The following is a 109,997-nucleotide window of genomic DNA, read 5'->3' as shown; positions in this document are numbered from 1 at the left end:
GCCAAAATCACCGTCCCCGCCTGCGCCTCCTGAAACAAACTCAAGCTCACATACAACATCTGCCCCAACCCCCCAGCCCCGACAAACCCCAGCACGCTGGCCATCCGAATATTGTTCTCCCAGCGATACAAACAGTACGCCAGCAACTGCGGCGCCAGGTTCGGCAGCGTGCCGTAGCAGAACGCCAAAACCGGATTCCCCCCCTGCAACCGAATCGCATCCGCCGGTTCCGGCGGTGTGTTTTCCAGCGCTTCAGCAAACAACCGCCCCAACACGCCCGTGGTGTGCAGGGCCAGTGCCAGTGTCCCGGCATTCGGCCCAAGCCCAGCCGCAAGCACCATCAACGCAGCCCAGACCAGTTCTGGAATCGCGCGCAGGGCATTGAGCAGCAGGCGCGCAGCACTCTGAAAAAACCAGCCAAATCGGCCAGCGGCGGGGAGCGCCAACAACAGCCCGAACACGGCAGCGAGCAGGGTGCCGAGTGCAGACATGGCCAGGGTTTCCATCGACCCGCGCAAGATGGCGCTCAGGTAGTCAGCGCTGAGGTCAGGGCTGAGAAACCGCGCGACGTACAAGCCCATCTGTTTCAGACTGGTGGAACTGCCGAGTTCTTCAAGATCAAGGCCCAGATAGGCGAACGAGGCAATGACGGCCGCAACAATGGCAAGGATCAGCAACGGATTGATCAGGCGTTTCATGCCAGCCTCCAGCGCAGCAGGCGGCTGAGTTGGTCGGCGCCGAGGACGAGGAGGAGGAAGGTGAGGAGCATGCTGGCGACTTCGCCGCCGGCGAACATGCGGATCGACAGGTCGATCTGTTGGCCGAGGCCGCCGGCGCCGACGAAGCCCATGACCACTGAGGCGCGGATGGCGCATTCCCAGCGGTAGACGGTGTAGGAGAGCAGTTCCGCCGCGACGTTGGGCAGTACGCCGTAGGCGAAACTGGCGAGGCGGCCGCTGCCGGCCTGGAGCAGGGCGTGGGCCGGGCGTTGGTCGGCGGATTCGTAGATTTCGGCGTAGACCTTGCCGAGCATGCCGCTGTAGGTGATGGCGATGGCCAGCACGCCCGCCGCCGGGCCGAGGCCGACGGCGCGCACGAACAGCAGCGCCCAGACGATTTCCGGCACGCTGCGCAGGAAGATCAGCAGCCCGCGCACCGGCCAGCGCAGCAGGCGGCCCAACAGGCTCGGGCGGCCGCTGCGGGAGGCGGCGGTCAGCGACAAAGCGCGGCTGGCGAGCAGGCTGGCCGGCACTGCCAACAACAGAGCCAGGGCCATGCCGGCGGTGGCGATGGCCAGGGTTTGCAGGGTGGCTTTGAGCAGTATCTGCAGGAACGCTTCGTCGTGTGCCGGCGGCCAGAACATCGACACGAAGCGGCCCATTTCACTCTGGCTGTCAGCATGAAACAGCACGCCCAGATCCAGTTCGCTGAGCTGGATGCCGGGCCACAGCAAGGCAATCGCCAGCACGGTCAGCAGCACCCGTGGCAGCGCGGCGGGGTCGCGGGTGTCGGCGCTCAGCATCGCGGAATCTGCACAATCAGTGGGGTGACGGTAGGCGCCGGAGATTGCAATTGTTCATTGGCGTAGAGGGTGTCGAGCATGTCGCGGCTGACCTGCGCGGACGGGCAGTCGAACAGGATCTGCCCCTCGCGCAGACCGACGACGCGCGGGAAGTGCGACAGCGCCAGCTCCACTGCGTGCAGGCTCGCCACCAGCGTCACGTTATGTTCCTGGGCATGGCGCGACAGAATCGACAGCGTGTGCCCGGCCAGCACCGGGTCCATCGCCGAGACCGGTTCGTCGGCCAGCAACACCTCCGGCGCCTGATACAAAACGCGAGCAATGCCGACCCGCTGCAATTGCCCGCCGGACAGTTGCTGGCACTGGCTGAAGAGTTTGTCGGCCAGATCCAGCCGCGCCAGTGCGGCGCGGGCGCCGGGCACGTCGAGCGGGTGCAGCAGATTGATCAGGCTTTTGCCCAGGCTCCATTGGCCGAGTTTGCCGGCCAGCACCGCCGTCACCACCCGTTGCCGGGGCGGCAGGGGCGGCGCCTGATGCACCAGGCCGATGCGGGCGCGCAGGCGTTGCCGCCCACGGGCGGACAAATGCCAGGCGCGCTCGCCCAGCACTTCGATGTCGCCGCTGCTGGGCCGAATGGCGGTCGCCAGCAGATTCAGCAGGCTGGATTTGCCGGCGCCGGACGGGCCGATGATCGCCACCTGCTCGCCGGCATCAATTTGCAGATCCACACCGCGCAGCGCTGCGACGCCATTGGTGTGGTGCAAAAAAGCGTGTTTGAGACGCAGAGTCATTTCAGCAAGTCGGCGGCGCGGGCGGCTTCCTCGATGCCTTTGTAGTTGTCCGGGCTGGTTTCAATGAAACGGCTGGCGGCTTGCAGGTCGAGGATTTTCTTGTGCTCGGGGTTGGCCGGGTCGAGGTCGAGGAAGGCTTTTTTGATCTTCGCCGCCAACGCCGGGTCGAGGGTGCCGCGCACGGTCCAGTTGTAATCGAAGTAGGCCGGGGTGGTGGCGAAGACCTTGACCTTGTTGGTGTCGACCTTGCCGGCGTCCACCAGTTTTTGCCAGACGCTGGCGTTCAGCACACCGGCGTCGACCTTGCCGGCCTGCACCCAGGCGACGGTGGCGTCGTGGGCGCCGGAGTAGCCGACGCGGCTGAAATAGGTTTCCGGTTTGATGCCGTCCTTGAGCATGAAGTAGCGCGGCATCAGGCTGCCGGAGGTGGACGATACGGAGCCGAAGGCGAAGGTCTTGCCCTTGAGGTCGGCGAGGCTTTTGACGTTCGGGTCGGCGGTGATGAATTTGCTGGTGAACTGCGCGTCCTGTTCGCGCTGCACCAACGGAATCACTTTGGGATCACTTTTCAGTTGCGCCTGGACGAAGGTGAAACCGCCGAGCCACGCCATGTCGAGGCGGTTGGTGGCAAGGGCTTCGACCACTGCCGGGTAGTCGGCCACCGGCACAAACTCGACGTCCATCCCCAGCTTCTGCTTGAGATAAGCACCCAGCGGTTCGAACTTGCGCAGCAGTTCGGTCGGGGCTTCATCGGGGATTGCGCTGACCTTCAACACGTCGGCGGCTTGCGCCAGCACGGCGGTAAAGGACAGGGCCAGACCTGCGGTCAGTGCCAGGGTTCGCTTGAGCATGGAATTCTCCGTTTCGTGGGCTTCAGGAACGATGCGCCGACTGGGGCAAAGGTCATCGTGTGCACCGTCAGGTTAGCCGAAACGGGGGACTTGTTGGGGATGTCCATGAGTGTGCAGTGTTTGAACCATCGCCTTCGCGAGCAGGCTCGGTCCCACAGGAGTACTCGTTTAAGTGTAGGACCGAGCCTGCTCACGATGACGTCAGCCCGGGCAAACCCCGACCAGTGTCGGGCCCGGAACCGGCAATCACTTCAACCGTTCAACAAGCGTCTTGCCGACACCCAGTGCAGACGCCGGGTTTTGCCCGGTTATCAGTTCACGATCAACCACCACATGACTGGCCCACGCCGAAGTGTTGCTGCTGAATACACCGCCGGCTTTTTCCAGCGCGGTCTGCGGGTAGAACTTCATCGTGCCGCCGTTCAGCAGTCCTTTGGCGATCTCTTCTTCCTGATTGCTGATGACCGTGAACTTATAGCCGGCATACGTCCAGTCGTTCGCCGTTTTGGCTTTGCCGGTTTCCAGTTGCCGGGTGAATGCGGTCGGATCCGTCAGGGTCGACAGCAGCGCAATCGGGCCGTGGCAAACCAGCGCTGTGGTTTTGCCTTTTTGATGGAAGTTGTTCAGCAGTTTGCCCAGCGCCTGGCTGTGCAACAGATCCTGCATCGGTGCGTGGCCACCCGGAATGTAGACGGCATCGAAATGGTCGTAGCCGACTTGCTCGACCCGCGAGAGGCTGATGACCGGCGACTCGCCGGGCGAGGTGATCTTCAGTTGGTCCAGCAGCGCTTTGTGGGTCTGCAGGGCCGCGACGTCATTGTTGAAATACATTTTGTCGTCGGAGGACCGGTCCAGCGTCGGCGCCTTGCCGGTCGGAGTGGCGAAGGTCACGGTGTGGCCCGCATCAAGCAGCAGTTTGACCGGTTGCATCAGCTCGTTGAGGTAGAAACCGGTGCTGAATACCTTGCCGTCTTTCAGATCGAGATGGTCGGAATCCGACAGCACCACCAGCACATTGGCGGCTTGGGCGTTCAACGCGGCAACGGAGAGAGACAAGGCGAAAGCAAGACGAGTGAATGAGCGCATGGCGATTCCAGAACGTGAAGGAAAGTGCGGATCACTGTATTGATGCTCATGGCGGCGATAAACTCTCGCCACAGCAAAGCATTTGTTCTCTGGAGATCAAGATGAGCCGCCGATTCGATTATCTGGCTGACGTCGAAGTGTTCGTTACGGTGGTGGAAAAGGGTTCGCTTAGCGCCGGTGCGGTGTTTCTCGCAACCACGCCGTCGGTGGTCAGCCGGGCGATTTCGCGACTTGAAGCGCGTCTGGGCGTGCAGTTGCTGCGGCGCACTACGCGGCGCTTGAGCCTGACCGATGCCGGTGTGTTGTATCTGGAGCAATCGCGAGCCGCATTCGGCCTGATCGATGATGCGGAGCGCACGATCCAGGGGCAGGACGGTGAACTCAGTGGCCGTGTGCGCCTGAGCGTGCCGACCACTTACGGACACTATCGGTTGCCGGCCATGCTTGCCCGATTCACCCGGCAATATCCGCAAGTGCGCGTTGAGTTGAGTATCAGCAATCGCAACGTCGATCTGGTGGCCGAAGGGTACGACCTGGCTATTCGGTTGGGCGCGCTGCCGGACAGCGGATTGATCGGGCGCAAGCTGGAAGATGCGCGTTTGTGTGTGGTTGCCGCGCCGGATTATCTGCAACGGGCCGGGACGCCGCAAAGTGTCGACGATCTGCAGCGGCATGCGTGCCTGCCGTTCGTGATGCCCAGCACCGGCCGCGTCGGGCCGTGGCTGTTTCGTGAACAGGACGAAGATCGCGAATGGCTGCCCAGCGCCAATATCCAGGTGTCCGACGATGTATTGGGGATCGTGTCGCTGGCGGAACAGGGGCTGGGCATCTGCCAGACCTACGACTTCATCGTCCGCGAGCGGATCGAAAGCGGGCGGCTGGTGCGATTGCTTGAACAGTCGGGCGGGCGCTCCCGACCGTTCTCGGTGATCTACCCGCCACATCGGCAACTGTCGGCATCGGCGCGGGCGCTGATTGATTGTCTGACCCGGGAGGTCAGTCAAGGCGCGGAGGAAGGCCTCGACTGACGCGCCTCAAACGGCGGGCAGGCGCGCCACCCATTTCCCGCCACCGGCGCCGTCCTTCAAGGCGCGCAGAGCCTGAGGCAGTTCGCGGAAGTCGAACGTTTGCAGCGCCGGGCCGATCAGGCTGCCGTCGAGCAGGGCTTGCAGCAACTGTTCGCCATTGCGGCGCAGCGTCTGGCGATCCTGCAGGCTGGCGTGGGTGTGGTAGCTGTTCAATGCCACTTCGTGCAGCGAAATCGCAGAGCTGAACGCCGGAACCGGCGCGGTTTCCTGGCGATCCTGAATGCACACCAGATGACCGTTGTAGCCCAGCATGCTGGCCATTTCTGCTGCGTGAGCGCCGCTGACCGTGTCGAACACGGCGTGCAAACGGCGTTCGCCGAGGCTGGCGGTGAGTGCGGTTTTCCAGTCCGGTTCGCGGTAATCGAATACGCCGACCGCCCCCAAGGATTTGAGTTTTGCATGATGCGCGCCGGACGCGGTCGCCCAGACCCGCCAGCCGCGTTGCACTGCCAGTTGCACCAGCAGCAGACCAACTGCGCCGCCGGCGCCGATCACCAGCACATCAGCGGCCTCGCCGGCAGGGACTTTCTCCACGGCTTGCCATGCGGTCAAACCGGGGCAGGGCAGCGATGCGGCAGTTGCATCATCAAGCGCGGCGGGCACCGACAGTACGGTGGCGGCGTCCAGCAGGCAGTACTCGGCGAAGCTGCCATCGCTCGCCAATGATTGGTGATACGCCACGCGACTGCCGGGTTGCAGCGTCACGCCGGCGCCGGCCGCGACCACTACGCCCATGCCGTCGACACCCGGCACACGCCCGGTGCTCCATGCGGGATGGCCCCACTCGATGATTTTCCAGTCCACCGGGTTCAGGGCGATGGCGCGATTGGCCACCAGCACCTGGCCGGGGCCGGGTTGCACGAGGGGTTTGCGGGTCAGTGTCAGGCCATCCAGCCCTTGGCCGGACGTCCAGGCCCAGGCTGCGTAATCGGTTTGCATTGTGCGGTTCCCATGATTTCGATGGCCGTCAGTATCCCGGTCTGCGGACATGAGAAGAACCGGCCCTGGGTCAAAGGTGTTTTGCGTAAAAATCAGCAATGCCCCGCAACGCCTTAATCAACCTGCGCAAATCGCTCCACCAGCCAATCGATAAACACCCGCACCCGATTGCTCAAATGCCGGTTCGGCGGGTAGAGCACATGAAACGGATACGCCGACGGCCGCCAGTCCTCGAGGATCGGCACCAGTTCGCCACGCTCGATCGCCGTCCTCACCGTGTAGCTGAAGGTGTGGATGATCCCAAGTCCGGCGAGGCCGGCCGCCAGGTGCGCGTTGCTCTCGTTGACGCTGATCAGGCCTTTGCCTTCGATTTGATGGCGTTCGCCGTTGCGCTGGAAGTTCGACGGCAGGATGCGCCCGGTGGAGGCCGAGCGATAGGCGATCAATTGATGGCTGGCCAGTTCGAGCGGGTGGCTCGGGGTGCCGTGGCGTTGCAAATAATCGGGCGTGGCGCAGGTGGTCCAGGACACTTCGCCGAGGCGGCGCACGGCCAGGGTTTGTTCGGTCAGAGGGCCGCCGCGAATCACGCAGTCGACGCGTTCGCTGATCAGGTCCACCGGGCGATCGCTGACACCCAGATCAATCTGGATGTCCGGATAGCGTTCGAAGAATTTCGGCAGTTCGGGGATCACCAGCATCGTCGCGGTCGAGCCACCGATGTCCACGCGAATCTTGCCGCGCGGCAGGCCTTGCGCCTGGCTGAAACCCTGATCGATGTCGTCCAGTTGATGCAGCAATTGCTGGGTCAGTTGGTAATAGGAAGCGCCGTCGGCCGTGACGGTGAGGCGGCGGGTGGTGCGTTGCAGCAGGCGCACGCCGAGGTGGTTTTCCAGTTGGCCGATCAGTTTGCTGACCGTGGTTTTCGGCAGGTTCAGCGAGTCGGCGGCTTTGGTGAACGAACCGCTTTCCACGACGCGGGCGAAGGTGCGGATCGCCATTAACTGATTCATCGGTTCGGGCTCAGTGGTGTAGATGAGCTGAGTATTGTGCATGTCTGTGTACAAACAAAACCGATTTGGCGGATTTTTCAATTCAATCGATCAGCCTAAAGTCGCTTTCAACGGCTCACCTAAGACCCGTCACCTACCTCGAAACGGTTACTGGAGATTCATCATGAGCAACAGACTTGAAGGCAAAATCGCACTGATCACTGGCGGCACCACCGGCATCGGCCTGGCGTCGGCGCAGGAATTCGTCGCCCAGGGCGCCACGGTATTCATCACCGGCCGTCGTCAGGCCGAGCTGGACAAAGCGGTCGCCGCCATCGGCCCACGGGCCATCGGCATTCAGGGCGATGTGGCAAAACTGGAGGATCTGGACCGCATCTACAGCGAGATCGCCGCGAAGGCCGGACACCTCGACATCCTGTTCGCCAACGCCGGCGGCGGAGACATGCTGCCGCTGGGCTCGATCACTGAAGAGCACTTCGACCGGATTTTCGGCGCCAATGTGAAGGGCACGCTGTTTACTGTGCAGAAAGCACTGCCGCTGCTGCGCGATGGCGCTTCGATTCTGCTGACCTCATCGACCACTTCGGTGCAGGGCACTGAGAATTTCAGCGTCTACAGCGCGAGCAAAGCGGCGGTGCGCAATTTCGCCCGGTCGTGGCTGCTGGACCTGAAACCACGGCGCATCCGCGTCAACGCCATCAGCCCTGGCCCGGTGCGCACCCCTGGTCTGGCAGGGCTGGTGCCGGCGGAACACACGCAAGGGTTGTTCGATCAACTGGCGTCGATCGTGCCGATCGGGCGTCTGGGCGAGCCGAGCGAGATTGCCAAGGCTGCGCTGTTCCTGGCCTCGGATGACAGCAGCTTCGTCAATGGCATCGAGTTGTTCGTTGACGGTGGCACCGCGCAGATCTGATCAGATCTGAGTCAAGTCGCTTGATGCCCCGGCACCTGTTCAGTCGAGTGCCGGGGTTCTTCCGTTTCTTCGTCCGGCGCGTTGTCCCAGATCAAACGCGGATCGAAGCTCATCGCCGAGAGCATGGTGAACACCACCACCAGGCCGAAGAACAGAATCCCTACGCGCGGTTCGATATCCCCCAGTGCCTGGAATTTCACCAGCGCCGCCACCAGCGCAACCACCAGCACATCGAGCATCGACCAATAGCCGATCAGCTCGACGAAGCGGTACAGCTTCGAACGCTCCTTGCGCGCCCAATGGCTGTCCCGTTGCACGGTCACCAGCAGCAAAGTGAGCGCGACGAATTTCACTCCCGGCACCGCGATGCTGGCGATGAAGATAATCAGGGCGATGTCCCACGCGCCGTGATCCCAGAACTCCAGCACGCCGCTCATGATGGTGCTGTCGGCTCCGTTGCCGAGCAGGGTGGTGTTCATCACCGGCAGCAGATTGGCCGGCACGTAGAACGCCAGCGCGGCGAACATGTAGGCCCAGGTGCGCGCCAGCGAATTGCTCTTGCGCCGATGCAGCGGTGCGTCGCAACGCGGGCATTGGTGCGGTTCGCCGGCCATGTCGCAGGCCAGCCCGCAGCTGTGGCACAGGCACAGGTTGAGTTCGGTTGCCGTCGGTGGGCGTTTCACAGGATGTCCCACAGTTCACGTACGTCGCGCCCGGCGATGCGGATCAGCAACAGGCTGAGCACGGCCAGCGCAAACAGGCCGATGCCGGGAATCACGTCGAGCATCCCCGCCAGTTTGAACACCGCGACCATGGCGCCGAGCAGGCACACCTCGAGCATGCTCCATGGCCGCAGCGTTTCCAGCCAGCGCATGCACAGCTTGAACCCTGGCGAACGGCGCGAGGCGAGGGCGAAGCTCAAGACCCAAATCAACAGAACCAGCTGAAAGGCCGGGGCGATGATGATCGAGATCGCCGCAACCATCGCCATGAAGATGATCGGCCCCTGACTCAGGGCCAACACTGAATCCCACAGAGTCGCGCTGTTTTTCAGGCCCTTCATGCTGATGCTCATCACCGGGTAGAAATTGGCGAACAGCCACAGCATCGCCGCCGTGAAACTCAGGGCCAGGCGTTGCTCCACGCTCAGGCCGTTGTAGCGCTGGAGCACGCCGCCGCAGCGCACGCAGAGAGTCTTCTGGTGCTTGGCCAACGTGACTTTTTCGTACACGCAGTCGCAATGCTCACAGATGATCGGTAGATCGGTGCTGGCCATAGGGCGCTCGGACGAGGAGGGCTTGAACCTTTTCACTATAGAAGCGCCGGGGCATTCGGCAACCGGGGCGCCATTCGTCCAATACGGGGCACTAACCATCACACGCTTGTTTCACACGTTCAGGTACGCATATCCCGCAGCAGAAAGGAGAGCCCCATGGAAATCGATGAAGATGCACCCGGCAACCGCTCGCAACAGGCCGTGACCCGCACCACCGACAATGAAACCGGTCATGATCCCCGCAAGGATGAATCGCCAGTCCCATTGCCGCCGGACGATGAAGCGCCATTGGAGGAAGACATGAGCGATGTGGCCGCCACCGATTCAGTGGCGGTTGAACATCCACACGACGGCAACCGCTCAGCAAGCGCCAACGCCGACCCGCAGAGCCCCGCCAAGGATGATGAAGACAGAGAAGCGCGTGGCCTGCCGGCGAGCGACCCGGAGTCGGGCGCCTGACTGCGCGACGGAGGTCGGCAAGGTATTGCAGAATCTCCGGGCCTACGGTCAGCACCTCACCGTTGTCCAGCATCAGCGCGGCCAGATAGCCCTTCGGATTGACCTGGCGAAGATCGTGGCGTTCAGAAGCTGGCTTTCACAGGTGCTGGCCCAACCCTTTGTATGACCGTGTATCCATCTCGCCGCCATACACAATCGGGTAACAAACCCCGTCCTCAGGACACATCCCGCGTACATGCCTCGCCCAAAGTAGGTGCCAACACATCACTACTTCCAAGAGGGCAACACCATGCGCCGTACACTTCTGATGACCGCTGCCGCCGTACTTGTTTCGATGACCGGCCTTGTCCACGCGGCTGACACCCCATCCGCCGCCCCGGCGAAAAGCTGGCAGCAGGGCCTGAGCCGTACCGATCTGGTCCATCAGGATCTGGGCGCTGCGGATCGCGAGGTGATTCAGGCTCGCGTTGATTTCGAACCGGGCGTCACGTCGCCCAACCATGCGCATCCGGGTGTGGAAGTGGCTTACGTGATCAGCGGCACGTTCGAGTACCGGCTCGAAGGGCAGGCGCCGGTGACGCTCAAGGCGGGGGATTCGCTGTTCATCCCGGCGGGTGTGGCGCATATCGCCAGGAATGTCGGCAACGACAAAGGTTCGGAGCTGGCGACGTATATCGTCAAGAAGGGCGAGCCCTTGTTGATTCTCAAGCAGTAACGGTCGCCGAAACGAAAAGGCCTGCCGATCTGGCAGGCCTTTTTGCGTCCGCCGTTCAGCGTATCAGTGGGCGTGCACCGGGTAGTCGGTATAGCCACGCTGATCGCCGCCAAAGAACGTGCTCGGGTCCGGTGTGTTGAGCGCCAAGCCTTCGCGGATTCGCCGAGGCAGATCGGGGTTGGCCAGGAACGGTCGGCCGAACGCGATGATGTCGGCGCGACCGTCGGCCAGGGCCTGTTCCGCCGACTCGGGGTCGTAGCCGCCGGCGATCATCAACACGCCACCCCACGCATCACGCAACTGAGCGATGATCGCGTCCCAGCGCGGGTCGAAATTCTCGTCCTTGACGGTGCCGACCACGGCCGGCTCGACCAGATGCAGATAGGCCAGTTTCCAGCGGTTCAACGAGCGCACGATGTAGCCGAATGTGGCTTGCGGCGATTCATCGCCCATGCCCATGAAACGGCCCATGGGCGTCAGGCGCACGCCGACACGGTCAGCGCCGACTTCGTCGACCACCGCCGCCACGACTTCCAGCAACAGACGCGCGCGGTTTTCCAGGGTGCCGCCATAACCGTCAGTGCGCTGGTTGCTGTTGCTGTTGATGAACTGGTCCAGCAGATAGCCGTTGCCGGCGTGAATTTCCACGCCATCCATCCCGGCGTTCAGCGCATTGCGTGCGGCGCGGCGGTAGTCGTTGATGATGTCGGCGATTTCCGAAACCTGCAGTGCGCGCGGCACTGGCACGTCACCCCAGACACCATTGCCCTCGGCATCGACGATGAAAGTCTTGCCCGGTACGGGCAATGCGCTGGGGGCCACCGGCAGCGCGTTGTCCGGTTGAAAGCTTGGGTGCGATACCCGGCCCACATGCCACAGTTGCATGAAGATCAACCCGCCGGCCTCGTGTACCTGACGGCTGACTTCACGCCAGGCTTGCACCTGTTCATTGCTGTAGATGCCAGGCGTCCACGCATAACCCTGACCCTGACGGGAAATCTGCGTCGCCTCGGTAATGATCAGCGCGGCACTCGCTCGCTGGCGGTAGTACTCGGCGTTCATGGCTGTCGGGATATCGCCCGGCTGCCCGGCACGGGAGCGCGTCAACGGCGCCATCGCCACCCGGTGGGGAAGTGTGTAGGGGCCGAGGGCGATGGGGCGGAACAGATGCTGCGTCATGGGTGTTCTCCAGTCTTCGAAAAGGGTCGGCAGGGCGGTGTCGGGCATTGGCTCCGGCACCGGATGGCCCTACGTTAAGCGGCTGTCCGGCGCTTGATAATCCACCCGCGACGCCACGCTGCATTGCGTGAAATGCAACAGGGCGCGACTCAGGAAGGCTGTTGCGAGCGGGTCAGAGGGAGGTTCAACCAGCGTCGTCCGGTGGCGTTCGCCACGGCGTTGCCGATGGCTGCCGCCATGGGGCCCTGAACGATTTCGGCGGCCCCCAGAAACGGTTGTCCCGGCTGGTCGAGCAGGTGAACGTCGACCTTCCTGGGGACTTGCGAGAAGCGCAGGATCGGGTAGCCGCTCCAGTCGTAGCTGCGGATGCCGCCGGCGTCATAGGCGACCTTTTCATACAGCGTCCAACTGGTGGACTGAACGATCCCGCCCTCGACCTGGTTGCGCAGGCCATCGGGACTGACGATCTGCCCCACGTCCACCGCTGTGACGACGTGATCGATCTGCACTTCGCCGGTCTGCGGATGCACTTGCAGGCGCACGGCGATGGCGCAGTAGCCCATGATGTTTTTGTAGCGCGCGAACGCAAAGCCAATGCCCGCGCCGGGTTCGCTGCTTTTTTGTGGCCAGCCGACGGCATCGCGAACTTGCTCGACAACGGCCCTTGCCCGGGGATCGGTCAGGTGCGCCAGACGCAGGGCAACCGGATCAATTCCTGCCTTGGCGGCCATCTCGTCGATACAGGCTTCGATGGCGAAGACGTTGATGTGCGCCCCCAGCGAGCGCATGGCAGAAGTGCGGAACGGCATCTCGGTAACGAAGTTCATGTCGATCCGCGAAGAGGCCACGGTGTACAGCGGCACGGCGTTGCGATCGCCATCGCCTTCGGGCTGAGCGATCGGCACCGAGGGTGCGGAGGTGAACGGCCGGGCCAGCAGGCGTGCGGGCAGCAAGCGCCCGGCGTTGACGATGCGTTCGTTGTGCGGCGTGGTCCACAGCTCATAGTTCCAATCTTGCAGACGACCCTGGGCGTCGAGGCTGGCTTGCACTTCGGTGACCATCGCCGAGCTGTAGGGCTCCCAGAGGTTTTCCTGCTCGCGCATCCATTGCACCCGCACCGGCGTGCCCGGCACGCGCATCGCAATCAACGCGGCATCGGCCGCTGCATCGTCTGCGCCGTTGTGGCCGTAACAGCCGGAACCTTCGGTGTGGATGCAGCGCACGCGCTCGGGTGGCAGCCGCAGCATTTCGGCAATCCCGGCACGTAGCGGATACACGCCCTGGGTGTGGGTCCAGACGGTGAGGGCACCGTCCTTGAACCAGGCCACGGCGCAGGACGGTCCGATGGAGCCATGCATCAGATATTGCTTGGTCACGCGGGCGCGATATTCGATGTCGGTCGCGCCCTGGGACGTACCTTCATGGCTGATCGGATAACGCCGTGATGGCAGGCGTTTGAGCAAGGTGTGGATGTCCCGCGATTCGGGGATCGCCTGTCCGCCGCTCCAGCGTGCTGAAGCGTATCCGTGGCGCATGGCTTTGATCGCTTGCCATTCGTCCCGCGCCACCACGGCCAGGTAATTGCCGTCGCGAATCACCTGCACCACGCCGGACAGCGCCTGGATCGATTCAATATCGATGGTTTCCAGCGTGCTGCCGGGACGCGGCGGGCGGATGACCCGGGCGTGGAGCATGCCCGGCAGGCGAATGTCCTGCACGAACGCGGCGCCGCCGCTGACTTTGCCCGGAATATCCAGGCGGGGCAGCGAATGGCCGATGAGCTTGAATGAGCTCGGCGGCATCGAGGGCGATTCGGATTTTGCATAGCGGTGCAGATCGACATGCTGGACCGCATCGGCGTAGGACATGCGCTGCCCGGTCGGACCGAGAATGAAACCGTCCCGAGTCGTCAGCAGTGCCGGCGCAACGTTCCAGCTGCGCCCGGCCGATTCCAGCAGCATCTCGCGCACCTGTGCCGCCGCGTTGAACAACGCGGTGCCACTGTCGAAAATCGTGTGGCTGCCGGCGGTGTAGCCTTCGTTCGGTGTCAGTGCGGTGTCGGCGGTGAGCAGGTTGATTGCTGTCGGCGAGACCTCCAGGCGTTCAGCGGCAATTTGCAGCAACGCGGTTTTGACTCCGGTGCCCAGTTCGACCTTGCCGGTGTAGACGGTGATGCCGTCAGCGCCGACGCGAATCCAGGCATCGAGCCAAGGGTTGGTGCGCAGGCTGCCGGGCAGGTCCGGCGCCAGCACGACTGTGCCCAGGGTATCGACTTCGGTGTCGGCCAGGGCGCGGCGCGCGACTGGCACCAGAGCAAACGCCACCAGCAGGGCGCCCCCGCGCAGGAACGCACGGCGACTGTGATCGACCTCGTTGATTGTCGTCATAGCGCGCTCCCGTTCTGCCGGGCGACAAGGCTGATCGCCTCGATGATGCGCAAGTGTGTGCCGCAGCGGCACAGGTTGCCTGCCATGTGTTCGCGAATGGTCTGCTCGTCGGGATGCGGATTGCTTTCGAGCAGTGACTGCGCACGCATCAACATGCCAGCGATGCAGTAACCGCATTGAGCGGCCTGTTTATCGATGAACGCTTGTTGCAGAGAACCGGGGCGTTCGGCGGTTCCCAGGCTTTCGACCGTCCGAACCTTTTTGCCCTCGAGACCGGCGCAGGGTGTCAGGCAGGAAAACACCGGTTTGTCATCGACGATGACGGTGCAGGCGCCGCATTGGCCCAGGCCACACCCATACTTGGCGCCGTTCAGGCCCAGGTGATTGCGCAGCGCATAGAGCAGCGGCATGTCGGGTTCCAGCTCGAGAGCCTGGGAGGATCCGTTGACGTTGAGGGTGATCTGAGTCATTTCGTCTCCTGACGTAGCGCTTGGAGGGTGGCAGGAAGGTCGGTCCAGGGTTGCTCGGCGTTGGCTTGATGGCGCAGCCAGGTCGCCAGAACAGTGAGTTGGGCGTTGTCGAGACTGGCGGCGAACGAGGGCATCACCGGGCCCGCATGGCCGGGTTCTGCCGGGATGCCTTCGAGTACGGTTTTCAAAAAGTTGCGCGGGCTGGCGGCTTGCAACGCCGAGGTTCGATCCAGTGCCGGACGACCGTCGATTTCACGCATCGGCGCGCCTTGGGCATGGCAGCCGGCGCAGGCGCTGGCGAACAGCAGCGCGCCAGAGGAGCGATCCGCAGGTTCCGTGCTGGCGCTGACGTTCGGAATCTCGTTGATTGCAGTTTTCGCCGGCAGACTCAGCAAGTATTCGGCAATCGCCTGGGCATCTTCCGCGGGCAGGCGCGCCAGACCGAGGCTGACCGGGCGCATCGGGCCCGCCGCCGTGCCGTGTCCGTCGACCACGTCGCTCCGCAGGTAACTCACCAGTTGTTCGCGGCTCCACGGGTTTGCCCGGTTCGCCATGCCCAACAGTGACGGCGCATCCCAGCCATCCACGCTGCCGCCCGCCAGGCTTTCGCCGGACTTCTCGGCACCGATCAGGTTCAACGGCGAGTGACAGCCCGCGCAGTGACCCGGACCTTCGACCAGGTAACGCCCGCGATTCCACGCCTGCGATTGCTGCGCTACCGGCGTCAATGGCTTCGCGTGCAGGAACAGCAGGTTCCAGAACGACACCAATGGCCGGATGTTCATCGGGAAGTTCATGCGGTTCTGTTGTGGCGGCGAGTCCACGGCGGGGCCGCTCATCAGGTACGCATAGGCGTCGGCGATGTCGTCCTGGCTCATGCGCCGGTAATGAATGTAAGGGAAGGCCGGGTACAGGAAGTGGCCGTCGCGCGAGATGCCTTCACGCATCGCCCGCTCAAAGGCCGGCAACGACCACTGGCCGATGCCGGTCTGTGGATCCGGGGTGATGTTGGTGCTGTAGAGGGTACCGAACGGTGTCACCAGCGGCAGTCCGCCGGCCAGGTATTGGCCGCCGGGCCGCGTATGACACACCGCACAATCGCCCGCCTCGACGACGCGCGCGCCGCGTTGCAGTTGGGCGGAGTCGAAGGTTTGCGGACGCTCGACCGGCGCGATTGCCGGACGCCACATCAGCGCCAGGGCCGCGATTGCACCGATCGACGCGAGGGCTGCCGCGCTGATCCACAGCGCTCTGGATCTCATGAAGTGGCCGTTCATGAGCATTTGCCCAAGAGGCACGCGGTGGGCGTGAAGGACGGATTCGGCATCTCGACAACTCCTTGAAAGAGCGGGAAAGGGCGCCGATGCAAAGCCCTGCGCCAAGTGCCCAAGGGTAGAGAAGGTGCATCCGTCCGAGTATTGCCAGACCGCGCAATAGCACGTTGCGCCAAGTGCAACGCCCGGGAATCGTTGCACTTGGCGCATCACTCAATTGCCCGGCAGATGGATACTCGAAGGCCGGCGCAGCCCCTAGCCTTGGCGTCACTTTCCAAACTCATCGAGGTGTCATCATGCTTACGGGCAATCCGGCAGCGGCGGCCAAGGCCGAACAATCCGCTTCTCTTTCCGGCCTGATGGTCGCGTTCCTGGCATTCTGCTGCGGCGCGGTCGTGGCCAACCTTTATTACGCTCAGCCGATCGTCGAACTGATCGCGCCGCAAATCGGCCTGTCCAGTGCCAATGCCAGTCTGATCGTTTCACTCACGCAGTTCGGTTATGCATTGGGCCTGCTGTTGCTGGTGCCGCTGGCCGATCTGATGGAAAACCGTCGGTTGGTGGTGGGCTTCACCCTCGCGGCGAGTGTGACGCTGTTGTGCGCCGGTCTGACGCATTCGCCGTCGATGTTCCTTGTCCTGTCGTTGCTGATCGGCCTCACTTCGGTGGCGGTACAGATCCTGGTGCCGCTGGCCGCGCATCTGGCGCCCGAGGCGAGCCGCGGGCGGGTGGTGGGCAACATCATGAGCGGCCTGTTGCTGGGCATTCTGCTGTCGCGGCCACTGTCGAGTCTGTTGGTGGAAGTGTTCGGCTGGCGCGGGGTGTTTTTCAGCGCAGCGGCGCTGATGGCCGTCATCGCCCTGGTCACGGCGATTGCCTTGCCGCGCCGCGTCCCGACTCATCAGGCGACGTATGTGGCGCTGATCGGTTCGGTGTTTGCGCTGGCCCGTCGGCACGCGGTCCTGCGTCAGCGTTCGCTGTATCAGGGCTTGCTGTTCGCCAGCTTCAGTCTGTTCTGGACCCTCGCACCGATCGAGCTGATGCGACACCACGGTTTCAGTCAGGCACAGGTGGCGATTTTTGCACTGGTCGGCGCCGTCGGCGCGGTTGCAGCGCCGATTGCCGGGCGGTTGGCCGATGCCGGGCACGGTCGGCGCGGGACGCTCGTTGCACTGTTGTTGGCGCCAGCCTCCTTGCTGATCGCCGCGCTGCCGGGTAGCAGTTATGTCTGGCTGGTGGTTTGCGCGGTGCTGCTGGACTTCGCCGTGCAACTGAACATGGTTCTGGGTCAGCGCGAGGTGTACGCCATCGATCCGCACAGCCGGGCCCGCCTGAATGCCGTGTACATGACCAGCATCTTCGTCGGCGGCGCGCTGGGGTCGCTGGTCGCAAGTCCGCTCTACGAGCATTTCGGCTGGAACCTGTCCGCCGTGACCGTGGCGTTGCTCCCGGCGCTGGCCCTGGCGATGTTTCTGAGCCGCAAGACCGATGCCTGAGCCTCAGACACCGGTGAGTCCGATCAAGCACGGTCTTACAAGACGATTGGCGAACGGTGATGCACAATCATCACCGTTTCCTTTCGATCGGGCTCCACTTATGGACAAGTTGCTGGCACTGAAGATGTTCGTTGAAACCGTCCGTTGCGGTGGTTATTCCTCGGCGGCGCGCAAACTCGGCATCTCCACCTCTTCGGTGACACGCCAGGTGGCGGGGCTGGAAAACGAGCTGGGCGCCAGCCTGCTCAATCGCACGACACGCAACACCAGCGTGACGGTCGCCGGCCAAACCTATTTCGAGAAAGCGGTGGCCATTCTCGATGCCATCGACGAGGCCGACGCGGTTGTCGCCGACCGTGGCAGCGAGGCGCAGGGCCGGCTGCGCATCAGCGTGCCGGTCGAGTTCGGTCGCCAGATCATTGCACCGCAACTGGGGGTTTTGCTCGACCGCCATCCGGGGCTGGAAGTCAGTGTGTCGTTGAGCGATCAGGTCAGCGATCTGCTGAGCGAGCAGATCGATGTCTCGGTGCGACTGGGATCGTCGGTGGTCAGTGACGATATCGTCAGCAAGCGCGTGGGCGGCTTCCAGCGCTGGGTGGTGGCGAGTCCGGATTACCTGACTCATCACGCTGCGCCTTTGCATCCGCGCGATTTGCTTGAGCATCAATGCCTGCGCTTCGACTACGGTGGTTCGCACCAGCACTGGACATTCCAGGGCGACGAGGAAACCATCCAGCTCAATGTGCACGGCCGCCTGCAAAGCAACAACGCCGACATCCTGCGCGAAGCGGCGGTGGCGGGGCGCGGGGTGACCCTGCTGGCCGACTGGCTGGTGCGCGCCGATGTCGAGGCGGGTCGGTTGACGCGGCTGCTGGCAGGGTATGAAGTCAACCCGGGTAATGCGAGCTGCTGCATCAATGCGTTGTACCTGCCCAATCATCGGGGCTCCAGTCGTATCAATGTGTTCATCGATTTTCTGGAAGAGATTCTGGCGGCGCAGCCATCGAGTCAGCGCTAGATTGCCGTTTACTGTCGCTGCGTTGCCGGTGGGTCAGGTTTGTCGCGCCGGCCGTGGTCCATTCCCTTAACACCTTCGTTTGATTGCCGCGCGTCGGTTTTACTGCAAAGATTTTCGTTGGTTTTTCTCCCTGCCTTTCCCTCAGCTACGGTTAGCAAAGGGTGCCAAACGGCATACAGGTAACGGTGCCCCATGATCCAGCGATTACCAACGGCTGCGACGGCGATGAATGAAGGCATGCAGATGCTGTGGGACGACGCAGAACGCATTCTCCTGCGGGGCAGACGTGCTTCTGGCGGTCATGAGGTTGATGTCCTGATCGCCTCGCTCGCTACGGAGCAACCTTCGGGCGCCAGCGTCGAGCGGCTTGCCCATGAGTTTTCCCTGAAAGACCAGTTGGAGAGCGACTGGGCGGCCCGTCCCCTTGAGTTGTTGCATGACGAGGGCCGCCTGCAGCTGGTGCTCGAAGACCCGGGCGGCGTGCCGCTGGCCCGTTTGCTGAAGGCACCCCTGGACGTTGCGACGTTTCTGCCGCTGGCCATCAGCGTGGCGGTTGCACTGGGCAAGTTGCATCGACGTGGCCTGATTCACAAAGACATCAAGCCCGCTCACCTTCTGGTGAACTGCCCCGATGGGCACGCCCGACTCACCGGTTTCGGCCTCGCATCGCGTCTGCCCCGGGAACGGCAGCCCGCGGAACCGCCAGAAACATTGTCCGGGACCCTGGCCTATATGGCCCCGGAACAGACGGGCCGGATGAACCGCTTGGTGGATTCGCGCAGCGACCTCTATGCCTTCGGCGTCACGCTCTATCAAATGCTCACCGGGTCGCTGCCGTTCAGCGCTGCCGATCCGATGGAATGGCTGCATTGCCATATCGCGCGTACGCCGATGTCGCCGAGTGCGCGCGTGGCGACGGTGCCCGAGATGCTGTCGCGAATCGTCATGAAGCTGCTGGCCAAGACCGCCGAGGAGCGCTATCAGTCTGCGCTTGGCGTCGAGCAGGATCTGCGCCATTGTCTGGCAGGCTGGCACCTGCAGAATATGGACGAGTTTGCGCTGGACGAGCAGGGGACGTGCGACCGTTTGCTGATCCCCGAAAAGCTCTACGGCCGAGAGCCCGAAGTCCAGACGCTGATTGCCGCGTTCGAACGGATTGCCGTCAGCCACCGACCGGAGCTGGTGCTGGTTTGCGGCTATTCGGGCATCGGTAAATCCTCGGTGGTCCACGAGCTGCATCAAACCCTGGTGCCGGTGCGCGGGTTGTTTGCCAGCGGAAAGTTCGACCAGTACAAACGCGACGTACCTTATTCGACTCTGGCCCAAGCGTTCCAAGGGCTGGTGCGCACGCTTCTGGGCCAGAGCGATTCGCAAATGGCCGAGTGGCGCAACGCGCTGCGGCAAGCGCTGGGCGCCGAGGCGCGGCTGGTGAGCGACCTGATTCCGGAGCTGAAACTGATCATCGGCGATACGCCGCCGGTAGCAGACCTGGAGCCGCCACAGGCGCAACGCCGGTTCTTGCAGGTATTGCGACGGTTTATCGGCGTGTTTGCCCGCGCCGAACATCCACTTGTGCTGTTTCTGGATGATTTGCAATGGCTGGATGTCGCGACACTCAATTGGCTGGAGGAACTGCTGACGCATTCCCACTTGCAGCACTTGATGCTGATCGGCGCTTACCGCAGCAATGAGGTGGATGCCTCGCATCCGTTGACCACCCGGTTGAGCGCCATCAAAGCGGCTGGGGGGCGGGTACATCAGATCACCCTGTTGCCGCTGGCCCGATCGCACATCGAGCAGTTGATCGCCGAGTCATCGCGCTCCGAGCCGTCGTACATCGCGCCGCTCGCGCAGCTGATTCTGGACAAGACGCAGGGCAATCCTTTCTTCGTCATTCAGTTCCTGCAAACCCTGGTCGAACAGGATCTGCTGACTTTCGATCATGACCGCCGGCAATGGGTCTGGGACGCACAGCGCATACACACCAGGGGCTACACCGACAATGTGGTCGACCTGATGCTCGACAAGATGGCACGGCTGCCCGCTGAAACGCAGCAGGCGTTGCAGCAACTGGCGTGCCTGGGCAACCTCGCCGATGTCGCCTCCCTGTCTACCGTTCTGGACTTGCCTGTCGCACAGGTTCACGGGGTGTTGTGGCCGGCGGTTCGTCATGAATTGATCACGCGTCAGGACAGCACTTATGGGTTTGTTCACGATCGGGTCCAGGAAGCGGCGTATCTGCTGATTGATGAGGCTGCCCGTGCGCAGCATCACCTGCGGATCGGACGTTCGCTGGTGGAGAAGACGCCGGCAGACAAGCATGCAGAAAAGATTTTCGAGATGGTCGGCCAACTCAATCGAGGTGCCGCGCTGATGAATCGACAACAGGAGCGCGAACACCTGTCGCAATTGAACCTGCTGGCGGGCGAACGGGCCAGAGCGTCAACGGCCTATGCTTCGGCGCTGACGTACTTCGCCCAGGGCGCAGCGCTGCTGGGCGAGGGCGGCTGGGAACATCAGCGTGAGTTGATGTTTGCGCTGGAGTCCGGCCGGGCCTTTTGCGAATTCCTTACCCGCCAGTTGGGGAGCGCCGAAGCGCGTCTGCGGCAATTGTCACGCCGTGCGCTGACGCTGATCGAACGCACCCGGGTCGCCTGCCTGCAAGCGGATCTCTACCTGGTTCTGAATCAGAGCGACAACGCGGTGACGGTCTGCCTGGCTTTCCTGCGTTATCTGGGGATCGAGTGGTCGCCTCATCCCGATGACGACGAGGTGCGTGACGAATACCGGCAGATCGGGCAAAGGCTCGGCGAGCGTCCTATCGAAGCATTGATCGATCTGCCGCCCATGGTGGATGAAACCGCGCTTGCCACTCTTGAAGCCCTGACCAAGCTGATCGTTGCAGCGGTCCATATGGACGGCAATCTTCCGGGCCTGGCCATGTGCCGGGCGATCAATCTGAGCATTGAATACGGCAACAGCGATGCTTCGTGCGTGGCCTATGCCAACGTATCGCGGATCGCCGGGCGGCGGTTCGCGGACTATCCGGCCGGCGTGGCGTTCGCCGAGCTGGGCTGTCGACTGGTCGAACGGCGCGATCTGGAACGCTATCAGGCACGTACGCAACTGGCGTTCTGGTTGTTTGCCAAACGCTGGGCTCAACCGATACGAACCTGCCTTGAGCCTTTGGCCCGTATATTTGAAGTGGCGAACCGCACTGGTGATCTGCCGATTGCCGCGTTCACCGGCAACAGCCGGGTCTCCAACCTGTTGGCCACCGGCGAACCCCTGGCCGAATTGCATGAGGAGGCCGAGCGCGGGTTGGCTTACGCCAGAAAAATCGGGTTCGGCGTGGTCATCGACTTCATCGAAACGCAGTTGGCGTTTATCCGGATGCTCCGGGGCCAGACGCCAACTTTCGGCAGCATCGGCCCGGGCGCATTTGCCGAGCGCCACTGCGAGGATCACCAGACCTCATTGGTTGCCATTTGCTGGCACTGGATTCGCACCTTGCAGGCCTGTTATTTCGCCGGCCACTACGAAGCAGCGGCAGAGGCCGGCGCCGCCGCTCGACAATTGCTCAGGTCATCGCACTCGTTTCTTGAGGAAGCCGAATATTGCTTCTACCAGGCCTTGACCCTCGCTGCCCTGTGCAGCACCAGGCCCGCTGGTGAACGGCAGGCGCAACTCGACGTCATCACCGCGCAACACCGGCAATTGCAGGTCTGGGCCGAACTCTGCCCGGACAATTTCGCCAGCCACGCCGCATTGCTGGCGGGTGAAATTGCCCGTCTGGAGGGCCGGCTGCCAGAGGCCGAGCATTGCTTCGAACACGCAATCGAATCAGCTCAGCGCAGCGGCTTCCTGCATATCGAAGCGCTGGCCAACGAGCTCGCCGCGCGTTTCTATGAAAACCGCGGGCTGCACAAGATTGCCCGGGTCTATCTTCAGGATGCGCGCTACGGCTATCAGCGCTGGGGCGCCGAGGGCAAAGTGCGACAACTGGAGGCCGAGCACACGTTCCTGCGGGTCGAAAAACCGCTGCCCGGTCCCACCAGTACCATCGCCACGCCGGTGGAGCACCTGGACCTTGCGACCGTGTTAAAGGTGTCGCAAGCGGCCTCCAGTGAAATCGTCCTCGAAAAGCTGATCGACATGATCATGCGCACCGCAATCGAACAGGCCGGCGCGCAGCGTGGCGTGCTGATCCTGACGGAGCAGGGCGAGCAGCGGATCGTCGCCGAGGCGATCACTCGTGACGACGCGACGCAACTGGATCTGCGCGATGCGCCGGTGGCTGCGAGGCTGTTGCCGGAGTCGGTCCTGAACCAGGTGCTGCGCACTCAGGAAAACCTGGTACTGGCTGATGCCTTGGCCGAACCATCGTTCGCGGCCGACCCGTATGTTCGCCAGCATCGTGTGCGCTCGGTACTCTGCCTGCCGTTGCTCAATCAGGCGAAACTGATCGGCGTGCTGTATCTGGAAAACAACCTGACTTCGCGGGTGTTCAGCCCCTCACGGATCGCCTCGCTGAGGCTGATCGCCTCACAGGCGGCGATCTCGCTGGTCAATGCACGCCTGTACCGCGATGTCGCCGAGCGCGAGGTCAAAAGCCGCGAAAGCGAGCAGCGTTATCGCGAGATACAGGCTGAGCTGGCCCATGCCTGCCGCGTCGCGACCATGGGGCAACTCGCGGCCTCGATTGCCCATGAAGTCAGCCAGCCGCTGGCCTCGACACTCGCCAGCGCCCAGGCAGCGCTGCGCTGGTCGGGTGCGGCGCCACCGAACCTCGAAGAAACCCGCCTGTGCCTGGAGCGGATCGTCAGGGATGCCCATCGGGGCAGTGAGGTGCTGGATCGTATTCGCGGGCTGATTCGCAAGGCCCCTCAGCCAAAGGAGCCGGTCAACCTCAATGAGGTGATTGGCGAAGTCATCGAGATCACCCGGAGCCAGGCGCAGAAGGCCGGGGTTTCGGTCGAGGCGCAGATGGTGGCCGGTTTGCCACGGGTCGATGGCGACCGGGTCGAGCTGCAGCAAGTGGTGCTCAATCTGGTGATGAACGCACTGGAAGCCATGAGCGGTGCAGGTGTCGTCAAAGGGGAGCTGCGCATCCGCACGCAAACCAATGAAGCGGGGCAGGTGTGGGTGTGTATCAGCGATTCGGGGCCGGGGTTCGGCGCGCATTCGATCGGGCAGCTGTTTACGCCGTTCTACACCACCAAACCCACGGGGCTGGGCATGGGGCTGTCGATCTGCCGTTCGATCATCGAGACCCATGGCGGTCAATTGTGGATCGAGGCCAATCAGCCGTGCGGTGCCGTCGTGCAGTTTGTCTTGCCGGCCGATTCCGTTCTGCTTCCGTGAGCAGAAAAAAAGCGCCCGCCAAAAAAACCGTGGCGGGCGCCTGGGAATGCGCGCAGCAGTAGAGAAGGGTCAAGCGTCGCGGGATCAGGCCACCGGAATCAACGGGTCGGCAGCGGCCAGTGCGGTTGCACGATCGGCGGCCGGCGGGTAGATCCAAACGGTATTGATCTGAGTCTTGAGGTCTTTGGCTTCTTGCCCGACCAGTTTCAATTGACGGTCCCAGCCCTCGGTGAACACGGCGCCCCAGGCGCCGAGGTCAAGGCAGGTCACGTACTTGGGCTGGCTGTAGGTCATCGGCGCGACACCGATCAGGTCAGCCGCCACATTGTTGCCGGCATAACGGCCCAGGCTGATCGCATGCTGGCAGGACATCGCGGCGTAGTTTCCGAGATCATCCGTGGCGGCATAAGCGACGTCGCCGGCAGCGAAGACATCCACATGCCCCAGCACTTTCAAGTGGCCGTCGACGTGCAGGCGCCCTTGCGGATCACGGCTGCCCGGCACCTGTTCGGTGAGCGGGCTGGCGCGGAAACCAACGGTCCAGACGACGGTGCTGGATTCGATACGTTGGCCGTCGGCCAGGGTCACGCCGCCGGCATCGACCGAGGCGACCGAGGCGTCGACTATCCATTCGATGCCCAGCTCCCTGGAAGCTTCCACGATGGAAGGGCGAATGCCTTCACCCAACGTCGCGGCGATTTGCGGCGAACGATCCACTACGATGACTCTGATCGGCGCATCGTCACCCAGAGCGGCACGCAGGCGGGCGGGCATTTCGGTGGCGGTTTCGATCCCGGTAAAACCACCACCGGCGACCACCACGGTATTTCGCGCAGCGCTCGACGGCTGGTTCTTCAAGGATTTGATATGGGCTTCGAGGCGGGCGGCTTCTTCTATCTGGTCGACATCGAAAGCGTGTTCGATCATGCCTTTGAGCGGTGGGCGAATCACGCGACTGCCGGCGGCCAATACCAGCCGGTCATAGTTCAGCTTGCCTTGCGCGCCGAAGGCATCGCTGTAGGTCACCTGCTTGCTTTGGGTGTCGATGTTGTCGGCGATGCCTTTGACGAATCTCACGCCGACCGCATCGAACAGTTCACCCAGCGGCGCCTTCATGTTGTGGACGTCCGGCTCGTAGAAGCGTGGGCGGATACGCAGTTCTGCCTGGGGCGCGAGGACGGTGATCTGCACGTCGTTACGATCATGCTGGTCCAGCAGTCGTGCGGCGCTCAAGGCGCTCCAGACTCCACCAAATCCTGCGCCTATCACTAAAATGTGCTGTTTCATCGGATGACTCCTGAGAAATTCTGATCGTTGAACGACTTGACTGTTCACGCGTGACCGTCTCCCGGTCTGCACGAAGCAGGTTGTTGTGAGCAACCGCAGAACCGGTTCGATTCGCTGGAGAAAATGCTATCGAGGAAGGCGCGGCGGAACACTTCTACATAGGGTCAGCGCCGACATGCTTAGGTGTGAGGCGGGTATACACAGGTATAGGAAGAGGGCATTCAAACGGTGCGATTGAACGCGCTTTCGATGCAGGTGATGAGTTCGCCGCAGGGAAAGGGTTTTGGGAAGTAGGCGAGCGGCTCGGGAAATGCTGCGTTGACCTTTGGCGGTGGGCCCTGGTAGCCAGTGATGAAAATGATCGGGATGCGCAGGCCTCGGGCGCACAGTGCGTCGTACATCTGGATGCCGGACAGTCCGGGCATCTGGATATCCGAGATAATGCAGCCGGGGCGGGGCGGTGCGGTCATCGCCAGAAAAGCCTCGGCGTTCGGGTACAGCCGCACGCTGTAGCCGTGAGAGCGCAACAGGCTGTCCAGCGCCATGCGCACGGATTCATCATCATCGACAACCGAAACAACAGCGGTGTGGGACATTGCTTTACCAGGGCTGATCTCGGGTAGCCCGTCGAGGACGCCCGCCATTGCCGCACGATACGCCGCTCGATCCGGCGGCGTACTTATACGTGTGTATAGCGACAGTATTTGAACGCCTGCGAGCCCGATGCCCTTGCGGTGTGTGGCGTCAGCGCGAGAATCGGCTGCGGTATTCCCGAGGCGAGACCGAGAGATGACGGTAGAAGGTGTCGCGCATGCGTTCTTCGTCGCCGAACCCGCACAACTGCGCGATCTGGTCGATGTTGCGCTGGGAGTCTTCGAGCATCCGTCGCGCCGCTTCCAGGCGAAACAGCTCAAGCGCCTTCGCCGGTGTGCGACCGGTCTTGCGTTTGTAGACCCGAGCGAAATTGCGCGGGCTCATCTGTGCCTGTCGGGCCAGGGTTTCGACGTTCAGGCCCGTGTCGCCGAGGTTTTCGCTGATCCACAGGTGCAGTTCGTCGAAGCTGCCGCGGTCGTCGATCTGTGATTGCAGCAACTGGCTGAACTGCGCCTGACCGCCGGGCCGCTTGAGAAAAACCACCAGCTCCCGCGCGACCTGTAGAGCTATGGCCCTGCCGCAATCGGCTTCGACCAGTGCCAGCGCCATGTCGATTCCGGTGGTGACCCCGGCGGAAGTCCAGACCTTGCCTTGCTGGATGTAGATCGCATCAAGGTCGACATCGACACTGGGAAAACCACCCTTGAGCATGTCGCACATCCCCCAGTGGGTGGTCGCGCGCAACCCTTCCAGCAGCCCGGCCTGGGCCAGCAGAAAGGTGCCGCTGCACACCGAAGCGGTGCGTCCCGCCTTAACCGACGCCGCGCGCAACCAGTCCACCAGCGCAACGTTGTCGAGCATGGCCTGCCGGATGTTCGGTGCACCGGGCACGATCAGGGTATCTATCGCGGTTTCGTCAAAGGTGTTCAGTGGGATGGTGTTGACCGCCAGCCCTTCGGCGGTGGCGATCAATCCGCCGGCGAGGCTTGCGGTGTGCATCGCGTAGCCAGGCAGGCCGCGTTCGGCCCTGGCTTTGGACGCTGCCCAGAACACGGTCTGTGCGCCGGTCAGGTCCAGCAAGCCCATTTGCGGATAGGCCAGGAACACCAGCGTGCGCGGCTGCGCGAGCAGACAGGTGAGTGGGTCGGGGTGATGAAAAATTGAGTTCATGACGGCTTTGAGGGCTTGGTGACCGCCAGTTTTCGACGATCCGGTGTGCCCTAGTGTCCGCGTTTGCGGGCGCCAGCGCGAATATACATTGGTATGGGACGCAGCCACTTCAGCGCCGGCCGTACTCGCTCGATCCGGCGCAATCCCTATACCCGCGTATGGTATTGGTCGTCAGGGTCGCGATGCACACTCGCTATCAAGGAGCTTTATGCCGCTCTTGCGGCATTGCTCCGAGCAATTTCGACTCAGCCAACAGGAAAGCGACCATGTCTACCTATCTGAATCACTCCCAACAAACCCACTCAGCCACCAGCCTGCCATTCACCTCGAATTTCGGCCAGGCTCAGGAGCTGGTGCCTTCGCGCTACGCACTGCAGGTCGGCGACATCGACGTGGTGGTGATCAGCGATGGCGTTCTGCCGCTGCCGACCTCGACCATGTCGACCAATGCTGACCCGCAGGCTCGTGCCGCCTGGTTCAAGGACATGTTTCTGGGGCCGGACGCGTTCGACTGGGCACTCAACGTGCTGGTGGTGCGCAGCGGCGAGCAGATCATCCTGGTCGACGCCGGACTGGGCGGGCAGTTTCCCGGCTTTCCCCGGGCCGGCCAGCTGCCGAAACGGCTGGAAGCGGCCGGCATTGATCTGGCAGCGGTGACCGATATCGTGATCACGCACATGCACATGGACCATGTCGGCGGCCTGCTGGTCGACGAAGTGAAGAGCCGGCTGCGTCCGGATGTGCGGATCCATGTTTCAGCGAAAGAAGTCGAGTTCTGGGAAACTCCGGACTTCACCCAGACCGAGATGCCGGCGCCGGTGCCTGACGTTCTGCGCGCGACAGCCAATCAGTTCATCAACGATTACCGCAGCCGGGTGCGCACTTTCGACGATGAATACGAGGTGGCGCCGGGCGTGCTGGTGAAGCTGACCGGTGGGCATACGCCGGGCCACAGCATTGTTTACGTCAACTCCGGCGGTGAGCGCCTGACCTTTGCCGGCGATGCCTTGTTTCCGGTGGCCTTCGAACACCCGGAATGGCACAACGGCTTCGAGCATGACCCTGAAGAATCGGTGCGTGTGCGCGTGCGTCTGATGCGCGAGGCGGCGGCGAGCGGTGAGTGGTTTGTCGCCACGCACCTGCCGTTCCCTTCGGTGGGCCGAGTAGCGGTCGATGGTGACGCGTTCCGCTGGATTGCAGCGTTCTGGGATTACTGATCGGCTGTCGGCGGCCCGGCTGCATTTGGCCGGCCTCGCTAAAAGTCAGGCCCCGCAAGTGATGAGCTTGCGGGGCCTTTTTTTGCTTTGAGGTTTATCGATCGGGCAGCGGCAGCTCTGCATCGCCTTGTTCGAGGGGGCCGCTCAACGTCGGCGCATCAGCACCTGTTCGATGCAGGCCAGCAGTGCGTCGGTATGGAACGGTTTGGAGAAATAGCCCTCGGGCGTCTTCACACGGCTGCTGAACTCAGGGGGCAGGCCCGGCTTGCCGGTGATGAAGATAGTCGGAATGTGGATCTTCCTGGCCGCCAGCGCCTCGTACATTTCGACCCCGCACATGCCGGGCATCTGAATGTCGGAGATCAGGCACCCGGTCTGCTCTGGCGCGCTTGATTCAAGAAAAGCAAACGCGCTGGTGAACGTCTTGACTGTATAACCGCAAGACCGCAACAAGCTGTCCAGTGAAACCAGAACAAGTTCGTCATCATCGACAACTGAAATAATAGCTGAGTTGAACATGGGGAAACCTTGCGTCTTTGCGGGTGGCTGTAGCGCCCGCCATACTTGCAAGATACGCCTTCAAAAGTTGTGGAATAGTATACGTGGGTATGTTTGGTCGGTTTTTTTGTTAGTTGCGACAGTTAATTAATGTTCAGCAAACAAGTGGTTGTTGATTAACGAAAGAAAGTAACCGTTATGCCGAATGCAGGCTTCAAAAAATTGTCGGCTGGCGTAGTCGTTATTGGCAATTGCACTGGCGCGACAGTCGCGGAACAAGGCGTCGGCGGCCCCGAGCCGGCGTATGGCGCGATCAATGCCTTTCAGGCAGTCGGCGAAACACAACGGTTCTGCCGCGTCATTGAGGCGGTATAGCGCGTCACGCTGGGCATGGCCACCCAGATCCGTGATGCCGGTGACGAGAAAGTCGGCGTATCGGGTATTGGCATTCAGCAACCTGCGCAACAGTGTCTGCACCGGTAAGAAACTGACGGTGCGCAATGTCTGCTGGCTGTGTTTGAGTCGCGCCAGAATATTCAGCGTAGCGCCAAGAGTCTGCGTCAACGCGTCGATGATCTCCACGCGCTCAGCGGTGCATAGCGATGTGTGCGTGCCGTAGCGGCTGACGCAGGGCGGGTGACTGACCAGGAGCAGTTTGTGCGGTGCGTTCATGACCACCGTCTCCAGCTAGCGCTCGAGCGCGATTGAATGTTGTGAGTGCAACAGCGGACTCCACTGTTCCTGGTTGTCCGGGCGCCGGTAGTAAACGACCATGCGCCGGGCGACCTGCATGGCCACATCACGGCCGTTGTCGGCCTCGACCAGTGCCAGTGCAAGATCGATTCCCGCGCTGACCCCGGCCGAAGTCCACACCGATGCCTGGCGAACGAAGATGGCTTCGCGATCCAGTTCGACCTTTGGAAACAGCCGCTCGAACGTGTCAGCCATCAGCCAGTGTGTCGCCACGCGCAGGCCGTCGAGCAGTCCCGCCTGAGCCAGGAAAAATGCGCCGCTGCATACCGACGTTGTACGGCTGGCCGTGGCTGACGTGACGCGCAACCAGTCCACCAGCGGCGCGTTGTCGAGCATGGCCTGGCGAATGGATGCCGAGCCCGGAACGATCAGCGTATTGATCGGCTCGCCGCTTAGCTCATCCAGCCGCCGGGTTTGCACCACCAGGCCTTCGCCGGTCTGCACCGGCCCGCCATGCAGGCTTGCGGTGTGCAAGGCGTAACCGGGCAAGCCGAGTTGCGCCAGTCTGCAGCTTGCCGCCCATAAGACGGTCTGGGCACCGGTCAGATCCAGCAGGCCCATTTGCGGATACGCCACGAAAACCACGGTTCGTTCTCGTAGCGGATTTTCGGATTCAGGGTCGGGGTTTGTGCGTTGAGTAGACAATGCGAATCTCCATATCGCCTGCCGGCGACGTCAGGGGGGATGACGGTCATTGATCGTGTTCGGGCGCCGCCAACGGAATTGCAAATACGAACTGCGTACCGACGCCCTCGGTACTGTTGACCCAGATGCGCCCGCCGTGGAATTCAATGATCGACCGGCAAATGGAGAGGCCCATTCCGAGGCCGGTCGGTTTGGTCGTGAAGAACGGGTCGAACAGCGAAGGCAGGATGTCTGCGGCAATGCCGACGCCGGAATCGGCGATTTCAAGCACAGCCTCGTTGTGCAAAATCGAGGTGTTGATCCGTAGCGTCCGGGCTCGTTCTTGCACGTTGGCCATGGCCTGGCAGGCGTTGATGATCAGATTGATGATGACTTGCTGCAGTTGCACACGATCGCCTTTGATCAGGGCGCCGCGAGTGCCCAGTTGTGCGTGCGGGCGAACCTCGTGAAAGCAGATGTCGTGTTGCATCAGCGTCAGCGAGTCACTGACGATCTCGTCAAACACTTCGACATTGCGCTGCACCTCGCTGTGGCGCGACAAGGCCCGGATACAGGCGATGACGTCGGAGACCCTGACCGAGTTTTGAATGATCCGGTCCAGCGAACGGCGTGCTTCTTCCAGATTGGGCTCGGGACGGTTGATCCAGCGTTTGCAGGATTCGCCGCTGGTAATGACCGCTGCCAGCGGCTGATTGATTTCGTGGGCGATGGAGGCTGCCAGTTCGCCCATGGAGGTCAGGCGTGTGACGTGGGCGAGGGTGGCTTGCGAGTGAAACAGCGCCTCTTCGGACTGTTTGCTGGCGGTGACTTCCATCAGCGCGCCGGCGTATTGCGTGCGCCCGCGATGCTTGGGCAAAGGGCTGGCGATCATCTGCACATGCTTGATCCGACCATCCGGCATGACCAGTCGATGCTCGGCTTCGATGAGCTCCTGGCGGCGCGCAAATTGGTCCAGCACCTGATCGATCACCGGTAGATCATCGGGATGGGTGCGTGACTTGACCAGGGCGAGAGTCGGAGTGACGTTCGGTGGGTACTCGAAAATGCGTGAGGATTCTTCCGACCAGGACAAGGACACGCTGACCTTTTTATCGATGATGAAACCGATGCTGCCGGTGTGGCTGAGTTTCTGTGCGCCGAGAAAGAAGGCTTCCTTGCGCCGCAACGTTTCAGTGGCGCGTTTACTGCGCAGCGCCAACAGGGAAATGGTCGTCAGCGCGATCACGCACCTGACGAATCCGGCGATGCTCCTGTGATCGCGATAGCCTTGGTCGATCAGGAAGTCGGCCGTCAGGAGCGTGAGGCAACCCAGCGCAACGGCCAGGAATACCGGAACCGGGAAGATGTTCGCGGACATGAACACCAGCGTGATATAGAACAACGTCGGCGCAACGTCCAGATCAAGGTAAGCGTTGGTGATATAGATCATGCTGCCGACTGCAATGGCGGCAAGCCAGGCGAAGGCGTCTGAGCAAAGAAGTTGTGCGCGACGTTTGATGATAGACATTTATTCTTCCAGATTTTTGCTATCGGACGGCAGGTCGTGTTCTCTCGATGAAACAGGCAAATGCTATGAAGGGCGTATTAATGAAGAGGTTGAAAAGTCTGAACTTGTTTTTCAGGCATGACCGTTGTTGGCGACTGTCTGTCATTCACCAATCGTTGTATTGATTAATATTGATTTGAATAAAGATGTTATTCGAAGACTTATTCTCTGGCATCGCTGCATTGGGTCAATCGAAGTATGACTACGTATGAACGGGATATACCTAAGTGTTAGTTGTGCCGAGTCTTTCGATGCCTTGCCTGATGGCACAAACATGCGCCATCCCGGCCCCTTGAGCCGTCCCGTTCTGGTTCATGTGGTCACCGATTGACAGGCTGCGCCGCGATGACCTCGGCCATGCGCACCAGATCGGCAAATGAGCGCGCGCCCATCTTGCGCATGGCCTGGCCTCGGTGGATTTTCACGGTGATTTCGCTGAGGCCGATCTCCCCGGCGATCTGCTTGTTCATCAGGCCTGAGGCTGCCAGCGCCATGACCGTCTGCTCACGGGGTGTCAGCGTCCCGTGGCGCGCGCGCAGTTCATCGGCATGTCGCCCGGATTCGCGACGTTGCCTGTCTCGCGAATGTGCGGCGCAGACAGCATCGATCAGGTCCTGCTCGCGAAACGGTTTGGTCAGGAAGTCCACCGCGCCGGCTTTCATGGCGCGCACGGTCATGGCGATATCGCCGTGCCCGGTGATGAACACGATCGGCACGTTGATGCCGGCAGCGGCCAGTTCATTCTGGAAATCCAGCCCGCTGCTGCCTTGCAGGCGCACGTCGAGTACCAGACAACTGACGGTGTCGGGACGTTGATGTTTCATGAACTCGGCGACCGAACCGAACAGTTCGACTTTAAGGCCAATGGAGCGCAACAGGCTGCCGAGGGATTCACGCAGCGCTGCATCGTCGTCGACGATGAATACCACTGGCTCGCTGGGGTTATTGCTGATGGGATTGTTGTTCATTGCTTTTTTCCCAAGAGGTTGTGACGTGGTGGAGCTTGTCGTGGTATCGGCGAAGCCCCATCAAGAATATGCCTATCCCTCGGCCCGGGTACCGGTGCTTGCTCTTTCGAGTGTATGCCCGACCAAAGACACGGTCACGCCGCAGGTTTGGGCGGGGAGCAGATAAACGGTTCAGCATCGTAGAGGGGCAACACTCCGTCAGCTAGGACAAAAAACCCGAAAAAACGGCCATCGCAGCGGTCTATTCGCAGCCCGATGCAGCTGTCAGGTTCAAACAGTTCATACGCAAGTATCAAAACACTCACCTTACGCATGATCTCGCTGTCCCCAAGTACCACAGACGCCCGGCAGGCACGCCCTTAACCTTGACCTGCTCTCCGTCGATCTCAATGGCCGCGTGCCGGGTGGTGAACTTCATGAACAGAAATGATCTCCGTCGTGTCGACATCCATCTGCTGGTGGTCTTCGAGACGCTGATGCATGAGCGCAATGTCAGCCGGGTCGGCGAGAAGCTGTTTCTCGGCCAACCGACCATCAGTGCGGCGCTTGGGCGTTTGCGCGTGCTTTTCGACGATCCCTTGTTCGTGCGCGCGGGGAGGGTGATGGAGCCGACTGCACGGGCCGAGGAAATTTTCGCCAATCTGACGCCGGCGCTGGATGGCGTGGTCGCGGCGTTGAGCCGTTGCCAGCCGTTTGATCCGGGCACCAGCGAAGCGACCTTTCAGGTTGGCCTGTCCGACGATGTCGAATACGCGCTTCTTCCTCGACTGTTACGCCAGCTTCGTATCGAGGCACCGAACATTGCATTGGTGGTGCTACGGGTCGATGAGCAGCAGATGGCGCAGCGGCTGTTCAATGGCGAGATCGCTCTGGGGATCAGCCCTACGCTCGATCTGCCAGCCAACGCGCGACGCAAAAGTCTGCGATTGATCCGGCCGATGCTTTTGCGCTCGGACACGCGGCCGGGCCTGCTGGCACTCGATGAGTTCTGCGAGCGACCGCATGCCATCGTGTCGTCCATGGGCAAGGTCAAGGATGACACCGACCATGCCCTGGATCTGCTGGGGCGTCGGCGCAAAGTGGTGCTGGCGGTGCCGCAGTTCAGTGCCTTGCCAAGACTGTTGGCGCAAAGCGACATGCTGGTCATCGTGCCGGATTATGTGGCGAAGGCCATGGCCTCCGTGGAGGATATCAGGGCCGAACCGGCCCCTCTGTTACTGCCATCGCGGGAGCTTTCCATGGTCTGGCGCGCGGCTGCGCACAACGATTGTGCTCAACGTTGGCTGCGTTCGCGTTGCCAGGCGTTTTTTGGCACACCGCTTGAGTTGCAGGTAGTGCCCAGGTTGCGCCAGGCGTTGCCCCTCGATCAGACGTTGACGATCGCCCGGTAGGAAATGGCAATGGCTGTGTCAATCGCCCAATAAAAAAGCTCCGACTGGGTCGGAGCTTTTCTTTTTAGAGGGTCGTACGTGATTTGTCGTGAGGACGCGGCCCCGGAACATCACGCATTGATAAACGCCAGAAGGTCTGCGTTGATGGTGTCGCCGTTCGTGGTGCACATACCATGGGGCTGGCCGGGATAGGTTTTCAGCGTGCCGTGCTTGAGCAGTTTGATGGACAGATGGGCCGAATTCGCGATGGGCACGATCTGGTCATCTTCGCCGTGCAACACCAGAGTCGGCACCTCGATGTTTTTCAGGTCATCGGTGAAATCGGTTTCGGAGAACGCGCTGATGCAGTCGTACTGCGCCTTGATCCCGCCGTTCATGCCCTGACGCCACCAGTTTTCGACAATCGCTTCAGACACCTTGGCGCCGGGACGATTGAAACCGTAGAAAGGCCCGCTCGGGAAGTCACGATAAAACTGGCTGCGGTTCTGCGCGAGTGCTTTGCGCAATCCGTCAAACACATCCATCGCGAGGCCACCGGGATTTTTTGCGGTGCGCAGCATGATGGGGGGCACGGCACCGATCAGCACGGCCTTGGCCACCCGCCCGCGTCCATGACGCGCCACGTAGCGTGCCACTTCACCGCCGCCGGTGGAGTGGCCGATGTGGACGGCGTTGCGGATGTTCAGGTGTGCCATCAACTCGGCAACGTCGGCGGCGTAGGTGTCCATGTCGTTGCCACTGGCCGTCTGGGAAGATCGCCCATGGCCACGTCGGTCATGGGCGATGACGCGGAAGCCCTTGCCGAGGAAAAACAACATTTGCGCATCCCAGTCATCACTGGAAAGGGGCCAGCCGTGGTGGAACACGATCGGCTGCCCTTGACCCCAGTCCTTGTAGAAAATTTGCGTGCCATCCTTGACGGTGAACATCCCCGAGCCACTGCCGTTGCCGGCGCTTTTGCTGACCCCTGACGCGGAAGTCGGTGTCTGCTGTGTGGCCAGCGCCGGCAATGCCATCGCCAGGGTTGCGGCCATGGCCCCGGTCGTGATCAAGCCACGACGCGTGGTCCCGTTTTTCTCGTCAGTCATTTTGAACACCCATTGAGTTGTTTAAGTCGCACAGGCGGCAAGGGCTGCTGCCTTGGCCGAAGGCAATCTTTGGGCAAAGGAGAGCCGCTGAAAACCAGACATGGGTTTTCGAAATTAACGCTTTGGTATGTAGGGCGTGGCGGGAGGAATCCTGGCGGGGTTGGCGCGTCCCTGCGCCAGAACAAGTCAGAAGCTGTACTTGGCCGTCAACATCATGTTGCGCGGGGTGCCGTAGCTGTCGCCGCCGTAACTGACGGAATTGGCGATGGCGGAATAGTACTTGCGGTCGAAGATGTTGTTGGCGTTGAGTTGCAGATCGAGGTTCTCATTGACCCGGTAGCCGGTCATCAGGTCGGTCACGGCGTACGCACCTTGCTTGAGGCGGTAGTTGCCGCCATCGAGCAGTTCGATGTCGTTGTACATGCGGCTCTGCCAGGAAATGTTGCCGCCCACGCGCAGTTTTTCCAGCGGGCCCTGGAAGTCGTAGCGGGTGGTCAGTTTGAACAGGTGTTCCGGCGTGTCAGTGTCGAACTGCTTGTTCACGTTCTGCGGATTCGCTTCGTCCTTGATGGTATGAGTGCGGGCGTAGGTGTAGCCGCCGCCGATCTGCCAGTTGTCGGTGAGCGCGCCTTGCAGTTCCAGGTCGATACCCTGGCTGCGAATTTCGCCGGAGGCTTCATAGCAGGACGACTGCGGGCAGTTCGGCACGAACACCTGCACTGCGCGGTTTTCCTGATCGACCCGGAATACGGCGAGGCTGGCATTCAGCGCGCCGCCCAGGTATTCGCCCTTGATGCCGACCTCGTAGTTCTTGCCCACGATCGGTTTGACCGGGCTGCCGGAGGTGTCCTTGTTGCTTTGCGGCGTGAAGATGTCGCTGTAGCTGGCGTAGATCGAGTGATGGTCGTCCAGTTCGTAGATCAGGCCGGCATAACGGGTGACGTTGCGGGTGACCTTGTAGTCGCCGTCGCCATCACGGTTGTCGTAGTCGTACCAGTCCAGACGTCCGCCGAGGATCAGCTTCAGCGGGTCAGCCAGGCTCAGGCGGGTGGTCAGGTACACGCCGTCCTGAGTCGTGACTTCACGCGTGTTGTTGGTGTGGACGAAGTCCGGCTTGCCGGCGTTGATCGGCCAGTTGGTGTCGTACGGCGAATAGTTGTGGGTGGTCAGGTCGTAGATGCGTTTGCTGGCGCCGACCACCAATTCATGGCTACGTCCGAAGGCCTCGAACGGGCCGCTGAAGAAGGCGTCCAGACCGGCCTGGTTTTCATCGGCCCTTGACTGGTAAACCGTGCGGGCCAGGGTGTTGTTGACCCAGCGCGACTGGTACGAACCGGAGAACAGCGCGTCCTGTTCGGAGTAGTTGGCATTGACCTGCAGCTTCCAGTCATTGGCCAGTTGCTGCCGGATCTCGGCGAAGACGGTGTTGATCTCCTGATCCTTGTTCTCCCAATAGGTGCCGGGGTTGTAGGAGCGCGGCAGATCGAGGTGATGACCGTCGAGACCGATCATCGACGAGCCCCAGAAGTAGTTGGTTTTGTCTTTCTGGTTGGAGAAACCGAAGGTCAGCGTGGTGTCATCGCTCAGGTCGGCTTCGGTGACGGCGTAGAACAGGTTGTGTCGCTCGCCCACGTCATCGATAAAACTGTTGGCGTCGCGATAGGACGTGACCACCCGGCCGCGCAGGGTGCCGCTGTCATTGAGTGGGCTGGAAGCATCGAGTTCGCCGCGATAGTTGTCCCACGTCCCGGCAGCGCCGGTGAGGGTGACACGCTGCTCGGCCAATGGCCGTTTACGGACCAGGTTGATCGCTGCCGAAGGGTTGCCGGAACCGGTGACCAGACCGGTCGCGCCCCGAACGACCTCGACCCGATCAAACATCGCCAGATTCGGCTGGGAGCCGAGTTTCACGCCGTTGTAGCCGCTCGGAATGCCGTCGTACATCAGGTTGTCGATGTCGAAACCCCGGGCTTTGTAGGACTGCCGGCCGGGGCCGTCGGAGTAGTTGAGGAACAATCCCGGCGTGGCGTTGACCACGTCATTGATGCTGGTCATCGCCTGATCGTCCATGCGCTGGCGGGTGATCACGGTGACGGCCTGCGGCGTTTCGCGCAGGGTCAACGGCAGTTTGGTGGCGGTGGCCATAGTGCCGGTGGTATAGGAGTCGGAGCCTTCGGTGGTGCTGCCCAGTTGGGTGGAAGTGATGGCGGTTGCGCCGAGTTCGAGGGTGGCGGGTGGAGCGGTGTCCTGCGTCTCGCGGGTTTCATCGGCCAGCGCCGGCGTCATGACGGCCATGCAGATGGCCATGGACAGAAGGTTGCGTGACGGGTTGAAACGATGTTGCGAGGTAGGACGCGACATGAAATTTCCCTGATTTTAAATAGCAAATAAAGAGCAGTTGAGAATCATTGCTAATAATTGTGTCAGGGTTTTTTACAGCGACAAAGCGATTCGTGAAAAAAATGTGAAATCGCGTTCGCGAAAAAACAAAACGCCCGAGGCACTGCCTCGGGCGTTTGAGGATGAAACCGGCGTGACCTGTTTCAGATCAGGCGCAGGGTGACATCGATATTGCCGTGAGTGGCCTTGGAGTAGGGGCAAGTCTGGTGCGCGGCTTCCATCAGCGCCTGGGCGACCGAAGGCTCCAGCCCCGGCAGGCTGACATTCAAACGGGCCCGCAGGAAAAACGCATCGCCGGTCTTGCCCAGATCGATTTCGGTTTCTACCGCCACATCAACCGGCAGTTTGAGCTTCAGTGACACGGCCGCTTTGCCCATAGCGCCGATGAAGCAGGCTGACCAACCTGCCGCCAGCAGTTGTTCCGGGTTGGTGCCGCTGCCGTGCGAACCGGGTGGTGACAGTTTGATGTCCAGATTGCCGTCCGAACTGCGCGAAGCGCCATCGCGGCCGCCGGTTGTGCGGGTCTTGCCGGTGTACAGCACAGTGTCGATTTGATTGATCATGAATTGCTCTGCCTGAGTGAGTGAGGGAGTCGGAACGTCAGGTTCCGATGGCCCACACTTTTGCATCGGCATGTACCCGGGATGTGTCGTACCAAGGGAGGTTATGTATCGTTGTGTAGCCCCAGGCCCGGCAGCCTGGGAAATGGATTTGCTGGAGTGGTTGCGGGCAGTGTTTTGAGTTCTCGCAGATCCTGGCCCTGAGCACCAGCAACTACTCGAAACCCCGGATAAAACTGCGCTCGTCGAAGCGGAGGTGTATCGATGGTACAACCTCTTTTTTCCGTGGTCGCGCGGCGTGGCTTCCCAATCGGAGGGCGCCATAAAACCTTTGTACGACGCATTGGCCATGCGCCTCGACCCGGCCTCGCCGTCGGGAATCTCGTGGATTTACGTGCATGAAAGCGAGCACGAGACGTCATTCGCCTAAGGTGCTCGATTACCCGGTCGCGGTGTTCAGCGCCGCGACCGGTTCGCTTGGCGTTACCCAGCCGGGCAGCCCCGTCAATAGAGCCGTCAACTGTCGTCGCGAACCTGCATAAGCGCGAACCCCAGCAGATTCCCTGGCTCGTCAGTTCGTGTCGTCATCACCTTGAAATATCTCTGCGTAAAGTCGCGCGACTGTAGGGGTAAGGTTATGAGCGGAAGGAATCAGAAAGTCGGCGTGTGGGGCGAGGCGTTTTACGTAGATGACTTCGTAAATCCTGCGCACGATTCCGGGCGCTGTTTCTTCCTGATCGAGGCCAGGCATTATCCCAACGGCCTTGTAACCGGCTTGCTCCAGTGCTTGTTGCATATACGGCGTGCGGGTTGTTGCCATGCCATAGATCAGCCCCGCACCGATGAACCTGCCGATTTTTTCTCCCAGGTCCTGGGCCGCAACGGCCAGACTGGCTTGTCTATGCGGTTTGGCTACCGCGCCGACCCTCCCGAAAATAACGTCAGCACCGTCAATTTTTTCCCACGTGGCGATAGCGACAATCTCATCGTTCTGGCGGACGACTATGGCGATTATTCTTGGCTCCGGATCGTCTTCGAGCACCACGTTGTCTGCGTAGAACTGCGGGTCCAGAAATGGGCTTCCCAACCCCACCGAAATGGAGGGAAACCATGCGCGGAAAAAATCTGTCGCGACATTGATCTCCTCACGTTTCAGGTAATCCCAACTGTAGCCGGAGGGTAAATCGGTAAAGCTGCGAATTTGCTCGATCGTTGGCCATTTCATGCGGTTCTGCTCGTCTGATTGCTTCGATAAGTGGCGCCGGGGTCAGGCCCACCTCATCGGTACAGCGAAACCGTTCCGCGAGCAGGTGGATGAGGGCGGCGTCGATATTGTCGATGGTTTTCCTGAATGTTGTGAGTTGACGCGCGATGTCGGAGTTTTCCATGAATGACCTCGTGGCAGGTGTTCGAAAGAGCTTCTCAATGATTCGTCTGCTGAGCGAAAACCGACCAGTCCTTGTCGCCATCCCCCCGGGCTACCGCCGACGTCATTTTCAATCGCACGGCATCCGCCGCTGGCAGTTCCAGCCCCTTGAGACGACCCGCATCGATCGCCAGATTTATATCCTTGAGGCCAAGCGACAGTTTGAAACCCGGTTCAAAATTGCTGCTGACGATGTTCCGCCCGTAGCGTTGATAACTGGGGCAGGCGAACAGGGTCTGGGTCATGAGATTGATGAAAATCGAAGGACTCAGTCCGTGGCGTTGAACGAGTCCGCTGGCTTCGCCCAGCGACTGGATGGCTTGGGTGATCATCATGTTGCCGGCGATTTTCGCGATACAGGCCTGTTCAGGTTGGTCGCCCAGATACCAGGTGTTTTTCCCGAGCAGGTCGAACAGCGGTTGGACGGTCGAGGCCGCTGCCTGCGGTCCGGCCGCCAGGATATTCAGCTCGCCCTTGGCCGCCACGGCAGGCACCCCGAAGACCGGTGCCGCGATCAATGGCATGCCGACGGCGTCATGTTCGCGCTGCAACTCCAACATCAGCGAAGGCGACAAGGTCGACATCACGACATGCACGCAAGCTTTGTCTGCAGTTTCCAGAGCAGCGCTGGAGAGCAGCACTTGTCTGACGGCGGCATCATCGGCCAGAAGAGTGATGACCACCTCTTGCTGGAACGCCGAGGCCGGGGATTCGAGAGCGCTGATGCCTTCAAGATCCTTGATCGCCGCGTAATTGCGGTTCCATGCAGAGACGTGATGGCCAGCGCGGACGAGCAGTGGAATGATCGCTCTGCCCATGCTTCCCACTCCGATAAAACCAATCTTCATTTGCAGTCTCCGGTTGGTATTCGACGACGGTGAATGCAGACAAGTATGTCGGGCACGGGATTGCTACGGCACTGCCATTGCTGCACTCTCACTGTTCATTTTTGTACGGGGGCAGAGCATGGACTGGAGTGATGTGCGGGTCTTTCTCGCGATTGCCCGAAGCGGGTCATTGGGCGCCGCCGCCAAGCTGTTGGGGGTCAGCCATCCGACCGTGGGGCGGCGCTTGCAGGTGTTGGAACAGTCCAGTGGCCAGCCTGTTTTCCTGCGTACCAACCAGGGTCTGGTCCTGACCGAAAGCGGAGAAAAGCTGCTCAGCCTCGCGCAGGAAATGGAGCAAAGTGCGTTGGCCATCGAAAGACGTCTGGCGGGGGACAGCACACAGCCCGAAGGTGTGTTGCGCGTTTCCTGCGCGGACTGGTTCGCCTGTTATGTGCTGGCCCCGGTGCTGACTGAACTGGTCCGGCGCTATCCGTTGATCGTGCCCGAGGTCATCGCCGGGCATCGATTGTTTGACCTGGCTCGCCGCGACGCCGACATCGCGTTTCGAATCGTCCCGTTCACCGAGCCCGATGTCGTGCATCGCAAGCTGATCTCCCTGAACTACGGGTTATACGCAGCCGTTGGATCTGCTGACCCTGAGCCACAGGGCGACGGGCTGGGTCTGATCACGATGAGTGTTGCTCAGTCCCATTATCCCGATGCGCAGTGGCTGCAGCAGCGTTACCCTCTGGCGCGTACCGTGTTTACCAGTAGCAGCCGCACAGTCCAGGCGCAAATGTGCGCGCAGGGGCAGGGCGTCGCGGTATTGCCCCGCGCGTTGGGCGACAGGTTGACGGCGCTGCGACTGATCGATTCGGATGAACCACCCCCAGGCCGCGACATTTGGATGGGCTACCACCAGGACATGCGCCAGATGGACAGTCTGCGCGCGCTTGCCGACCTGGCCTCCGTCATGATCGGCACTCAGGCAGGCGGTTGATTCACGCTGCCGGCTGCATGGCCACCGTTTGGGGCTATGCAGCAGGTTGACGTGCCAGGGTCAGGCTCAGTCCTGCGCCTGCCGCCAGACAGGCCGCGATGCACAGTATGGCGACGGTGAAGGCGTGGGTGACGGCCGCCGCATCCGTGTTCGTGCCCAGAAGCGTGTAAAAGATGCCACCGATGATCGCCACGCTCAGCGACGTGCTGATTTGCAAGGTGGAACTGGTGATGCCCGCAATCATGCCGGAATACGCCGGTGCCACGCGTCCCGTGATCATGCGCATTAATGTCGGAAGGGCCAGTCCTTGTCCGAAGCCGATCAGAAAGAGAATCACGGCAAGGGACAGCGCAGAGGGCGTGACGGCCGTCGGTGTGTGCGCCACGAGCCAGGCCAACAGCACAAAACCCAGCACTTCGAGCGCCATTCCGAAGGGATTCACATAAGACCCCAGCAAACGCCGGAACTGATGGGTGGCGAGCGGACCCAGCAAGAAACCAGCGCCGAATGGCAGAAAGACCAGGCCTGCACTGAGTGGGCTCGTATGCAGGGCTCCCTGTAAATAAATGGAAAACAACAGGAAGAACACGCCGATCGCGTAGAAGGTCAGCGCGACCAGCAATGCGCGACCCAGCCCGGGCGCACGCAGTGCAGCAGGGCTCAGCAACGGCGCGCCTTGCGCTTGATACAACCGGGATTCGTAGCGCCAGAACAGCCAGGCCAGCAGTGGTGCCGCCGCCAGCGACAGCCAGGCCCACAACGGCCAGCCTGCTTCACGTCCCTCGATCAGTGGAACGATCAGCGCCGCAAGCGTCACCATCGACAACAGCGTTCCTCCCAGATCCAGCTTGCTGGGCTGGAGGGCGCGGGTTTCCTTGACCACAGGGATGGCGATCAGGATGACCAGCAACGCAATCGGTAGATTCACCAGAAATATCGCCCGCCAGCCCAGGTTCATCAGATTGAGCGAAATCAGAATCCCGCCTAGCGCCTGGCCGATTACCGACGCCAAGCCAAACACCGCGCCATACAGGCTCAGCGCCAAGGCCTTTTCGGACTCCGGAAATATCGCCTGCACTGAGGCGAGTGCCTGAGGCGCCATGATGGCTGCCGTCACGCCTTGCAGCGAGCGTCCGGCGATCAACACCCAGGGGGACTCGGCGACACCGCAGATCAGTGAGGCAACAGCAAAACCAATCAGGCCAACGAAGAACATTTTCATGCGACCAAAGATGTCCCCAAGGCGCCCACCGGTGATCAGTGTCACGGCATAAAGGGCTGCATACGAAGAGATGATCAACTGTTCAGCGGAGGAGGCTGTGCCCAGCGATTGCTGAATCGAGGGCAGCGCTACGTTGACGATAAAAAAATCCAGCGGCGGCAAGAATGCACCGACCAACAATATGGCGAACATCAGCCAGCGCCGCGGTTCCGCCAGAGCTACTTCTTTGTGAGGCATAAGGTCTCCTTTCTGGAACCCTTCGGTTCCGGAATATTCTCGATTGCGGGTCATGCTTTTAATCAGCTGACCTCAATCTAAACGATCATCCCTTCGCTGACGCCTCACATAAATGAACGGCCAATGTTCATTTATGGCAGTGCCGCTGCGCGCCTGACTCCTCGCAAAATGGCCGCACTTTGGTTCCAGTCGAGCCATACAACCGAGATTGAGGAGTCAGTTATGTCAGGTAAATTCGCTGATCAGGTTGCCGTCGTTACCGGCGCGTCCACCGGGATCGGGTTTGCGATTGCACTCGCACTCGGATGCTCTTTGATAATCTTGCCGCGTGTACCTTCAATGGCGAAAAAAGCGCTATCTGCTCTGATGTTATCGGCACAGGGGGACTGAATGCGTTCGCCATCGCAGTGGCTCTGTCGCCTATAACCATCACCTGGGCACCGACCGAGATTGTTCGAGCGCCACTGCGTTCGCCTGGAATACGGACTTTTCGCCGTCGCAATCCCTCTTCAGCCGATTAGGTGCGCACTGCTCAGAGGTGTTCCTCACATCCGTTGAAGGTGCCCATCAAGGGCACCGTTTTTCAGCTATATCCCCCCTGTGGTCATATTTGAATCAAGTCTTCAGGTCGCATCGTCAAAATGATTTTCCCGACGTTCCGGGAAGATTCCATCCGGCGGTGAGCATCTGCAGCCCTTGAGAGCGCAAACGTGCTGTCGACAACCGGCTCAAGGCTTCCGGCACCCTCGAAGCGATCAAGCCAGTGCTCGCGGAAACGCTTGATCATGTCGTGCTTCTCCGGTTGCGTGCGCGACTTCATGACCGTACCGATGATTTGCAAGTGGCGGTAAAGGATGTCCTCCAGCGCCACCGTGACGTTCCCGCCACCGGCGAGAATCCCGACCTGAACCAAGCGACCGCCCCGTGCAAGGGATGCAATATTGCGGGCGAAGTAGGGCTCTCCGATAAAGTCGATGATCACATCGACGCCGCGATCCTGGGTCTTGTCGGCGATCACTTCAGCGAAATCCTGCGTCTTGTAGTCGATCGCCACGTCAGCCCCCAGATGCTCGACACGCGCCAACTTGCTGCCTTCGGTTGTCGCATACACCGTGGCGCCGGTGGCGTAAGCCAACTGCACAGCGGCAGAACCGACGCCGCCAGCAGCCGCGTGAATCAACACTGAATCGCCAGCCTTGAGCCGAGCCAGATGCATCATTGCTTCATGGGCCGTGACGAAGACCTCGGGAATGGCTGCCGCGTGTACATAATCAAGCTGCGCGGGGATGTGCATGGCCATGCGGTAATCGATGCGGGCCAACTCGGCGTAGGCACCGCCGCCGACCACGCCCATGACTCGATCTCCCACCTCGAACCCTGTAACCGCGCTCCCTTTGCCGATCACTTCGCCGGCGATTTCCAGGCCGATGATCAGGGAGTCACCGAAGTTCGGATGGCCGTACCCACCGGTCCGGTGAGTCAGGTCCGCACGGTTCACTCCGGCGGCATAGACACGCACCAGCAGGTCGTCAGGACGGACTTCAGGATTGGCGACCTCTACTAATTCCAGGACGTCTGGCGCACCAAACTGCTTGATGTTGATGGCTTTCATTCAATTGTTCTCCGTTTCGCTGAACGTGGCGTTGGCGATCGCCGATGCGGTAATGGCGCCAGGCAAGCCCACATAGAAAGCCAGGTGCGTGATCGCTGCTTCCATTTCGTCGCGGGTCACTCCGTTGCCAGCCGCCCGTCGCAAGTGGGCAGGCAACTCTTCCGAGTGACCACCGGCTATCAAGGCCGCCACGGTGATCAGGCTACGGTCGCGCGGGGACAGCGCCGGGTCACTCCAGATCTGCGGATAAAGCGTCGAGTCGACGAATTGCGACAGCTTCGGCGTGAACGCGCGCGCTGCTTCGCGAGGGCTGCTGAAATCGAGCTTGGACATGGGCGAGTTCCTTAAACCTGGCTGATGAATTTGTGGGTGAGATAGTGCTCGATGCCTTCAATGCCGCCTTCGGAGCCGTGACCGCTTTCTTTCATGCCGCCGAACGGGAGCTCGGTTGCGACGATGCGATATTGGTTGATGCCGATCATCCCGGCCTCCAATCCGTCAGCGACATCAATGGCCGTGCGCGCGTTGGAGGTGAACGCGTAGGCCGAGAGTCCGTAGGGCAGGCGGTTGGCTTCCTGCAGCCCATCGGCCAGTTCATCGAACGGCATCAGTACGGCAATGGGGCCGAAGGGTTCTTCGTGCATGACGCGGGCGTTCATCGGCACATCTGCCAGAACCGTGGGTTGGAAGAAGTAGCCTTCGCCTGACAAGGCTTCACCACCGACCAATACCCGTGCACCTTTCTCGACGGCATCGGCGACCAGTTCTTCCATTTTTGCCAATTGCCTTGGGTTGGCCAGGGGGCCGACCTGAGTGTCCGGATGCAGGCCGTCACCGATCCTCAGGGCTTCGGTCGCCGCGACAAAATGATCGACGAAGGCTTGATAGGCGCCACGCTGGATCAGAAACCGAGTGGATGAAATGCACACCTGCCCGGTGCCGCGAAAGCGGTTGGCGACGCCTTCGATAGCGGCTTTTTCAATGTCGGCATCCTCGAACACCAGCACCGGTCCGTGCCCCCCCAGTTCAAGGGTGATGGGCTTGACGCCTTCAGCAGCTCGCGCAGACAGCAAACGACCGATGGGCACCGAACCGGTGAAGGTCACTTTGCGAATGACTGGCGAGGCGATCAGATGGCTGGACACTTGGTCCGGTACGCCAAAGACCACTTGCAACACACCCTTGGGCAATCCTGCATCGTCGAGTGCACGCGCCAGGGCCAACGCTGTGGAGGGACTTTCTTCACCAGGTTTGAGAATGACGCTGCAACCGGCGGCCAGCGCTGCCGAGAGCTTGCGTGCCGGGGTAATGGCCGGAAAATTCCACGGTGTAAATGCGGCCACTGGGCCGATAGCCTGGCGTTTGACCAGTTGCAATACGCCTGGCCGGTTGGCCGGGACCACACGGCCATCGATACGCCGTGCGCTTTCGGCGAACCATTCGAAATACTCTGCCGCGCGGGTCACTTCATCCAGGCTTTCACCCAGCGGTTTACCTTCCTCCAGGGTCATCTGCGCGGCAATCTGCGGTGCACGTTCGAGGATCAGGTCGGCGGCACGCTTGAGGATCCTGGCGCGTTGGTCAGGTACGGTCTGGCGCCACTGCTCGAAGCTCAGGCGAGTCACTTCCAAGGCGTGATCAAGATCGCCTGCGGTGGCAAGTGGGACGCGCCCGATTTCCCGGCCGGTAGCCGGGTTAACGACGGCGGCAGTATCGCGCCCGTCGGCACTGATCCATTCACCCCCGATGAAAAGATAAAGCGGATCGTAGGAAATCTTCATGATTGTGCCCTTCAGTTGGTTGTCGGAGATTCGTATCAAACCCGGCGCCTGTTCAGGCGGCCTGTGCAACCAAGTTTATGGAAGGAGCGCCCATCGATTTAGACGGGCCAGAGGGAATGATTGTTGTCGCCAGAGGTAATATCGAGCCTCAGGCCGAACGTGTAGCATCCGGAAAAAGTGCGCCTTATCACGGGTGAGCGTCAGATCTACAGGAAGGTCGCGATGGATAAGCTTTCGAACATGTCGGTGTACATAAAGGTTGTCGAGATGGGCAGTTTCACGGCCGTGGCCAATCATCTGGATTCAACGGTCGGTAACGTATCGCGTGCGGTCTCTGCGCTGGAAAACGTGCTCGATACGCGCCTGTTGCAGCGCTCGACCCGACGCCTCTCGGTCACCGATGCAGGGCGACGGTTCTACGAGCGCTGCACGAAAATTCTGGCTGACCTGGAGAGTGCCGAAGCCGAAGCCAGCAATGCCGCGCTGGAGCCTCGGGGAACACTGAGGGTACATTGCGTCCCTGGACTGGCTCGGCATCTGGTCACCGGGGCTGTACTGGAATACCGCCAGCAATTTCCTGAAGTGACAGTGGATTTATTGCTCTCGCAACGCATGCCTAACCTGTTGGAAGACCAACTGGATGTCTCGATTCTGATCGCCCGCGCGCTCCCCGATTCGGCGTATGTCAGCCAGAAGATCGGTGTCAGCCATTGTGTGCTGGTGGCGTCGCCAGATTACCTGGCACGGCATGCGGCCCCGCAGACGCCTGAAGATCTGCGCGATCACCAGTGTCTGTTGTTAAGTACCGTGGACTATGTGCGGGATGAGTGGCAGCTAAAGAGCAAAGCGGGGGACGCGACATTCGTCCCGACAGGGCCAAGTTTCAGCGTCAACGATATGGATGCGATGGCGCATGCCATTCGAGAGGGGGCGGGGATTGGCTTGCTGGCCGGGTTCACGGCCATCGACGATTTGCGTTCCGGCAAGCTCATGCGGGTTTTGCCTGACTACCATACCTATGAGCGCAACGTGTACGCCGTCTATACCTCCCGGCAGTTTGTCGATGCGAAAATCACCCGGTTTATTGAAGCGCTGAAAGATCGTGTTGGCAGTCAGCTGGCAGCCACGGCCAAAGAACTTATCGATTGAAATGCCGCAGGGCAGAAAGTGATTTGCGCCTCGATGAACAACGCTTCGAGGCGCAATGATCGGCGAACAGGTTGCTTTCCTTGGCTGCGTGGCGGCACGACTGCGCATACATCTGGCACCGGGTCTTCAGAGATGACCTTACGGCCCTGTCCTCTACAGACCGCACTCTACAAGGGGCCTGCTTTGAGTTATGGAACGGACGTCGCTCACATCGCTGATCTCTGACGCGCATTTGGGCGAATGTCGCAAAACTGGAATTCCCCGATCCGGTCGGCGAGCGGCTCGTCACCTTTCTCAAGCGCTTCCAGTTTTGCTTTTTCCCGCGCCGCGTCCCGATGCTTCGAAGTCGGGCATGTCGAGCATGTCGGAGTGCTGGTACATCCCGTTTTCATCGCGCACAACCGGGGCCGGCTGAATCAGTTTTATCGTTTCCATGGGCGAGCTCGTCCTTGACGCTATAACGGCTGACTTTGAAGGAGAGGGGGATTTCTCTTTCGTATCTAACCTATAGGGTAAGTGCCATACTGATTTCATAGGAATAGCGGCTCGTAATTCCGAGCCAGCCCTAATCGGTTAGCGTGTCCTAATGAAGGCTTATGATGATTTTCGCTTCAAATCCCATCAACATCTGATCGATCTGGAAGCCACAACAAATCATCTGATGATGCTGGTCGTGTCAGATGAGATGACCGGCAAAATTTGGGAGGATGCGCTGAGCAGGCAAAAGTGTTCCTACGCAGCCTGGATCGCGTTTGCAGACAGCCTGACGTGTCCAGACGTGCCAGCCATCGACGAAGAACTTATCGATGAGTCTTCCAGCAATAATTTCTTAAAACCCACTCAGTAAGAGTTTTCGCGCTGATGAGTTCATCTTGTTCATAGGATGCGGAATGTAATGTGATGCATACTCGATCACCGAAATTGGAGATCAGAAATGCGCACACGTGGAAGCGTTTATTGGGGTTGGGCCAATCCCGAGATCCATTTTCGAAACAAGGATGAAATACTCCCGGACGGGAAGCTGGTAAACGTGCAAGTTCGCACGTCCAAAACTGGCGACGTTCAGCTGTTTCTGGGGGTATACGGGCAAGCCGGCACCATGCTCCTGGAGGAGGGTTTCGATTCCCGACCGGGCGAAACGATGACCGGTGCAATGGAGTGGGGGTTCGAGCGAGCTAAAGAGTTCATCGCAATGATGAGCCAAACCGCACCAGCACTTGGATCTGAAAGCCTTCCTCGCAGACGATCGCGTCAAGCCATTTGAACCTCTTACGTCACTGCTGCGGATGCGCCTGATTCAGGCGGCATCCCGCTGCGGTTGCTCTTGACGGAGCGCCTGCTGAACCGCGAGGACGATTCGCCCAAGGTAGGCGTAGTCGTGGATTCGACGTCAACGTTGCCGGCAGCCTGACGCCTGAATGGCGGGTAATAGGTGGCTATGCGTATTTCGATGCCGAGGTGACCAGGGACAACGTGCTGCGCTCAGGCTCGCGGCTGATGAACATCCCGAATAACAGCTTCAACCTTCTGCATATCGAAGTGAAAAACCTGTTCGACCGGGATTATGAAGAGGACGCATTTGGCAACATCTATGCCTGTCCGGGGGCGCCGCGAACCGTGCAATGCTGGTAGACGCCTTACCTGCCGCGTTATCGCAGCAGGTGAGGCAATTTGCGCCGGCTGTAGCGGTCGCATACCCAGCACTGATTTGTGGGCGGATCTGATAAACCGCTGAGCAAGTTGCGGAAACTGTCGAAAAGATGTGGAAATGATCCTTAGACAAAAGCCAGAAACGACAAAGCCCTGAATAATCAGGGCTTTGTCGTATCAAATATGGCGGAGGCGATGGGATTCGAACTCATGGACCTGTTACAGTCGACGGTTTTCAAGTCCAAAGATTAGTCCTTATATTTCAATAGCTTAAGCTGTATTCGTTTCCGCGAGGCTGCATTCATCAATGCTCTGTAGGCCTCTGAAATCAAGGGGTGGTGAGTTACTTGCGGAAACGAATTTGGCCGGTTATTTGGCGTTCATGGTTGGCTCATGATCGCCCAAAATTCCATAGCTGTAACCGAGAGACTGCGCTTGATGAAAAGTGACTTTCATCTGAAGTGAGATTTTGCAGCCAACCTAGTCAGCCGTGACAGGCAGAAAACGGCCAAAAGCGGTCGGTAGGCGCTCTAGTGGTTAAACGATAGCGTATCGCTATGGATGTTCGGCAACGGAGTTTGTCATCTATATTAGTAGGTGGCCTTTCGAGATCATAAATTTGTTGCTTACCGAAGAAAATAGTGTATTTTCGGGTTGCGTAGGCGTATCGCCTATTTGCCGCAATCGAAACATAACATCCGCTGGTTAGCTCAGTAATGAGCGTTCAATGTGTAGGCATTGAACTGATGAGGAGAGGGCCCCGGCAGTCTCCGACCCCCGCGTCCCGCTGGAGTGCTTCACGGTGGGCCTACCATGAGAAAGATGGTGGTTTTCAGCGGATGGTTTCGATGAACGCAACATCTTTCTCTTTACCCTATGTTATGGGTTGGTACGGCTCACATTTATATCCAATGGATTGGCTATCGTGCTTGCGAACCCACTAAAAATCTCGAAAAACTCAATTAGTAGTCGCGAAAATTTATGCAAGCTTCTGCGTGTTACTGATGAGTTCCTTGCTTCTGTATTGGCATTGAGCCATGAGGAGCGATACACCAAAAAAGAACATGTAAAAAAAGCGGGAGGAATAAGTCGCCCCATTTACAACCCTCATCGATTCTTAAGAAAAATCCAAAAGCGAATAAATGTTGCAATTTTTTCCAACCATTACGTGATTAGATGGCCGCACTATATTTATGGCTCAGTGCCAAACCAAAAAAACAATGACGCCTATGATAGCAAGGACTATGTTTCTTGTGCTGGAAGGCACTGCGGTGCAAAAAGCCTGCTAAAAGTTGACGTTTCGAGTTTCTTTGACAACATCCATCAGGATATAGTTTTCTCTATATTCAGCAGATTTCTTAAATATGACGATGAAGTCTCCAGTGTTCTTGCCGACTTGTGCTGCCATAACTCTCATCTTGTTCAGGGGGGGCTTGACTTCAAGTTACATTGCTTCTTTGTGCTTATATGATGTTGAGGGAGATGTTGTTGAGCGACTTAACAGAAAAGGCTTCACCTACACTAGATTGGTAGATGATATAACTGTTTCATCAAAGTCGCTAAATACCGACTTCACGTATGCGCTTAAAATTATTAGTGATATGTTGACCGCCAAAGACCTCCCTATCAATGAAGGTAAGACCCGAGTATTTAGAACCTCCACTGAACCACTGACCGTCCACGGGCTGAGAGTAAGTTTTAATACTCCGCGACTTCCTGCTGATGAGGTAGGTAGAATTAGAGCAGCGGTTCGCAACTTAGAGTCTCTCGCAGCCGAGCCTAGCTATAGAACTACGCACGGATACAGGCATGATTATAATCGCTGTATGGGGCGGGTGAATAAACTTCATAGGGTTCGCCATAATCAACATAAAACGCTTCTAAATAGACTTAATTCCATTAAGCCTTTGCCATCAAGACGTGATGTTAATAGAGCTAAAGATATGGTTGCACGCTTAGAAAAAGATTTTGACACCAAAAAGCATACCCACTGGTACAAGTCTAGATTTCATCGAGTTATGGAGCGGCTGATAGTTTTAGATCGTGTCTACGACATAACTTCTAAGCAGTTAAGGAATAAGTTAAGAAGGCTCAAGCCTGCGAGTGAGGACGTAATTGATAAGTCTTTATAAATTGATAGCGTGGCCCTCTAAAGGTATGCGAGATTTTTTTTCAAGTCAGCATTATTATTTTAAGTGCTTGATTATGTTGCTTGCCTCAATCGGAGGTGTCGGTTTTGGTCTTTCCTTTGTTATATTTGTGACGATTTTTCTTGCAGATCAGCTTTACCTATTACCGTTTTGCTTTACCAATAAGTGTTTTATAAGCCTGTATGAACATTATAGCACGGCTTTCAATATTGCTAAGTCAACGTTAGATCTCATTGTCCTTGTTGCTACTGTTGGTGCGATTTTTGTGGCGCTGTTGAGTTACTTGTCTACACTCAAGTCGTCGTATTTTACAAACCATATATCTCACCTTTCTCTGTTTCAGAGCTTCTTCGTGGAGGAAGTAAGGAAGAGGGACTTACTTTCTATGTCATCATTTGATCCTCATAAAATCTACGGCCTTATCTATTCCAACTCAAGAAAGGGAGATATGTCATTGTCTAATTCGTATTTTGAGTTCGTTGGTCGGATCAATGAGGTTATCTCTGGTTCGAACTTTAGATCTTATAAGGCTAGTAAAGGGCCTTTTATCTACAAAGACCACCAAGCGGAAATGATCAAAGCTTTGGAGGGGATTGGATTCAATCTTCAATTTATGCCGAAGAAAGATTTTTACGAAATTGAAACTCAAGTGCTTTCATTGCTTGACTCAATTTCAAAATCTTTTTGCGGGGGGGATGATCGAACAAAGCTTGAAAGGCGCATTTACAGATAGGTGCATTTGATTTGGCAGGCCCAGGGGGGAGGTACGGCTGATTCTGAGAGGCTCGGAGTCTGTTCACCAAGCTCCAATTACCGAAGCATCTTTAAGCCTCACATGGCTCACCTGACCCTTTTCGTTACGTATGGTGAGGACTGAGGGAATGGTTTTTGGTGGCTTTCTGTACCAGTCGCTGCACCCCTGAACTACGTCAGTCAGAAATTGGTTTTCCGCGACTTTCCTCAACAGGCTGTCGGTCAGCTCCATATTCGGATCGAAGAAGAAGTCACCATCCCTTACGAGGTCTGCCGGGGAAGGCTTCATCGTCTCGATCTTTCGTTGAAAAGATTTCGCCGGGGGCAAAAATGCATGATTCGAGGATGCGGCCGTTTCGGGGAAAATCGGAGTCATGAAGTCAATGAGGTAACCGTCACAAGCGACCATCGCATGAAAAGCATCGACGGAGCTATGGACTTCGTTATTTTCAATTTTTGCGAAGCACATGACGCTTGAGTCTCTCATATCGCTCATCAGGCACATGGCACCTGCCAAGGCATGAGCCTCTTTCTTGTAGTGTATGCGCAGTATCGCTGCGCCTGCCAGGCTGAAGTACCAGCAAGCGTGAGCAGTGTCTGCGTTAGCAGAGTCCAGGACGCTTCGGATTACGCGATGAATCCTCAGGTAGTCCAATAGCGGGAGTAAATCGGTCGATTTTTTGCTCATATGCGCCCTTATCGATAAGTATGTGGCTTGCCCTCGGCCAACTTAAACGTAGATCATGCCATGGCCTAAACACAAATTGAGCGTATCGAAGTTGTTGGCAGATGAGTAGCCACTCATGACCGACCACTATTAGCCGCTCTCTGCCCGATACCTCGGGCGGAAATCGGCCAAAAGCGGGCTACCGCGCATCAGCTGGAAAGAGGCCATAGAGGATGAGTGCGCCTACGAAGGCTGGGGCTATTCAACTTTCAGTATTCCGCTAGCGCACATATGGCATAAGGGGACGGATTTGTTTTCGAAAATGGATCTGTCCCCATTTATTGGGGCTATGATGACTTGCCGCTTTTGGCCGATAGCAGTCGATACAACTGACCTCGCCAAGGTGAAGTGACTGCCTAGAGCGAAAGCATTCATTCATCGCATATTCACCCGGCGTTCACCCCCTAGGCCGTTAGACAGGGTCTAATCCAAGCATACGGCGCATTCGAAGGATTGCCATGTCCGCCTCTCCATTCGGCATCGTTTCGGCAGTGAAGGGCGCGTGTACGGATGAACCTGGGTATTCCTGGCTCAAAGTCACTTCCACTCCAGCTGTCAGTAATGCATCAAGAATCACCTCTACAATCCCGTCTACCCCGGATAATCCCTTCCATGATGTTCGATTTTCCCACGCCGTTCGCAATTCCTGCTGTAGAGAGATGAAGTGTTCTTCCATTTCGTTCTTGCTAGTTGAAGGGCAGCGCTTCACAAGATTCAGTTCTTCCTCCAGACCATCTAAATGCCCAATCAGATACGCTGACATTTTTAGGGGCATGGCGATGGCACGACACGTTTCTATCAAGAGCTGCGAGCAGTTTCCATGAGTGCGGAACATTTTGATGCTTTCACGAGCCCTTGCCACCGCCCCCGATAATGATGTTTCGAAGCCTTGGGCGTAGCTCAATGTTGCTGTCTCGCCTTGGCTAAATCGCGCACTTAACCTGCAGGCAGCGTATTCTTCCCAAATCGTATGGGCGGCATCGCGCATGGTTGCAACAGCCCAATCACCCTGGTGTTCTGCCAACATTACGCCGGGGGAGTGGGACTCAAACCAAGTTGTAACCTCAACGTGGGCAAGTTCATGGGCGAGAATGTTGGCTGCAGCCCAGAACTCGTCAGTTTTGATGTCATGATTAACGAGGTCCATAAGTACATTAGCGTTTAAAACCACATGTACCTTTACAGTGTGATTTCGACGTACTCGTAGCATTTTCCCAACACCGATCAGTCCGTCCGCATTTGTATAACCCTTAGCGATCGCCGACTCGTACCCGAGATCTACCGAGGCAAGAGCGTCGTCATAATCGAAGCCAACTGTTACCCCATCCAGTTGAGATAAATCCATAACCCGACCGCAGTTAACAATCAGTTGCAAAATCACATCCTGAAAAGCTTCCCTCCACGGAGCTTCCTCCGGCATTCCCCTAATTGAGAGCTGGCACGTCGGTAAAATGGAGCAGGGTGCGAGCGGTTCACTAGTTTCAATTTTTACGTCTTCTGACATGACTTTTCTTCCCTGGGAAAGAGATCATGGAAGCATGATTCGAGCCGTCGCGGATAGCGTCGTCCCGCCGTAATACTCATTTTTGGTATCAGCGGGTAAGCGTCTACTTTTGGCCGACAGGGGGCGCTTTCCGATGTCCGCCTTTGGCCGTTTGTTGCCCTTCGCGACAGGCAGTAATCGGCCAAGAGCGGACAGCTGATCTTGCTGAGAGGCATAGAGTGTGACGCCGCGGTGGGGCGGGTGGCGGTTTGTAGGTAGTCCCTCCCTGGTTGATCACGGTGGCGTTTCCAAGCCGCCAGCGCAGCACCAACTTGACATTTTAACGCTCGCTAACAACGCGATCGCAGGAGCTGCTGATTTGGCTGCTGTGCAATATGCGCCGCTACGCCTGTGGCTGCTTGCTGAGGATGTTGAAGATGTCGCCGGGATCGCTGTGGCCGTAGAGCGTACTTGGGTTGCATGCCCCTTCCGGGACTCCTCTTCGCCGCGACACGTGACGCGTGGGTATTCTCCCATCAGCTGGTGGCCGGGCACGATTTTTTACGGTACTTTGTGCTGGCATGAGGCCATATTCACAGCAGGACGCACCTCCACGGCAGGGGCTAACACTCCCTGGCCGGTACCGTTCCTGCACATTCATTTTGTGACAGGAACGACCATGTCAGGCGGCGAAACCGATAACATTGCGAGACTCGCGGAGCTCGTTTCCAACGACATCTTCAGCTTTTTCAGGTGGAAGAAAGAGGGGCCACCCAACCTCAACTTTGCCTGTGTGAAGAAGGAAACTCACGCGCCAATGAAGAAGTCCGAGCACACGCACCCGGCTGACGTGGTGTTCAAGTACGCAGATCCTTACCTGAACAAAGCCATCTACCTTCATACCGACTTGAAGAGCTATGCGGTTGGCTCTATTACTCTGGACTCAATCAAGAAGGCCTTGAAGTCCCTGGGCAAGACCATCGACTGTGCTCGTGCTTCGCAGGAATGGCAGACTCGCTACCATTTGGCTAAGCGTGAGAAGTATGAAATTCGTGGGATGCTGTTCGTCTATAACCACGATGACGATTACGACAAGAATTTCTACGATCACTTCAAGGATTACAAAGGTGAGAATCTGCACATCAAAGATTCTCAGCAGGTTCATATCGTCGAACCTTCATTGATCAATTACCTGAAGACGCTGCAGCTCGATGTAAATACCCTCAGAGCGGAAGGGAAATTCCCGAGGGACAATTACACCTTCTACTACCCCGACCTCGTCTTGCACAAGGCCAGTGGCGAATACTGGGAGCGTGCGGCCACCGCAGAGCTTATCGCCTCGCCGTATATGATCATTCACCACAAAGAGGTGAAGTCGTACTGCGAGAAGGCCCAGGATGTGACTGAGACGTATAGCGAAGGCTATCTGATCTTTTATCGCCGCGATGGCAGCACTGAGATCGAGTTCAGATACCTCTTTGACGCGCTATCCAGGTTCCAGATCCTTAACGCCAACAAGGACTTGAAGATCCGAATCAGGGTTGCCAATCGCCACCATCACAGCAGCATCATCAGCAACTTCAATGCTGCCATTAACAGCTATGTGACAGAGTGGGGTGAAGACGAAAACCGCAAGCGGAAACTGCAGGCGATCGAACTGGAAATCGTCAATCACGCGATTCCGAACTATAAGCCGGAAGTAATCGGATGGGAGCGAGACTGACATGAGAATGGGTAGTTTGTACTTTGCATCCGACAAAGCGATCTACGATGCGCTCACGCAGCGAAGCCTGACGAGCGCTGAGCTCAGGAAGGTTTTCCTCTCCAGAGGGATCGTGATCTCCAATGAATCGGACAAAAAATTCCTAGCCAATCGATTCAGTGCCCTGTTCCATGACTACTATGACTATCGGAACCTGTCCCTTCTGGTGGGTGGACGTGACAGTCGTGAGAAAACCACCAATGTGGTTGTCACGACAGCAGTCACTAAAGACCAACTGACCGACGCTCTCACCTCCGTCAAGGAATGGCTAGTGGATGACCAGCACGAGCAGGCTGAGGTTGCCGTTCATGGTGATCAGCTCAAGCTCACCGTCAAATACCAAAAGCTCGATCTGAGTCAGGCAGAGTTCCGCCAGGTGGTTGAGAAGACGGCAGAGGTGATCCTTGAGAAGCAGGGCAGCGGCTGGAAGATCACTGGCCCCATGAACGACAAGTTCAAGGACATCACCGATCAGTTATATTCCCAGATCGAGATCGTCACTGATCAGGACGTGGCGACCCGAACTATCTCCTTGGAGGCGATCCCTGATGCGAGCATCAGGACGAATTTCCTTCGCAGCTTGATCCGCAATTTCAAGGACATGGAGGTGGTCGATGTCGTCGACGTCTCCACGTTCAACCCGAAAGACCAAGAAGATGATGACCTGGATCTCAGTGACGATGCGCTGGTGATCGAGGATTCGATTGAGGTTGAGTCAGAAGATGAGGCTGAGGAGGGGGGGGAAGGTGACCCTGAAGCTGAACTGGCCAAGCCGCAGCCAGAAGCCAGGAGTCACAAGATCATCCGCATCGACAAGGCGTCCCTGAAGGGTAAGGGTGTCTTGGAGTCGAAGCAGTTGCTTGAGCTTGAAGGCCACGGGTTCTATCTGTGGAAGATTCGATGGAAAGCTCGTGAGAAGCTCGTTGGGTCTGAGCTAGTCCTGTTTGAGGCTCAGTTTGGTAACCAGGCCAAGTACTGCGATTTTTCCTACATCGTCAAAGGTGTCTACAACTACAACAACGGGAAATACGCCAAAAACCTGGTACGTGCCGAGCCAGTGTTCGAGCAGAAGCTCAAGATCCGCTTGGAGGAGGCGGCGCAGAAGACCCTGAATGACATCGATAGGAGTCTGACGACATGAAGTCAAAGCGGCTGAAACTTTGGGTTCTGACCGCTCGCATTGACTTTCAGACCCTTGTGCATGGGCTTCGACAACAGCCGTTCAACGACCAGAATCGCGTTGGTGTCGAGGCTATCGAGATCCTGGATGGCAAGGCCACCTTTCGGTACCACGAGCAGCGGGATTTCACCCAGTCGTTCACGAACCCTCTGGGCGAAACCGTCGAATCGAGTTACTCGACGTTCATCAGCTTCGACATGGTGTTCGAAATGCTTGGGCCGGATCGGTATTCGATCTGCATGGGTTCGCCACCGAAGGATTTAAAACCGTTCGTGGAGATTATACGAACGGCAACCGGGACGAACTTCGCGCTGGAGATCGTGAAGCCGGACATCTCTTCGATCTATCAGCAGCTCAAGGCTGACAAGCGCTTCACGAGAGTCATGGCCAAGCGGATCGTTTCTGGAGCGGTGACGTTCGACATCGAAAGCAGCTACCGGGTCGATATTGCATCGACGGGGAACGCAATGACGAAGTTGTTGGAGATCACGGGTGGCCGCGCGGCTCCGATCGACAAGATCAAAATCGTCTACACGTACGACTCAAGACCTGTTCAGATTGAGCTCTTGCGCTCAGGTACGATTGCAGTGTCGTGGGATGATGAGGAGCACCTGCACCTGCTGACAGGTCTCTTGATCCGGTAGATAGGTAGAGGCTACGAGAAGTCGAGCGGGATGTGTCAGGCCTGTCTCGGCTGGCTCGGCGCCTGGGGGCGTGCACAAAACCCGGCTCCGCCCATCCACGCTTGACTGCTAGTAACCAGAAAGGGGGCGGCTCTATATTCTCTAGTCTCCCCTTTTGGCCGAAAGCTGCCCGTCTCGAATGCCTGCCTCCAGCCGAGAGCCTTACTTCGAGGAAGAGCAGCGGTTAAGAAGACTCGTGTACGAACTCAATCGATTGTCGGGTTCATCGGGTAGGTTTCACGATCTCACCGACGCGTCGGTAAACCGTTTCTGTTATGCGCTTATCTGTATGACCAAGCAGTCTGCTGGCATGCCCAAGATCGTCAATCTCACTGGCTGCCTTCGGACGGATATCCCTGAACTGGAACTGTCGGATGCTTGAAGCGAGTTGCGCATCTTCGTTCTCTAGAGCTTTCGCGATTGCAACATTGCGCGCATCGTCGAATCGTAGACGAAGCATTGGCGCAGTCACTCGACGACCGTCTTCCGTGACGATCAAGTACGGGTTTCGGACTGCGCGCGCCTTCCGCTGTGCGAGCAGCTTTTCTATCAGCTCACCCAAGCCGTTGATGATCTCGCCGGCATCAAGCCGGATGCGGAGTTTTTTCGAGGTCTTACCCTGGGCAACCTGCAGAAAGTTGTCGGTGACATCGGTAGCGCGCATGGACAGAACATCAGCAGGGCGTTGGCCAGTAAGATAGGCCAGGTCCATGGCGTCTTTGAGTTCTGGCACGGCAACGCCGTAGACGGCATTCCAAATCGTGGCATCAGCGTAAAAGTCACGTGGCGTCTCTTTGTTCTTACGCACCCCTGAGGCTGGGTTTTCCTTGTCGGTGATACCCCATTCCCTGGCGATGTTATAGATATGCGAGAGCAGTGAAATTTCACGGTTTGCCCGAACCTTTCCAGTTCGTTTGTCGCGATACTGCGCTATCACCTGTGGTGTCACTGCATTGATCGGAGCTTCACTGAATGCTTTTCTGAGTTGTGTCAGTGAAAGCAAGTTGTCCTTTTGGGTTCTAGGCTTTTTCCCTGGAATGATCTCGGCCTCGTATCGGTCGAAAACTTTACCCAGCAAGGTGTTCTTTTGTGGAATAGGTTTGCAGTCGAGTTTTGCCCATTCCGCCTTGGCGACATCTAAGTCGCTACCCAAAGGAATTTCCTTCCTCTTTCCCTGAGCGTCCCTTCCGTCGTAGTAGTACCCGACCCACTCGGAGCCATTTTTCATTGACCTGACTCGCCTGATCATTCGAGGGGGAAGATCGCGATTTACTGCCTTTCTTGGTCGCATTTTCACCCCACACGAGAAAGATCTAGCGACCAGGCTTCAGACGCAATGTTGTCAGATGAAGGCTTTACACCTGACAGCTTCATTCGGGCATATACGCGGCCTACAACGGGTCTTCTTGCGCCAGTAAGTACGTACTTCCAGCCATTTCGATTGAGCCAGTCCAGTTGCAACGAAGGTCGTTGATATCCGGTGATTGCGACCAGCTCGTCCTCGGCAAGTGTTTCGCTATGAATTTCCATGGCTATTCCTTTCTGAATTCACGTCGGCTTGTATGGACTCGTCCTGCTGTCGTTGCATGTCTTCATCAGCCTTGTATGCGCAGATGTCGATCAACGAGGCCATGTGCCGGATGTGGACGTATTTGAGTGCCTTGCGACTGGCGTCGATCGTGGTGATCGGAAGCTGGATCCTGCCGTTGTAGATCTCAGTCACGAACAACTGTGAATTCAGGTTACGAAAATAGGCCTCCCGCACTTTTTCCAGAGGGATCAGCACATTTCCGAAAGTGCGATAGAGCATTTCGACGGTGGTCGATTCCGGCGCCGTATGAAGGCGAAGCGGATTCTGCGTGGCGTTACTCATGGCCTTGTCGAGCCTCCTTGAGTTGTTTTCGTGCCGGGTGGTTCCAGGCATTCAGGCAGTGGCGTTTCGTCAGCTCGCGCAGATGTTCTGGCACTTCGAGGAGCGCGGCGTTGCGCTCCTCGCGTGTGCGCATGGCAACGATCTGGCGGGCGTATTCCCTAGGCCACGTCACGGCGGTCTGCCGGGATGGCGGGGAGATCGATGTCCAGCTGTTCAGCCAGCCAGCGGATGCCGGCTTGCTTGACCCGGGTCGACTGGCTGTACTGCATGCCGTATTTCTCGTCGTACCAGGGGCTGTCCTTGATCCGTAAGTACTCTTTGTCGCGCTCGAGGTCTGCCGGCAGGTTTCCCTTGAGCAGACCCTTTTCGCGCATGCGGGCGATGAGCTTGGGACGGGTCAGACCGAGATGAGCGGCTGTTTGGGCGAGGGTACGTTCCATGGCGCCCTCCTTAAGCCGCGTGTGCGGCAGGAGTGGCCGCTGCAGCAATTTGGCTGATGGATTCGCTGACCTTGCCGTAGATCTCAGCGTCGGTACCGCACGCGGTAAAACACCGGGTACGCGGGCTCTTTTTACCAATGCTGAGGATGGCGGTGATGCAGGAGAGGGTGTGCGGGCGATGAACAACGACGTGCAGCGGCAAATCGAAGCCCATGTCGAGGCTCAGCACGCCGCCGGTGCGAATCAGCTCGAATACTCGCTGCTTGTCCTGGACTTCAAAGCGGCCGTACTGGCGTTCAGTATGCGTGCGATGCAACAGGTCACTGGCGCTGCTCGGATCAATCGGACCGTTCGCAATATCTTCGATGAAGTCAGCCAGCTTGAGGTGCATCTTCTTGTCGTTCGGTAGGGTCAGCGTGTGGCGTTCACTGCCCAGTTCGATGACAAAAGTGCTTTCCACGGGGCCGCGTTCGGCCTTGAGACGGAATGCCAGGCATTCACGCTTCGGCGCTGTGCGCAGGACGTGGTTGAAAGTCTCGGTCAGATTGACCTGTGCGTTGAGCAACTGCAGGGTGCGGTTATCGATCTTGTATTTGATCATGCCGCGTGCCCTCCGCCGTTCGGATCGACAGGAGAGGGCTGGCGGGACTTGGAGACTAGCTTGGGTTTGTTGTTATGAATGACGACCAGGCAGCCCGTGGCGAGCTGCAGCTGTTCGATCAATTTGCGGTTACTGACACATGCCGGATGAACATGCAGAGATGCGGTGGTGCGCATAGGTATTGCCTCGCTCTGTGGTAAAGAGTGAGGCAAATATCAACCAGTGGTTAAATTAAGTCAACAACCATCAGGTGAAAAATACGGAGTGAGTAATCACTCGGGGGTAAATGACCCAACGATTTTTCCGCAAATTTGCATATCGTCCGTCATTTCTATGATGGGGTATTGCGGGTTGATCGGTTTCAAGTAGTGCTTTCCAGCGTCCTTCACGAGCACCTTGAAGGTGGCTTCGTTGCTGCTCGGCAACGAAGCGATCACTCGATCACCGTTGTTCACAACGAGATCAGGGTCGACAAAAATGATGCAGCCCTCAGGGTAACTGCGACCTGGACCGGTGTTCGTCATTGAGTCTCCAACAACGCGAAGCGCATACCCCGATCTGCTGATATTTACGGGACAGGGCACCCACTGTTCGGCATGTAGTAGTTCAACAGTGGGGGCAATCTCGCACCAAGCTCCCGCTTGAACCCATGAAATCAGCGGTACTTTGTTCATGCTTGATGTCAAGGCAATGACGTTCTCGTCCTGCGCTGTTTGCGAATTACCTGCTTCGTGAGGGAAAACAGGCATGACCCCGTGCTCAAGCCATTCTCTGCGCACGCCCAGCCAAGCGGATAGCGCCGTCAAACTGTCGATTTCAGGAATGGCCGCTCCGTTAAGCCATTTACTAACGGCTTGGGCGGTCTTAATCACTCCTTTGGAGCTGAGCTGTTTGATGATGTCTGCCCCTCGGCCACGCTGGCGAACGCCATTGGCGTCCAGCGCAGTATTAAGCCGTTCGGCAAACATAAGTCTTTCGGATTCTTTATCAATCATAGGTTGATGGTCACATAATGATTGCTAATCTGTCAGTTGAACATTATTATCAACCGTCAGTTGAAAGGAGGCATTCATGCTTGACCCACAGAGTTTCCCTAATGCCATTGCTTTCGCCTTCGAGGCCGTAGGCGGTATTGGAGCGGCAGCACGTGTGTGTGGACGCAGTTACCAAGCACTCAACAAGTGGAGGCTAGCAGCTTCGTTACCACGCACCGATTACACAGGTGAGACTGAGTACGCGAAATTGCTTGCTGCAGCTGCTGGAGAAAAAGGCAACCCATTCGACGCCGATTGGCTGCTTGGAAAATCTGCACCGCAGAAGACTGCATAGAAAAAAGGCGACCCAAAGGCCGCCCAGTTTCTCCCGACAGCATCACCACATGCTTACGGGTCGCGATGTCAGAAGGCGAGCACACCACATGCCGCCGACCTTCATCGCGTTTCCAAGGCTCGGAAGCCTTGGTGTTGCTGCCGTTCTTACCACAGAGCTGGCAGCTGTTGCGCCAGGGGTGAACAACGGATTGTTCGCCCCGGCACGGTGCCGGTTGTCCCCTGCAAGGGTTACCGGCGTTTGGGCCTCTCCAGACCACGCGGCAAATGTATCACCAACTTCTGTCGCGCGGCACTGGCAACTTTTAGGATTAATGCCATGAGCCGAATCGCTCTCAGTCCTCTGGAACGGGCGCAGCGGGAAATCCTGCCGCTCGATTTAGCGCTGTACCACGCTGCCCGCGATTATCCGGGCGGGGCTGCTGCCATCGCAGCCACCACCGGCCGTAACCCGACCACGCTGCAACACAAACTGTCGCCGACCCACCCGAGCCACTCCATCAACATTCAGGAATTCGGCGAGATCCTCGAACTGACCAAGGACCGCCGCATTCTCGATGCGGTGCATGCACTGGTCGGCGACACGGTCTGGCAGGAGCTGGCCGACACCTACACCAACGACATGCCCGAAACCCTGACCACCGGTATCGCCGAGTACTTCCGCCAGGTCGCGAATCTGGCCGAGACCTGGGCCAAGAGCATCGGCGACGGCGTGGTGACCGATCAGGAACTGGCCGCGATTCGCCTGCAAGTGTTCCGGGGTATTCAAGGGCTGCTGGGGTTGTTCAACCGCGCCACCTACGTCAACCAGACGACGCGAGGTGCGGACCGTGGCTGACATCGCCGATTTCGCCAACGACCTGGTGCAGGAACGTATCGATCAGGCCATGGCCGCGCGCCGCGCTGCCAAAGCTGAAAGCGCTGCCCATTCCTTGTTGTTCTGTGAGGCCTGTAACGACCCGATCCCGGAAGCACGCCGTCTGGCTCAACCGGGTTGCTCGCAGTGCATCAGCTGCCAATCCCTGTCTGAACGGGGTATTCAGCATGCTCGATGAAGTATTGGGCCAATTCGCCGATTACGGTCTTGAGCCAGCGCAACCGCTGGTGTTCGGCAAGCTGACCCGCTGCAAGACATCCCAGGACAAGGGCAAGGAAAAGAACGGCTGGTACGTGGTTCACGAGCAGCGTACGGAGAAGGGCGACACGCTGATCTTCGGCGCCTTCGGTGACTGGCGTTCGGGCGAGACACAGAAGATCAAGGTCAAGGCCGGTCGCATGTCGCCGGAAGAACGCGAAGTGATGCGTGCCCGCCAGGAAGAAGCCAAGCGCCGCGCCACCGAAATCGCGAATAACGCTGCGCGGCGGGCCGCGAAAAGAGCGCAGGGTTTGTTCGAGCGCATGCCGACCACTGGGCGCAGCGATTATCTGGACCGCAAGCAGATCGTTGGCATCAACGTGCGTTACGCACCGCGCACCGGCGCCGTGCTGGTTCCGATGAAGAACGCTCGTGATCAGGTCATGGGCCTGCAGGTGATCTTTCCAAACAAGCAGGAAGACACCGGCCGCGACAAATCCTATTGGCCTTACGGCATGGCGAAGGAGGGCACCTTTCACTTGCTCGGTCCGCACCCGGAGCCGGGTGAACCGGTGTTGGTGTGTGAGGGTTACGCTACCGGCGCCAGCCTGCACATGGCGACCTCGCTGGCCGTGGCGGTGGCCTTCGACGCCGGTAATCTGTTGGCCGTGTGCAAGGCCATGCGTGAGCGTTTTGCAGGTTGCCCGCTGATCATCTGCCGTGACGATGACTGGAAGACCAAAAAGCCCAATGGCGATGCGTGGAACCCCGGCGAAGAAAAGGCCGGCAACGCCGCGTTGATCGTCGGTGCCCAGGTGGTTGCGCCGACCTTCTCGGTCGAGCGTCACGACAAGTGGACCGACTTCAACGACCTGCACGTCGCCGAAGGTTTGGACGCGGTTCGCCGACAAGTGCTCGCGGTTGTGCGTCCACCGGCGGCGGGTGGCTGGAAAGATCAGCTCGCCCGCAGTGAAAGCGGCGCCCTGATCGCGCACATGCAGAACGTCGAATTGATCCTCGCTCACGACGAACGCTGGGCTGGGGTGATCAGCTACTGCGCCTTCAGCTCGAAGATCGTCAAGCTGCGTGCAGCGCCGTATGGCGGTGGTACCGGCGAGTGGGCCGACATCGATGACGTGCGGGTGATGAAGTGGCTCGCACAGCAGTACAACCTGCGCGTGAAGTCCTCGCACGTGATCGAAGCGGTCAGCGTCGTGGCCCACGACCACGCCTTTCACCCGGTGCGCGAGTACCTGAATAAACTGGAATGGGACCGCGTGCCGCGTCTGGACCGCTGGCTGACCGATGTGATGGGAGTGAAGGAAACCGACTACACCTCCAAGGTCGGTAAACGCTGGCTGCTCTCGGCCGTCGCACGGGTGATGAGACCTGGCTGCAAGACGGACTCGGTGATGATCCTCGAAGGTGTACAGGGCGCCGGTAAGTCGACCGCCATGAGCGTGCTCGGCGGTGATTGGTTCATGGACACGCCGTTTTCCCTTGGCGACAAGGACGGCTTTCAGGCGATTCGCGGCAAGTGGATCGTCGAGCTCGGCGAGTTGGACAGCTTCAACAAGGCCGAGAGTACCAAGGCCAAACAGTTTTTCTCCGCCTCCACCGACACCTACCGCGAGAGCTACGGCCGCAGAACCCTGGACGTGCCACGCCAGTGTGTCTTCGTCGGGACCACCAACCAGGACGAGTACCTCAAGGATGCCACCGGCAACCGCCGGTATTGGCCGGTGGCTTGTACCAAGGTCGACGTGGCACTGCTGCGGGAGATCCGCGATCAGCTGTGGGCCGAAGCGATGTTCTGCTTTGAGGCCGGCGACCTCTGGTGGGTCACGCGAGAGGAAGCGCCGATGTTCAGCGAGGAACAGGACGAACGTTTTGTGGTGGACGAATGGGAGACACCGATTCTGACCTGGCTCGAAGAGTCGCAGATCGGCGAGACCACCACCGGCAGTGAGGTGATGAATCAGGCGCTCAAGCTCGATCCCGGTCACTGGGGCAAACCCGAGCAAATGCGTGTGGGTGCGATCCTCCATCGGCTGGGCTGGCGACGGTTCCGCTTGGGTGCCTTGAGCAAGAGCGGCCAGCGGCCGTGGGCGTACAAGAAACCCGAACATTGGGGCAGGGCGCCTGCGCTAGAACAACCTGCGTTTGAGGAGCCGTGCTTCGATGATTAAGGCAATCGACATGGCCCTCAAGCAATGGGCGCAGGAGCTGCACAGCGACGAGGTAGCCGCCGGTTACTCGGGCGGCAACATGGTGGCGATGATGATGGAAAGCGGGGGGCAACTCGTACGCGGCAGGCGCGGGAGCCGGGTACCGTTGGAAGCCTCACTGGACATCGAGCGCATCGTCAAGAAACGCCTCGATCCCGAGCTGATGACCGTGGTCAAGGTGCATTACTTCCAGCCCGATGCGCCTCTGGCAGCACGTCTGGAGTGTAGTGGCTGCACGCGCAACCTCTACTACCAGCGTCTGCATGACGCCCACATCGTGGTCGAGCACTTCCTCCTGGGGGAAGCGGCTTGATCGTGGACACAACTCTGACTCACGCCGTCCCACCGGCCTGCTTCCGTCCCACCGCTTTTTGCGGTGGTGGGACGGGCGCAGGCCACGTCGTTGTTGGGCTGTCCCACCGTCCCACCTTTTTCATGCCTCCCGCCCGTGTGTGCGTAGCGGGCACAGGTACGCGCGTTTACGCGCACGCGTGCTTTTTAAATTTCTTTCTATACACGAGAAAAGAGAGAAAGAAGTAGGACGGTGGGGCAAAGCCCCAATCTGCGGGGCTTTCAGACGTCCCACCTTGTTTTAGAGAGGTGGGACGCATGGGACGCCGCTAAAACAACAGAAGCAAAAGCCAGCCGGGTTGAGATATTCACTGACATTCACCAGCCGTTCACCGGGCGTCACCCACACATTCACCGGATGGCATTAAACCGGTCTTGCTGCCACCAGAATCGACCTGTAAAAAGGGGCCATCTTCGATGGGTGCGACCGCAAAGCGCGGCAGGCCACCCACCACCTGACCCGGCCAATGCGCCGGGTCTTTTTGTTTAAGGGGCAGGGCAGTGACGAACGAACAACAGGCACTGGCAGAGATGCCGATCTGGTTGGTGATTGCCCTGTCATTGGTGGGTGGCGTGTCCGGCGAGATGTGGCGCGCTGACAAGGATGGGGCGCGAGGCTGGGCGTTACTGCGGCGCCTCGCACTTCGCTCTGGCGCCTGCATCGTCTGCGGCGTGTCAGCGATGATGTTGCTGTTCGGCGCGGGCCTGTCAATCTGGACGGCGGGCGCCCTGGGTTGCCTGACCGCGATGGCAGGCGCCGATGTCGCCATCGGCTTGTACGAACGCTGGGTCGCCAAACGGCTGGACGTGAGCGAGGCTGAGCCAAAGGCATGAGCCGGACAGGCCAGGTAGGGCGTCGATTTTTCCGGGTCCTCCCTGAGGGCGCCCCCTACACGGGTTAGCGAACTCGCGGAATCTCTCTAGCTGAAACCTTCGCAGGGATGTCCGTCTTTCCAAAGGGAATGGGGCAGGGCATGGCAGTCGACCGACCGGACCGGGCAGAAACCCGCCGGGGACCCTGGGGATATTCAAAGGACACGGGGTCGGAAACCCGCGGGATCGCGTTAGCGGCAGGCCCGCCAGCTTACTGAAATTTCAACCCACTGAAATCTTGAAAGGATTCATTGAAAAGCCGCTGAAAAGGAGGGCTTATGAACACAGCCACGTACCTGTCCAAGAGCGCCTTCGCGGCGCACATTGGCCGGTCACCGAGCTACATCACCTGGCTGAAAGAGAACGGGCGACTGGTGCTGTCGCCCAACGGCAAGCAGGTCGATGTGCAAGCCACCGAGGCGCTGATCCGCGACACCGCCGACCCAAGCAAGGCTGCCGTCGCTGCGCGCCACCAACAGGAACGGCTCCAGCGCGATGTGTACAGCCACGTCTCAGCCCAATCCGAGCCGACTAACACGGCTGCGCCGCCGCCCGCTGATCAGGCCCAGGGCCAGTCTCCGGACTTCCAAAAAGCCCGAGCGCATCGCGAGCATTACCTGGCGCGGATGGCTGAGATGGAGTTTCGCAAGGCCCAGGGCGAACTGGTGGAAATCAGCTTTGTGCAGAAGGCGGCGTATGAAACGGCACGTTCGCTAAACCAGTCGCTGATGAGTCTGTCGCCGCAATTGGCGCCGCAGCTAGCTGCGCTATCAGATCCATGGGAATTGGAGCGGCAACTGACCGCTGCGATACGCCAGCGGCTTAACGAAGCAGCTCAAGTGTCCAGTGACGACTTCGGATTTGCGTTGAGCGAAGCCTAACGATAGACGCGCTAACTTGAGGTCACTCGATTGTCATCGTGCTTGAGTGCATTCAGCAATCCTCAGTCATTCAAACGCATATACGGAACGCCGATAGTCTTCCTATTGGACTTTTCTTACGCCCAGGCATGAAGCGTGCTGTGTTGCTTTGTGCCAACGGCCTCATTTTTTAGAGCACATTCTGAATTCCAGGGCTGCTTGACTGGGATGGTCTGATACGCTTTCGGGAAGACTAAGGAGTCGTTGATCCAGGGAAGCATACTCGCTACATTTCCGAATGCTCTCCGAGATCTGAATCGACAAATTCGTTGGCTCGATCCAAATCAAGCCCAGATCAAACAGTGTATGAATGTCCGACCGTAGTAGTAGCCCGTTCGAGATCACATCCGTATGATCACCCTGGTAGGGGTGGATGTGCGCGGCCTCAAGCGCCGGTTCAACTTCGCACCCCGTTATGGCACATCTACTTTTGTAGGCTTTCAGTAACATGGTCCTAAAACGAGTCTGGCCACGTCGCTGAACGATGGCGGCGAAAGTCCGCTCGCGAGAGTCCGTGACGTCCGCAGGATCGAACGTACCTTGGGTGACCAACTTACGCTCCATCTCATTGAGATCAGCATCGAAACTATCGGTGCGTTCGCGTTTTAAAACGAATGAGGTAGGTTTCGAGCCAGAAGCGTCCTCATAACAGAAAGCGCCTTCGTATCGGAAACCCGCGCCGGAGTACTCTTTTTTCGTCCGGCGATGAAAGACCAACAACTCCAACCCCAGTTGCTTATGCTTAAGAATGAGATGGTCAGTACGCCCCTGGAGCTGACCTTCCATGCGCAGCGTGTCATTCGTAAGGGTATCAACGTACGGGGTTCGGTCAGATGTCTTCTGCTCAGTCACAAATAACCAAACCGAATCGTATCCCTTGGGACGAAAGATGCCGTTTTTGAGAGTGGCATCTTTGATTCCGAAAAGCTCGCTGAGATCATTTCTTGTGTAGATCATGCCAGGCTTTAGTCGCGTTGATGACAGGTTTTCCATGTGGTGTTCGGCTCTGTTGATGATCGTAAAAGCAAATGTGCTGGTCCTTTTAGCCTCGGACGTTGAGTCTACATTTGCTTCCGGTATGCATACGACCCATGCACATTAAGCAGTACCGTCTGGGTCAAACGCATGATCGCTTTCTGACTGTCGTACGGGCCTGCACTGGGCGCCCATTCATGATTCGGAGAAGCTTTGTTCGGTGTTGGAAGCGGAGAGGAAGGCGTGTGGATTAGTTCTACGGCAAGGTATGGCTATCGAAGGTCTTGATGCAAGAAAACGAAGGATTAGCGAGCCTGTCGCGTCACATATGCGCATTAGGATACTCTCCTCGCGTTCGCTTAGCTGTATCAGCAACTGTCTGCAGCGGCAATAGGGTACTGCCAAGCTATTAATTACAGGAGTTCAAAATTGAATAGCCGTTCGCGTAGGACGCCAGCAAGACGGGACAGTGTCCGGAAGGTGGCGCTAGTGACATTCACACTCGTAGTTTTGATTGCGGTGGTTGCCGTCTCAGCAATCGTTCAAAATCGAGGGTTTAGTGTTGAAGTAACTCCCAAACAGATAGGCTTGACGTTGCAACCAGCAGAGCAACCCAGCCCCTCTATGTCCACTTACAATCCCTCCTCTCCCATCGTTACTGCACCTAGTGCGCATGTCGTAACTGAAGTCAAAGGACCTAACGGGTCGCGGGCTGCTGGTACCACTCCGAATAGCGCTATATCCACCCACGGCGCGGCTTCACCAATCGTGACCGGAGAAGGCGCTGTGGTTAAATCCACTGTCGATACACGGCCATGATGAACGAAAAAATTCGTTGTGCGTTGATGATGATTTCGATGCTTACATTGTCTCAGTTTGCTCTGGCGCAATCCCAGAACATGCAGACCACGGGGCCGTGCTCGTCGATTGTTACTGGTGCGGGCGCATCCGTCAGCAGCACTTGCATCGGCATCACGGAAGAAGTGCTGAAGCGTCTTAGCGGAACCACGGCTGTGAGCAACGGCCGCAAGCTTGTTGTAAGAGAAGCATGGCTCAGTCCAACTGTGATGTTTGGACAAACCAGCAATGGGCAAAAGATAAATGAGCAGGTCTACATCACAGTCCGTGTCACAAATATTACGACGGCGCCAATGCTATTGACGGCCGCTAAATGGGAGATTGTGCAGGCGAGGAATTTGTCTAAGGGCGGCGCCTCATTCTTCTCCAAGAATTTGTTGTGGCCCGTGATTTCGATGAGCGAGCCGATCAAAATCGATGCTGGTGAGCAGGTTGACGTCGAGTTCGCTGAGGGACTAGAGCTGAATGGGATGGCAAGCCGCATTCGTAAGAACCGAGATATAGACACTGCTTATACGTTGCCTGGGAGCCCCATGCGGATCAATGGCGACCGATACGTCGATTGGTTCGCCGAGCAGATGGGCCTGCTGTACGGCGACAAGGCCAAGCTGCGACTCACGCTCTATGAGGGCGACTACAAAGCTGCCGCCAGCGTTCTGGTGCCACTTAGCCAGGGCGTGAATTTCTTCTACCATGGAGAAGCGGTAGATCAAAAAGGAAACGTTCAGTACGCGCCTCGCCTGGCTTACGATGCCTTTCTGGGTCAGTACCTCGAAATGCGTGAAAAGATGGAGCCAGGGTTTCGTATAAACACTCCGCCGACGAGGGTCATCGAGGTAATACCCGATCCTAACGTTTGGGGTAAGCAAAGGTATCGGGATCTCGGAGTTCAAGAGCAGCCGGAGGAGTAACGTGCTGCGTTGGAGCTTAGGGATCAAGCTGCTGGAGAACTTCATCAGCTTTAAGTCTGGTTGCCCAGACTTAAAGCTGAAACTCTTGGTGATGATCGGCCGCTCTCATGAAATTCCATTTAGAAAATTTCCTGTCGCCCAACCTGTCGAGAAGCCTTCTGCGCGAATCGATAACCGTATCGTCAGTGACCCAGCGCTTTTAGCCATGGCATCAACGACCGCCATCAATAGCTCGCAGACTCCACACCTCAGTCGGAGCACGAGACTCATTTCTTTTTGGGTTACCTTGCGGTGTTCGTTAGGATTCCAGTAATCTACCAACAGGCACATTCGGTAGGTGCCCGCCGTCCACTCTGGCAAAGCAATAGCGCTATCGTGATTTCACCCGTTTCATACCAACCCTGTATTGGGTTCTCGTAGTGGACAACAGGCCCAGCCTTTGGAGGCTGATATGCAACAGGCCCTTACTTTCGCTGACGTACAAAGCGTCAAGCACCTCGCGAAAAAACTCAAACAAGCGCATCCTGAACTGCCGCACGGTAAGCGACTCAATCTCGCCGCGGCTGAGCTGCTCGGTGTTCGAAACTATCACGAGTTGAACCGCCGGTTTCAGGCAGTGATCGATCAGTACCTGGATTCACCAAGTGGTCCCAATGCAGTCGCGCATTGCCTGTATTGTGATTTCCGATTCGCTGCTGATCTCAAGGGTGATCAGCGGGAGCACCGCGAGAATCATGAGCGGATCATGGAGGTTCACGAGATCACTGGCTACCGCCCGGGTACGTATGTGGAGCGCGAAGCCATGAAAACGGATGGCTACACTAAGGCGCGCAGTCCCGGTTCTCTGGAGGATCGGATTGACGGGGCACTGTTGATTTTGCGCGGGTGGTTTGATCGTTCATATCACCGCGCTATCGATGCAGGCCAATGGCGTAAGCACCCATCCTTCGAGACATACGTGGCCTTGATGGTCCCGTATATAGAAGGGATTTTTCCTGAATTGGCTCCCTCTCTGGCACAGCGCTACGGTCGTACGCCTGGCGTGATTGCGCACGGCCAGACCAACTGGCCGCTGCAATAGTTCGCAAAATTAGACCCAGCTCTAGCTGGGTCTTTTATGCTGTAAGTTTCGCCAACAGAACCTCCTTCCTGGACGGCAGTCCTCAGGGCGGAGGGTGCTTCATCCATACATGTACAAAAGGTCGTCGATCAGTTCAAGCTCCTGTTGTGTGTACTGAGCTTTGTTGTACCGCCTAATGTCCTCAAGCACACCTCTGATAGGAACTTGTCGAGTAGGGTCCTGAACAATTTCAATCAGGCGGTCGTAATCCGGGTCACGTCCCTTGAGGTATTTTTCAATCAGTTCTTTGAGCGCTACGCGCGCTTCTAGATCGGTCAGCACTGTTACTTCTCCGGCAAAATCGTGACTTCATCCACTTTGATAACAGTGGGATTACCAGGTTTGGGGATGAGTTGCTGCGCACCGCCAGTACCGTACTCAGGATACGCTTTGGTGAACGGTTCCAGATTAGGACCTTTCCCACCAAGCTCGTACGGCACTGTAGCGTTGGGCACACCATCTTTGTAGAGCTGAAGCGTGTCAAACTTCAAACGTAGACGCCCATCACTCCATGCCGGATCCGGGTCAGCCGCAGTAACGTGCTTCGGTGCTCGTACTTGGAAGGCTTCCGTTGCCGCGTCCCCCGTCTCGAATTTTTCAAATCCAAAATACGACAGCCGAGCTTCCTGAGTGTTGATCGTGTTCTGTGCGTGAGTGTTTACGGTTCCGTCAGCATTCTTGTAGCCCATGTATCGATACCCTGTCGCAGGTAAAGTCGAGTCCGGCCCAGATGGTCCGACATAGAAATCTGGTTTCGACTCCATGACTGCTGGTGGAGTGACGTCTCCCGTTTTTACGCTGGAGTCTGCGAGGGTAGGGGTGGTGCTCGGAGAAGATGTACTTCCAGGTTTCGGGCAGTTCGCAGCGGGTTTCAACGGTGCCTTTTTCGCGACGCCAGATGCCGCCCTGGTAATCGCTCTAAACATCAGGCCTAGCGGGTCGACCCATCCAGTTGGATTGGGGGCGTATTGGTAGTTGTTCAGGCCGCCCGCAAGCTTGACTGGATCGGGTGTCAGAAACCGTCCTGTATTAGGGCTGTAGTAGCGATGGCGGTTGTAATGAAGTCCCGTCTCTGGGTCGAAATATTGGCCTTGAAAGCGTAGCGGGTTATCGATCTCCGCGACATCCAGCACAGCCAGGTTTCCATAGGCCCGATATTTGGCCGACCACATGATCGCGCCGCTGTAGTCGGTGAGTTCCTGCGGCGTGCCCAGATGATCAAGTTGGTAGTAGAACGGCGTGGCTTTGAGTGGACCTTCGCCGTCGAGCATCGCCAAGGGGCGAAAGCTGTCCGGCTCATAGACATAAGTGCGGTACCGATTATCACCACTTTCTACGACCAGGCGTTCGCCTTGCCAGAGGAATTCGGTGGTGTGGCCATCGACTGTTTTCTCGATACGTCGTCCGAAGGCATCGTACTTGTAGGTCGCGACACTACCACCCGGTAGGCTGACGCCTATCAAGCGATGCTGGCAGTCATAGCGGTATTCAGTGACGAGTTTCTGCCCGGTACCTCGGCGCTCGCGAATCAAATTACCGTAGGCATCGTAGTCATAGTGGCGGTCACCCTGCATCAGCAGGCGGTTGCCTTTGACGCTGGCAAGGTTGGCAGTGCCTTCGTTGTTCTGGCCCAGCAAATTGCCGGCGGGGTCGTGCGCGAAGCTCTCCGGTGTTGCACCCCGAACGCTGGTCAGGCGATCCAGCGGATCGTAGTGAAAGGTGCGGATACCTTTAAGGTTGTCGTTGATACCTGCTAGGTTGCCCGCCGCGTCATAGCTATACCGGCGCTGCAGCAGGACGCTATCACGCTGGCTGACGTTGTGGGCACGCAGTCGACCTTGATCGTCATATTGATACTGGCTCAACAGCAGGCCCTGCTGACGTTGCTGTTCACGACCAGCTTTGAACTGGTGAGATGTGAGGCGAGAGCCGTTGAGGTCAATGCTGCTGAGATTGCCGCCGGGCAAACGGCGATAGTCGAGCTTGCTACCGTCTGGAAGACGGCAATGCTTGAGTTGTCCGACGCTGTCGTATTCGTAGCGTAGGGTGCCCCAGCCCTGGTGCTCGGTGATCAATCGATCCTGAGAGTCGTATTCATAAGCCAGTGGCCAGTGACCGTCATCGACGTTGACCAACCGACCAAGAGCGTCATAGCTGTAGTGAATTTCTTCTCCATCAGCCAGCGTCTTCACGAGCAACCTGCCAGCGGAGTCACGCTGGTATTCGGTGACCAATTCGCTACCGTCGTCGCCGCACTCTGTTTTTTTCAGCAGATTGCCATTCAGGTCATATTCGTAGGCAGTACGGCGACCATCGAATCCCGTTTCCTGCTGTATCAATCCGCTCGAGTAGTAGTCCAGTCGATAATGCTCACCTCGTTCGTTTTCGATCTCAGTCAGCAGCAAGCGGGAATTGTCGTAGCGATAGCGCAGCTCACTGCCGTCTGGGTTGATTCGGCGGCTGACAAGTTGGAGGTTATTGGCGTATTCGTAGCGGGTGATCCGGCCCAGTTCATCGCGCTCGGCTGTAACCTTGCCGTAGGCGTTGTAGGTGTAAGTCCGGGTTCCACCGCCAGGCTGTGTGGTCTGCGTCAAGCGACCAGCCGCATCCCATTGGTAATGGGTGATGGTGCCGTGTTCGTCCTGGCGGGTGATCTGACGACCCAGTGCGTCGTAGCGGTATTTACGCCGACCACCATCAGGCAATGCTTCTTCGAGCAATTGGCCCAGTCCATTCCAGGTCAGCTGATGTCGCCCACCATCTGGATGAGCGATCTCCAATACGCGACCTTGGGCGTCGTATCTGTAGTGTGTTTCGCTACCGTCTGGATCGGTCTGGCAGGTGATATCGCCTTGGCTATTTCGCTGGTACTTCCAGCATGCTTTGCCGCGAAGGATCTCGCTCACAAAGCCATGTTGATATTCGTAGAATGTCGGTGAATCTTCAGGAGGAATAACAACGGCGAGCAGGCCGGCGTCGTTGTAACGGTATTCGGTTATTGCACCAAGAGGATCCTTTTCTTCAATCAGCCGACCTTTGTCGTCATAGGCTTTCTGAGTTTCAGCACCGTCCGCAGCGATCTCGCTGATGAGTCGAGCATTTTCGTCATGCACATAAACTTGCTCGCTCCCATCCGCGTTTGTAACGGTAACCTTGCCGGCATCGTCCCACGCGTACTGTGAATCCATCTGCGAAAAGCTGGCCCAGTGACGGATGCTGCGCGACGATTTACCTTCGTTTTCCCACTCCCAAAAGAAGCTTGCTCCGCCGGCTAGTTGTCGTTCCAGGATGACGTGCTGGTCGTTGTACCGGTAGTGCTCAGTTTCACCTGCAGCGTTGGTGGCGCTGACAAGTTGACCTTGCGCGTTGTACCGATAGGTCACCAGCGTTTGTACGGTGACCCACGGCTCCTGCCGTTGGCCCTGATCCGTGTATTCGGCGCGCCGCTGCTGGTAATCCACAGCAACGATATGACGGTCCTCATGGCGGAGGAGCAGTGAGCGTCCCGCGTTGTTGTCGATACGCTGGATACGGCCGGCGAAGTCGTAGCTCAACAGTAACTGGTTGTTGTAGGCGTCACTGATAGTGATCAAACGGCCCGCGCGGAAATGATAAAAGCGCGGATTCTGTCCGGCCTGAGTCAGGATCAGTTCGCCCGGTGTCGATCCCAGGAAAATGGCTGCTTTCGATAGGCTATTGGTGATAGCAGGGCGCTGCTGTGTCGGCATTGGAAATCGCGTGGTTCGATTTTCATTGTCCGTCCACAAGACGCCTTCATCATCCAGATCCAGTCGATGAGAAAGAGCGTGGCTCCATCCATAGCCAAGACGACTGTCGATCTCCACCGCGCTGGTGCGGTAAAGGCGCGTCCACTCCAACGGCAGCATACCGTCGAGTTCGCCATCGGTAAGCGTCAGTAGTTCTTCGCCGGTGACCATCGAGACTGGGCAGCCATTGGTGCAGGTATCTTGCGCAGGTGCCGCGCTTTTTTCATCGGGGTTCTTTGACTGTTTTGAGGCGTCATCAGGACGTTTTCCGTGTTCGATGGACGCATTACGTTTCCCATCGAAGCGCAGTTGCGCGACTCCTTTTTCTACTCGAGTCGCTACTCCGCGCGCGGCGACAGCGACGTATTTTCCGACGTAGCCCATGAAGCCTTTGATGATGGTGAACAGCGACTTCACAAATCCGGTAACAGCCTTGACGATGATCTGGCCGTACTTCGCTAAGCGCGCGGCCAGATAAAACAGTCCGGCACCTTCGGCTGCGACGGTCAGTACGACTGAAATCACGATGTCGATGAGAATTCCGAAAACGGCTGCAGATGTCATCTTCGCCGCTTGGCCTGCAGCTTGCGTCGGGGGTAATGCCGAAACCCAGATCGAAGCGCAATGCACCATTAGAAACAGCGCTGCCTCGTCGCTTGCGAGCAGCATGGCCTGCTTCATCACATCTGGTGCTTCTTGCGCTAGCTTGATCAGTTCCTCTGCGCCGGCCCCCAAGTCTTGTGCGAACTTCCCAGGGTTTTGAAGGATGTCCAGAGCCTTTGAGATACCATCCCAGACGCCTTTGATAGCTTCCCATCCACCTTCGAGAATGCCGACCCCAATCGCCATCGCTTTGGCTGACGTGCTTTGATTGGACCACTGCGGCTTGAAGCCTGCCCATTCCTTGCGCAGAAACCCTTCCAGATCGGCAGCCAAGCCGTCGTAGGATTTGAACAGGGTATCGATCTGCGTAGGCGTCACCTGATCGTGGACGTGAATTTTATAGGACTTTCCAGGCTGCCCCTGAAAGCTGCCTTTACCCTGTTTATCCAGAGTAATCGTCGATTTGGCGCCTCCATCCACTGCAATGATGTCGACCTTGATATCGCCGATAGGGATGTCGAAAACCGATTCAAACTTGCTCTCAATCAGCAGTGGACCTACAAGTGGACACTTGGCGACGTATGAAAAATCGTCATCGGTCATGCTGACAGATTTGCTAGAGTCGCCGGCCTTGATCACTCGCTCCATACCAAGCAGGGAGGGCATGTCTGCGGCTCGGCTTGCCTTGTCCGCAAGCTGCGCGTACCAGCTCTTGGTTTCTTCACGGTACAGCGTCAGGCTGTTCTTGAAGGCGTCCAGTTGTGCTTCGATAGTGGCAACGCGGTCCATCAGCCTTGCTCCATAATCAGGTGATCAAGCAGTGTTTCTTTAAGATCGTTCGGTGCATCCGGGCGGCGGACGAAGCGGGCGATTTTCAGTTTCAGGTTGCTTTCCGGCCAGGCGCTGTAAATATCCGGACGTTCTTCTTCCAGCCATTGCATGAGGTTGCTGATCAGTGTGGTCTGGTCGTCTTTCGCCAGCCGATCCAGCAGCGCTTTTGGCACCTCCCACCACGGCCAATCCTTCGCTTTCGGCACCACCCGCTGCCCCACCTCCAGCGTGCGCCCATTGATCAGATAGCGATCAAACACCGGCAACACTTCCCCAGCCTTGTCGCCCAGCCCCTCCAGAATCGGATGGATATGCCGTCCATCCCAGAACCGGAAAAACACTTCGGTCCCGTCTGGCATCTTCACCTGGGTCAAACTGCGCAGATGTTCGAAAACTTCGTTGGGTTCCGAGCGGGAGACCGCCAGCCAGCCCCAGTCGAGGGCGTCGGTTTCGGTGATCCAGGGCAGGAAGGCCGAGTTGGCCTTGAGTTCGGCGACGTAGGGCATCACCGGTTGCCAGGTGGAGTAGGGCGTTCCGCCCCAGACGGGAATGGCCTGCACGGACGGTTCGCTCTGATACAAGGCCTTGAGCGCTTCGGCATCACTGGCGGCGCTGATGACCAGATACAGACGTTCGTCTTTCTGCAGCGGCTGTTGCGCCAGCCAGTCTTTGGGTGTCAGTCGATTAGATGGCACAGGCACCTGCCTTGCATTTTTCACACTCTTCGCAGAACGGCGCATTGCGTTTAAGGGTGTTGATCTGGGCTGGAGTGAGGACTTGCCCAGCCTTGTCAGCATCAGCCTGTTTCAGTACGCCGGGCATCAGCGGAGCAGCGCCGGTGCCGCTACCGGGGCTGCCGCCGGAGTTCACGTTGATCGCCGGCCCACTCATGGTCACGCCACCGGCATCGATCTTGATGAAGCTCCCCCCACCGACCAGCGTCAGTTCAGCCCCGGCCTCCAGAACGACCTTCATCCCGCTGCTCAGGTGAATTTCCTGCCCCGCGTCGATGAATTGCCCGGTGCCGATCTTGATGTGCTGGTTCACGCCCACGGTCAGGTGGTCGTTGGCGCGGGCTTCGACTTTGCGGTCTTCGTAGACGGTGTGGTGTTCTTCGGCCTTGAATTCCGTGTAGCTGTTCTTTTCCACGACGTCGTGGCGTTCGTTGCCGACGCGGATTTTCTGGTCGTGTTCGATGTTCTCGTCCCAGTCGCGCTGGGCGTGGAGGAAGATCTGTTCCTGGCCTTTCTTGTCTTCGATGCGCAGTTCGTTGAAGCCGCCGCCACCCATCGAGCTCAAGGTCTTGAAGGTGGTGCGGGTCTTGTTCGCCGGCAGCGCGTAGGGGACGGTGTTTTCCTTGTGGTACAGGCAGCCGCTGATCAGCGGCTGATCGGGGTCGCCTTCAAGGAAGGTGACCAGCACTTCCATGCCGATGCGCGGGATGGCGATGCCGCCGTACTGGGCGCCGGCCCAGGCGCTGGAGACGCGCAGCCAGCAGCTGGTCTTGTCGTCGGCCAGGCCGTCGCGGTCCCAGTGGAACTGGACTTTGACGCGGCCGTATTCGTCGCAGTGGATTTCCTGGCCTTGCGGGCCGGTGACCACGGCGCTCTGGCTGCCGAGGATGCGCGGTTTCGGGTGGCGCAGGGCCGGGCGGTTCGGCACGTCCCACGGGGTGGCCTGGAAGCGGTTGCGGTAACCCTGATGGAAATCGTCTTTGAGCGCGGTGGTGTCACTGGTCACCGACTCTTCCAGCACCTGCGGCTGCTTGCCTTCGTGGTGGACTTCGGTGAGCAGCCACAGGTCATTCCACTTGGCTTTCGGGTGTTCTTTCAGCGCGAGGAAATGGCCGCTGACCAGCAATGGCTGATCGCTGCGACCCTCGGCGAGCTGGAAGTCGCTGCGGTGGCGTTCGAGGGCGCGTTTGGCCAGGTGCTTGCCGCGCTCGCGGTCGATGAACCGGCCCGGATAGTCATAGTCTTCGAGGTCGGGCAGGGCGTCGCCACGGTTTTCGCTTTCAAGGGTGATGCGCGGTTTTTCGAAATCGTAGTCGCGGCGCGTGGTGCGGCTGGTGCGGGTTTCCAGGCGCAGGTCGAAACGCTTGATCGCCGGGTTGCTGGCGACCATGCCGGTGTCCTGCTGATAGGCCACGGGCGCGAGTTTCGGGAACACGGTCTGGTCATCGCCGAACACCAGTTTGTGGCCGGTCGCGCTGTGCTGGAAGTGGTAGTGAATGCCTTCTTCTTCGCACAGGCGCTGGATGAAATGCAGATCCGATTCGTCGTACTGCACGCAGTAGATACGCTCGGGGTAGATCGAGCCGGTCTGGAACGCGTAGGCGTTGCCCTGGATGCCGTGTTCTTCCAGCACCGCGCTGATGATTTTCGGCACGCTGAGGTTCTGGAAGATGCGCTGGTTGATGCGATGGGCGAGGTACGCCAGTTGCGGGCGCAGGGTCACGGAGTAGCGGGTCAGGCGCTTGCCGGAGTCGCCTTGCGCGGCGCGGTAGATCAGGCCGTGAATGCCGCTGCCGTCAGGCGACAGCTGCAAAAAGGCCGGTTTGTGCAGCAGGGTTTCGAGGTCCAGCGACGGCTGCTCACTGACCAGCTCCACCTCGAAGACGAAAGGCTGGCTGATGGCTTCCCGGCCGGTGAGGGTGAACACCTGAAAGTCGGCGGAAAGCCCTTCGATGGTCAGGGCAAAATGGGTTTCATTGGCCGGCGCGAACATCCCTTGTTCCTCGTGCTGTACAGCGGCGCTCGTCGACGCCGGCAAAAAAGCGGGTCAACGTACGCGAAATTCTGGAGGGGCGTAAACAACATCGACCAGCAGAGCTGGCCGATGCTTGTAACGATCAGCCGTAATTAAACGACTGGAGCACGCCAGTCATCGGAACCCGAAGTACCGGATACTTCGTGGGTCCAGGTGATTTTGCGGTAGGTGAACTGCACTTCTTCCAGGTGGGTGAAGTGCGCGTTGCCTGGATCCTGGCAGTTGTGCATTTTGTTGTTGATGGCGACGATGATCGCGTCTTCCAGTTTGGTGGTGTAGTAGTGCTCTTGGGTACCTTGAGCCGAAGTGCGGTACCACTGGATAACGATTTCGCTCATGCGCTCGCCGGAAGTCAGCGCGGCTTGCAGCAGAGGCGAAGCCTTGTCGTAGACCTTGGTGATCACGACTGGCTTGTGAACGCGCTGGCCGGTTGGCTGACCGGATTGCGGGTCACGCGGGATGATCACGTCGTGGGTGAACGCCTGAACCATGACCTGGTCTTCGTGACCTTCCTGGTAGGTGTTGCCCACGGAGTCGGCGGTGAAGGCGCCGGCAGTGATCAGGCCTTGTTTTTCGCCGGTAACCGACATGTACGCTGGTGTTGCCATGGGGAGGTGCTCCTTGCTGGATATTTAGGGTGCCCGGGAGGCGAAATCGCCCGGTGGGTGCCGGAACAGTTATCAAGGAGCGTGCCAGTTTTTAAAAGGTCTTATAGATCGTGGCTTTGCGAGTGGGAGAGGTAAAAGCCCAGGAAAAAAAACGGTAAAACAGAGGAAAAGTGCGCAAGAAGTTGCGCAGTACTGCGCAACTTCTTGCGCACTTGGCTGCAGACCTTGTAGATAAAGGCCTGCAGCGATTTTAAGGTGAGTTTTATTATGGGGTACTGCGCAACTTCTTGCGCAGCATGGCATTAGGCCATGAATTTCTTTCTATCATCCTGAACAATGTGACGGGGGCTGGCTGCTTTCGGCTAGAAACGGACGTTGGCTAACGACCGCTACCGGCCGAGGCTGTGTAAAAACGTTTTTGAGCGCGACAGGTACTCAAAACCGGCCTGGAAATCGCGCTTCTACGCGAAATCCACATCTGCTGACGTGCCGATAAATTTCAGATTTAACGTAGACGCGTACACTTCAATTTTGGCGAAGCGTTTTTACACACTCTGTGCCAGAAGCGGACATTCACATGCCACCGCTATCGGCAACCAGGGGATGCTCATGAGCGATCGAGCCGAGTCCAGACAGTTCGGGGCGTCAATACGAAACCAGTATTGAAGTGGAGATTCGCACAAGAAGTTTCTTGCTCTCAATCGAGACGCGTCCCGCTCCAAAACTCATTCTCAATTTTTAGAATTTCCTTGCGCTAAATCAATGCGCTATCCGCCTGATACAACACTGCAAGGAAGTTTTATCTCCATGAAAGCAATTAAGTTTCTGATGCTCGCCTCGGCTGCATTCACGATGACCAGTAATGCCTTCGCCGCTGATGGCACCATAAATTTCACCGGTGAAATTGTCGCTGCATCTTGCGTCGCTTCTGCAGGTGCAGGCTCCACCGTGGGTGGCAGCGCTGGTCAGCAGATTGTCGATGTCAATCTCGGCAAGATCAGCATGGACGCTATCAATGGTGCAGGTGAAGGCAATATCGCCGCCGGCACTGCTATCAACCTCAACCTGGACTGTGGTAACACGGCTGCCGGCCTTACAACTGTCAAGTTTAGTTTCGACCCGATGTCCGGCTCCGGTGTCGATCCTAAAAACAACAGTCTGCTGAAAATCACGGGCAGTGCTGAGGGCGTGGGCATCGGCATGTTTGACGATAACAACCAACTAATCAACATGTCTGGCAACGAAACCTACTCTGCTCCTTTGGTCGTTGAAGGTGAAGGTAAAGACGCGAAGTATTCAGCAGCTATGCGCATGCGGGCTTCTTACGTAGCCAATGGCGCCGAGCTAAAGCCCGGCACTGCCAATGGCACTCTGCCGTTCACTCTGACATACGAGTAAATCGTCCTAAAAAAGGGAGGACTTATATGTCCTCCCGTTTTCTGCGAGTCGCTGATGAATACCGGTAACTTTGTTCGTATCTGCGTACTGTTCACGCTCTTATTGCTATCTGGAGTAACACTCGCAGGTATTCAAGTGAGTGGGACGAGAATCGTTTTTCCAGCGTCGGATCATGAAGCTTCGCTTCAGGTTCGTAACGAGGGTAACGATGACATTATGATCCAGTCTTGGATTGAGGCGGGTGCAGGAGAGGCCAATGGTGAAATCCCTTTTGCGATAACACCATCACTTGCACGCCTTAGCTATCGCAAGCAGCAGACGTTGCGCATTTTCTACCAAGGCAAAGGGCTGCCAGAAGACCGGGAGACTGCAGTCTGGGTGAGTGTTCAGGAAATACCTCAGGTCAGTGGTTCAGAAAACAGCTTGCAGGTGGCTTTCCGTCAACGCTTGAAGTTGTTTTATCGCCCTAACGGTTTGCCAGGGAGCGCAGATGAAGCCGCCGGCACGTTGAAGTGGAATATTCTGAGAACAGCAGGCCAAGCAGTATTGTTGGTAACCAATGACTCAGCCTTTCATGTCTCGTTCGCCAAGGTGAGCGTAATCGCGGATCAGAAAGAATATGTACTTGAGCCTACCATGATTGGTCCGCGTGGCTCCCAGAAGATGGCAATCAAGGGACTTCCAGCGTCGGTCGGAGGCGACGCACAAGTTGTCTGGGAATCTATCAATGACTACGGCGCGCTGATCGATCACAAGGCATCGATCAAATTCTGACGTAGCTGCATCTTTTTTAGCAATGTGATCCGCGCACGCCATGGGGAAGTCCCCAGGATTCCCCGTGCACAGGAAGTCGCTTTTTGACGGAATTTCGGCCTTATTCCATGCAAATTAGAAAATACAGAAGGAAGTCGCGGAAGGCGTGTGCTCAGCAGAAGCCTAGTAAATATCTTTCCTGCTTGGCCGCTGCAAGTATGTTGGGCGCTTCTGCTGCGTCCGCTGCGCAGTTCAACCCAATGTTCTTGAAGGACAAAGGCGCAAAGGTCGACCTGCGTTTCTTTGAACAATCAAATGGCGTAATGCCTGGCGTTTATAGCGTTGATGTTTATCTAAACCAGCGTCTTGAGCGACGCCAAGATATCTCTTTCGTTGCTGACGAAGATACGCCAAATGCTGATGCGCACCCCGTCCTGAGCTTCGGTTTGCTTCGTGAATTAGGTGTGGACGTCGAGCGGCTACTGAAAGAGGGCATTGTATCTAAAGGAGTTACAGAAGAAGAGCCCGTTAGCATATTGCGTATAGACGGGGCGGTAGTGGAAATGGATGTTTCCAAGTTGTCTCTGTCTATCAGTATTCCACAGGCGTATATCAAGCGGCGTTCGCGCGGCTATGTTGATCCATCGCTGTGGGATGACGGGATCACTGCTGCATTTACGAACTATCAGCTGAACTTCAACCGTAATACGGGGGGGGGATTTGAGAGTAACTACGGGTATCTCGGATTACGTAACGGCTTCAACATAGGGCAATGGCGCTTTCGTAACAATTCTTCGCTCAGCCAGAGCAGCGGTATGTCGCGAAGCTTTTCAAGCAACCGCACCTATCTTGAACATGACGTGACGTCCATCAAAGGCCGATTTGCAGTCGGACAGCTTTATACAAATGGCGACATTTTCGACAGTAGCCGCTTTCGAGGAATTCAGCTCGGTTCAGACATCGGTATGCTTCCTGATGACGAATCAGGTTATGCACCCGTTGTGCGCGGCATTGCTGAAACCCATGCCACTGTCGAAGTTCGTCAGAACGGTTACGTTATCTACTCTACCACTGTCTCGCCAGGTGCCTTTGAGATTCACGATATTTATCCTGGTGGTTCCAACGGCGACTTAGAAGTCACGATCATTGAATCCGATGGACGTCAGCGCAAATATACTCAAGCATATTCCTATTTGCCGGTGATGGTACGGCAGGGGACGTTCCAGTACAGCCTGTCTTTGGGCAAATACGACAACGAAGGGATGGAGTCTCCGAATTTAATTCAGGGAACAGCGGTCTACGGTGCAACCGATAATCTGACCACGTATGGAGGTGTGCTTAGTGCCGAAGGCTACAACGCTTTTAACTTTGGCCTCGGCCTGAACACGGGAATGGGGGGGATGTCGCTCGATATCACCAACAGTCAATCGCGTCCGGATACTGGCAAGGCCACAACCGGGCAAAGTGCGCGCTTTCTTTATTCGAAAACTCTCAATAGCACCAATACAACATTCACGATGGTGGGTTACCGTTATTCCACATCGGGTTATCGAACGCTAAGCGAGCACATTCAGGAAAACAGCGAAGCTGACCAACAAAATTTCATCAGTGGTCGCCCCAAGAGTCGACTCGATCTGAACATCAACCAGACTATTGGTGGGCGTGGTTCTGTTTTTGTCAGTGCGGGTGAGACTAACTATTGGAACCGTGCCGGTAGTACCCGACGTCTGCAGCTGGGGTACAGTGGTAGTGTTGGCGAAGTTACCTACAGTATTACTGCTTCACATACGCAGAATGGTGGCCGATCGCGGGAATCAGATAACCAACTTGCGTTCGCCGTGAGTATTCCCTTTGGTTCTAGTTCCCGTTCTCAGCGTGTATATAGCAACTTTACCCGTTCGGTCAAAGATGACGACAGTCTTCAGACTGGGGTTTCAGGTTATCTCGACGATGCCGGCAAGCTCTCTTATTCCGCCCAAGCGGGTACCTATGGTAGTCAGCGTTCCAGCAGTGTCGGTATGGGCTGGGATGCCCCAATGGCCAAAGTGGCAGGAAATTACTCGATGGCTGGCTCCTCCCGTCACATGGATCTATCCGCGTCTGGGTCTGTGGTCGCTCACAGTAGTGGTGTCACTTTTGGCCAACCTGTCGGCGAAACTTTCGCGCTGGTGGAGGTGCCGGGTGTCAAGGGCGCAACCGTCAATGGCGCAACTTCACGTACCGATAGCTCCGGATACGCGATTGAAAGTTACGTACAGCCTTACCGTTATAACGATATTGGTCTCGACACCCAGACACTTGGCACAGATGTGGACGTTCTTGAAACTTCCGCGCGAGTTGTACCGCGCCGTGGGGCTGTCGTCAAGGCGCACTTCGATGCATCGTCTGGAAGACGTGTGCAGATCGATCTTGTACTACATGACGGAAAGAAGCTGCCATTTGGTGCTCAGGTAGAAGATGAGGGGGGCAAATTATTGGCAGTGGTTGATAACCAGTCGCGTGCACTGGTCTTCGGTATCAAGAATGAAGGATGGTTGAAAGTGAAGTGGGCGGACGGAATATGCTCCGCGCCTTATAAGTTACCTCCAAAAGACAATGCGTTGACCTATGACCGAATGAATATCACCTGCGGTTTTCAGGCTGATCGAGGAACCAAAAATTGAAGTGTCTAATGTCTGTTTTTTTAACCATTTTTTTCATGATGATAGGTAGTAATGCCAGAGCAGATAATTCTGCCAGATGTTATTGGTATGTAGGTGGTGTTAACCAGTATGTTAAAAGAATTTTTACTTCTGCGCCTTCGCCAAAAACACTTTATTTCGCTAAGATTGGCGATCGAATGGCTTATCAGTCAATAAATCTGGCGGCGCAGAGTTTAAATTACGTGAAGTGCCCAGGGTTAACATCTATTAATTTTACTTATACGATGGATGGTGAATTGGTTGATGGATTTAGTGATGTATATCAGACTAACATACCAGGGGTTGGAGTGCGTATGAAAAATCCGGAGCTCAACCAGAGTGTGCCCTTTTCGGGGAGTGGTAGAAGCTGTGCAAACTGCGTGGTAGGGCTTCCGAATAAATTTGACGTTGAATATGTTCGCACTGGTAGGGATGTGAAGACGGGGAATGTTTCGTTGAACTTTAAGGTTCGCGCTATGTTTCAAGACTGGGATGCTGCAGAAATTTCAATTATTGGTACGAATGAACTAAGCTCGCAAACCTTTTTTTCTGGATGTTCTGGTAGCAAAACTCAAGACATCCCTCTTGGTAAAGTGGCGATTGCTCTTCTTGAACAACAGACACCTCGCAATGTTGGCCTAGAAATCTTGTGCACCGGAGTTTTACCAGGGACGAAACTGCCCTTGAAAGTTTACTTTGAAGGGAGCAATGACGGCCCAGGGATGCTCAATCTGACACCAGGCGGCGCGGAGGGTATTGGTATCTCGCTGACCACGGCAAGCGGAGTGAAGCTACCTTTCAATAAGGCAGGGGGGCTTGCTATGAAATGGGTGAAAACGGAGCAAGACGGCGAATTGTATTCCTTCGATTTCGACGCGAAGTACGCACGCAAAGGGGGTGTTGAACCAAAACCCGGGCGGGCGGATGCTGTGTTGAACTACATCCTGGATTACAACTGAAGCCACTGTTTGCAGGTCGAGTGTTCAATGCTCGACCTACATGAAATCACGCTGCAAAATTATTGTTTCGCGAGGTGAGTCCCGCTAGGAGGGATTCAAATGGCATCGGGCGTGCGCAGTAATAGCCTTGCCCGATCCTTACTCCCATCTCTGACAGGCAGCAACGCTGCTCTTCCGTTTCTATTCCTTCCACAACCAGTTGTATGCCCAGCTCTCTAGCCAGCATGACCGTCGTCCGGGCGATACTGCGGTGTTTTGACGAACTGAGTATCTGCCGCGTGAATTCGCCAGCTAGTTTAATTTCATCGAAAGGTAGTTGGCACAAGCGAAACAGCGACGACTGGCCTGTCCCATAATCGTCTAGTGACAGACGTACACCGAGCTGACGAAGGCGAATTACACTCTTAATACAGACTTCGTCCGCTATTGCAGGACCATCCTCTGTTATTTCGAAAGTTACCGATGCCAAAGGTAGGGGATGCTTTTCTAGGCGACTGATCAGCTTTTCGAGAAAATTGGTATTGGATAATTGTGACAGGCTTAAATTAAAGGCGAATCCAAATCTTTGACCTTTGTCGTGTAGGACAATTTGATGAGCAAGACCTTGCTTGAGGAGGTTGTGCAGCAAATCATCGAGCAGATTTTCGCGGAACATCGTTGGGATGAATACGGCGGGTGCCAAAAGGCCATGGTCAGGATGCTTCCATCGCGCAAGGACTTCCACTGAAAGCAGTGCATTGCTGTTCAGATCAAATTTCGGTTGTAGGAACGCCTTGAATTCGCCTTGACGCAACCCTTTACGAATTTCTTGGGCCTGCACTGTGTCAGTCTTTAACTGTGTGTCAGGTCGATTAAGGTCGCTGTCGGTATTTATGATGCAGAATGCAGTGCGCATGTCGTGAAGCCCTGGTTAAAATTTTCGACCAAGGGTATGTGAGTAATTAATTATGGCTTCAGAGATGTATCTGGATTGAATTCGAGATAAATCTTGAATTGGCCTGAGATTCTTCTTGGTGTCTAAGTCAGCGTACTAGCAGTGATTTATTTATGTTTTCCAGACAGCTGAGGATTGCCTGTCCTGAATCGTTAATGTCCCTGCCGATTCTTCCACTAGCAAGTTCTTCCATTTCTAGGCAACGTTCCAATAGAATCTGGTGATTCAACAGGTAAGCAGTGCCTTTTATTTTGTGGACAATGCGCTTGATTTCTACGAGATCGTGGGTTTCCAGCGCTCGGCGTAGCGCAGCACTTTCACCCTCGTTGCTCCTCGTAACCTGCTCGGCCATTTTTGCGCGGATATTACTCGTCCAGGATGGACCGCCGTGCGCGTTAGGCTGCTCGTGTCCAAACTTGGGAATCATCTGATTGAGCGCAGCGAGATCAGTAGGTTTCGCCAGCACGTGATCCATACCAGCAATTCGGCATGCTTGCTGGACTTCGCGCTGAGCATCCGCCGTCAGACCAATGATCAGACCGGGTTTAATGCCTCTGCCTTTCTCAATACGTCGAATCGACCGGGTCATTTCTAACCCATCCATTTCGGGCATGTTGCAATCAGTGATCACGATATCGACCTCATGCTCACTCCAGACTCCAAGTCCCTCCAGACCATTGTTAGCGGTTAGTGTGCGATGTCCTAGGTATTCAATTTGCTGAACGAGTAAATATTGACTCGGCAGGTGGTCTTCGACGATCAATACGGTGAGTATTTCATGAGCTTCTTGGGGCGCTTGTGCCTTCAGAGAAGGTAATACAGTAGCGTCAACGATCACCTTTTCAAGATTGATTGAAAAACTCATCTGGGTGCCGCTACCCAACTCGCTCTGGACCTGCAGGGTGCTTTGCATCAGCTTACAAAGTGCTTGGCTGATGGCCAGTCCTAGCCCGGCACCCGCATTAGGATCACTCACGGCGCCATCGGCCAGGTAAAATGGTTTGAATAGCTGATCCAGATGTATTGAATGGATACCCGCTCCGGTATCGCTGACACTGATACAAAAGCTCAATGTAGAGCTTCCAACTGCCTGTACCGAGCACTGGATACTAATTGTCCCGTACTCAGTGAACTTGATTGCGTTACTCAGCAAGTTTGAGACGATCTGTTTGATCTTGACGGCATCGGCCCAAACCTGTTCCTCCGCCAGTGCATCGATATTCAGTTTTATATGCAGCTGTTTCTGCCGTGCGAGTCCAGAGAACACATTGCTCACAGACTCCAGCAGATCCTTCATCCGCACCGGTTCAGGCGTCAGAACTAACTTGCCCGACTCTATGCGTGAGATATCAAGGATGTCGCCGATCAGGGCCAATAGGCTGATGGCCGATTCGTAGGCAATATGAATGGACTGCCGATTTAGCTCGGCGTCTACCTTGCGTGTCAGCACCAGCTCCAGCATGCCTATGATGGCATTGAGCGGAGTGCGAATCTCATGGCTCATCGTCGCGAGAAACACACTTTTGGCACGGCTGGCCCGATCCGCTGACTCTTTGGCAACCTGCAGTTCGTCCAGTAGCAACTGGCGCTGTTGTAAATCTAGCCGTTTACGACGGATACGACGACGCTGAGCTAGAATCAGGAGGCCAGCAACAACAAGCAAGACGCCGAGCACCTCAAAAGAACGCCAGACGTACGATGTTACCCCCTCCCAGTACTTGTCATCAGTCGCCGAGTTAGCGCGCCATCTACCAATAATCTGTAAGTTCTTGCGAGGCGTTATGTCAAGCATTGCCTTGTCGAGTATGGATATGAATAACATCTGATCCTTCGGTGCTGCAAACACGATTCCCACACCTGGACCGTTGAAGACACCTCCGATCCTCAGGCTACTTTCATATTTGTAGGATAGGTAGTAGCGGGCTACGTTGGCGGGCGCCAAGACCATATCGGCACTGCTTTCCCGTACCAGCTTGAAAGCCTCTCCCATCGTCTCGGTTTCTTTACAAACAACATTTGGATACTGGCGGCGCAACGATTGGGGATCGGCATAGCCTTTCGCAAACGCGACCACAGTTCGGCTTTTCGCATCAAGGTTGACTTGTGCTGCTTCTTGACGTTGTACAAAGAGATAGGGGGCTGTAGTCAGTGGCCTGGTATGAAGATACGGCAATGAAGTTGGTGATGTGGTCGGCAGTATGCTGAGAATCGCTTTGCCGTGATCAAGTAGCTCGTCAGCCTCGGTGATCGAGCTGACGCGATGAATATCGAAACGGATGCCTGCCTTGCGTCGAATGATGTCCAGAACGTCAGATGCGATGCCGTTGAACCGTCCTCGGCTATTGAAGAAGGCGTAAGGTGCCAGATCCTCACTGACAGCCAACGGCACCGTTGGAGACCGGTCGAGCCATTCACGTTCCGCGGCGCTGAGTCGATTACGAAACTCGCTCGGATTACAGTCCTCGGTATCGCCCCACAGGTATTGGGCATTGATGATTTGGCAGCGGTCCAGCCCCCCCAGCATTCGGTCAATAATGTCCTGCAATATTTTGTCATCCGGCCTCAGACCGAATCCGACTTTTACCTCAGGTAGCTTCGCACTTTGGTTAACGACAAGTTGACTGCTGAATAGCTGGCTGGACAAATAATGGCTGGAGAGTGTGTCACCCAGAAATACATCGTTCTCCCCGGTCAGCACCGATGCCATTGCCAGCAGGGCGGAGGGGTAATGTTGGAAGCGCCCCCGGCCTCCAATACTTTCAAACATGTCAAGAATTTTACTGTTGGAGAAGGCAATCCGGGTTTGTCCATCCTTGGTGCTGTATTCGTGTAAATCTCCGCCTTCGGAAAAAAGCGCTAGGTCTGTCAAAGCATAAGGAGAGCTAAGACTCAAACCCTGATTTTTGGCCATCAACGGGGTGACGTTGCTAACCATATCGATGGTTCCGTCACGCAGTGCAGCATACATGGCTTCGCGAGTTTGGAATGATTGCAGTCGAGTAGGAACGTGAAGCTCTCGCTGAAACGCCATGAGGTAGTCAGCCATCAAGCCTTCGAAGCGTTGGTCTTCCTCAAAGATTCGAAAGGGCGGCAGTGAATCCTCAAATACACCAACAACGAGCACTTTTTTCCGTGCAAGCCATTGCTGATCCGATTCGGAAAGATGGGCTACTAGCTCACTCAGTGATTGTCGTGCAACGGGTATCAATTCTTGGGCATATAAAAGCTTGCCGGAGCCACAGAGTAGAAGAAGCAATACTGACAGGATTTGAACGGGCTGCAGGTAGGCTTTCACGTGAGGCACCGCTATATCAAATTATGCCGGCGAGCAATGTCGGCCAGTTCGATCAGCGAGTTAGCACCCAACTTGCTTTGGATGTTGACCTTGTGCCCACTGACTGTCTTGGTGCTCAGGTTTAGGCGAGTAGCAATCTCAGCATTGGAAAAACCCTCAGCCAGCAACTTGAAGATCTGCAACTCCCTGTCGGTAAGACCTTCGACGTCGGTTGTCAGCTCGACGTTGCCAAGTAGAGGCATGGCATCTTTTGGAAAAAAAATGTATCCGTCTGCCACTGTCTCCATCGCTTTGACCAGCTTGCTGATAGGTTCGCTTTTGCTGACGAAACCACTGGCACCGGACTGCAGGCACCGCGATGCGTAGTTTTCCTTGGCCTGGGAGGTGTAGACCAGCACGCGGGTATCTAGCTTGTCTCGCCTGATGCGTTTTAGCACCGTCAGGCCGTCGACTTTTTCCAACCCTATGTCCAGGATCACTATGTCGGGCTTGAGCGACTCAATCATTCGCACGGCTTCAACGCCGTCGGCAGTTTCGCCTACGGCCTCAAAGCCGACCGGTTCGAGAGCTGAGCGAATGGCATGGCAGATCAGTGGATGATCATCAACGATCAGGATTTTTTTACTCATTCAGTCACCGAAATATGATGGCGTTTCACTCTGAGAAACGAGGAAGAGTCTTGGCTCACTTGGGTGATTTGCTCACCCCCTAATGCATTAGCCCACGTCCATTGACAACACGTTTCTCGCGCTTCATCTGAAACCAGTGCTAATTCGTTAAACCAGTGTCGCAATGATATCTCTGGAGAACACGTCAGACATCCTTTCGTGTTGTTCGGGGTATTTTTCGAGGAAAAACCTCATGTTAAACAAGATTTTTCTTGTCTACCGCGCTCGCTCATTTGCATAGGCTGCTTGGAGTTATTCAGGAGCACAGTAATGCATCGTCAACAGGAACGAGTCGCCGTGATCGGCAAGCGCCCCGGCGGACTGCTGGAGTTCACGCGCTTGCTGAACGAGCTGGGACTTTTCGACATTTCACTTCGAAATACGGCAAATCAAATTGTGGAGTTGCTGGACAAAGGTCATCGGTTCAGTGCGCTTTTTTTTGACAACTTCGACATACACAAAGACGGCGAAAGCGTTAAGTCCATTGCGTGTTACAGAGCAATCGACCAGATCATCCTCACGGCAGACGTAAATTCTCAGGAGCGCCGCCAGCTCCTGGAGTGGGGTAAAAAGCGTTCAGTAGCGATGCTGCAAGTCATGCAGTTACCCATTCGTACCGAGGATTTGAAAAAGGTAATGAATCCGCCGCTTACGCGTTGAATCGCCCGTCCTACTGTAGAAACTTCAAAGGCTCAAGAAACGGCGATTAACGCTGCGAAACCGTCTGCTTTTGGCCGGAAGCAGCCTGTTGACGGTTGCTCCACACCTCTTAGTGTCGACGTCGAACAGTGATGTCGAAGGGGGGGAGGGTTGCGGAAATGATCGAAAAGATGCGGAAACGATCCCGAAAGACCAGAGTGAAATTTGCGAATGCCAGAAACGACAAAGCCCTGAATAATCAGGGCTTTGTCGTACTAAAGATGGCGGAGGCGATGGGATTCGAACTCATGGACCTGTTACAGTCGACGGTTTTCAAGACCGTTGCCTTAAACCACTCGGCCACACCTCCGTTGCGTTGCGGGCGCCATAATACCTGAATGAAACACACTGTCAAACTCTGTGCATGGCTTGTTACAGAGCGTCTGTTATGATCTTTGCGACTGAACGTTTCAAACCAACAGGAGTGTCGCCATGCGCGAACAGGATTACGCAGTTCACAACAGCGTGCAGGCTGAGCAGCTAGAGGTTAGCCGCGTCCTGCGCAACACTTACGGTCTACTGGCGCTCACCCTCGCATTCAGCGGTGTGATGGCGTTCGTAGCCCAGCAGATGCGGGTCGGCTACCCGAACATTTTCGTGGTGCTGATCGGTTTCTACGGGCTGTTCTTCCTCACCAACAAGCTTCGTGATTCCGCCTGGGGCCTGGTGTCGGCGTTTGCCCTGACCGGTTTCATGGGTTTCCTGCTCGGCCCGATCCTCAACCGTTACCTGGGCATGCAGGGCGGCGCTGAAGTCGTAAGCTCCGCGTTCGCGATGACCGCACTGGTGTTTGGTGGTCTGTCGGCCTACGTGCTGATCACCCGCAAGGACATGAGCTTCCTCGGTGGTTTCATCACCGCCGGTTTCTTCGTCCTGCTGGGCGCGACGCTGGCGAGCATGTTCTTCCAGATCAGCGGTCTGCAACTGGCGATCAGCGCAGGTTTCGTACTGTTCTCGTCGGTCTGCATCCTGTTCCAGACCAGCGCCATCATCCATGGCGGCGAGCGCAACTACATCATGGCGACCATCAGCCTGTATGTATCGATCTACAACCTGTTCGTCAGCCTGTTGCAGATCTTCGGCATCATGAGCCGCGACGACTGATCGCTGCACCGCTATAAACAGAAAACCCGCGAAAGCGGGTTTTTTGTTGCCTGCGAAAAAGAGAGCAGGCGATCAATTGATCACGATGCTGCCATCGGCCTGTTGCTTATAGATCGTGTAGGGCAACAGCAATGTATCGAGCACTCCCGACACGGCCGCATCGACCAGCAGGCCCGGCGTCGCATTCTTGTAGTTGAACGCATCGACGTCATCCGGCTTTTCGGCGTGCAGCAGGCAGAAGTCGTACGTCACGCCACTGTAGATGCGCGGTACGGCACCGCAGTAGGATTTGTTAGCCTTCAACTGCTCGGTGGAATGCTTGTCACTGAATGCTACGGTCTGCACCGTCCCGCACCCAGCCAGCATCCACGCCGCCAGCATCATTGCCTGAATTTTCATGCCGCCAATCCTTCGCCGGAAAAACTCAATCTTCGCCGCTTATCCCATCGGCGGCAATCGACGTTTCACCGGGGTCTTCTTGACGATCGCGGTATTGGTTTCCGCCAGGGTATTCAGCCGATCGAGCAGGGTATCGAGCTGCTCCATCGAACGCACATGCAGACGAGCGATAAAACAATCCTCGCCAGTAACCTTGTCGCATTCGGTGAATTCGGGAATCGACAGGATCTGCCGCTCGACTTCCTGCAATTGCCCCGGCAATGGCCGTACCCGGACAATCGCCTGTAACTGATAACCGAAGCACTTCGGGTCGATCTCCACGGTGTAGCCCTTGAGCACACCGCGTTCTTCCAGGCGGCGCAAGCGCTCGGCCACGCTGGGCGAGGACAGCCCGCTGATCTGCGCCAGCGCCTTGAGCGAGCGCCGCGAATCCTCCATCAAGGCCCCGATCAGGATCTGGTCGATATCGTCGGTCATACAAAACTCCTGCATTAGGCGAATGGCTCAAACCACCCTTGATAAAAAAGGCAGAAATCGAGTTTAGCCTGCTTTTTACGCTGGAGAAGCCTCGGTCTCGCTTGGCATACTTTTGCCACACATTAAGGAGATTGATGATGGACAAAACAATCCGTCGCGGCTCATTCGAAATGACCGCCGCCATGCTGATATCCGGGACGATCGGCTGGTTCGTGCTGGTGTCCGGGCAACCGGTGCTGGACGTGGTGTTCTGGCGCTGCGTGTTCGGCGCCGGGACTTTGTTGCTGATCTGCGCCGCTTTCGGCTTCCTGCGGTCAGGCATTCTGACCCGCGCCACATTCCTGCTTGCTGTGCTCAGTGGGGTGGCGATTGTCGGCAACTGGGTATTGCTGTTCGCTTCTTATTCACGGGCTTCGATTGCCATCGGGACGGCGGTGTACAACGTGCAGCCGTTCATGTTGGTGGGGCTGGCGGCGCTGTTTCTCGGCGAAAAGATCACCCTGCAGAAGCTGTTCTGGCTGGCGATTTCCTTCATGGGGATGCTGGCCATCGTCAGTGCCCACGGCGGGCAGGGCGAGGGCGGCAGTGACTACCTGACGGGGATCGCGCTGGCGCTGGGGGCGGCGTTTCTGTACGCCATCGCTGCGTTGATCATCAAGCGCCTGAGCGGCACGCCGCCGCATCTGATTGCGCTGATCCAGGTCTGCACCGGTGTGTTGCTGCTCGCGCCGTTCGCCCATTTCTCGGCAATGCCCGAGGCACCAAGCGCTTGGGCCAGTCTGGTGACGCTAGGCATTGTCCATACCGGCCTGATGTACGTTCTGCTCTACGGTGCGATCCAGAAACTACCGACCGCATTGACCGGCGCGCTGTCGTTCATCTACCCGATCGCGGCGATTTTCGTCGACTGGTTTGCTTTCGGTCATCAACTGCAAACCCTGCAATGGATCGGCGTGGCGGCGATCCTGTTGGCCGCTGCCGGCATGCAACAGGGCTGGGGCCTGAAGGCGCGGCGCCTGGCCGCGCAGTAAACCTCAGATATTCCAGCGCGGCGCAGTCTTCGCCAGACGCTGGCGCATCTCGCTGATGTTGGCTGCCAGTTGCCGGGTCAACAGACGGTAACCGTCCAGCGGGCTGTAGACCGGCGTGTCGAGGCTGGCGTCCGGCAATTCCACCGGGCGTCCCAACCGCTGGGATGCGCCGGTTTTCAACGCCCGGGCCATGCCGATCAATTGCACGCGAATATGCCGGTGCTCGGCCCTGAGCGCCGCTTGCAGGTGCGCCATGGCGTCGGGATCGTTGGCGTCCGGGCGGATGTTGCCAAGGATTTCCAGAGTGCTGATGCACATGCGCAGGTTACGCTGGATCGCGTCCAGTTCGGTCATCGAGACTTTGACTTCCTTGGACACCGACGGCATCAGCGAACGCAGTTGCACCATCACCGCGTTCAGCCGGCTCATCAACTTCAAATGTTCGTCGGCCGTCACCGGTTGGCCACCGATGATCCGCCCGTACACCGTGGCGCAATCACGCAACGCATCGGCCAGGTTGTAGCGCCACGAGTACACCGCGTACAGCGGCAGGGCGAAAGAAAAGGCCAGGGCCAGGGCGATACCGATCAGGATATCGACCCCGCGCCACAGCCCGTCGGTGATCGGGTTGTCGCCATGCCCGGCGACGATGAAAACGGTGATGGCCGAGAGCAGGGCGGTGTAACCGCCCTTGCCGATGGCGTGATACGAAAAGAATCCGCACACCACCGCCATTGCAAAATAGGTCAGCCACGGCATGCCCAGCCACGCATGCTGCGCCACCAATAACAGGCCGACGCCGGCGCCGATCAAGGTGCCGGTGGCGCGTTCGGCGGCTTTCTTGCCGATGTTGCCGTGGTGTTGCAAGCCGCCGATTACCACCAGCATGGTCACCGACGCCCATTCGCCGTGGGGCAGATTGATGCCGGTGGTCAGCAGGATCGTCGCCAACAACCCCAGTGCGACCCGCACCGCGTGAATGGTTCGTGCATGGCGATAGCGTCGATACGGATCAAGCAATGGCCGCAGGATCCGCCGCAACAGCGGCGGCCAGCGATGGGAGCTGAAAGTACTCAGCGCTGATTCCTCCTCAGAAGATGTAGTCGGTGGCGATGAAGTTCGAATCGCGCCCGCGAATGATTTCGCTGATCAGATCCTTGTTGGGTTCCTGGAACTTGGTTGCCACCAGCGTACGGATCGAAAACACCCGCAGTGCATCGTGTACCGACAGCGTGCCCTCGGCGGAGTTCTTGCGCCCGTTGAACGGGTAAGTGTCCGGACCGCGCTGGCACTGGGCGTTGAGATTGATCCGACCGACTTGGTTGGCAAAGGTGTCGACCAGTCGACCGACCGCCACCGGGTTGGTGCCGAAGATGCTCAGTTGCTGGCCGAAGTCCGACTCCAGGACGTAGTCGATGACGGTGTCGAGGTGACGGTACGGCACGATCGGCACCACCGGGCCGAATTGCTCTTCCTGATACACGCGCATCTGCGGCGTCACCGGGTACAGCACCGCCGGATAGAAGAACGAGGCCCGCGCTTCGCCACCGTTCGGGTTGACCACCTGGGCGCCTTTGCTTTGCGCGTCAGCCATCAGCCCATGCAGATAATCGACCTTGCCCGACTCCGGCAGCGGCGTCAGCGAAACCCCGCTGTCCCACGGCATGCCCGGTTTGAGGCTGGCCAGTTTGGCGTTGAATTTCTCGATGAAGCTTTCGACCACGTCTTCGTGCACGAACAGGATTTTCAACGCGGTGCAGCGCTGGCCGTTGAACGACAGAGAGCCGGTAACCGCTTCGCTGACGGCATTGTCCAGATCCACCTCGGGCAGAACGATGCCGGGGTTCTTCGCATCCAGCCCCAGCGCGGCGCGCAAACGGTGTGGTTTCGGGTGCAGTTTTTTCAGGTCGCTGGCGGCCTTGTTGGTGCCGATGAAGGCGAAGATGTCGATCTTGCCGCTGGCCATCAGCGCACTGACGGTCTCACGGCCGCTGCCGTAAATCACGTTGATCACGCCGGTCGGGAAGCTGTCGCGGAAGGCTTCAAGCAATGGGCGGATCAGCAGCACGCCGAGCTTGGCCGGTTTGAACACCACGGTGTTGCCCATGATCAGCGCCGGAATCAGCGTGGTGAAGGTCTCGTTCAGCGGATAGTTGTAGGGGCCCATGCACAGCGCCACGCCAAGCGGGACGCGGCGGATCTGGCCGAGGGTGTCCTGTTCCAGCTCGAAGCGGCTGGAGCGGCGGTCGAGTTCTTTCAGTGCATTGATGGTGTCGACGATATAGTCGCAGGTGCGGTCGAACTCTTTTTCCGAGTCCTTGAGGTTTTTGCCGATTTCCCACATCAGCAGTTTCACCACGGCATCGCGCTGTTGGCGCATGCGCCCGAGGAAGGCCTCGACGTGCTGGATGCGTTCGGCCACGCGCAGAGTCGGCCACAGGCCCTGGCCCCGGTCGTAGGCGCGCACGGCGGCGTCGAGGGCGGTGAGGGCGGTGTCGGCGTCCAGCAGCGGCGTGCTGCCGAGGATCACTTGTTCGTCGCCGTTATCGCCGTGCAGATAGACCGGGCTGCGCACGGTGGCGAGCGGGCCGTCCCAGCGGCGCAACTCGCCATCGACCAGGTATTCGCGTTGCTCGACCTGACCGTCGAGGCGGTATTTTTCCGGGATGTCGCTGACAGAAGGGAACAGGTTGCCAAGGATGTTTGCTGTGGTCATGTCGCTACCCCGCGTCATTGAAAAAGTCTGTAACGGTTATACGCCTGAACGCGCCGAAATTTAAACCCGCAAATGTCACGCGAATGTCACGCGAAACCGCACAGCAGAGAGGGCATCCACACATGATCATTCCATGCTCTGCGTGGTAATGCCTCAAGGGACGCTCCGCGTTCCAAGCGGACGCAGAGCGTCCAGGGCTGCATTCCCACGCGGCGCGTGGGAACGATCGTCTTCGGTAATGGGCTGGCCCCGTTTGCCCCCCTCAATGTCCCGCAATGCCCTCAACCCGCCGACCTGCCTGCCTTAAGGTGTGACCACAACAATAAGCGAGGCCGTTATGCGGGCAATCCGACTCACATTATTACTGGCATTGGCCATGGCGCTGCCTGGCTGTGGCGAAGACCCCAAGCCCCCGGCCAGCACCAACAACGCCATTCCCAAAGACCCGGCGCTGGCGCAGATCTACGCCAACAGCTGCCAGCTCTGCCACGCCAACCCTGCCGCGAATGCGCCGTTGACCGGTGACCGCCAGGCCTGGGAACCGCGCATCCAGCAGGGCGCCGATACGCTGCTCGACCACGCCATCAACGGCTACAACGGCATGCCGCCGATGGGCCAGTGCGTCGAGTGCTCGGAAGAACAATTCCTTCAGTTGATCGGCTTCATGGCCGACCAGCCGCTCCCACAATAAGGGTCCTGGCATGCCGATAGATCTGACACGCCGGCAGTTGTTGCAACGGGCAAGCATCGTCGGGGCGTTCAGCGCACTCGCTTCCAATCCGGCGCTGGGCCAGTTGATGCGCGCGCCGCGACTGATTCCCTGGCGCAACTGGTCGGGCGGGCAGAGCTGCCTGCCGGCGGCGCGGGTGGCGCCGAAGAATCTGGATGAACTGACGACGATCATTCAGCAGGCAACTGGCAAGATCCGCCCGGTCGGCTCGGCGCATTCCTTCAGCGCGCTGGTGCCAACCGACGGTACGCTGTTGTCGCTCAGCTACTTCAACGGCCTGCTCGATCACGACCCGAAAACCCTGCAAGCCGAATTCGCCGCCGGCACGCCGATGTCGCGCATGGGCGTACCGCTCAAGGACGTCGGTCAGGCCCTGCAAAACATGGCCGACATCGATTACCAGACCCTGGCCGGGGCCATTTCCACCTCGACTCACGGCACCGGCAAAACCTTCCAGTCCTATTCCGCCCACGTCTGCGGGATGCAATTGGTCACCGCCAGCGGCGAGGTACTGGATTGCGACAGCCAGCGTCATCCCGAGGTATTCAACGCCGCCCGTGTATCCCTCGGCGCGCTGGGCGTAGCGACCAAAATCCGCCTGCAAAACCGCCCGGCCTATCGCCTGCGCGAACGCCAATGGATCGCCAGGACCGAAGAGCTGCTGGAGGACATCGACAAGAACACAAGCGAAAACCAGCACTGGGAAATGCTCGTCGTCACCCATTCCGACTACGCCTTGTCGATCGCCCTCAACGAAACCACCGACCCGCCCACGCCGCCGATTTCGCCCGAAGAGGAGGGCGGCAACGAGTTCGTGACCCTGATCGAGAAGATCGACAAGTACGGCAGCGATTTCCCGGGCTTGCGCAGCTCGCTGCTCAACAGCCTGCGGCATCTGGCGAGCTTTGATGACCGGGTTGGTGACTCGTTCGACATCTACGCCAACGTGCGCACCGTGCGCTTCAATGAAATGGAATATTCGGTGCCCGCTGAACATGGCCCGGCGTGTCTGCGGGAGATTCTCAAGCTGATCCGCGACAAGGACCTGCGCACCTGGTTTCCCATCGAGTACCGCTACGTCAAGGCCGACGACATTCCGCTGAGCATGTTCGAGGGCCGCGACAGCTGCTCGATCTCGGTCCACCAGCATTACCAGATGGACCACCATAACTTCTTCGCCGCGATCGAGCCGATCTTCTGGAAGTACAACGGCCGGCCGCACTGGGGCAAATTGCACACGCTCAACGCCCGCACGTTGCAAACGCTCTATCCGCGCTGGCAGGAATTCATTCAGGTACGCCAGGCGCTGGACCCGAGCGGCAAGTTTCTCAACGGGCATCTGTCGTCGATTCTGGGGGTGAGCTGATGGCGGTCAATCGACGTAATTTCGTGCTCGGGACTTTGGGTGTCGGCGCTTTGCTGGTGGGGGTTGGCGCATGGCTGCGGCCGGGGGATCGCGGCGGGCCTTACAGCGACTATTTCCGGGCGCTGAACAATGAACTCAAGAGCAAAGGCCCGATGCGCCCGGTGTTGCTGATCGATCTGGATCGCCTCGACCACAACATCGACGTGGTGATGCGTTCGGTCAATCGTGCGGGCAAGCAGTTGAGGCTGGTGGAGAAATCCCTGCCGTCACCGGGCCTGCTCAGCTACATCGGCCAACGGGCAGGGACGCAACGACTGATGTCATTTCATCAGCCGTTTCTCAATCATGATGCGGTGATGTTTCCGCATTCGGACATCCTGCTCGGCAAGCCGCTACCGGTGCGTTCGGCGGAGATTTTCTACCAGACCCACAAAGGCCCGTTCGACCCGGCGAAACAACTGCAATGGCTGATCGACAACCCCGAACGCTTGCAGCAATACCTCGCGCTGGCCCAGGGCTTGGGCACCCGCATGCGGATCAACATCGAACTGGACGTCGGCCTGCACCGGGGCGGCGTCAGCGATCTGAACGTGCTCGGGCAAATGCTCGCGCTGATCGCCGCCAACCCGCAGCATCTGGAATTCGCCGGGTTCATGGGCTACGACCCGTTCGTGGGTATGGGTGTGCCGAGGATTCTCGGTTCGCCCGAGGAACTGTTCGCCAGGGTGATGGTGATTTATCAGCGCTGCGTCGACTTTATCCGGCAGCAATACCCGGCGCTCTGGCACGACGGCTTGTGCCTGAACACTGCCGGCAGCCCGAGTTACCGCATGCATGAAAACGAGCACCTGAGCACTGAGGTGTCGGTGGGCACGGCGATGCTCAAGCCGACTCATTACGACTTGCCTTCTCTGGTTGAACACGAACCCGCCGCGTACATCGCCACGCCGGTGTTGAAAAGCACCGGAGCAGTAAACATCCCGGCGCTGGATGACAAGTCGAAACTGTTTTCGTGGTGGGACACCAACCAGCGCCAGACTTTCTTCATCTACGGCGGTAACTGGATGGCCGAGTTCGAATCGCCGCCGGGGCTTCAAAGCAATGGCGTTTACGGCCGTAGCTCGAATCAGGAGATGGTCAATGGTTCGAATGCCGTGGGGCTGACGGTGGAGGATCAAGTCTTTCTGCGACCGACCCAGACCGAAGCCGTCCTCCTGCAATTCGGTGATTTGCTGGCGGTACGTGGCGGCAAGATCGTCGATACCTGGCCGGTTTATTCCTGACCAATAAAACAAGCTCACTCCCACAGGTATTTATGGTGCCTGATCGACCTCATTCGATTTCCGTAATGAAGCTTTTATGACAAAAGTTCGGTAGCACATCGCCAGTCCGGTCATGCCTATGTAACGCGCTTGAGGGGCCCTTTGGGCGCTTTTCACAAGCCGAGGCGGGACGCCGGGAGTGAGGCAATGGGGACTATGGAACGCTACTCGAAAGTAGGCATGCAGGAACTCGATCAACGCCTGTCGAAGATCGTTGAAGCCGCGCGCAAGAAGCCGGTTTCGGTGTATCGCTACGGTGCGCCGTGGGTCTGGATCGTGTCGCAGGATGACTGGCAGGGCGCCTTGAAAGAGGTCTCCAGTTATATTCCGCCGGGTCATTCGCTGGTGCTGCTGCGCCCGCAGATCGATGACCTGCTCGACGCCCATCGCGACCTCCTGCACGACCTCGATGCCCAACCCGGCATGCTGATCGCCCCGCAGACGGTCATGCATATCCTGCTGCTGCAACTGCTGTATTCGGTGCCCAGCGAGCAGCAGCTCTATGAACAGCTCAATTACAACCTGCTGTTCCGCTGGTTTGTCGGCCTCGGCCTGAACCAGAAAGTCTGGAGCTTCAACGTCCTCAGTCGCGACATCGCCACGCTGCTCAACGAGCCGCGGGCGGTGCAGCTCATCCAGAAAATCATCGGTGAAGTGTTCTGCGGCGCGCTGCTGCAAATGCCCGAGTTCTCGCTGAACTTCGCGCTGCTGCACACCTGGCTGGGCAAGCACACCGGGGGCCCGCACGTCAGCAATTAACAACGCCAGTCATTGATGCACACGCAAGGCGCATGAGCGCCAACAGGTCATCGCGAATTTCAGGGGGTAGTGTGGAGCAGATTTTCACGTCACGGCTGGCGCTGTGGGGCTGGCTGCTGGTGACGGCCGGCGTGCAGCCGGCGTTCGCCGAGGAGGCCGCAAACGCAGGTGCGCAGCGGCTGGTGGACGTCAACGAATACTTCGTGCGCGGCAACACTGTGCTCGATGCGCGGGCCATCGAAGAAGCGGTGTACCCGTTCCTCGGCCCGCAAAAAGCCCTGAGCGACATCGAAGGTGCGCGGGACGCCTTGCAGAAGGTCTATCAGGAACGTGGCTATCAATCGGTGTTCGTCGAGCTGCCGGAGCAAGCGGTGGCCGACGGCATCGTCTATCTGCAAGTCAGCGAAACCAAGGTCGGCCGGGTGCGGGTGGTCGGCGCCAAACACTATTCGCCGCTGGACATCCGCGACAACGTCCCGGCGCTGAAGGAAGGCGAGGTGCCGGACTTCGCCAAGGTCCAGGGCGAACTGGCGCAACTCAACAAGACCCCGGGCCGGCAGGTGATGCCGCTGGTGCGCGAAGGTCAGCGCCCCGGCACCATGGACGTCGATCTGCAAGTTGAAGACCAGAACCCGTGGACCGCCAGCGTCGGCCTGAACAACGACTACAGCGCCGACACCGAAAAACTGCGTACTGTCACCAGCCTCGGTTACAACAATCTTTGGCAGTTGGGGCACAGCGTCAACCTGACGTTCTTCACCGCGCCCCAGGAAACCGACAATGCCAAGGTCTGGTCGGGCTCCTACACCGCGCCGCTGACCGAGCGCTGGAGCGTGCAGTTCTCCGGTTATCAGTCCGACAGCAACGTCGCCACCCTCGGCGGCAGCAACGTGCTCGGCAAGGGCCATTCCTACGGGTTAGCGGCGATCTACACGATCCCGTCCAGCGGCAACTGGTCGAACTCGCTGTCGGCCGGCATCGATTTCAAAGACTTCGACGAGCGCCTGACCCTGTCCGGCGAAAGCGACAAGGTGCCGCTCAAATACGCGCCGTTCACCTTCGCCTACAACGGCTATCGCTACAGCGAAAAGAGCCAGCTCGGCCTCGGCCTGAGCCTGGTCGCGGCCACTCGAAGCTTCTTCGGTTACGGCAGCTCCGACGAAGACTTCGACTACAAACGCTACCGCGCCAACCCGAGTTTCGCCGTGCTCAAGGGCGATACCAATTTCACCTGGACCTTCGACAGCGACTGGCAGAGCGCAAGCAAAGCCGCGTTCCAGCTGGCGTCGGGGCCACTGGTTTCCAACGAACAATTCTCCGCCGGCGGTGCGACTTCGGTGCGCGGCTATCTGGCCGCTGAACGTACCGCCGATGACGGCTTTCTGCTGAGCGAAGAACTGCGCACACCGTCGCTGGCCAAGTACGTCGGCGGCTGGATGCAGGACTGGCGCTTCTACGCCTTCGCCGAGGGCGCGCAACTTTATCTGCGCGACGAACTGCCGGATCAGGACGCCAATTACGCCCTGGCCAGCGTCGGCCTCGGCACCCGCGCCAGCCTGAGCAAATGGCTGTCCGGCAGCCTCGACTGGGGCTACCCGCTACTCGAAGGGCCGAACACCTCGAAACAGGAATCGCGCCTGCACTTCAACCTTCAGGCCACTTTCTAACAAGGAGCACCTCCATGCAGCGCCTTTTCCTTTCGTTGTTGATCTGCCTGGGCTTTGTGCTCCCGGCCACGGCTCAGGCCTGGTGGCAGGACGACTGGCATTACCGCAAACAGATCGCCGTCGACACCACGCCGCAAGGCGCCGCGATCAATCAGGCCCTTGGCCGCACCGCGCTGCTGGTGCGCCTGCACACCGGCAACTTCACGTTTGACGGCGTGAAAGAGGACGGCTCGGACCTGCGTTTCGTCGCCGCCGATGACAAGACCGTGCTCAACCACCAGATCGAAAGCTTCGACGCGCTGATGGGCATGGCGCTGATCTGGGTCGACGTGCCGAATGTCGAGGGCGGTCAGCGTCAGGACATCTGGATGTACTACGGCAACCAGAAAGCCCCGGCCACCGGCAACGGCCAACTCACGTTCGATCCGAATTACACCGCGCTCTATCACTTTGAGGGCGCCACCGGTACCCCGGCGAAAGACACCACCGCCTACGGCAACACCGCGCAGAGCGCCACTGGCAGCGCGATTGACGGTGTAGTAGGGCGGGCCTTGCAGTTCAGCGGCCAGCCGTTGCTGTTGCCGGCCAGTCCGTCGCTGCAGCACAACGCCGGCAGCGCGTTCACCTTCAGTGCCTGGTTGCGACTGGATCAGGCTAACGGCGAGCAACTGATTCTGGCCCGTCGCGAAGGCGCCCACAGCCTGCTGGTCGGTGTGAATCAGGGCGTACCGTTCGTGGAAATCGACGGCCAGCGCGCCGTCGCCACGCAACCGTTGAATCCCGGCCAATGGCAGCACGTCGCACTGACCGCCGAAGGCGCGAAAGTGACGCTGTACATCAACGGTCGCGAAGGCGCGGCACTGGCTCAGGCGATGCCGGCGTTCAACTCGGTCATGGCCATCGGCGCTGATCTGCATGAAGGTCCTTTCCAGCCGTTCGTGGGTGCCATCGATGAGCTGCGTCTGTCGAAAGTCGCCCGTCCGGCGCCGCTGTTGCTGGCTGACGCCACTTCCCAGGGCGCCGAGTCGAAACTGGTGGCTTACGGCGTCGATGAAGAACAGTCCGGCTTCGGTTTCGGCAGCCTCGGTTTCCTGCTCAACGCCGTGCCGGTGGATGCCTGGGTGATCATCGCGGTGCTGGTGCTGATGATGTTCCAGTCGTGGATCATCATGCTGCGCAAGAACCGCACCCTCAGCCGCGTCACCGCCGCCAACGAAGACTTCCGCGTGCAATTCGCCAAGGTCGGCACTCGCCTGGAAATGTTCGCCGACGACACCCAGCTCGCCCAGCGCTTGCAACATTCGCCGCTGTGGCGCCTGTATCAGGTGGCGGTGAAAGAGATCCGCACCCGCCGCGAGCAGGGCGCCGATACCTCGTCGGTTTCGGCGGCGACCATCGAAGCGATCCGCTGCTCCATGGACGGCGTGCGCACCCGGGAAAACCAGCAACTGAGTTCGAAACTCTCGACCCTGTCCAACGCCATCGCCGGCGGCCCGTACATCGGCCTGCTCGGCACCGTGCTGGGGATCATGGTGGTGTTCCTCGGCACGGCCATGGCCGGTGACGTCAACATCAACGCCATCGCGCCAGGCATGGCGGCAGCATTGCTCGCTACCGCCATGGGCCTGTTCGTCGCGATCCCGGCGCTGTTTGGCTACAACCGCCTGATCACTCGCAACAAGGAAGTCAGCGCCGACATGCGTGTGTTCGTCGACGAGTTCATCACCCGTCTGGCGGAGATGCACGGCGAAGGCCAGTCCAGTGAAGCGGCGCATCAGCGCGGTCATCACGCCAATCACTCCGTACCGGCCTGAGGAGCACTGACATGGCGTCCGTAAATGCCTCCCACGACGATGACGAAGATGCAGCGGTGGACAGCATCAACATCACGCCACTGGTGGACGTGCTGATGGTGGTGCTGGTGATGTTCATCCTCACCGCCACCGCGCAGGTCTCCGGGATCCAGATCAACCTGCCCAAGGCCAGCGCCGCCGTGTCGCTGTCCGAGGCCAAGACCAAGGCGATTTCGGTCAACGACGGCGGCCAGGTGTTCCTCGACGCCTACCCGGTGACGCTGCCGGAGCTGGAAGAACGCCTGCGCATCGAGAAGGCGCAGAACCCGGACTTCCCGGTGATCGTGCGCGGCGATGCCACGGTGCAATACCAAAAGGTCATCGAAGTGCTGGATCTGTTGCGCCGGCTCGAACTGTCCCAGGTCGGTCTCGTTACCGGCAAACCGACGCAGGGCTGAGTGATGACTGCACAACTGCCAATCGAGCCTTTACCGGTGAAGAAGTCGCCACTGCGCTACGTGAAGTGGGGCGCCGGGCTGATCCTCGGTGCGCTCGCCGCGTGGTTCCTGTGGCAGTGGGCCAACGACATGAGCGGTATCCGTCGGGAAGCGCCGAAGGTGCCGACGATCATTCCCTTGCCGCCACCGCCACCTCCGCCGCCGGAAAAACCGCCGGAGCCGGAAACCCCGGTCGAGGAAAAAGTCGTCGAGCCCGAGCCAACGCCGGAGCCGCAAGAGGTCAAGCCTGAAGAGGAAGCACCGCCATCGCCGGCCGACGACCTGGCCAACCCGATGCAGATCGACGGCGACGCCCAGAGCGGCAGCGACGCGTTCAACATCGGCGCGGGCAAGGGCGGCGGCATGGCCGGCGCCGGCGGTGGGCGACTGGGCAACGGCACCTACAGCCAGTTCCTAGCGTTCACCTTCCAGAAGCTGCTGCGCGAAAACCCCGACCTGCGCAACCTGGCGTTTTCGCTGCAGGCCGATGTGTGGCTGAGCAGTGTCGGCGAGATCACCCGGGTCGAGCTGATCAAGTCCAGCGGCAACCCCGAGATCGATACGCAAGTGCTCGCCGCGCTGCGCAACGCGCCCGCTTTAAGCGAACGGCCACCGGCCTCCATCACCTTGCCTGTGCGCATGTCCCTGCAAGGGCGGCGTCCGGGTTAACTGAATTCATAAAGCTGTATGAAAAGGAGTTGTGTGCAGATGATTTCCAACGTGAATCGATTGTCCCTGGCGGTCGGCATGGTCATCGCGACCCTGGTCGGTCAGGCCGCGGCAGCGCCTGCGCCCTCGGAGAACGCCACGATCAATCTGATCCGCTTGCTGGTCGAGCAGGGCATTCTGAAACAGGACAAGGCCGACGCACTGATCGCCCAGGCCCAGAACGAAGCGGCCCAGGCCAAGCAGGCTGCGGCGTCCACCGCTGTGGCCGCCGGGCCGGTCGCGGCACCGGGCGATGTGCGGGTGCAATACGTGCCGGCGGCGGTGCGCGACCAGATCCGTGATCAGGTCAAGGCCGAAGTCATGGCCACCGCCAAACAGGAAAACTGGGCCGCGCCCAACACTTTCCCGGACTGGGCGTCACGCATCAGCTTTGACGGTGACATTCGTCTGCGTGACGAATCGCGCTACTACTCGGGCAGCAACAGCAACGAAATCGTCGACTTTGCCAAGCTCAACAACAACGGCCCTTACGACGTGAATCCAAACAGCAGCACCGCGTTGCCGCCGTTGCTCAACACCCGCGAAGACCGCGAAAACCTGTTCCGCCTGCGCGCACGGCTGGGCATGAAAGCGGAGATTTCACCGCAATGGACCGCCGGCATCCGCATCGGCACCGGCTCGGACAACAACCCGGTGTCGACCACCCAGAACCTCGGCGGTGGCTTCTCGAAAAAGGACATCTGGCTCGATCAGGGTTACCTGACCTGGAAGCCGTCGGATGAGCTGACCCTGACCGGTGGCCGCTTCGCCAACCCGTTCCTGTCCACCGACATGCTGTATTCCAACGACCTCAACTTCGACGGCGTGGCGGCCATCTTCGACCACAAGCTCAACCGCGACTGGGGCGTGTTCGGCACCCTCGGCGCGTTCCCGGTGGACTACACCAACGACACCACCACCAGCAACGGCTTCGACAAGGAAGAAAGCGATAACAAATGGCTGTACGGCGCGCAAATCGGCGCCAAATGGGCGATCAACAGCAACAACCGCTTGAAAGGCGCGCTGGCCTACTACCGCTTCGACGACATCGAAGGCCAGCGCTCCAGTCCTTGCGAACCGTGGGCCGGCGCACCGGGCTGCGACAGCGACGGCACCCGCGCAGCGTTCATGCAGAAGGGCAACAGCGTGTTTCTGCTGCGTGACATCACGCCGAACCCGCTCAACCCGAGCACCACGCCGCAACCTCAGTTCGTTGGCTTGGCGTCCGAGTTCAACCTGCTGGACCTCAACGTGGTGTGGGACGCCGACCTGCCGGAAGACTTCAAACTGCGCAGCCAGGGCAACTACATCCACAATCTCGGCTACGACGAAGGCGACATGCGCAAGCGTTCGGCCGGGCAACTGGTCAACAACCTCGACAGCAGCGGCAACATCGAAAGCGGCGCCAATGCGTGGATGGTCCAGTTCACCCTCGGCAACGCGCTGGAGCTGAAGAAGCAGGGCGACTGGAACCTGTTCGCCGGCTACAAGTACATCCAGCCGGATGCCTTGCCGGATGGCTTCAACGACTCGTCCTTTCACCTCGGCGGCACCAACGCCAAGGGCTATATCCTCGGCGGCAACTACGGCCTGGCAAAGAACGTTTACGCCACCGGCCGCTGGATGAGCACCGAGGCGGTGTACGGTGCGCCGTTCGACGTCGACGTCATGCAGCTTGAGATCAACACGCGCTTCTAGAGCGCCGGGAGAGGGTTATGAAAATCCGCTTTTTATGGCTTGGGCTCGGGATGTTGATCGCCACCGGGGCGAGCGCCGAAGGCATGGAGGAACGCCTGCGCACGCAATTGCGCAGCACCACCCAGCAGCTGCAAACCCTGCAAAGCCAGCAGGCCCAGGCCAGCGCCGCGCAACTGGCGGCGCAGAACGAAGCCAAGGCTGCCCAGGCGCAAATCAAGCAATTGACCGCCGAACTGGCCAAGGCCAAAGGCCTTGCCGAGCAACTGGCCGGGCAGCAGCAAACCTTGCACAGCCAGGCCCAGGCGCAAGTCGCGGCCAGCAACGAGCAGACCGGCAAGTTCAAGAAGGCCTACGAAGAGCTGTTGGTCCTGGCCCGTGCCAAAGAGGCAGAACGGTCTAAGCTTCAAGCGCAATTGACTGAACGTGACACACAAGTGCAGCAATGTTCGGTCAAAAATCAGCAGATGTACGGCGTGGCCAAGCAGATTCTCAGCGCCTACGAAAACATCGATGTGGCCGAGGTGATGAAGATCCGCCAGCCCTTCGCCGGCAGCGCCCGGGTCAAGTTCGATGAACTGGCTCAGGGTTTTGGCGATGAACTGTACAAGACTCAATTCGATGCGCCGCAAGCCGCGATTGCGCACTGATTAAAAGACTCATGGACAAGGAAGACGTAATGACTCAATTGATCTCCCACGTATCCCCGCAATCCCTGACCGACGTGCTGCAAGCCGCCGGTTATCGTGTCAACCAGACCGAACAGAACGGCATCGTCCAGTTGCTCAGCGCCAGCCAGGGCATCGGTTACGCCGTGCGTTTCGGCAACCCGGCGGTGGCGGAACAGGGCAGCTACGTCGACTTCACCTTCAGCTGCGCCTTGCGCGTGCAGGGTGAGTTGCCGGCCGGTGTGGCCGAGCAGTGGAACGCGACCCGCCGCTTTGCCCGGTTGTCGTTGCAGGGCGAGTTTCTGGTGATGGAAATGGACGTGGTGGTGGCCGCTGGCGTCAGCAACGATCACCTGCGCGGCAACCTGGAATTGTGGGACCGTCTGTTGCAGGAATTCATCGTTTACCTGCGTGATTTCACCCAGAACGCCGCTGCCGCTCAGGCTCCAAAGGTTGAGCAAGAGGAAGTTGCGCTGTGACGAAACCTGCCATGGTAATCAGCGCCGCTGCGGTGGCGCTGTTGGTGGTGGCCGTGGCGCTGGTGGTGCGGCCGGGCAATGACCCGGTCGCCGCCCAGCAACCGGCGCCGGTGATTGCGGCGAACAATGGACCGGCAGTGGCCAGATTAGGCAATCAGCAGGTTTCGCCGGAAGAATTGCAGGCGCTGCTGGCCGCCGTACCGCCCCAGACCCGCGAACAACTGCGCGGCAATCGTGAGGCGCTGGAGCGCTGGATACGTTCACGCCTGGCCGAAAAAGCCGTGCTGGAACAGGCCGACGCCCAAGGCTGGGCGCAACGTCCGGACGTGGTTCGGCAAACCCGTGCCGCCACCGAGCAGATCGTGTTCCGCGACTATTTGCAGTCGGTGAGCCAGGTGCCGGCGGACTATCCGAGCGACGCCGAGTTGCAGCAGGCATATGACGCGGGCAAGGCCAACTGGCAGACGCCGGCGCTGTATCGGGTCAGCCAGATTTTCCTCGGGGTGAACGAGCCGCAGAATCTTGAAACCGTGCGCAAGCAGGCTACGGAATTGAGCAAGAAAGCCCAGGCAACCCCGGCGGAGTTTGCAGCGCTGGCCAAGGAATTTTCCCAGGACCGCCTGACCGCTGACCGTGGCGGTGACACCGGCCTGCAACCGTTGCAGCAACTGGTGCCGCAAGTGCGTGGTGCCGTGGCGCGACTCAAGGTTGGCGCGGTGTCCGATCCCGTTCAAAGCAGCGCCGGTTTCCACGTCATCAAACTCACCGAACAGCAACCGGCCCGTATCGCGACCCTCGACGAACTGCGCGATCAACTGACCCAGGCCTTGCGGGCTCAACGTCAGGAGCAGATCGCCCAGGCGTATCTGGACGGCATGCTCAACACCGCGACGCTGAGCATCGACGGAGCCGAGCTCAATAAAGTGCTGGAGGAAAAACTGTAATTCAGACTCACCACTGAACCCTGTGGGAGCGAGCTTGCTCCGGGCGGCGTTCCGACGAAAGCGGTGTATCTGGCAATGAGATGTTGCGTGTGCCGATGCCTTCGCGAGCAAGCTCGCTCCCACAATGGATTTATGCAAAGGCAAACAACAAAGATCGACAGGGAGTCATCGATGTCATTCACCGAACCCGCAGCACGACAAAGCAGCGCAGAATTTCGCTGGCCCAAGGACAAGGATGAACCCTGGCTGGCGCAAGCCGCGACGCTCGACAGTGACGTCGCGCAATACTTTCTGGTCAGCGCACGGTGCGGCTGCTTCATGCAGGCCGCCCGCAGCCTCAACGTGCGCTCGACCCTGCTGCGCAAACAACTGGCGCAACTCGAACAACAACTGCAATGTGCGCTGTTCAGCTTCCAGGGCAGCGCTCTCAGCCTGACCCGCGAAGGCCAGCAATTGCAGGCGCAACTGGTGGCCCTGGCCCACGAACGCAAACTCCCGGTGATCGAGCAGCCCCTGATCAGGCTGGC

General features: G+C 58.2%; 101 protein-coding genes, 1 tRNA gene and 3 pseudogenes (1 of these 105 only partly in view). 49 read left to right on the top strand and 56 right to left on the bottom strand.

Annotation, left to right across the window (positions count from 1 at the left end; translation table 11 throughout):
• The 5 genes from phnE to CAF79_RS25085 all read right to left on the bottom strand — a co-directional run.
• A partial coding sequence (phnE, locus tag CAF79_RS25105; protein WP_085700804.1) for a phosphonate ABC transporter, permease protein PhnE occupies window positions 1-698 on the bottom strand: 698 nt, incomplete at its 3' end.
• On the bottom strand, window positions 695-1,522 hold the full coding sequence (locus tag CAF79_RS25100) for an ABC transporter permease (protein ID WP_085700803.1): 828 nt from the start codon (window positions 1,520-1,522) through the stop codon (window positions 695-697). The genes phnE and CAF79_RS25100, both read right to left, overlap by 4 nt.
• Window positions 1,516-2,313 carry a phosphonate ABC transporter ATP-binding protein gene (locus CAF79_RS25095; protein ID WP_085700802.1) on the bottom strand — a complete coding sequence of 266 codons (798 nt, stop codon included), beginning with the start codon at window positions 2,311-2,313 and terminating at the stop codon, window positions 1,516-1,518. The genes CAF79_RS25100 and CAF79_RS25095 overlap by 7 nt, the downstream gene beginning before the upstream one ends.
• Window positions 2,310-3,164 carry a putative selenate ABC transporter substrate-binding protein gene (locus CAF79_RS25090; RefSeq protein WP_085700801.1) on the bottom strand — a complete coding sequence of 285 codons (855 nt, stop codon included), beginning with the start codon at window positions 3,162-3,164 and terminating at the stop codon, window positions 2,310-2,312. The genes CAF79_RS25095 and CAF79_RS25090 overlap by 4 nt, the downstream gene beginning before the upstream one ends.
• 246 nt (window positions 3,165-3,410) lie before the next feature.
• Window positions 3,411-4,250 carry a type 1 glutamine amidotransferase domain-containing protein gene (locus tag CAF79_RS25085; RefSeq protein ID WP_085700800.1) on the bottom strand — a complete coding sequence of 280 codons (840 nt, stop codon included), beginning with the start codon at window positions 4,248-4,250 and terminating at the stop codon, window positions 3,411-3,413.
• A 101-nt stretch (window positions 4,251-4,351) separates the two neighbouring features.
• Between CAF79_RS25085 and CAF79_RS25080 the strand changes: the two genes are divergently transcribed.
• The gene (locus CAF79_RS25080; protein WP_085700799.1) at window positions 4,352-5,278 is read left to right on the top strand and encodes a LysR family transcriptional regulator; all 927 of its coding nucleotides are present in this window, start codon (window positions 4,352-4,354) and stop codon (window positions 5,276-5,278) included.
• A gap of 6 nt (window positions 5,279-5,284) precedes the next feature.
• Here the strand turns inward: CAF79_RS25080 and CAF79_RS25075 are convergent, their stop codons facing one another.
• Together CAF79_RS25075 and CAF79_RS25070 are read right to left on the bottom strand one after the other, a co-directional pair.
• Complete coding sequence (locus CAF79_RS25075) at window positions 5,285-6,277, bottom strand: zinc-binding dehydrogenase (protein WP_085700798.1); 993 nt, start codon at window positions 6,275-6,277, stop codon at window positions 5,285-5,287.
• Window positions 6,278-6,390: 113 nt separating this feature from the next.
• Window positions 6,391-7,287 carry a LysR family transcriptional regulator gene (locus tag CAF79_RS25070; RefSeq protein WP_085700813.1) on the bottom strand — a complete coding sequence of 299 codons (897 nt, stop codon included), beginning with the start codon at window positions 7,285-7,287 and terminating at the stop codon, window positions 6,391-6,393.
• A gap of 163 nt (window positions 7,288-7,450) precedes the next feature.
• Here CAF79_RS25070 and CAF79_RS25065 point away from each other — a divergent pair, with 163 nt between their 5' ends.
• A complete protein-coding gene (locus CAF79_RS25065) occupies window positions 7,451-8,200 on the top strand; it encodes an SDR family NAD(P)-dependent oxidoreductase (protein WP_085700797.1) in 750 nt (249 codons plus the stop codon).
• Between the two features lie 11 nt (window positions 8,201-8,211).
• Here CAF79_RS25065 and CAF79_RS25060 read toward each other — a convergent pair whose 3' ends face one another.
• Window positions 8,212-8,883, bottom strand: coding sequence for a paraquat-inducible protein A (locus CAF79_RS25060; RefSeq protein WP_085700796.1), 672 nt, complete (start codon window positions 8,881-8,883; stop codon window positions 8,212-8,214).
• Window positions 8,880-9,476 (bottom strand): paraquat-inducible protein A, encoded by a 597-nt coding sequence (locus tag CAF79_RS25055; RefSeq protein ID WP_085700795.1) that lies wholly within the window; start codon window positions 9,474-9,476, stop codon window positions 8,880-8,882. Before CAF79_RS25055 ends, CAF79_RS25060 begins: the two co-directional genes overlap by 4 nt.
• Before the next feature lie 156 nt (window positions 9,477-9,632).
• On the opposite strand from CAF79_RS25055, the pseudogene CAF79_RS29790 reads away from it, so the two are divergent.
• Window positions 9,633-9,821 (top strand): annotated as a pseudogene (locus tag CAF79_RS29790) (hypothetical protein); the annotation flags it as partial.
• A gap of 82 nt (window positions 9,822-9,903) precedes the next feature.
• On the opposite strand, the pseudogene CAF79_RS29785 reads toward CAF79_RS29790, so the two are convergent.
• Window positions 9,904-10,050: pseudogene (locus CAF79_RS29785) on the bottom strand (glutathione transferase GstA); the annotation flags it as partial.
• 174 nt (window positions 10,051-10,224) lie between these two features.
• Between CAF79_RS29785 and CAF79_RS25045 the strand changes: the two are divergent.
• Complete coding sequence (locus tag CAF79_RS25045) at window positions 10,225-10,650, top strand: cupin domain-containing protein (RefSeq protein WP_085700793.1); 426 nt, start codon at window positions 10,225-10,227, stop codon at window positions 10,648-10,650.
• A gap of 63 nt (window positions 10,651-10,713) precedes the next feature.
• On the opposite strand, the gene CAF79_RS25040 is transcribed toward CAF79_RS25045, so the two are convergent.
• The 4 genes from CAF79_RS25040 to CAF79_RS25025 all read right to left on the bottom strand — a co-directional run bounded on the left by CAF79_RS25040 (window position 10,714) and on the right by CAF79_RS25025 (window position 15,948).
• The gene (locus tag CAF79_RS25040; protein ID WP_085700792.1) at window positions 10,714-11,829 is read right to left on the bottom strand and encodes an alkene reductase; all 1,116 of its coding nucleotides are present in this window, start codon (window positions 11,827-11,829) and stop codon (window positions 10,714-10,716) included.
• 149 nt (window positions 11,830-11,978) lie between these two features.
• The gene (locus CAF79_RS25035) at window positions 11,979-14,216 is read right to left on the bottom strand and encodes a molybdopterin cofactor-binding domain-containing protein (RefSeq protein WP_085700791.1); all 2,238 of its coding nucleotides are present in this window, start codon (window positions 14,214-14,216) and stop codon (window positions 11,979-11,981) included.
• Window positions 14,213-14,686: a (2Fe-2S)-binding protein gene (locus tag CAF79_RS25030; RefSeq protein ID WP_085700790.1), complete on the bottom strand. Its 474-nt coding sequence runs from the start codon at window positions 14,684-14,686 to the stop codon at window positions 14,213-14,215. The genes CAF79_RS25035 and CAF79_RS25030 overlap by 4 nt, the downstream gene beginning before the upstream one ends.
• A complete protein-coding gene (locus CAF79_RS25025; RefSeq protein ID WP_085700789.1) occupies window positions 14,683-15,948 on the bottom strand; it encodes a cytochrome c in 1,266 nt (421 codons plus the stop codon). Before CAF79_RS25025 ends, CAF79_RS25030 begins: the two co-directional genes overlap by 4 nt.
• A gap of 308 nt (window positions 15,949-16,256) precedes the next feature.
• Between CAF79_RS25025 and CAF79_RS25020 the strand changes: the two genes are divergently transcribed.
• From CAF79_RS25020 to CAF79_RS25010, 3 genes are all read left to right on the top strand, one after another.
• Window positions 16,257-17,456, top strand: a complete 1,200-nt coding sequence (locus tag CAF79_RS25020; protein WP_085700788.1) for an MFS transporter — start codon at window positions 16,257-16,259, stop codon at window positions 17,454-17,456.
• Window positions 17,457-17,556: 100 nt separating this feature from the next.
• The gene (locus tag CAF79_RS25015; RefSeq protein ID WP_085700787.1) at window positions 17,557-18,474 is read left to right on the top strand and encodes a LysR family transcriptional regulator; all 918 of its coding nucleotides are present in this window, start codon (window positions 17,557-17,559) and stop codon (window positions 18,472-18,474) included.
• Between the two features lie 237 nt (window positions 18,475-18,711).
• Window positions 18,712-23,838 (top strand): AAA family ATPase, encoded by a 5,127-nt coding sequence (locus CAF79_RS25010; RefSeq protein ID WP_085700812.1) that lies wholly within the window; start codon window positions 18,712-18,714, stop codon window positions 23,836-23,838.
• A gap of 84 nt (window positions 23,839-23,922) precedes the next feature.
• Here the strand turns inward: CAF79_RS25010 and CAF79_RS25005 are convergent, their stop codons facing one another.
• From CAF79_RS25005 to CAF79_RS24995, 3 genes are all read right to left on the bottom strand, one after another.
• A complete protein-coding gene (locus CAF79_RS25005; RefSeq protein WP_085700786.1) occupies window positions 23,923-25,125 on the bottom strand; it encodes an NAD(P)/FAD-dependent oxidoreductase in 1,203 nt (400 codons plus the stop codon).
• A 221-nt stretch (window positions 25,126-25,346) separates the two neighbouring features.
• The gene (locus CAF79_RS25000) at window positions 25,347-25,769 is read right to left on the bottom strand and encodes a response regulator transcription factor (RefSeq protein WP_085700785.1); all 423 of its coding nucleotides are present in this window, start codon (window positions 25,767-25,769) and stop codon (window positions 25,347-25,349) included.
• 100 nt (window positions 25,770-25,869) lie between these two features.
• Window positions 25,870-26,889: a GlxA family transcriptional regulator gene (locus CAF79_RS24995; RefSeq protein WP_085700784.1), complete on the bottom strand. Its 1,020-nt coding sequence runs from the start codon at window positions 26,887-26,889 to the stop codon at window positions 25,870-25,872.
• A 266-nt stretch (window positions 26,890-27,155) separates the two neighbouring features.
• On the opposite strand from CAF79_RS24995, the gene CAF79_RS24990 reads away from it, so the two are divergent.
• Window positions 27,156-28,106: an MBL fold metallo-hydrolase gene (locus CAF79_RS24990; RefSeq protein ID WP_085700783.1), complete on the top strand. Its 951-nt coding sequence runs from the start codon at window positions 27,156-27,158 to the stop codon at window positions 28,104-28,106.
• 144 nt (window positions 28,107-28,250) lie between these two features.
• On the opposite strand, the gene CAF79_RS24985 is transcribed toward CAF79_RS24990, so the two are convergent.
• The 5 genes from CAF79_RS24985 to CAF79_RS24965 all read right to left on the bottom strand — a co-directional run bounded on the left by CAF79_RS24985 (window position 28,251) and on the right by CAF79_RS24965 (window position 32,516).
• Entirely contained in the window at window positions 28,251-28,625 is a 375-nt protein-coding gene (locus CAF79_RS24985) for a response regulator (protein ID WP_085700782.1), read from the bottom strand.
• Between the two features lie 126 nt (window positions 28,626-28,751).
• The gene (locus CAF79_RS24980; protein WP_085700781.1) at window positions 28,752-29,276 is read right to left on the bottom strand and encodes a hypothetical protein; all 525 of its coding nucleotides are present in this window, start codon (window positions 29,274-29,276) and stop codon (window positions 28,752-28,754) included.
• Between the two features lie 15 nt (window positions 29,277-29,291).
• Entirely contained in the window at window positions 29,292-29,933 is a 642-nt protein-coding gene (locus CAF79_RS24975) for an AraC family transcriptional regulator (protein WP_371917941.1), read from the bottom strand.
• Window positions 29,934-30,048: 115 nt separating this feature from the next.
• Window positions 30,049-31,509, bottom strand: a complete 1,461-nt coding sequence (locus CAF79_RS24970; protein WP_085700779.1) for an ATP-binding protein — start codon at window positions 31,507-31,509, stop codon at window positions 30,049-30,051.
• Window positions 31,510-31,868: 359 nt separating this feature from the next.
• Window positions 31,869-32,516 carry a response regulator transcription factor gene (locus CAF79_RS24965; protein ID WP_085700778.1) on the bottom strand — a complete coding sequence of 216 codons (648 nt, stop codon included), beginning with the start codon at window positions 32,514-32,516 and terminating at the stop codon, window positions 31,869-31,871.
• 416 nt (window positions 32,517-32,932) lie between these two features.
• On the opposite strand from CAF79_RS24965, the gene CAF79_RS24960 reads away from it, so the two are divergent.
• Window positions 32,933-33,907, top strand: coding sequence for a LysR family transcriptional regulator (locus tag CAF79_RS24960; protein WP_085700777.1), 975 nt, complete (start codon window positions 32,933-32,935; stop codon window positions 33,905-33,907).
• Window positions 33,908-34,017: 110 nt separating this feature from the next.
• Here CAF79_RS24960 and CAF79_RS24955 read toward each other — a convergent pair whose 3' ends face one another.
• The 6 genes from CAF79_RS24955 to CAF79_RS24930 all read right to left on the bottom strand — a co-directional run bounded on the left by CAF79_RS24955 (window position 34,018) and on the right by CAF79_RS24930 (window position 40,229).
• Complete coding sequence (locus CAF79_RS24955; protein ID WP_218191833.1) at window positions 34,018-34,836, bottom strand: alpha/beta fold hydrolase; 819 nt, start codon at window positions 34,834-34,836, stop codon at window positions 34,018-34,020.
• A 345-nt stretch (window positions 34,837-35,181) separates the two neighbouring features.
• Window positions 35,182-37,356, bottom strand: a complete 2,175-nt coding sequence (locus CAF79_RS24950) for a TonB-dependent siderophore receptor (protein WP_085700775.1) — start codon at window positions 37,354-37,356, stop codon at window positions 35,182-35,184.
• Window positions 37,357-37,538: 182 nt separating this feature from the next.
• Window positions 37,539-37,958: an organic hydroperoxide resistance protein gene (locus CAF79_RS24945; RefSeq protein WP_085700774.1), complete on the bottom strand. Its 420-nt coding sequence runs from the start codon at window positions 37,956-37,958 to the stop codon at window positions 37,539-37,541.
• Window positions 37,959-38,526: 568 nt separating this feature from the next.
• Window positions 38,527-39,180: a hypothetical protein gene (locus tag CAF79_RS24940; protein WP_139832629.1), complete on the bottom strand. Its 654-nt coding sequence runs from the start codon at window positions 39,178-39,180 to the stop codon at window positions 38,527-38,529.
• Window positions 39,101-39,343, bottom strand: coding sequence for a chorismate mutase (locus tag CAF79_RS24935; RefSeq protein ID WP_085700772.1), 243 nt, complete (start codon window positions 39,341-39,343; stop codon window positions 39,101-39,103). The genes CAF79_RS24940 and CAF79_RS24935 overlap by 80 nt, the downstream gene beginning before the upstream one ends.
• A gap of 34 nt (window positions 39,344-39,377) precedes the next feature.
• On the bottom strand, window positions 39,378-40,229 hold the full coding sequence (locus CAF79_RS24930) for an NAD(P)-dependent oxidoreductase (RefSeq protein WP_085700771.1): 852 nt from the start codon (window positions 40,227-40,229) through the stop codon (window positions 39,378-39,380).
• Window positions 40,230-40,347: 118 nt separating this feature from the next.
• Between CAF79_RS24930 and CAF79_RS24925 the strand changes: the two genes are divergently transcribed.
• On the top strand, window positions 40,348-41,208 hold the full coding sequence (locus tag CAF79_RS24925) for a LysR family transcriptional regulator (protein ID WP_085700770.1): 861 nt from the start codon (window positions 40,348-40,350) through the stop codon (window positions 41,206-41,208).
• 34 nt (window positions 41,209-41,242) lie between these two features.
• Here the strand turns inward: CAF79_RS24925 and CAF79_RS24920 are convergent, their stop codons facing one another.
• The 4 genes from CAF79_RS24920 to CAF79_RS24900 all read right to left on the bottom strand — a co-directional run bounded on the left by CAF79_RS24920 (window position 41,243) and on the right by CAF79_RS24900 (window position 46,060).
• The gene (locus CAF79_RS24920) at window positions 41,243-42,667 is read right to left on the bottom strand and encodes an MFS transporter (RefSeq protein ID WP_085700769.1); all 1,425 of its coding nucleotides are present in this window, start codon (window positions 42,665-42,667) and stop codon (window positions 41,243-41,245) included.
• Window positions 42,668-43,271: 604 nt separating this feature from the next.
• Window positions 43,272-44,279, bottom strand: coding sequence for an NAD(P)H-quinone oxidoreductase (locus tag CAF79_RS24910; protein WP_085700767.1), 1,008 nt, complete (start codon window positions 44,277-44,279; stop codon window positions 43,272-43,274).
• Window positions 44,280-44,612 carry a carboxymuconolactone decarboxylase family protein gene (locus tag CAF79_RS24905; RefSeq protein WP_085700766.1) on the bottom strand — a complete coding sequence of 111 codons (333 nt, stop codon included), beginning with the start codon at window positions 44,610-44,612 and terminating at the stop codon, window positions 44,280-44,282.
• A gap of 11 nt (window positions 44,613-44,623) precedes the next feature.
• Window positions 44,624-46,060 (bottom strand): NAD-dependent succinate-semialdehyde dehydrogenase, encoded by a 1,437-nt coding sequence (locus CAF79_RS24900; RefSeq protein WP_085700765.1) that lies wholly within the window; start codon window positions 46,058-46,060, stop codon window positions 44,624-44,626.
• 222 nt (window positions 46,061-46,282) lie between these two features.
• Here CAF79_RS24900 and CAF79_RS24895 point away from each other — a divergent pair, with 222 nt between their 5' ends.
• On the top strand, window positions 46,283-47,209 hold the full coding sequence (locus tag CAF79_RS24895; RefSeq protein WP_085700764.1) for a LysR family transcriptional regulator: 927 nt from the start codon (window positions 46,283-46,285) through the stop codon (window positions 47,207-47,209).
• A 294-nt stretch (window positions 47,210-47,503) separates the two neighbouring features.
• On the opposite strand, the gene CAF79_RS29245 is transcribed toward CAF79_RS24895, so the two are convergent.
• Window positions 47,504-47,644: a hypothetical protein gene (locus CAF79_RS29245; RefSeq protein ID WP_170929783.1), complete on the bottom strand. Its 141-nt coding sequence runs from the start codon at window positions 47,642-47,644 to the stop codon at window positions 47,504-47,506.
• 151 nt (window positions 47,645-47,795) lie between these two features.
• On the opposite strand from CAF79_RS29245, the gene CAF79_RS24890 reads away from it, so the two are divergent.
• From CAF79_RS24890 to CAF79_RS24870, 6 genes and pseudogenes are all read left to right on the top strand, one after another.
• A complete protein-coding gene (locus CAF79_RS24890) occupies window positions 47,796-48,056 on the top strand; it encodes a hypothetical protein (protein WP_085700763.1) in 261 nt (86 codons plus the stop codon).
• Between the two features lie 87 nt (window positions 48,057-48,143).
• A complete protein-coding gene (locus CAF79_RS24885; RefSeq protein WP_085700762.1) occupies window positions 48,144-48,473 on the top strand; it encodes a hypothetical protein in 330 nt (109 codons plus the stop codon).
• Window positions 48,474-48,580: 107 nt separating this feature from the next.
• A pseudogene (locus CAF79_RS24880) lies at window positions 48,581-48,841 on the top strand (TonB-dependent receptor domain-containing protein); the annotation flags it as partial.
• A 943-nt stretch (window positions 48,842-49,784) separates the two neighbouring features.
• Window positions 49,785-50,330, top strand: coding sequence for a reverse transcriptase domain-containing protein (locus tag CAF79_RS29350; RefSeq protein ID WP_218191886.1), 546 nt, complete (start codon window positions 49,785-49,787; stop codon window positions 50,328-50,330).
• Window positions 50,224-50,991 (top strand): reverse transcriptase domain-containing protein, encoded by a 768-nt coding sequence (locus tag CAF79_RS29780; RefSeq protein ID WP_371917940.1) that lies wholly within the window; start codon window positions 50,224-50,226, stop codon window positions 50,989-50,991. Before CAF79_RS29350 ends, CAF79_RS29780 begins: the two co-directional genes overlap by 107 nt.
• A 73-nt stretch (window positions 50,992-51,064) precedes the next feature.
• Complete coding sequence (locus tag CAF79_RS24870) at window positions 51,065-51,742, top strand: retron Ec48 family effector membrane protein (RefSeq protein WP_139832628.1); 678 nt, start codon at window positions 51,065-51,067, stop codon at window positions 51,740-51,742.
• A 63-nt stretch (window positions 51,743-51,805) separates the two neighbouring features.
• On the opposite strand, the gene CAF79_RS24865 is transcribed toward CAF79_RS24870, so the two are convergent.
• Both CAF79_RS24865 and CAF79_RS29240 read right to left on the bottom strand, forming a co-directional pair.
• Complete coding sequence (locus CAF79_RS24865) at window positions 51,806-52,450, bottom strand: DUF2026 family protein (protein ID WP_085700760.1); 645 nt, start codon at window positions 52,448-52,450, stop codon at window positions 51,806-51,808.
• A gap of 451 nt (window positions 52,451-52,901) precedes the next feature.
• The gene (locus CAF79_RS29240; protein WP_170929789.1) at window positions 52,902-53,993 is read right to left on the bottom strand and encodes a hypothetical protein; all 1,092 of its coding nucleotides are present in this window, start codon (window positions 53,991-53,993) and stop codon (window positions 52,902-52,904) included.
• Window positions 53,994-54,351: 358 nt separating this feature from the next.
• Between CAF79_RS29240 and CAF79_RS24855 the strand changes: the two genes are divergently transcribed.
• Genes CAF79_RS24855 through CAF79_RS24845 form a run of 3 tightly spaced genes read left to right on the top strand, consistent with a single transcriptional unit; the run spans window position 54,352 to window position 57,558 of the window.
• On the top strand, window positions 54,352-55,695 hold the full coding sequence (locus tag CAF79_RS24855) for a hypothetical protein (protein WP_170929788.1): 1,344 nt from the start codon (window positions 54,352-54,354) through the stop codon (window positions 55,693-55,695).
• Window position 55,696: 1 nt separating this feature from the next.
• Window positions 55,697-56,875: a hypothetical protein gene (locus tag CAF79_RS24850; protein WP_256579491.1), complete on the top strand. Its 1,179-nt coding sequence runs from the start codon at window positions 55,697-55,699 to the stop codon at window positions 56,873-56,875.
• Window positions 56,872-57,558, top strand: a complete 687-nt coding sequence (locus CAF79_RS24845) for a hypothetical protein (protein ID WP_085700758.1) — start codon at window positions 56,872-56,874, stop codon at window positions 57,556-57,558. The genes CAF79_RS24850 and CAF79_RS24845 overlap by 4 nt, the downstream gene beginning before the upstream one ends.
• A gap of 262 nt (window positions 57,559-57,820) precedes the next feature.
• Here the strand turns inward: CAF79_RS24845 and CAF79_RS24840 are convergent, their stop codons facing one another.
• From CAF79_RS24840 to CAF79_RS24810, 7 genes are all read right to left on the bottom strand, one after another.
• Window positions 57,821-58,888, bottom strand: coding sequence for a tyrosine-type recombinase/integrase (locus CAF79_RS24840; RefSeq protein WP_085700757.1), 1,068 nt, complete (start codon window positions 58,886-58,888; stop codon window positions 57,821-57,823).
• Between the two features lie 2 nt (window positions 58,889-58,890).
• Window positions 58,891-59,127, bottom strand: a complete 237-nt coding sequence (locus tag CAF79_RS24835) for a DUF4224 domain-containing protein (RefSeq protein ID WP_085700756.1) — start codon at window positions 59,125-59,127, stop codon at window positions 58,891-58,893.
• Window positions 59,114-59,470, bottom strand: a complete 357-nt coding sequence (locus CAF79_RS24830; RefSeq protein WP_085700755.1) for a pyocin activator PrtN family protein — start codon at window positions 59,468-59,470, stop codon at window positions 59,114-59,116. Before CAF79_RS24830 ends, CAF79_RS24835 begins: the two co-directional genes overlap by 14 nt.
• A complete protein-coding gene (locus CAF79_RS29235) occupies window positions 59,463-59,603 on the bottom strand; it encodes a hypothetical protein (protein WP_170929787.1) in 141 nt (46 codons plus the stop codon). Before CAF79_RS29235 ends, CAF79_RS24830 begins: the two co-directional genes overlap by 8 nt.
• A 25-nt stretch (window positions 59,604-59,628) precedes the next feature.
• Window positions 59,629-59,910: a phage antirepressor KilAC domain-containing protein gene (locus CAF79_RS24825; RefSeq protein ID WP_085700754.1), complete on the bottom strand. Its 282-nt coding sequence runs from the start codon at window positions 59,908-59,910 to the stop codon at window positions 59,629-59,631.
• Between the two features lie 10 nt (window positions 59,911-59,920).
• A complete protein-coding gene (locus CAF79_RS24820) occupies window positions 59,921-60,511 on the bottom strand; it encodes a hypothetical protein (RefSeq protein ID WP_085700753.1) in 591 nt (196 codons plus the stop codon).
• A gap of 272 nt (window positions 60,512-60,783) precedes the next feature.
• Complete coding sequence (locus CAF79_RS24810) at window positions 60,784-61,506, bottom strand: LexA family transcriptional regulator (RefSeq protein ID WP_085700751.1); 723 nt, start codon at window positions 61,504-61,506, stop codon at window positions 60,784-60,786.
• A gap of 76 nt (window positions 61,507-61,582) precedes the next feature.
• On the opposite strand from CAF79_RS24810, the gene CAF79_RS24805 reads away from it, so the two are divergent.
• From CAF79_RS24805 to CAF79_RS24775, 7 genes are all read left to right on the top strand, one after another.
• The gene (locus CAF79_RS24805; RefSeq protein WP_085700750.1) at window positions 61,583-61,840 is read left to right on the top strand and encodes a hypothetical protein; all 258 of its coding nucleotides are present in this window, start codon (window positions 61,583-61,585) and stop codon (window positions 61,838-61,840) included.
• A gap of 318 nt (window positions 61,841-62,158) precedes the next feature.
• Complete coding sequence (locus tag CAF79_RS24800) at window positions 62,159-62,677, top strand: phage regulatory CII family protein (RefSeq protein ID WP_085700749.1); 519 nt, start codon at window positions 62,159-62,161, stop codon at window positions 62,675-62,677.
• The gene (locus CAF79_RS24795; RefSeq protein ID WP_085700748.1) at window positions 62,670-62,894 is read left to right on the top strand and encodes a TraR/DksA family transcriptional regulator; all 225 of its coding nucleotides are present in this window, start codon (window positions 62,670-62,672) and stop codon (window positions 62,892-62,894) included. The genes CAF79_RS24800 and CAF79_RS24795 overlap by 8 nt, the downstream gene beginning before the upstream one ends.
• A complete protein-coding gene (locus tag CAF79_RS24790; protein WP_085700747.1) occupies window positions 62,884-65,103 on the top strand; it encodes a VapE domain-containing protein in 2,220 nt (739 codons plus the stop codon). Before CAF79_RS24795 ends, CAF79_RS24790 begins: the two co-directional genes overlap by 11 nt.
• On the top strand, window positions 65,096-65,455 hold the full coding sequence (locus CAF79_RS24785; protein ID WP_085700746.1) for a hypothetical protein: 360 nt from the start codon (window positions 65,096-65,098) through the stop codon (window positions 65,453-65,455). Before CAF79_RS24790 ends, CAF79_RS24785 begins: the two co-directional genes overlap by 8 nt.
• Before the next feature lie 539 nt (window positions 65,456-65,994).
• Window positions 65,995-66,327 carry a phage holin family protein gene (locus CAF79_RS24780; RefSeq protein WP_085700745.1) on the top strand — a complete coding sequence of 111 codons (333 nt, stop codon included), beginning with the start codon at window positions 65,995-65,997 and terminating at the stop codon, window positions 66,325-66,327.
• A 317-nt stretch (window positions 66,328-66,644) separates the two neighbouring features.
• Window positions 66,645-67,247 carry a terminase small subunit gene (locus CAF79_RS24775; RefSeq protein WP_085700744.1) on the top strand — a complete coding sequence of 201 codons (603 nt, stop codon included), beginning with the start codon at window positions 66,645-66,647 and terminating at the stop codon, window positions 67,245-67,247.
• Between the two features lie 162 nt (window positions 67,248-67,409).
• Here CAF79_RS24775 and CAF79_RS24770 read toward each other — a convergent pair whose 3' ends face one another.
• Window positions 67,410-68,279, bottom strand: coding sequence for an HNH endonuclease (locus CAF79_RS24770; protein ID WP_085700743.1), 870 nt, complete (start codon window positions 68,277-68,279; stop codon window positions 67,410-67,412).
• Between the two features lie 797 nt (window positions 68,280-69,076).
• Between CAF79_RS24770 and CAF79_RS24765 the strand changes: the two genes are divergently transcribed.
• Both CAF79_RS24765 and CAF79_RS24755 read left to right on the top strand, forming a co-directional pair.
• Window positions 69,077-70,030 (top strand): hypothetical protein, encoded by a 954-nt coding sequence (locus CAF79_RS24765; protein WP_256579489.1) that lies wholly within the window; start codon window positions 69,077-69,079, stop codon window positions 70,028-70,030.
• 451 nt (window positions 70,031-70,481) lie between these two features.
• A complete protein-coding gene (locus tag CAF79_RS24755; RefSeq protein WP_085700741.1) occupies window positions 70,482-71,111 on the top strand; it encodes a hypothetical protein in 630 nt (209 codons plus the stop codon).
• A gap of 99 nt (window positions 71,112-71,210) precedes the next feature.
• On the opposite strand, the gene CAF79_RS24750 is transcribed toward CAF79_RS24755, so the two are convergent.
• The 5 genes from CAF79_RS24750 to CAF79_RS24730 all read right to left on the bottom strand — a co-directional run bounded on the left by CAF79_RS24750 (window position 71,211) and on the right by CAF79_RS24730 (window position 79,728).
• Complete coding sequence (locus CAF79_RS24750) at window positions 71,211-71,432, bottom strand: hypothetical protein (RefSeq protein WP_085700740.1); 222 nt, start codon at window positions 71,430-71,432, stop codon at window positions 71,211-71,213.
• A gap of 2 nt (window positions 71,433-71,434) precedes the next feature.
• Entirely contained in the window at window positions 71,435-76,309 is a 4,875-nt protein-coding gene (locus tag CAF79_RS24745) for an RHS repeat-associated core domain-containing protein (RefSeq protein ID WP_256579488.1), read from the bottom strand.
• Window positions 76,309-77,046, bottom strand: a complete 738-nt coding sequence (locus tag CAF79_RS24740; RefSeq protein WP_085700739.1) for a DUF4123 domain-containing protein — start codon at window positions 77,044-77,046, stop codon at window positions 76,309-76,311. Before CAF79_RS24740 ends, CAF79_RS24745 begins: the two co-directional genes overlap by 1 nt.
• Entirely contained in the window at window positions 77,036-79,078 is a 2,043-nt protein-coding gene (gene tssI / locus CAF79_RS24735; protein ID WP_085700738.1) for a type VI secretion system tip protein TssI/VgrG, read from the bottom strand. Before tssI ends, CAF79_RS24740 begins: the two co-directional genes overlap by 11 nt.
• Before the next feature lie 134 nt (window positions 79,079-79,212).
• Entirely contained in the window at window positions 79,213-79,728 is a 516-nt protein-coding gene (locus CAF79_RS24730; RefSeq protein ID WP_007949952.1) for an Hcp family type VI secretion system effector, read from the bottom strand.
• Window positions 79,729-80,535: 807 nt separating this feature from the next.
• Between CAF79_RS24730 and CAF79_RS24725 the strand changes: the two genes are divergently transcribed.
• The 4 genes from CAF79_RS24725 (at window position 80,536) to CAF79_RS24710 (ending at window position 85,519) form a co-directional block, all read left to right on the top strand.
• Entirely contained in the window at window positions 80,536-81,126 is a 591-nt protein-coding gene (locus tag CAF79_RS24725) for a fimbrial protein (RefSeq protein WP_170929786.1), read from the top strand.
• A 54-nt stretch (window positions 81,127-81,180) separates the two neighbouring features.
• A complete protein-coding gene (locus tag CAF79_RS24720) occupies window positions 81,181-81,900 on the top strand; it encodes a molecular chaperone (protein ID WP_085700737.1) in 720 nt (239 codons plus the stop codon).
• Between the two features lie 197 nt (window positions 81,901-82,097).
• Entirely contained in the window at window positions 82,098-84,542 is a 2,445-nt protein-coding gene (locus tag CAF79_RS24715) for a fimbria/pilus outer membrane usher protein (RefSeq protein ID WP_085700807.1), read from the top strand.
• An 8-nt stretch (window positions 84,543-84,550) separates the two neighbouring features.
• The gene (locus tag CAF79_RS24710; protein ID WP_085700736.1) at window positions 84,551-85,519 is read left to right on the top strand and encodes a fimbrial protein; all 969 of its coding nucleotides are present in this window, start codon (window positions 84,551-84,553) and stop codon (window positions 85,517-85,519) included.
• Window positions 85,520-85,565: 46 nt separating this feature from the next.
• On the opposite strand, the gene CAF79_RS24705 is transcribed toward CAF79_RS24710, so the two are convergent.
• The 3 genes from CAF79_RS24705 to CAF79_RS24695 form a co-directional block, all read right to left on the bottom strand.
• Window positions 85,566-86,414, bottom strand: coding sequence for an EAL domain-containing protein (locus CAF79_RS24705; RefSeq protein ID WP_085700735.1), 849 nt, complete (start codon window positions 86,412-86,414; stop codon window positions 85,566-85,568).
• A 127-nt stretch (window positions 86,415-86,541) separates the two neighbouring features.
• On the bottom strand, window positions 86,542-89,748 hold the full coding sequence (locus tag CAF79_RS24700) for an ATP-binding protein (protein ID WP_139832627.1): 3,207 nt from the start codon (window positions 89,746-89,748) through the stop codon (window positions 86,542-86,544).
• An 11-nt stretch (window positions 89,749-89,759) separates the two neighbouring features.
• Window positions 89,760-90,377, bottom strand: coding sequence for a response regulator transcription factor (locus CAF79_RS24695; RefSeq protein WP_085700734.1), 618 nt, complete (start codon window positions 90,375-90,377; stop codon window positions 89,760-89,762).
• Between the two features lie 309 nt (window positions 90,378-90,686).
• On the opposite strand from CAF79_RS24695, the gene CAF79_RS24690 reads away from it, so the two are divergent.
• Window positions 90,687-91,076, top strand: a complete 390-nt coding sequence (locus CAF79_RS24690) for a hypothetical protein (RefSeq protein WP_085700733.1) — start codon at window positions 90,687-90,689, stop codon at window positions 91,074-91,076.
• A 261-nt stretch (window positions 91,077-91,337) separates the two neighbouring features.
• Here CAF79_RS24690 and CAF79_RS24685 read toward each other — a convergent pair.
• Window positions 91,338-91,425, bottom strand: a tRNA-Ser gene (locus tag CAF79_RS24685).
• 122 nt (window positions 91,426-91,547) lie between these two features.
• On the opposite strand from CAF79_RS24685, the gene CAF79_RS24680 reads away from it, so the two are divergent.
• Window positions 91,548-92,219 carry a Bax inhibitor-1/YccA family protein gene (locus tag CAF79_RS24680; RefSeq protein WP_007955123.1) on the top strand — a complete coding sequence of 224 codons (672 nt, stop codon included), beginning with the start codon at window positions 91,548-91,550 and terminating at the stop codon, window positions 92,217-92,219.
• A gap of 72 nt (window positions 92,220-92,291) precedes the next feature.
• Here CAF79_RS24680 and CAF79_RS24675 read toward each other — a convergent pair whose 3' ends face one another.
• Both CAF79_RS24675 and CAF79_RS24670 read right to left on the bottom strand, forming a co-directional pair.
• The gene (locus tag CAF79_RS24675; RefSeq protein WP_085700732.1) at window positions 92,292-92,618 is read right to left on the bottom strand and encodes a YceK/YidQ family lipoprotein; all 327 of its coding nucleotides are present in this window, start codon (window positions 92,616-92,618) and stop codon (window positions 92,292-92,294) included.
• 39 nt (window positions 92,619-92,657) lie between these two features.
• Window positions 92,658-93,095: an Lrp/AsnC family transcriptional regulator gene (locus CAF79_RS24670; protein WP_085700731.1), complete on the bottom strand. Its 438-nt coding sequence runs from the start codon at window positions 93,093-93,095 to the stop codon at window positions 92,658-92,660.
• A 137-nt stretch (window positions 93,096-93,232) separates the two neighbouring features.
• Between CAF79_RS24670 and CAF79_RS24665 the strand changes: the two genes are divergently transcribed.
• The gene (locus CAF79_RS24665) at window positions 93,233-94,126 is read left to right on the top strand and encodes a DMT family transporter (protein ID WP_085700730.1); all 894 of its coding nucleotides are present in this window, start codon (window positions 93,233-93,235) and stop codon (window positions 94,124-94,126) included.
• Between the two features lie 3 nt (window positions 94,127-94,129).
• Here the strand turns inward: CAF79_RS24665 and CAF79_RS24660 are convergent, their stop codons facing one another.
• On the bottom strand, window positions 94,130-95,170 hold the full coding sequence (locus CAF79_RS24660) for an FUSC family protein (RefSeq protein ID WP_170929792.1): 1,041 nt from the start codon (window positions 95,168-95,170) through the stop codon (window positions 94,130-94,132).
• A gap of 46 nt (window positions 95,171-95,216) precedes the next feature.
• Window positions 95,217-96,842 carry an NADP-dependent glyceraldehyde-3-phosphate dehydrogenase gene (locus CAF79_RS24655; RefSeq protein WP_085700728.1) on the bottom strand — a complete coding sequence of 542 codons (1,626 nt, stop codon included), beginning with the start codon at window positions 96,840-96,842 and terminating at the stop codon, window positions 95,217-95,219.
• Between the two features lie 337 nt (window positions 96,843-97,179).
• On the opposite strand from CAF79_RS24655, the gene CAF79_RS24650 reads away from it, so the two are divergent.
• From CAF79_RS24650 to CAF79_RS24590, 13 genes are all read left to right on the top strand, one after another.
• On the top strand, window positions 97,180-97,533 hold the full coding sequence (locus tag CAF79_RS24650; protein ID WP_085700727.1) for a cytochrome c5 family protein: 354 nt from the start codon (window positions 97,180-97,182) through the stop codon (window positions 97,531-97,533).
• Window positions 97,534-97,639: 106 nt separating this feature from the next.
• Window positions 97,640-98,938, top strand: a complete 1,299-nt coding sequence (locus tag CAF79_RS24645; RefSeq protein ID WP_170929791.1) for a D-arabinono-1,4-lactone oxidase — start codon at window positions 97,640-97,642, stop codon at window positions 98,936-98,938.
• A 74-nt stretch (window positions 98,939-99,012) separates the two neighbouring features.
• Window positions 99,013-100,221 carry a DSD1 family PLP-dependent enzyme gene (locus tag CAF79_RS24640; RefSeq protein WP_170929790.1) on the top strand — a complete coding sequence of 403 codons (1,209 nt, stop codon included), beginning with the start codon at window positions 99,013-99,015 and terminating at the stop codon, window positions 100,219-100,221.
• A 186-nt stretch (window positions 100,222-100,407) separates the two neighbouring features.
• Window positions 100,408-101,019 carry a transposase gene (locus CAF79_RS24635; protein WP_085700724.1) on the top strand — a complete coding sequence of 204 codons (612 nt, stop codon included), beginning with the start codon at window positions 100,408-100,410 and terminating at the stop codon, window positions 101,017-101,019.
• 71 nt (window positions 101,020-101,090) lie between these two features.
• Window positions 101,091-102,686 carry a ShlB/FhaC/HecB family hemolysin secretion/activation protein gene (locus CAF79_RS24630; RefSeq protein WP_085700723.1) on the top strand — a complete coding sequence of 532 codons (1,596 nt, stop codon included), beginning with the start codon at window positions 101,091-101,093 and terminating at the stop codon, window positions 102,684-102,686.
• A gap of 14 nt (window positions 102,687-102,700) precedes the next feature.
• Entirely contained in the window at window positions 102,701-104,500 is a 1,800-nt protein-coding gene (locus tag CAF79_RS24625; RefSeq protein ID WP_085700722.1) for a DUF2341 domain-containing protein, read from the top strand.
• Window positions 104,501-104,511: 11 nt separating this feature from the next.
• Complete coding sequence (locus tag CAF79_RS24620) at window positions 104,512-104,937, top strand: biopolymer transporter ExbD (RefSeq protein ID WP_007955109.1); 426 nt, start codon at window positions 104,512-104,514, stop codon at window positions 104,935-104,937.
• A 3-nt stretch (window positions 104,938-104,940) separates the two neighbouring features.
• Entirely contained in the window at window positions 104,941-105,645 is a 705-nt protein-coding gene (locus CAF79_RS24615) for an energy transducer TonB (protein ID WP_085700721.1), read from the top strand.
• A gap of 39 nt (window positions 105,646-105,684) precedes the next feature.
• Complete coding sequence (locus CAF79_RS24610) at window positions 105,685-107,382, top strand: putative porin (protein ID WP_085700720.1); 1,698 nt, start codon at window positions 105,685-105,687, stop codon at window positions 107,380-107,382.
• A 17-nt stretch (window positions 107,383-107,399) separates the two neighbouring features.
• Window positions 107,400-108,029, top strand: a complete 630-nt coding sequence (locus CAF79_RS24605; RefSeq protein ID WP_085700719.1) for a DNA repair protein — start codon at window positions 107,400-107,402, stop codon at window positions 108,027-108,029.
• Window positions 108,030-108,058: 29 nt separating this feature from the next.
• Window positions 108,059-108,526 (top strand): YbjN domain-containing protein, encoded by a 468-nt coding sequence (locus CAF79_RS24600; RefSeq protein ID WP_085700718.1) that lies wholly within the window; start codon window positions 108,059-108,061, stop codon window positions 108,524-108,526.
• Window positions 108,523-109,470 carry a peptidylprolyl isomerase gene (locus CAF79_RS24595; RefSeq protein WP_085700717.1) on the top strand — a complete coding sequence of 316 codons (948 nt, stop codon included), beginning with the start codon at window positions 108,523-108,525 and terminating at the stop codon, window positions 109,468-109,470. Before CAF79_RS24600 ends, CAF79_RS24595 begins: the two co-directional genes overlap by 4 nt.
• 171 nt (window positions 109,471-109,641) lie before the next feature.
• Window positions 109,642-109,997, top strand: partial view of a LysR family transcriptional regulator gene (locus tag CAF79_RS24590; RefSeq protein WP_085700716.1) — the beginning only. The gene runs 622 nt beyond the window's last position; only the first 356 of its 978 coding nucleotides appear in the window; its start codon is at window positions 109,642-109,644; the stop codon falls past the right edge of the window.

This window comes from Pseudomonas sp. B26(2017) (assembly GCF_002113045.1).
GTDB lineage: Bacteria > Pseudomonadota > Gammaproteobacteria > Pseudomonadales > Pseudomonadaceae > Aquipseudomonas.
Note: the sequence above shows the minus strand (reverse complement) of the source record. Positions and strands in the feature narration are given on the sequence as shown.

Excerpts from the sequence above, each read along its gene's own strand:
- CAF79_RS24800 (WP_085700749.1), top strand. The coding sequence starts at position 62,159 with ATGAGCCGAATCGCTCTCAGTCCTCTGGAACGGGCGCAGCGGGAAATC.
- CAF79_RS24835 (WP_085700756.1), bottom strand. The coding sequence starts at position 59,127 with ATGGAAATTCATAGCGAAACACTTGCCGAGGACGAGCTGGTCGCAATC.
- CAF79_RS25040 (WP_085700792.1), bottom strand. The coding sequence starts at position 11,829 with ATGACGCAGCATCTGTTCCGCCCCATCGCCCTCGGCCCCTACACACTT.
- CAF79_RS24930 (WP_085700771.1), bottom strand. The coding sequence starts at position 40,229 with ATGAAGATTGGTTTTATCGGAGTGGGAAGCATGGGCAGAGCGATCATT.
- CAF79_RS24715 (WP_085700807.1), top strand. The coding sequence starts at position 82,098 with ATGTTGGGCGCTTCTGCTGCGTCCGCTGCGCAGTTCAACCCAATGTTC.
- CAF79_RS24965 (WP_085700778.1), bottom strand. The coding sequence starts at position 32,516 with ATGAACAACAATCCCATCAGCAATAACCCCAGCGAGCCAGTGGTATTC.
- CAF79_RS24920 (WP_085700769.1), bottom strand. The coding sequence starts at position 42,667 with ATGCCTCACAAAGAAGTAGCTCTGGCGGAACCGCGGCGCTGGCTGATG.
- CAF79_RS25055 (WP_085700795.1), bottom strand. The coding sequence starts at position 9,476 with ATGGCCAGCACCGATCTACCGATCATCTGTGAGCATTGCGACTGCGTG.
- CAF79_RS24940 (WP_139832629.1), bottom strand. The coding sequence starts at position 39,180 with ATGAAATGGCCAACGATCGAGCAAATTCGCAGCTTTACCGATTTACCC.
- CAF79_RS24695 (WP_085700734.1), bottom strand. The coding sequence starts at position 90,377 with ATGAGTAAAAAAATCCTGATCGTTGATGATCATCCACTGATCTGCCAT.
- CAF79_RS24925 (WP_085700770.1), top strand. The coding sequence starts at position 40,348 with ATGGACTGGAGTGATGTGCGGGTCTTTCTCGCGATTGCCCGAAGCGGG.
- CAF79_RS24725 (WP_170929786.1), top strand. The coding sequence starts at position 80,536 with ATGAAAGCAATTAAGTTTCTGATGCTCGCCTCGGCTGCATTCACGATG.
- CAF79_RS24845 (WP_085700758.1), top strand. The coding sequence starts at position 56,872 with ATGAAGTCAAAGCGGCTGAAACTTTGGGTTCTGACCGCTCGCATTGAC.
- CAF79_RS24805 (WP_085700750.1), top strand. The coding sequence starts at position 61,583 with ATGCTTGACCCACAGAGTTTCCCTAATGCCATTGCTTTCGCCTTCGAG.
- CAF79_RS29235 (WP_170929787.1), bottom strand. The coding sequence starts at position 59,603 with ATGCGCACACGCGAGGAGCGCAACGCCGCGCTCCTCGAAGTGCCAGAA.
- CAF79_RS24985 (WP_085700782.1), bottom strand. The coding sequence starts at position 28,625 with ATGTTCAACTCAGCTATTATTTCAGTTGTCGATGATGACGAACTTGTT.
- CAF79_RS25045 (WP_085700793.1), top strand. The coding sequence starts at position 10,225 with ATGCGCCGTACACTTCTGATGACCGCTGCCGCCGTACTTGTTTCGATG.
- CAF79_RS25005 (WP_085700786.1), bottom strand. The coding sequence starts at position 25,125 with ATGAAACAGCACATTTTAGTGATAGGCGCAGGATTTGGTGGAGTCTGG.
- CAF79_RS24745 (WP_256579488.1), bottom strand. The coding sequence starts at position 76,309 with ATGGACCGCGTTGCCACTATCGAAGCACAACTGGACGCCTTCAAGAAC.
- CAF79_RS24810 (WP_085700751.1), bottom strand. The coding sequence starts at position 61,506 with ATGATTGATAAAGAATCCGAAAGACTTATGTTTGCCGAACGGCTTAAT.
- CAF79_RS25020 (WP_085700788.1), top strand. The coding sequence starts at position 16,257 with ATGCTTACGGGCAATCCGGCAGCGGCGGCCAAGGCCGAACAATCCGCT.
- CAF79_RS24625 (WP_085700722.1), top strand. The coding sequence starts at position 102,701 with ATGCAGCGCCTTTTCCTTTCGTTGTTGATCTGCCTGGGCTTTGTGCTC.
- CAF79_RS24825 (WP_085700754.1), bottom strand. The coding sequence starts at position 59,910 with ATGGAACGTACCCTCGCCCAAACAGCCGCTCATCTCGGTCTGACCCGT.
- CAF79_RS25095 (WP_085700802.1), bottom strand. The coding sequence starts at position 2,313 with ATGACTCTGCGTCTCAAACACGCTTTTTTGCACCACACCAATGGCGTC.
- CAF79_RS25085 (WP_085700800.1), bottom strand. The coding sequence starts at position 4,250 with ATGCGCTCATTCACTCGTCTTGCTTTCGCCTTGTCTCTCTCCGTTGCC.
- CAF79_RS24645 (WP_170929791.1), top strand. The coding sequence starts at position 97,640 with ATGCGCGCGCCGCGACTGATTCCCTGGCGCAACTGGTCGGGCGGGCAG.
- CAF79_RS25100 (WP_085700803.1), bottom strand. The coding sequence starts at position 1,522 with ATGCTGAGCGCCGACACCCGCGACCCCGCCGCGCTGCCACGGGTGCTG.
- CAF79_RS25070 (WP_085700813.1), bottom strand. The coding sequence starts at position 7,287 with ATGAATCAGTTAATGGCGATCCGCACCTTCGCCCGCGTCGTGGAAAGC.
- CAF79_RS25015 (WP_085700787.1), top strand. The coding sequence starts at position 17,557 with ATGGACAAGTTGCTGGCACTGAAGATGTTCGTTGAAACCGTCCGTTGC.
- CAF79_RS24820 (WP_085700753.1), bottom strand. The coding sequence starts at position 60,511 with ATGATCAAATACAAGATCGATAACCGCACCCTGCAGTTGCTCAACGCA.
- CAF79_RS24610 (WP_085700720.1), top strand. The coding sequence starts at position 105,685 with ATGATTTCCAACGTGAATCGATTGTCCCTGGCGGTCGGCATGGTCATC.
- CAF79_RS25065 (WP_085700797.1), top strand. The coding sequence starts at position 7,451 with ATGAGCAACAGACTTGAAGGCAAAATCGCACTGATCACTGGCGGCACC.
- CAF79_RS24755 (WP_085700741.1), top strand. The coding sequence starts at position 70,482 with ATGCAACAGGCCCTTACTTTCGCTGACGTACAAAGCGTCAAGCACCTC.
- CAF79_RS25025 (WP_085700789.1), bottom strand. The coding sequence starts at position 15,948 with ATGAGATCCAGAGCGCTGTGGATCAGCGCGGCAGCCCTCGCGTCGATC.
- CAF79_RS24665 (WP_085700730.1), top strand. The coding sequence starts at position 93,233 with ATGGACAAAACAATCCGTCGCGGCTCATTCGAAATGACCGCCGCCATG.
- CAF79_RS24905 (WP_085700766.1), bottom strand. The coding sequence starts at position 44,612 with ATGTCCAAGCTCGATTTCAGCAGCCCTCGCGAAGCAGCGCGCGCGTTC.
- CAF79_RS24765 (WP_256579489.1), top strand. The coding sequence starts at position 69,077 with ATGATGAACGAAAAAATTCGTTGTGCGTTGATGATGATTTCGATGCTT.
- CAF79_RS24690 (WP_085700733.1), top strand. The coding sequence starts at position 90,687 with ATGCATCGTCAACAGGAACGAGTCGCCGTGATCGGCAAGCGCCCCGGC.
- CAF79_RS24775 (WP_085700744.1), top strand. The coding sequence starts at position 66,645 with ATGAACACAGCCACGTACCTGTCCAAGAGCGCCTTCGCGGCGCACATT.
- CAF79_RS25035 (WP_085700791.1), bottom strand. The coding sequence starts at position 14,216 with ATGACGACAATCAACGAGGTCGATCACAGTCGCCGTGCGTTCCTGCGC.
- CAF79_RS24945 (WP_085700774.1), bottom strand. The coding sequence starts at position 37,958 with ATGATCAATCAAATCGACACTGTGCTGTACACCGGCAAGACCCGCACA.
- CAF79_RS24955 (WP_218191833.1), bottom strand. The coding sequence starts at position 34,836 with ATGTTCACCGTCAAGGATGGCACGCAAATTTTCTACAAGGACTGGGGT.
- CAF79_RS29240 (WP_170929789.1), bottom strand. The coding sequence starts at position 53,993 with ATGTCAGAAGACGTAAAAATTGAAACTAGTGAACCGCTCGCACCCTGC.
- CAF79_RS29780 (WP_371917940.1), top strand. The coding sequence starts at position 50,224 with ATGACGATGAAGTCTCCAGTGTTCTTGCCGACTTGTGCTGCCATAACT.
- CAF79_RS25000 (WP_085700785.1), bottom strand. The coding sequence starts at position 25,769 with ATGGCGGGCGTCCTCGACGGGCTACCCGAGATCAGCCCTGGTAAAGCA.
- CAF79_RS24960 (WP_085700777.1), top strand. The coding sequence starts at position 32,933 with ATGAACAGAAATGATCTCCGTCGTGTCGACATCCATCTGCTGGTGGTC.
- CAF79_RS24895 (WP_085700764.1), top strand. The coding sequence starts at position 46,283 with ATGGATAAGCTTTCGAACATGTCGGTGTACATAAAGGTTGTCGAGATG.
- CAF79_RS24705 (WP_085700735.1), bottom strand. The coding sequence starts at position 86,414 with ATGCGCACTGCATTCTGCATCATAAATACCGACAGCGACCTTAATCGA.
- CAF79_RS25090 (WP_085700801.1), bottom strand. The coding sequence starts at position 3,164 with ATGCTCAAGCGAACCCTGGCACTGACCGCAGGTCTGGCCCTGTCCTTT.
- CAF79_RS24670 (WP_085700731.1), bottom strand. The coding sequence starts at position 93,095 with ATGACCGACGATATCGACCAGATCCTGATCGGGGCCTTGATGGAGGAT.
- CAF79_RS24650 (WP_085700727.1), top strand. The coding sequence starts at position 97,180 with ATGCGGGCAATCCGACTCACATTATTACTGGCATTGGCCATGGCGCTG.
- CAF79_RS24620 (WP_007955109.1), top strand. The coding sequence starts at position 104,512 with ATGGCGTCCGTAAATGCCTCCCACGACGATGACGAAGATGCAGCGGTG.
- CAF79_RS24710 (WP_085700736.1), top strand. The coding sequence starts at position 84,551 with ATGTCTGTTTTTTTAACCATTTTTTTCATGATGATAGGTAGTAATGCC.
- CAF79_RS24635 (WP_085700724.1), top strand. The coding sequence starts at position 100,408 with ATGGGGACTATGGAACGCTACTCGAAAGTAGGCATGCAGGAACTCGAT.
- CAF79_RS24840 (WP_085700757.1), bottom strand. The coding sequence starts at position 58,888 with ATGCGACCAAGAAAGGCAGTAAATCGCGATCTTCCCCCTCGAATGATC.
- CAF79_RS24990 (WP_085700783.1), top strand. The coding sequence starts at position 27,156 with ATGTCTACCTATCTGAATCACTCCCAACAAACCCACTCAGCCACCAGC.
- CAF79_RS24600 (WP_085700718.1), top strand. The coding sequence starts at position 108,059 with ATGACTCAATTGATCTCCCACGTATCCCCGCAATCCCTGACCGACGTG.
- CAF79_RS24655 (WP_085700728.1), bottom strand. The coding sequence starts at position 96,842 with ATGACCACAGCAAACATCCTTGGCAACCTGTTCCCTTCTGTCAGCGAC.
- CAF79_RS24970 (WP_085700779.1), bottom strand. The coding sequence starts at position 31,509 with ATGTCTATCATCAAACGTCGCGCACAACTTCTTTGCTCAGACGCCTTC.
- CAF79_RS25010 (WP_085700812.1), top strand. The coding sequence starts at position 18,712 with ATGCAGATGCTGTGGGACGACGCAGAACGCATTCTCCTGCGGGGCAGA.
- CAF79_RS24885 (WP_085700762.1), top strand. The coding sequence starts at position 48,144 with ATGCGCACACGTGGAAGCGTTTATTGGGGTTGGGCCAATCCCGAGATC.
- CAF79_RS24890 (WP_085700763.1), top strand. The coding sequence starts at position 47,796 with ATGAAGGCTTATGATGATTTTCGCTTCAAATCCCATCAACATCTGATC.
- CAF79_RS24615 (WP_085700721.1), top strand. The coding sequence starts at position 104,941 with ATGACTGCACAACTGCCAATCGAGCCTTTACCGGTGAAGAAGTCGCCA.
- CAF79_RS24680 (WP_007955123.1), top strand. The coding sequence starts at position 91,548 with ATGCGCGAACAGGATTACGCAGTTCACAACAGCGTGCAGGCTGAGCAG.
- CAF79_RS24950 (WP_085700775.1), bottom strand. The coding sequence starts at position 37,356 with ATGTCGCGTCCTACCTCGCAACATCGTTTCAACCCGTCACGCAACCTT.
- CAF79_RS25075 (WP_085700798.1), bottom strand. The coding sequence starts at position 6,277 with ATGCAAACCGATTACGCAGCCTGGGCCTGGACGTCCGGCCAAGGGCTG.
- tssI (WP_085700738.1), bottom strand. The coding sequence starts at position 79,078 with ATGTTCGCGCCGGCCAATGAAACCCATTTTGCCCTGACCATCGAAGGG.
- CAF79_RS24785 (WP_085700746.1), top strand. The coding sequence starts at position 65,096 with ATGATTAAGGCAATCGACATGGCCCTCAAGCAATGGGCGCAGGAGCTG.
- CAF79_RS24980 (WP_085700781.1), bottom strand. The coding sequence starts at position 29,276 with ATGAACGCACCGCACAAACTGCTCCTGGTCAGTCACCCGCCCTGCGTC.
- CAF79_RS25080 (WP_085700799.1), top strand. The coding sequence starts at position 4,352 with ATGAGCCGCCGATTCGATTATCTGGCTGACGTCGAAGTGTTCGTTACG.
- CAF79_RS24830 (WP_085700755.1), bottom strand. The coding sequence starts at position 59,470 with ATGAGTAACGCCACGCAGAATCCGCTTCGCCTTCATACGGCGCCGGAA.
- CAF79_RS24850 (WP_256579491.1), top strand. The coding sequence starts at position 55,697 with ATGAGAATGGGTAGTTTGTACTTTGCATCCGACAAAGCGATCTACGAT.
- CAF79_RS24865 (WP_085700760.1), bottom strand. The coding sequence starts at position 52,450 with ATGAGCAAAAAATCGACCGATTTACTCCCGCTATTGGACTACCTGAGG.
- CAF79_RS24605 (WP_085700719.1), top strand. The coding sequence starts at position 107,400 with ATGAAAATCCGCTTTTTATGGCTTGGGCTCGGGATGTTGATCGCCACC.
- CAF79_RS24720 (WP_085700737.1), top strand. The coding sequence starts at position 81,181 with ATGAATACCGGTAACTTTGTTCGTATCTGCGTACTGTTCACGCTCTTA.
- CAF79_RS24790 (WP_085700747.1), top strand. The coding sequence starts at position 62,884 with ATGCTCGATGAAGTATTGGGCCAATTCGCCGATTACGGTCTTGAGCCA.
- CAF79_RS24675 (WP_085700732.1), bottom strand. The coding sequence starts at position 92,618 with ATGAAAATTCAGGCAATGATGCTGGCGGCGTGGATGCTGGCTGGGTGC.
- CAF79_RS25030 (WP_085700790.1), bottom strand. The coding sequence starts at position 14,686 with ATGACTCAGATCACCCTCAACGTCAACGGATCCTCCCAGGCTCTCGAG.
- CAF79_RS24730 (WP_007949952.1), bottom strand. The coding sequence starts at position 79,728 with ATGGCAACACCAGCGTACATGTCGGTTACCGGCGAAAAACAAGGCCTG.
- CAF79_RS24900 (WP_085700765.1), bottom strand. The coding sequence starts at position 46,060 with ATGAAGATTTCCTACGATCCGCTTTATCTTTTCATCGGGGGTGAATGG.
- CAF79_RS24770 (WP_085700743.1), bottom strand. The coding sequence starts at position 68,279 with ATGGAAAACCTGTCATCAACGCGACTAAAGCCTGGCATGATCTACACA.
- CAF79_RS24995 (WP_085700784.1), bottom strand. The coding sequence starts at position 26,889 with ATGAACTCAATTTTTCATCACCCCGACCCACTCACCTGTCTGCTCGCG.
- CAF79_RS29245 (WP_170929783.1), bottom strand. The coding sequence starts at position 47,644 with ATGGAAACGATAAAACTGATTCAGCCGGCCCCGGTTGTGCGCGATGAA.
- CAF79_RS24935 (WP_085700772.1), bottom strand. The coding sequence starts at position 39,343 with ATGGAAAACTCCGACATCGCGCGTCAACTCACAACATTCAGGAAAACC.
- CAF79_RS24870 (WP_139832628.1), top strand. The coding sequence starts at position 51,065 with ATGTTGCTTGCCTCAATCGGAGGTGTCGGTTTTGGTCTTTCCTTTGTT.
- CAF79_RS24910 (WP_085700767.1), bottom strand. The coding sequence starts at position 44,279 with ATGAAAGCCATCAACATCAAGCAGTTTGGTGCGCCAGACGTCCTGGAA.